105 protein-coding genes (1 of these 105 only partly in view) are annotated in these 115343 nt (G+C 50.7%); 40 read left to right on the top strand and 65 right to left on the bottom strand.

Annotated features, from left to right (window positions below):
- The 6 genes from BUB06_RS01820 to BUB06_RS01845 all read right to left on the bottom strand — a co-directional run.
- Positions 1-26 carry the beginning of a pyridoxal phosphate-dependent aminotransferase gene (locus tag BUB06_RS01820; protein WP_039473121.1) on the bottom strand. The gene continues 1159 nt to the left of window position 1, outside the view, so 26 of the gene's 1185 nt are visible here — the first part of the coding sequence; the start codon lies at positions 24-26; its stop codon lies beyond the left edge, outside the window.
- A 320-nt stretch (positions 27-346) separates the two neighbouring features.
- Entirely contained in the window at positions 347-1471 is a 1125-nt protein-coding gene (locus BUB06_RS01825; RefSeq protein ID WP_072013014.1) for a nucleotidyltransferase-like protein, read from the bottom strand.
- Positions 1471-2070, bottom strand: a complete 600-nt coding sequence (locus BUB06_RS01830) for a Cap15 family cyclic dinucleotide receptor domain-containing protein (protein ID WP_039473123.1) — start codon at positions 2068-2070, stop codon at positions 1471-1473. The genes BUB06_RS01825 and BUB06_RS01830 overlap by 1 nt, the downstream gene beginning before the upstream one ends.
- 44 nt (positions 2071-2114) lie before the next feature.
- Positions 2115-2363: a hypothetical protein gene (locus tag BUB06_RS01835; protein ID WP_039473126.1), complete on the bottom strand. Its 249-nt coding sequence runs from the start codon at positions 2361-2363 to the stop codon at positions 2115-2117.
- A 351-nt stretch (positions 2364-2714) separates the two neighbouring features.
- Complete coding sequence (locus BUB06_RS01840; protein WP_039473129.1) at positions 2715-4553, bottom strand: AAA family ATPase; 1839 nt, start codon at positions 4551-4553, stop codon at positions 2715-2717.
- A gap of 28 nt (positions 4554-4581) precedes the next feature.
- Positions 4582-5472 (bottom strand): hypothetical protein, encoded by an 891-nt coding sequence (locus BUB06_RS01845; RefSeq protein WP_039473132.1) that lies wholly within the window; start codon positions 5470-5472, stop codon positions 4582-4584.
- Between the two features lie 243 nt (positions 5473-5715).
- Between BUB06_RS01845 and pptA the strand changes: the two genes are divergently transcribed.
- Positions 5716-5946 (top strand): tautomerase PptA, encoded by a 231-nt coding sequence (gene pptA, locus BUB06_RS01850; protein ID WP_010296037.1) that lies wholly within the window; start codon positions 5716-5718, stop codon positions 5944-5946.
- 149 nt (positions 5947-6095) lie between these two features.
- Here the strand turns inward: pptA and BUB06_RS01855 are convergent, their stop codons facing one another.
- Together BUB06_RS01855 and BUB06_RS01860 are read right to left on the bottom strand one after the other, a co-directional pair.
- On the bottom strand, positions 6096-7598 hold the full coding sequence (locus BUB06_RS01855; RefSeq protein ID WP_039473362.1) for a pyridoxal phosphate-dependent decarboxylase family protein: 1503 nt from the start codon (positions 7596-7598) through the stop codon (positions 6096-6098).
- 18 nt (positions 7599-7616) lie between these two features.
- Positions 7617-9002 carry a diaminobutyrate--2-oxoglutarate transaminase gene (locus BUB06_RS01860; RefSeq protein WP_175552147.1) on the bottom strand — a complete coding sequence of 462 codons (1386 nt, stop codon included), beginning with the start codon at positions 9000-9002 and terminating at the stop codon, positions 7617-7619.
- Positions 9003-9521: 519 nt separating this feature from the next.
- On the opposite strand from BUB06_RS01860, the gene BUB06_RS01865 reads away from it, so the two are divergent.
- On the top strand, positions 9522-9749 hold the full coding sequence (locus BUB06_RS01865) for a hypothetical protein (protein WP_039473138.1): 228 nt from the start codon (positions 9522-9524) through the stop codon (positions 9747-9749).
- Between the two features lie 63 nt (positions 9750-9812).
- On the opposite strand, the gene BUB06_RS01870 is transcribed toward BUB06_RS01865, so the two are convergent.
- The 3 genes from BUB06_RS01870 to BUB06_RS01880 all read right to left on the bottom strand — a co-directional run bounded on the left by BUB06_RS01870 (position 9813) and on the right by BUB06_RS01880 (position 12097).
- Positions 9813-11105, bottom strand: coding sequence for a glycoside hydrolase family 10-like protein (locus BUB06_RS01870; protein ID WP_039473140.1), 1293 nt, complete (start codon positions 11103-11105; stop codon positions 9813-9815).
- A gap of 5 nt (positions 11106-11110) precedes the next feature.
- Positions 11111-11398, bottom strand: a complete 288-nt coding sequence (locus tag BUB06_RS01875; protein ID WP_039473143.1) for a VF530 family protein — start codon at positions 11396-11398, stop codon at positions 11111-11113.
- Positions 11399-11761: 363 nt separating this feature from the next.
- Positions 11762-12097, bottom strand: coding sequence for a nuclear transport factor 2 family protein (locus BUB06_RS01880; RefSeq protein ID WP_039473145.1), 336 nt, complete (start codon positions 12095-12097; stop codon positions 11762-11764).
- A gap of 160 nt (positions 12098-12257) precedes the next feature.
- On the opposite strand from BUB06_RS01880, the gene BUB06_RS01885 reads away from it, so the two are divergent.
- Complete coding sequence (locus tag BUB06_RS01885; protein ID WP_039473148.1) at positions 12258-12524, top strand: YjbD family protein; 267 nt, start codon at positions 12258-12260, stop codon at positions 12522-12524.
- 40 nt (positions 12525-12564) lie between these two features.
- Here BUB06_RS01885 and BUB06_RS01890 read toward each other — a convergent pair whose 3' ends face one another.
- The 7 genes from BUB06_RS01890 to BUB06_RS01920 form a co-directional block, all read right to left on the bottom strand.
- On the bottom strand, positions 12565-13446 hold the full coding sequence (locus tag BUB06_RS01890) for an HTH-type transcriptional regulator ArgP (protein WP_072013015.1): 882 nt from the start codon (positions 13444-13446) through the stop codon (positions 12565-12567).
- A 188-nt stretch (positions 13447-13634) separates the two neighbouring features.
- Positions 13635-15608, bottom strand: coding sequence for a methyl-accepting chemotaxis protein (locus BUB06_RS01895; RefSeq protein ID WP_039473151.1), 1974 nt, complete (start codon positions 15606-15608; stop codon positions 13635-13637).
- A 169-nt stretch (positions 15609-15777) separates the two neighbouring features.
- Complete coding sequence (locus tag BUB06_RS01900) at positions 15778-16266, bottom strand: GNAT family N-acetyltransferase (protein WP_039473154.1); 489 nt, start codon at positions 16264-16266, stop codon at positions 15778-15780.
- A 137-nt stretch (positions 16267-16403) separates the two neighbouring features.
- Positions 16404-17600, bottom strand: coding sequence for an MFS transporter (locus tag BUB06_RS01905; RefSeq protein WP_039473157.1), 1197 nt, complete (start codon positions 17598-17600; stop codon positions 16404-16406).
- Positions 17601-17738: 138 nt separating this feature from the next.
- Positions 17739-18293, bottom strand: a complete 555-nt coding sequence (locus BUB06_RS01910; protein WP_039473160.1) for a TetR/AcrR family transcriptional regulator — start codon at positions 18291-18293, stop codon at positions 17739-17741.
- A gap of 105 nt (positions 18294-18398) precedes the next feature.
- Positions 18399-18794, bottom strand: a complete 396-nt coding sequence (locus BUB06_RS01915; protein ID WP_010295997.1) for a cytochrome b562 — start codon at positions 18792-18794, stop codon at positions 18399-18401.
- 315 nt (positions 18795-19109) lie between these two features.
- The gene (locus tag BUB06_RS01920) at positions 19110-19538 is read right to left on the bottom strand and encodes an OsmC family protein (RefSeq protein ID WP_010295994.1); all 429 of its coding nucleotides are present in this window, start codon (positions 19536-19538) and stop codon (positions 19110-19112) included.
- 308 nt (positions 19539-19846) lie between these two features.
- Here BUB06_RS01920 and BUB06_RS01925 point away from each other — a divergent pair, with 308 nt between their 5' ends.
- The 10 genes from BUB06_RS01925 (at position 19847) to sodC (ending at position 32934) form a co-directional block, all read left to right on the top strand.
- Positions 19847-20536: an expansin EXLX1 family cellulose-binding protein gene (locus tag BUB06_RS01925; RefSeq protein WP_010295991.1), complete on the top strand. Its 690-nt coding sequence runs from the start codon at positions 19847-19849 to the stop codon at positions 20534-20536.
- Between the two features lie 288 nt (positions 20537-20824).
- Positions 20825-22240, top strand: coding sequence for an SrfA family protein (locus tag BUB06_RS01930; protein ID WP_039473163.1), 1416 nt, complete (start codon positions 20825-20827; stop codon positions 22238-22240).
- A 2-nt stretch (positions 22241-22242) separates the two neighbouring features.
- Complete coding sequence (locus BUB06_RS01935; RefSeq protein ID WP_010295986.1) at positions 22243-25230, top strand: virulence factor SrfB; 2988 nt, start codon at positions 22243-22245, stop codon at positions 25228-25230.
- Positions 25227-27689, top strand: a complete 2463-nt coding sequence (locus BUB06_RS01940; protein ID WP_039473166.1) for a putative virulence factor — start codon at positions 25227-25229, stop codon at positions 27687-27689. The genes BUB06_RS01935 and BUB06_RS01940 overlap by 4 nt, the downstream gene beginning before the upstream one ends.
- Before the next feature lie 255 nt (positions 27690-27944).
- Complete coding sequence (locus tag BUB06_RS01945; protein WP_010295980.1) at positions 27945-28424, top strand: nuclear transport factor 2 family protein; 480 nt, start codon at positions 27945-27947, stop codon at positions 28422-28424.
- Positions 28421-29137, top strand: coding sequence for an SDR family NAD(P)-dependent oxidoreductase (locus BUB06_RS01950; RefSeq protein ID WP_039473170.1), 717 nt, complete (start codon positions 28421-28423; stop codon positions 29135-29137). The genes BUB06_RS01945 and BUB06_RS01950 overlap by 4 nt, the downstream gene beginning before the upstream one ends.
- A gap of 5 nt (positions 29138-29142) precedes the next feature.
- A complete protein-coding gene (locus BUB06_RS01955; protein ID WP_039473173.1) occupies positions 29143-30411 on the top strand; it encodes an NAD(P)/FAD-dependent oxidoreductase in 1269 nt (422 codons plus the stop codon).
- Complete coding sequence (locus tag BUB06_RS01960) at positions 30404-31129, top strand: DUF1365 domain-containing protein (protein ID WP_039473176.1); 726 nt, start codon at positions 30404-30406, stop codon at positions 31127-31129. Before BUB06_RS01955 ends, BUB06_RS01960 begins: the two co-directional genes overlap by 8 nt.
- A complete protein-coding gene (locus BUB06_RS01965; RefSeq protein WP_039473179.1) occupies positions 31126-32355 on the top strand; it encodes an SAM-dependent methyltransferase in 1230 nt (409 codons plus the stop codon). The genes BUB06_RS01960 and BUB06_RS01965 overlap by 4 nt, the downstream gene beginning before the upstream one ends.
- A 54-nt stretch (positions 32356-32409) precedes the next feature.
- Positions 32410-32934: a superoxide dismutase family protein gene (sodC, locus tag BUB06_RS01970; protein ID WP_010304678.1), complete on the top strand. Its 525-nt coding sequence runs from the start codon at positions 32410-32412 to the stop codon at positions 32932-32934.
- Positions 32935-33011: 77 nt separating this feature from the next.
- Here the strand turns inward: sodC and BUB06_RS01975 are convergent, their stop codons facing one another.
- From BUB06_RS01975 to BUB06_RS01985, 3 genes are all read right to left on the bottom strand, one after another.
- Positions 33012-34331, bottom strand: coding sequence for an ABC transporter substrate-binding protein (locus BUB06_RS01975; RefSeq protein ID WP_039473183.1), 1320 nt, complete (start codon positions 34329-34331; stop codon positions 33012-33014).
- A 110-nt stretch (positions 34332-34441) separates the two neighbouring features.
- Positions 34442-35737, bottom strand: coding sequence for a Gfo/Idh/MocA family oxidoreductase (locus BUB06_RS01980; RefSeq protein WP_039473185.1), 1296 nt, complete (start codon positions 35735-35737; stop codon positions 34442-34444).
- Positions 35738-36021: 284 nt separating this feature from the next.
- Complete coding sequence (locus BUB06_RS01985) at positions 36022-36306, bottom strand: hypothetical protein (protein ID WP_039473188.1); 285 nt, start codon at positions 36304-36306, stop codon at positions 36022-36024.
- A gap of 88 nt (positions 36307-36394) precedes the next feature.
- Here BUB06_RS01985 and ogt point away from each other — a divergent pair, with 88 nt between their 5' ends.
- From ogt to uspE, 3 genes are all read left to right on the top strand, one after another.
- A complete protein-coding gene (gene ogt, locus BUB06_RS01990; protein ID WP_039473191.1) occupies positions 36395-36931 on the top strand; it encodes a methylated-DNA--[protein]-cysteine S-methyltransferase in 537 nt (178 codons plus the stop codon).
- Positions 36932-37213: 282 nt separating this feature from the next.
- Entirely contained in the window at positions 37214-37960 is a 747-nt protein-coding gene (gene fnr, locus BUB06_RS01995; RefSeq protein WP_010274971.1) for a fumarate/nitrate reduction transcriptional regulator Fnr, read from the top strand.
- 191 nt (positions 37961-38151) lie between these two features.
- The gene (uspE, locus tag BUB06_RS02000; protein WP_010304667.1) at positions 38152-39102 is read left to right on the top strand and encodes a universal stress protein UspE; all 951 of its coding nucleotides are present in this window, start codon (positions 38152-38154) and stop codon (positions 39100-39102) included.
- A 135-nt stretch (positions 39103-39237) separates the two neighbouring features.
- On the opposite strand, the gene pntB is transcribed toward uspE, so the two are convergent.
- Together pntB and pntA are read right to left on the bottom strand one after the other, a co-directional pair.
- Entirely contained in the window at positions 39238-40626 is a 1389-nt protein-coding gene (pntB, locus tag BUB06_RS02005) for a Re/Si-specific NAD(P)(+) transhydrogenase subunit beta (RefSeq protein WP_010274967.1), read from the bottom strand.
- A 10-nt stretch (positions 40627-40636) separates the two neighbouring features.
- Complete coding sequence (gene pntA / locus BUB06_RS02010; protein ID WP_010304666.1) at positions 40637-42166, bottom strand: Re/Si-specific NAD(P)(+) transhydrogenase subunit alpha; 1530 nt, start codon at positions 42164-42166, stop codon at positions 40637-40639.
- Positions 42167-42745: 579 nt separating this feature from the next.
- Between pntA and ydgH the strand changes: the two genes are divergently transcribed.
- On the top strand, positions 42746-43699 hold the full coding sequence (gene ydgH / locus BUB06_RS02015; RefSeq protein ID WP_039473194.1) for a DUF1471 family protein YdgH: 954 nt from the start codon (positions 42746-42748) through the stop codon (positions 43697-43699).
- A gap of 103 nt (positions 43700-43802) precedes the next feature.
- On the opposite strand, the gene kdsA is transcribed toward ydgH, so the two are convergent.
- The 6 genes from kdsA to hemA form a co-directional block, all read right to left on the bottom strand.
- Positions 43803-44657 (bottom strand): 3-deoxy-8-phosphooctulonate synthase, encoded by an 855-nt coding sequence (gene kdsA / locus BUB06_RS02020; protein WP_039473197.1) that lies wholly within the window; start codon positions 44655-44657, stop codon positions 43803-43805.
- Between the two features lie 75 nt (positions 44658-44732).
- On the bottom strand, positions 44733-45542 hold the full coding sequence (sirB1, locus tag BUB06_RS02025) for an invasion regulator SirB1 (protein WP_010274939.1): 810 nt from the start codon (positions 45540-45542) through the stop codon (positions 44733-44735).
- Between the two features lie 2 nt (positions 45543-45544).
- Entirely contained in the window at positions 45545-45946 is a 402-nt protein-coding gene (locus BUB06_RS02030; protein WP_010274936.1) for a SirB2 family protein, read from the bottom strand.
- A gap of 5 nt (positions 45947-45951) precedes the next feature.
- On the bottom strand, positions 45952-46797 hold the full coding sequence (gene prmC, locus BUB06_RS02035) for a peptide chain release factor N(5)-glutamine methyltransferase (protein ID WP_039473200.1): 846 nt from the start codon (positions 46795-46797) through the stop codon (positions 45952-45954).
- Positions 46797-47879, bottom strand: coding sequence for a peptide chain release factor 1 (prfA, locus tag BUB06_RS02040; RefSeq protein WP_010304656.1), 1083 nt, complete (start codon positions 47877-47879; stop codon positions 46797-46799). The genes prmC and prfA overlap by 1 nt, the downstream gene beginning before the upstream one ends.
- A gap of 33 nt (positions 47880-47912) precedes the next feature.
- On the bottom strand, positions 47913-49169 hold the full coding sequence (hemA, locus tag BUB06_RS02045; RefSeq protein ID WP_010304654.1) for a glutamyl-tRNA reductase: 1257 nt from the start codon (positions 49167-49169) through the stop codon (positions 47913-47915).
- Positions 49170-49401: 232 nt separating this feature from the next.
- Between hemA and lolB the strand changes: the two genes are divergently transcribed.
- The 3 genes from lolB to prs all read left to right on the top strand — a co-directional run bounded on the left by lolB (position 49402) and on the right by prs (position 51986).
- On the top strand, positions 49402-50025 hold the full coding sequence (gene lolB, locus BUB06_RS02050) for a lipoprotein insertase outer membrane protein LolB (protein ID WP_039473203.1): 624 nt from the start codon (positions 49402-49404) through the stop codon (positions 50023-50025).
- A gap of 3 nt (positions 50026-50028) precedes the next feature.
- Positions 50029-50901: a 4-(cytidine 5'-diphospho)-2-C-methyl-D-erythritol kinase gene (ispE, locus tag BUB06_RS02055; protein ID WP_039473208.1), complete on the top strand. Its 873-nt coding sequence runs from the start codon at positions 50029-50031 to the stop codon at positions 50899-50901.
- 137 nt (positions 50902-51038) lie between these two features.
- Positions 51039-51986, top strand: a complete 948-nt coding sequence (gene prs, locus BUB06_RS02060; RefSeq protein ID WP_010274915.1) for a ribose-phosphate diphosphokinase — start codon at positions 51039-51041, stop codon at positions 51984-51986.
- A 170-nt stretch (positions 51987-52156) separates the two neighbouring features.
- Here prs and ychH read toward each other — a convergent pair whose 3' ends face one another.
- Entirely contained in the window at positions 52157-52426 is a 270-nt protein-coding gene (gene ychH, locus BUB06_RS02065) for a stress-induced protein YchH (protein ID WP_029368994.1), read from the bottom strand.
- Between the two features lie 314 nt (positions 52427-52740).
- Here ychH and pth point away from each other — a divergent pair, with 314 nt between their 5' ends.
- The 3 genes from pth (at position 52741) to BUB06_RS02080 (ending at position 56050) form a co-directional block, all read left to right on the top strand.
- Positions 52741-53328, top strand: a complete 588-nt coding sequence (gene pth / locus BUB06_RS02070) for an aminoacyl-tRNA hydrolase (RefSeq protein ID WP_039473211.1) — start codon at positions 52741-52743, stop codon at positions 53326-53328.
- A 129-nt stretch (positions 53329-53457) separates the two neighbouring features.
- Positions 53458-54549 (top strand): redox-regulated ATPase YchF, encoded by a 1092-nt coding sequence (gene ychF / locus BUB06_RS02075; RefSeq protein WP_039275079.1) that lies wholly within the window; start codon positions 53458-53460, stop codon positions 54547-54549.
- Between the two features lie 400 nt (positions 54550-54949).
- Entirely contained in the window at positions 54950-56050 is a 1101-nt protein-coding gene (locus BUB06_RS02080) for an SLC13 family permease (RefSeq protein ID WP_039473213.1), read from the top strand.
- Positions 56051-56110: 60 nt separating this feature from the next.
- Here the strand turns inward: BUB06_RS02080 and BUB06_RS02085 are convergent, their stop codons facing one another.
- Entirely contained in the window at positions 56111-57631 is a 1521-nt protein-coding gene (locus tag BUB06_RS02085; RefSeq protein WP_039473217.1) for an MFS transporter, read from the bottom strand.
- Between the two features lie 145 nt (positions 57632-57776).
- Between BUB06_RS02085 and BUB06_RS02090 the strand changes: the two genes are divergently transcribed.
- On the top strand, positions 57777-58664 hold the full coding sequence (locus tag BUB06_RS02090; protein ID WP_080726789.1) for a LysR family transcriptional regulator: 888 nt from the start codon (positions 57777-57779) through the stop codon (positions 58662-58664).
- Between the two features lie 48 nt (positions 58665-58712).
- On the opposite strand, the gene BUB06_RS02095 is transcribed toward BUB06_RS02090, so the two are convergent.
- Together BUB06_RS02095 and BUB06_RS02100 are read right to left on the bottom strand one after the other, a co-directional pair.
- Positions 58713-59777: an MBL fold metallo-hydrolase gene (locus BUB06_RS02095; protein ID WP_039473220.1), complete on the bottom strand. Its 1065-nt coding sequence runs from the start codon at positions 59775-59777 to the stop codon at positions 58713-58715.
- A 245-nt stretch (positions 59778-60022) separates the two neighbouring features.
- Positions 60023-60616, bottom strand: a complete 594-nt coding sequence (locus tag BUB06_RS02100) for a hypothetical protein (protein ID WP_010295649.1) — start codon at positions 60614-60616, stop codon at positions 60023-60025.
- Between the two features lie 488 nt (positions 60617-61104).
- Here BUB06_RS02100 and BUB06_RS02110 point away from each other — a divergent pair, with 488 nt between their 5' ends.
- Together BUB06_RS02110 and BUB06_RS02115 are read left to right on the top strand one after the other, a co-directional pair.
- Positions 61105-61989, top strand: coding sequence for an RNA ligase family protein (locus tag BUB06_RS02110; protein ID WP_039473228.1), 885 nt, complete (start codon positions 61105-61107; stop codon positions 61987-61989).
- Positions 61990-61994: 5 nt separating this feature from the next.
- Positions 61995-63140: an AAA family ATPase gene (locus BUB06_RS02115; RefSeq protein WP_010295642.1), complete on the top strand. Its 1146-nt coding sequence runs from the start codon at positions 61995-61997 to the stop codon at positions 63138-63140.
- A gap of 181 nt (positions 63141-63321) precedes the next feature.
- On the opposite strand, the gene zigA is transcribed toward BUB06_RS02115, so the two are convergent.
- The 6 genes from zigA to ascF all read right to left on the bottom strand — a co-directional run bounded on the left by zigA (position 63322) and on the right by ascF (position 69535).
- Positions 63322-64545 carry a zinc metallochaperone GTPase ZigA gene (zigA, locus tag BUB06_RS02120; RefSeq protein ID WP_010295640.1) on the bottom strand — a complete coding sequence of 408 codons (1224 nt, stop codon included), beginning with the start codon at positions 64543-64545 and terminating at the stop codon, positions 63322-63324.
- A 168-nt stretch (positions 64546-64713) separates the two neighbouring features.
- Complete coding sequence (locus BUB06_RS02125) at positions 64714-65121, bottom strand: hypothetical protein (protein WP_039473231.1); 408 nt, start codon at positions 65119-65121, stop codon at positions 64714-64716.
- Positions 65122-65138: 17 nt separating this feature from the next.
- Positions 65139-65525 carry a VOC family protein gene (locus BUB06_RS02130; RefSeq protein WP_014915486.1) on the bottom strand — a complete coding sequence of 129 codons (387 nt, stop codon included), beginning with the start codon at positions 65523-65525 and terminating at the stop codon, positions 65139-65141.
- A gap of 49 nt (positions 65526-65574) precedes the next feature.
- The gene (hisN, locus tag BUB06_RS02135; protein ID WP_039473234.1) at positions 65575-66375 is read right to left on the bottom strand and encodes a histidinol-phosphatase; all 801 of its coding nucleotides are present in this window, start codon (positions 66373-66375) and stop codon (positions 65575-65577) included.
- A 234-nt stretch (positions 66376-66609) separates the two neighbouring features.
- On the bottom strand, positions 66610-68040 hold the full coding sequence (locus BUB06_RS02140; protein WP_039473237.1) for a 6-phospho-beta-glucosidase: 1431 nt from the start codon (positions 68038-68040) through the stop codon (positions 66610-66612).
- Positions 68041-68074: 34 nt separating this feature from the next.
- On the bottom strand, positions 68075-69535 hold the full coding sequence (gene ascF / locus BUB06_RS02145) for a PTS cellobiose/arbutin/salicin transporter subunit IIBC (protein ID WP_039473241.1): 1461 nt from the start codon (positions 69533-69535) through the stop codon (positions 68075-68077).
- Positions 69536-69925: 390 nt separating this feature from the next.
- On the opposite strand from ascF, the gene BUB06_RS02150 reads away from it, so the two are divergent.
- The 3 genes from BUB06_RS02150 (at position 69926) to BUB06_RS02160 (ending at position 73392) form a co-directional block, all read left to right on the top strand.
- Positions 69926-70951, top strand: a complete 1026-nt coding sequence (locus BUB06_RS02150; RefSeq protein ID WP_039473245.1) for a LacI family DNA-binding transcriptional regulator — start codon at positions 69926-69928, stop codon at positions 70949-70951.
- Positions 70952-71298: 347 nt separating this feature from the next.
- Positions 71299-72285 (top strand): DUF2971 domain-containing protein, encoded by a 987-nt coding sequence (locus BUB06_RS02155; RefSeq protein ID WP_051982104.1) that lies wholly within the window; start codon positions 71299-71301, stop codon positions 72283-72285.
- Between the two features lie 102 nt (positions 72286-72387).
- Positions 72388-73392 (top strand): DUF4238 domain-containing protein, encoded by a 1005-nt coding sequence (locus BUB06_RS02160; protein WP_039473248.1) that lies wholly within the window; start codon positions 72388-72390, stop codon positions 73390-73392.
- Between the two features lie 239 nt (positions 73393-73631).
- Here BUB06_RS02160 and BUB06_RS02165 read toward each other — a convergent pair whose 3' ends face one another.
- The 4 genes from BUB06_RS02165 to BUB06_RS02180 all read right to left on the bottom strand — a co-directional run bounded on the left by BUB06_RS02165 (position 73632) and on the right by BUB06_RS02180 (position 76625).
- Positions 73632-74414 carry an N-formylglutamate amidohydrolase gene (locus BUB06_RS02165; RefSeq protein WP_039473250.1) on the bottom strand — a complete coding sequence of 261 codons (783 nt, stop codon included), beginning with the start codon at positions 74412-74414 and terminating at the stop codon, positions 73632-73634.
- Between the two features lie 234 nt (positions 74415-74648).
- Entirely contained in the window at positions 74649-74834 is a 186-nt protein-coding gene (locus BUB06_RS02170; protein ID WP_236689870.1) for a hypothetical protein, read from the bottom strand.
- A gap of 224 nt (positions 74835-75058) precedes the next feature.
- Positions 75059-75565, bottom strand: coding sequence for a ClbS/DfsB family four-helix bundle protein (locus tag BUB06_RS02175; RefSeq protein WP_039473371.1), 507 nt, complete (start codon positions 75563-75565; stop codon positions 75059-75061).
- Between the two features lie 79 nt (positions 75566-75644).
- Positions 75645-76625, bottom strand: coding sequence for an LLM class flavin-dependent oxidoreductase (locus tag BUB06_RS02180; protein ID WP_039473252.1), 981 nt, complete (start codon positions 76623-76625; stop codon positions 75645-75647).
- A gap of 293 nt (positions 76626-76918) precedes the next feature.
- Here BUB06_RS02180 and BUB06_RS02185 point away from each other — a divergent pair, with 293 nt between their 5' ends.
- Positions 76919-78115 carry a M20 peptidase aminoacylase family protein gene (locus tag BUB06_RS02185; protein WP_048329286.1) on the top strand — a complete coding sequence of 399 codons (1197 nt, stop codon included), beginning with the start codon at positions 76919-76921 and terminating at the stop codon, positions 78113-78115.
- 337 nt (positions 78116-78452) lie between these two features.
- Here BUB06_RS02185 and BUB06_RS02190 read toward each other — a convergent pair whose 3' ends face one another.
- Positions 78453-78998, bottom strand: coding sequence for a flavin reductase (locus tag BUB06_RS02190; protein WP_010295620.1), 546 nt, complete (start codon positions 78996-78998; stop codon positions 78453-78455).
- Positions 78999-79318: 320 nt separating this feature from the next.
- Here BUB06_RS02190 and BUB06_RS02195 point away from each other — a divergent pair, with 320 nt between their 5' ends.
- The 6 genes from BUB06_RS02195 (at position 79319) to BUB06_RS02220 (ending at position 85161) form a co-directional block, all read left to right on the top strand.
- Complete coding sequence (locus tag BUB06_RS02195) at positions 79319-80647, top strand: LLM class flavin-dependent oxidoreductase (RefSeq protein WP_039473255.1); 1329 nt, start codon at positions 79319-79321, stop codon at positions 80645-80647.
- A 22-nt stretch (positions 80648-80669) separates the two neighbouring features.
- Positions 80670-81605 (top strand): ABC transporter substrate-binding protein, encoded by a 936-nt coding sequence (locus BUB06_RS02200; protein ID WP_039473256.1) that lies wholly within the window; start codon positions 80670-80672, stop codon positions 81603-81605.
- A 74-nt stretch (positions 81606-81679) separates the two neighbouring features.
- Positions 81680-82651, top strand: coding sequence for an ABC transporter substrate-binding protein (locus tag BUB06_RS02205; protein ID WP_039473260.1), 972 nt, complete (start codon positions 81680-81682; stop codon positions 82649-82651).
- Positions 82652-82736: 85 nt separating this feature from the next.
- Positions 82737-83291 (top strand): GNAT family N-acetyltransferase, encoded by a 555-nt coding sequence (locus tag BUB06_RS02210; protein ID WP_010295611.1) that lies wholly within the window; start codon positions 82737-82739, stop codon positions 83289-83291.
- A 77-nt stretch (positions 83292-83368) separates the two neighbouring features.
- The gene (locus BUB06_RS02215) at positions 83369-84313 is read left to right on the top strand and encodes an amino acid ABC transporter permease (RefSeq protein ID WP_039473263.1); all 945 of its coding nucleotides are present in this window, start codon (positions 83369-83371) and stop codon (positions 84311-84313) included.
- Between the two features lie 23 nt (positions 84314-84336).
- Positions 84337-85161, top strand: a complete 825-nt coding sequence (locus BUB06_RS02220; RefSeq protein ID WP_039473266.1) for an amino acid ABC transporter ATP-binding protein — start codon at positions 84337-84339, stop codon at positions 85159-85161.
- 83 nt (positions 85162-85244) lie between these two features.
- Here the strand turns inward: BUB06_RS02220 and arsC are convergent, their stop codons facing one another.
- From arsC to BUB06_RS02295, 15 genes are all read right to left on the bottom strand, one after another.
- Complete coding sequence (gene arsC / locus BUB06_RS02225; RefSeq protein WP_039473269.1) at positions 85245-85670, bottom strand: glutaredoxin-dependent arsenate reductase; 426 nt, start codon at positions 85668-85670, stop codon at positions 85245-85247.
- 9 nt (positions 85671-85679) lie between these two features.
- On the bottom strand, positions 85680-86972 hold the full coding sequence (locus BUB06_RS02230) for an arsenic transporter (protein WP_039473272.1): 1293 nt from the start codon (positions 86970-86972) through the stop codon (positions 85680-85682).
- Positions 86973-87018: 46 nt separating this feature from the next.
- Entirely contained in the window at positions 87019-87339 is a 321-nt protein-coding gene (locus BUB06_RS02235; RefSeq protein WP_072013017.1) for a metalloregulator ArsR/SmtB family transcription factor, read from the bottom strand.
- Positions 87340-87462: 123 nt separating this feature from the next.
- On the bottom strand, positions 87463-87912 hold the full coding sequence (locus BUB06_RS02240; RefSeq protein ID WP_010295600.1) for a hypothetical protein: 450 nt from the start codon (positions 87910-87912) through the stop codon (positions 87463-87465).
- Entirely contained in the window at positions 87909-88613 is a 705-nt protein-coding gene (locus BUB06_RS02245; protein ID WP_010295598.1) for a hypothetical protein, read from the bottom strand. Before BUB06_RS02245 ends, BUB06_RS02240 begins: the two co-directional genes overlap by 4 nt.
- Positions 88614-88742: 129 nt before the next feature.
- The gene (gene urtE / locus BUB06_RS02250; protein WP_010295596.1) at positions 88743-89441 is read right to left on the bottom strand and encodes an urea ABC transporter ATP-binding subunit UrtE; all 699 of its coding nucleotides are present in this window, start codon (positions 89439-89441) and stop codon (positions 88743-88745) included.
- 1 nt (position 89442) lies between these two features.
- Positions 89443-90231 (bottom strand): urea ABC transporter ATP-binding protein UrtD, encoded by a 789-nt coding sequence (gene urtD / locus BUB06_RS02255; protein WP_175552149.1) that lies wholly within the window; start codon positions 90229-90231, stop codon positions 89443-89445.
- Between the two features lie 61 nt (positions 90232-90292).
- On the bottom strand, positions 90293-91369 hold the full coding sequence (urtC, locus tag BUB06_RS02260) for an urea ABC transporter permease subunit UrtC (RefSeq protein WP_039473376.1): 1077 nt from the start codon (positions 91367-91369) through the stop codon (positions 90293-90295).
- Positions 91370-91380: 11 nt separating this feature from the next.
- Entirely contained in the window at positions 91381-92970 is a 1590-nt protein-coding gene (gene urtB / locus BUB06_RS02265; RefSeq protein ID WP_010295591.1) for an urea ABC transporter permease subunit UrtB, read from the bottom strand.
- 56 nt (positions 92971-93026) lie between these two features.
- The gene (gene urtA / locus BUB06_RS02270) at positions 93027-94295 is read right to left on the bottom strand and encodes an urea ABC transporter substrate-binding protein (RefSeq protein WP_010295587.1); all 1269 of its coding nucleotides are present in this window, start codon (positions 94293-94295) and stop codon (positions 93027-93029) included.
- Positions 94292-95080: a GntR family transcriptional regulator gene (locus BUB06_RS02275; RefSeq protein WP_010295585.1), complete on the bottom strand. Its 789-nt coding sequence runs from the start codon at positions 95078-95080 to the stop codon at positions 94292-94294. The genes urtA and BUB06_RS02275 overlap by 4 nt, the downstream gene beginning before the upstream one ends.
- Before the next feature lie 49 nt (positions 95081-95129).
- On the bottom strand, positions 95130-98744 hold the full coding sequence (uca, locus tag BUB06_RS02280) for an urea carboxylase (protein ID WP_039473275.1): 3615 nt from the start codon (positions 98742-98744) through the stop codon (positions 95130-95132).
- Positions 98737-100539, bottom strand: coding sequence for an allophanate hydrolase (gene atzF / locus BUB06_RS02285; protein ID WP_039473279.1), 1803 nt, complete (start codon positions 100537-100539; stop codon positions 98737-98739). The genes uca and atzF overlap by 8 nt, the downstream gene beginning before the upstream one ends.
- Before the next feature lie 377 nt (positions 100540-100916).
- Positions 100917-102623 (bottom strand): AIPR family protein, encoded by a 1707-nt coding sequence (locus tag BUB06_RS02290; protein ID WP_201777496.1) that lies wholly within the window; start codon positions 102621-102623, stop codon positions 100917-100919.
- A gap of 545 nt (positions 102624-103168) precedes the next feature.
- Positions 103169-104176 (bottom strand): Gfo/Idh/MocA family protein, encoded by a 1008-nt coding sequence (locus BUB06_RS02295; RefSeq protein WP_039473285.1) that lies wholly within the window; start codon positions 104174-104176, stop codon positions 103169-103171.
- A 145-nt stretch (positions 104177-104321) separates the two neighbouring features.
- Between BUB06_RS02295 and BUB06_RS22065 the strand changes: the two genes are divergently transcribed.
- Positions 104322-104498 (top strand): hypothetical protein, encoded by a 177-nt coding sequence (locus BUB06_RS22065; protein ID WP_165574540.1) that lies wholly within the window; start codon positions 104322-104324, stop codon positions 104496-104498.
- A gap of 39 nt (positions 104499-104537) precedes the next feature.
- On the opposite strand, the gene BUB06_RS02300 is transcribed toward BUB06_RS22065, so the two are convergent.
- A complete protein-coding gene (locus tag BUB06_RS02300) occupies positions 104538-106301 on the bottom strand; it encodes a type III effector HrpK domain-containing protein (RefSeq protein ID WP_039473288.1) in 1764 nt (587 codons plus the stop codon).
- A gap of 761 nt (positions 106302-107062) precedes the next feature.
- Here BUB06_RS02300 and BUB06_RS02305 point away from each other — a divergent pair.
- From BUB06_RS02305 to BUB06_RS02315, 3 genes are all read left to right on the top strand, one after another.
- Positions 107063-107881 carry an oligogalacturonate-specific porin KdgM family protein gene (locus BUB06_RS02305; RefSeq protein ID WP_010295568.1) on the top strand — a complete coding sequence of 273 codons (819 nt, stop codon included), beginning with the start codon at positions 107063-107065 and terminating at the stop codon, positions 107879-107881.
- 132 nt (positions 107882-108013) lie between these two features.
- Positions 108014-108766: an oligogalacturonate-specific porin KdgM family protein gene (locus tag BUB06_RS02310; RefSeq protein WP_010295566.1), complete on the top strand. Its 753-nt coding sequence runs from the start codon at positions 108014-108016 to the stop codon at positions 108764-108766.
- 117 nt (positions 108767-108883) lie between these two features.
- A complete protein-coding gene (locus BUB06_RS02315; protein WP_039473295.1) occupies positions 108884-110590 on the top strand; it encodes a pectate lyase in 1707 nt (568 codons plus the stop codon).
- Between the two features lie 202 nt (positions 110591-110792).
- Here BUB06_RS02315 and BUB06_RS02320 read toward each other — a convergent pair whose 3' ends face one another.
- The 5 genes from BUB06_RS02320 to BUB06_RS02340 all read right to left on the bottom strand — a co-directional run bounded on the left by BUB06_RS02320 (position 110793) and on the right by BUB06_RS02340 (position 114730).
- On the bottom strand, positions 110793-111914 hold the full coding sequence (locus BUB06_RS02320; protein WP_039473296.1) for an ABC transporter substrate-binding protein: 1122 nt from the start codon (positions 111912-111914) through the stop codon (positions 110793-110795).
- Between the two features lie 623 nt (positions 111915-112537).
- Positions 112538-112909 (bottom strand): DUF6896 domain-containing protein, encoded by a 372-nt coding sequence (locus tag BUB06_RS02325; RefSeq protein WP_207189210.1) that lies wholly within the window; start codon positions 112907-112909, stop codon positions 112538-112540.
- Positions 112910-113054: 145 nt separating this feature from the next.
- Entirely contained in the window at positions 113055-113360 is a 306-nt protein-coding gene (locus tag BUB06_RS02330) for a barstar family protein (protein ID WP_080726790.1), read from the bottom strand.
- A gap of 503 nt (positions 113361-113863) precedes the next feature.
- Entirely contained in the window at positions 113864-114121 is a 258-nt protein-coding gene (locus BUB06_RS21860; RefSeq protein WP_039473303.1) for a hypothetical protein, read from the bottom strand.
- Between the two features lie 138 nt (positions 114122-114259).
- Positions 114260-114730: a hypothetical protein gene (locus BUB06_RS02340; protein ID WP_039473308.1), complete on the bottom strand. Its 471-nt coding sequence runs from the start codon at positions 114728-114730 to the stop codon at positions 114260-114262.
- Positions 114731-115343: the final 613 nt, after the last annotated feature.

A 115343-nucleotide genomic window follows, 5' to 3' on the forward strand; every position in this document is an offset into this window, starting at 1 on the left:
TCGCTTTCATTGATTAAAAAATTCATCAAAACACTCTCCTTAGTTACATAATGACAGGAGAGCTAAAGCATAAAGCGCGCCAACTTCCTTAATTGATGGAACGCTAATGCCTTGTCAAATAGTTAAAATAACATTTTCTTACGACAAGCATGCCCGTCTGGCGGGAAATGCTGCGTTTTCTGATGCGCTGATTAAAGGTAAGAAAAACTGGTTGATTCATCGAGTGATTAAATCGAGTGATATGAATTGATTATGCAAAGGAGCGATCATGACGCATGCAATGATGCATCATGATGCGTTTGCTTTATGAAGTCGCGACGGCGGATTATCGGCTTCCCCTGAACCTTTAACTAAATCCAGTAACGATAGACTTAGTTATTAACTTACTAACATCTTTAGTAAAATCGTTGGGGTATATATCTTGATATATTGATGAAAATAAATCACTGACCTCATTACTTAGTATATCAAGTGCTTCATTTTTTTCATCATTATTAAAAACGGCCCTTGTAGCATCAGGAACTAATAATGAATCTCGTAGGTGTTTGTCATCTATTAATTTTTCAAGCCATATATGAAGTCGTTCAACAAGTAATAATGGAAGGTATTCAGAGCAATTAAGCTTTTCATCCATATGATATGCTATACTCGTTAAGTCGAAGCTAGAAAGTTTTTTAGCTTTATTTTTTTTATAGTCAGGCATATCAGCCACTATGTTTTTCATCAGCCTAACTATTTTTTTTAAATTCCCAGAATAATACTGGTCTTTATCTTCAACCTTTTTTATATGAAGGAAAGGTCTGTTCTCTATAAATTTATGCTCTGATTTGTCATATATTTTAACAATTCTATCATGTTGTTGTCTTGAGCGTTGATAGTCATGAGTATCAAACCAGCACCCTGGAACTATATCCACTTTTCTGGCAAGACTACCACCACTAATTGATATTGATTTTCTATTAGAACAATTGACGTTAGCCTGATGATATCTACTCGTAAGTTTTTCCTCTGAAACTAAGCGAATTTCCTTTACTTGAGTAATCATATCCCGCTTATCAGGAGCATCTATATAACTTGTAGATGATAAAATTGGCTGTTGGACTAAAAGAACATCCTTTTTTAATATCAGCATATCTACATCTGAATGACCTTCAATATGAATATCAAGTGCCACAGAACCTTGTAGTTTAAACTCAGTGCTTATGCCTGATGTATTAAGCATGCTAATAAGAGTATTGGCAACACGCTCCCCCTCTTGAATTGACACATTCGTCGATGTCGGATTTACAGGAGCCATAGCACCAATCACATATTTTATTGAATCACTCTCTCTCACATTTTCATAAAACTCGTTAGGCCGCGAATCATAAAAAGATGAAAAAGATTCATTACCGCTATTCAATGCAAAAAGTTGTGCAGATCCTTGACGTCTATCTTTGAGTTTTTTTAATCGGTCGCCAAAATTAATCATTATTCACCACGCGTCAAATACATTTTACCGAAAGTACGTCTGCCATTGCTGTTAAAATACGCAGCCTCACCAGATTTTAGATTCTTATCAAAAAGGACTTCACAGTAACCTCTGTGTGAGTTTAATTCATGGTACTGTGATACATCAGGAGAATTAGCATAACTATAGTGCAATATCCATCCTCCACGTGTGCCCGGTTTTTTAGCGAGAGTGGCAGTATAGCTCCCGCTGGAGCTTTGTTTTGTTTTCAGATTTATGCTAATTCCTTCCCAAGTTTGTTCTATATCGATCTCAGCATCCCAATTGTACTTAACAACACCATCTTCTTCGGACAATGTTTCCCCTTTTATTGACCAGCAGCCATTGAGATCGGGTATTTTAAAGAACGGAATTTTCCAAGCATAATGATTAAAAAGCCAATGTAATAGAAAGTAAACAAGTGCTGTTGAAATAGTGGCGCTGGCCATAAAGCTAAAACCATCGACCTGTCTAATCCATAGAATAATACTTGAGATGAAACCAGTAATGACAACAGAAGCGGTACCAAGATAGCGGCCGATCGTTGTTCGACTATGACCAAAAATTGCGTAATCGTGCATCTACCTAATCCTATCAACCAAGAGGAATCTAAGCTCCTCTGAACTTATCTTTCTTTATTAGCTTGAGCTAAGATACTCGCGGCCAATGCTTTGGTATTTTGGCTGTACTTGCTGCGTTGCAACACCATAGAGGCAAAGGATTCCATCTCTGCACCTGTTTGCTTACCAGATGTAACTTGTGACAATGCAGAAGCAGCAAGAGAACGAGCTGTCGCGGATGAGTTTGGATTATTAAGCAATTGGCCTGCAAGTGTTGCAATCTTACCAGAGGTGATTTTTTTATTGGTACTCATGACTATATCCTGTGTATTTTGTTTTTATAAATACCACATGTAGTGCTTTCATGATAAAAAGAACGATACCTGATCTGATCAAGACGATCAAGTAAATGATGGATATATCCTGTTGATTATTTTCACGCTAAAAAAGTATGCCAGAGACTGGTTTTTCCGGTTGAGTGGTCCCCGAAAGTAGCTACGGATTATTTCAAATTCATGCGCATCAGATAAAAACTAGCGAGTGCTGCTTTTATCCTGAAACGTTTTACGCCAGTCGGTCGGACTCACGCTAAAACGCGGTTTGAACTGCTGACTGAAATTCCTGCCTCAGGATGAGGCAGGAATAAGAGTAACCACCCGATTGATTTACGCTTTCGACTGTATGCGATCGCGGTACCGATTGAGTTCTTCCAGCTTGGCCGATGCGGCCTGCTTACGTTTGAAGGCAATGTCCTCGATCTGGCTTGCCGAGGTAGTGAGGTAGGATTTAAGCTCATCTCCGGTCAGGTACGTGCCGCTCAATTTATTCAGCTTGCTCCAACCGTCTTTGAAGTTATCCACAAACTTGGCTGACACGATGCCAACGGCCTGCCATTCAGCCGTTTGAGTGATGAAGAAATCATTCGTGTTCCGTTTGATGCGTTTCGTGAAACTTTTCGTCGGCTGATTCCGATCGAGCGCTTTCTGGAGTAGCTCTGACTGCTCGGTCGAACTTTCTACGACGCTCTGCATGAAATTCGCAAACGTTTTGAAGAAAAAAGAGATTTCGACAATAATTTCACGCATCCGCTTCAGCGCTTTGAGGCTCAGCCCCAGAGACTGGATCGCCAGTTGGATGGTTTCTTCTTCAGTCCGCTGTCCCTTCAGTAACGCATTGATCTTTACCAATTCCGCCGCTTGTGTACGTTTCTCTTTTTCATAAGCCTCGACCTTTTCCAGCATTTTCATCTGCATGTCGCGGAGACCCGTCGCCTGTTTTTCTTGTTTCTCTGCCATTTTTCCCATGTTATCGCCAAGGGAATCCAGCGCGGCATTTAAGGCTTTCAGCGCGGTTTCTGCCGCCGAAATCTTGCTGACCTTTTCTTTGATTTCTGCACTGTTGTCTTTGATTCTATTATCGAGAGATTCCAGCTGCACCGCTTTCGTGTCTGCATCGATCTGTGCGTCTTCTTCAATTTTTTCCTTTTCGGCCGTCAGCTCCTGATTCTTCTTCTCCAGCTCAGCTTTTTCGCGCTCAGCGGTCGTTTTTTCGGTACGTTTGTCAGCAATTTTTCCCTTAGTTTCTATTGCCTTCGCGGTTGTGTCGTTCTCTTCTGTCGCAGTTTCCGCATTGATCAACTGTCGTGCCGTAGAGTTGACTGAGGCGGCAACCAGCGATGTGCCTCCCGTGGCGACCCCTGTGATGCCAGCGGTAATTGCCGGAACCATGGATGAAATCATCTGTGCGCCGACGCTCACGATAGACATAATAAAAGCGCGGTCCTCGGCCGTTTCTGCTTGCGATTTATATTCGTTCGCCATTTTTTCATACTTGGCGATATCGTTTTGCAGGTCTTGTACCAGGCTGTCCAGTTTTTCGCGTTGTGCGTTGTTCTCGGCAATTTCTTTTTCTATTTTTTCCTTATTTTTCAAACGTGAAGATAGCGCCAGTTCTCCCTGCTGTGTCGTCTTGGTGGTATCGTCAATAATGCTATCGTAGGTATTTGCGATCTTTGTCAAATCGGCACTGACCCGCTCAGCCCGTTTCTTGATTTCTTTAGCCAGATCCACTAAATCCTCGCCAATAAAATCTTGCAGATCCTGAGGATTATTGCTGTCACGGGCCTCCGCCCAATCACCGAACAGGGTGCGTAATAATTTGATAATCCGTTCAGCATCCGTCGACGCGCCGCGCATTTTCTGTTCGCTTTCCTGCTGAGCCGCAATCAGGCGACTCATCAACTTATCAATCTCAACCCTGATCTTTCCTTCTTCCTGGGGCGTTGTGTTGTAGGCGATATAAAGCAAATCGATAGCGTTATCGGTGTCTTCCTTGGATCGGGAAACGTCATAGGTGCCCTCAATCCTCCTGATGTAATCCTCAACCAGGGGGTGGTTGACATCAGGCAACGCCACGTTATTACTGTCCAGAATTTCCTCGACTTGGGCGTCAATACGTTTATTGACATCGAATTCGATACTGACAATTTGATTTTCAGCAGCCATGTGTATCTCCTCAGATTCAGCAAAAAAGTTAGTTTGTGCAGATACGCTCGCCACCCGGAAGTTGCAGGCCGTTTATGTCGAGCAATTCTTGAGACTTAAGCAGTAAAATATTCAACGATTCAGACTCCTGGCGCAGGCGAGTCACAATTAACCGGCGGTCTGAAGTCGGATCGAGACCGTTAAGCTCCGTAATAGAGTCGGTAAATCTAACGAGTAGGGTGGCGTTATCCTGTTTGAGCTTTCTGATCTCGGTCAGTGATGCTTTGATCACGCCGATCTTGTTTTCGACTGCTGCAATATCAGCCCTGTTTTGCTCAGACTTCGCCAGGTTTTCCTTTAACTGCGCTTCAGCCTGATTATTTTCACTGCGCGCGGCCTCGTATCGTTCTTTAGAGCCAGCGGCCCGCATGTCGATTTCCTGCCTTGCGTTATCCAGCCTGCGCAAATCCCCGTTCAGGCCAGTAATTTCTCCGGCAAAGTCACACATGAAACCCAAAAAGCCAAACTGACGTTTGCAATCGTCAAGTGCAGCCTCTCTTGCACGAATATGATGCCTGATTTCCTGCATCTGGTTTTCCAGATCACCTCGTTCCATCAATGCCATCTCGAGGCGGTTGGAAAACTCCTTAGCGGCATAGGTTGCACGCTCCAGTTCGGTAGCCAATTTCTGTTTCTGGCTGTGCAGTTCACCCGCCGTTTCCTGTAACCGATGACTATTCGCCTCAAGCTCAGCATCTTTATCGGCGTAGCACTGTCCTTTAGCGACCAGCGCTGTATCAATACGCTGCGCGTTGGCGACCTGCGCATTGAATGCTTCAATTTCGGATGGCGTCAGCGTTTGAGTTGCCGCTGACAGAGAAAGAGATGTAGTAAAAAATATGGCGAGAAAAGCAACCCAGAGGTAGTTCAAGCGCAGCATGTTGGATTCTCCCTATTGTGTATTCGTCGAGACTGAAACGTCATGGACTACGGTAGCAATAGGGAGATCTGTCGTGATATACGCCATCTAACTGACAGTATGGCGGGTGTAATACATAGGCTGACAGAATATCTAACAACATGATGTTATTTGTGCGACATACTGTCTTCATGCACACTAGCTATCTTAACTAACTGGCTATATTAACCAACGTGCTGTTTCATCACTGAAAAGGACAATTTCATGCCCCATATTGATGTCAAACACTTCCCAAGAAACCTGTCTGAAGAAGAGAAGAAAGTTGTCGCGGAAGATCTTGCTGCGGTTCTGAAGAAGCACTTCGGTTCTTCCGATGACTCGCTTTCTGTGGCGTTTAACGAAATTCAGCCGGAGCGCTGGAAGGATGACGTTTACGATCCATTCATCAAACCGCAATTGGATACGTTGGCAAAAAAACCGGGATATTCGTATTAATTAGCCCGCATCCTGACGGATTAATTTGCCTGCTCTGAGACATTTTCCACTGTAGCAGCACGGGTTGACCACCACGGGTTATAAGCAATAAAAAAGCCGATAACCTGTTAAGAGTTATCGGCTTTTTACCATGCGGTAAAGCAGGGGGATTACGCGGTCAGCAGAGGCTGTGCCGTGCTTTCAACCAGATCCAGCAGGACTTTGACATCGTCCAGGTTAACCGTTGGGTTCAGCAACGTCAGTTTCAGGCAGGTCACACCGTTAAACTCGGTGACGCCTACGTTGGCACGACCTGATTCCAGCAGTGCATCACCAATGCGTTGGTTCAGCAAAGCGATAGTCGCGTCATCCGCTGTTGCCAGCTGTTGCGGGCGGAAACGGAACAGTACGCTTGCCAGCTGTGGCTGCATCACCAATTCCAGTGAGGCATGTTCATCCACATACTGTGCAACCTGCTGTGCCAGCGTGACGCCGTGATCGATGATTGCGGCGTACTGCTGTTGGCCTAATGCTTCCAGACCCATCCACAGTTTCAGCGCATCAAAACGACGCGTCGTCTGCAATGATTTCGACACCAGATTAGGAACGCCCTGTGCTTCATCGAACTCAGAGTTCAGGTAAGCCGCTTGATAGCGCATCAGCTCATAGTGGCGAGCTTCTTTCAACAAGAAAGCGCCGCAGCTGATGGTCTGGAAGAATTGTTTGTGGAAATCCAACGTGATGGAATCCACCAACTCAATGCCGTCCAGATAATCGCGATACTTCTCGGACAGCAGCAGTGCGCCGCCCCAGGCTGCATCAACGTGTACCCAAATCTGGTGTTCTGCCGCCAGTGTTGCAATCGCCCGTAAAGGATCAATCGCACCGGCATCAGTGGTCCCTGCCGTCGCCACAATCGCCAGAATCTGCTCGCCGTTAGCCTTGGCCAGCGCCACTTTCTCTGCTAAATCGTTCAGATCCATCCGCGCGAAGCGATCGGTTTTCACCAGCGTCACGCATTGATAACCCAGACCCAGTAAAGCCATGTTCTTTTGCACCGAGAAATGGGCATTTTCAGAACAGAACACTTTAATTTTCTTCAGATTACCAACCAATCCATCTTGCTGGATCGAATGTCCCTGACGAGCAAAGAAGGCATCACGCGCCAGCATCAACCCCATCAGGTTACTCTGGGTGCCACCACTGGTGAACACGCCAGCGTCACCAGACTGGTAGCCTACCTGAGTACGCAGCCACTCAATCAGCTTCATCTCGATGATGGTCGCAGACGGGCTTTGATCCCAGGAGTCCATGCTCTGGTTCGTGGCGTTAATCAAGACTTCCGCTGCCTGACTGACCACCAAACTCGGGCAGTGCAGGTGAGCGACGCACTGTGGGTGATGCACCGACAGGCTGTCTTTCAAAAAGTACTCAATCGCACGCTCGATAGCGGCCTGGTTACCCAGGCCCTGAGGATTAAAATCCAGCGTGATGCGCTCACGCAGTTCAGCAACGGTTTTCCCCTGATACATCTCAGGCTGTTGCAGCCACTGCATGACGGCTTGACTACTTTGCGTAATCGCGTCCTGATATGCCTCGATGCTTTGTGCCGAGGAGGCCAAAATCGGGTTGATTTTTGTTTCCACTGCTTCTGTTTCCACTAATTGAGACATCGTGGTCATTCGCTCCACTCAGACTGGCTTCACGCCAGCAGACAGCAGGGCGCTTTCAAATTTATCCAGGAAGATTTCCAATTCAGCATTGCTGATCAGCAGGGAAGGCAGCAGACGCAGAACACAACCATGACGGCCACCGCGCTCCAGAATCAGGCCCGTTTCAAAGCATTTCTTCTGCAGCAGAGCAGACAGCTCGCCGTCAGCCGGGTAGCAACCCATGTGATCCTGCGCTTCGCCAGGCTTAACAATCTCAATCCCGATCATTAATCCCAGACCACGAATGTGACCGATCACCGGATAGCGTTTTTGCAGCTCGGCCAGTTTGGCTTTCAGCCATTCACCTTGCTCAGCGACTTTGTTTGCTACCTGGTTGTCTTTGAGGTGCTTCAGCGTCGTCAGGCCGGTTGCCATCGCCAGTTGGTTACCACGGAAAGTACCGGTATGGTGGCCCGGAGCCCAAGCATCGAACTGCTTCTTGATACCCAGTACGGCTAATGGCAAGCCGCCACCGACTGCTTTGGACATCACGATGATATCTGGCTCAATGCCAGCGTGTTCAAAGGCAAAGAATTTACCGGTACGAGCAAAGCCCGCTTGAACTTCGTCGATGATCAGCAGGATGCCGTGTTCCTGAGTCACTTTACGGATGCGTTGCAACCACTCGACAGGAGCCGGGTTAACGCCGCCTTCGCCCTGAACGGCTTCCAGAATGACCGCCGCAGGTTTGCGTACGCCACTCTCAACGTCGTTGATCAGGTTTTCAAAGTAGTAGGTTAATGCTTTCACACCAGCGTCACCGCCAATGCCCAGCGGGCAGCGGTACTGATGTGGATAAGGCATAAACTGGACTTCAGGCATCATACCGTCGACCGCTTCTTTCGGTGACAGGTTACCCGTTACCGACAGCGCGCCATGCGTCATGCCGTGGTAACCACCAGAGAAGCTGATCACACCAGCACGACCTGTGTATTTTTTTGCCAGTTTCAGCGCGGCTTCGACCGCATCGGCGCCAGAAGGGCCCGTAAACTGGAGGCAGTACTCTTTGCCCTGGCCAGGCAATAAGGAAAGCAGATATTCGGAGAACTGATCTTTCAACGGCGTTGTCAGATCAAGTGTATGTAACGGCAAGCCGCTAGTAATGACACGTTGGATGCTTTGCAGCACGTCAGGATGATTATGTCCAAGCGCCAGCGTTCCCGCCCCGGCCAGACAATCAAGATATTGATTATTCTCAACATCGGTGATCCACACGCCTTCGGCTTTCGCAATTGCCAGAGGCAATTTGCGTGGATAACTCCTCACGTTCGATTCAAATTCAGCTTGTCTTGCCAAATAGGTTTCATTGTTTCCGTTTAATGAATTCGCACCTAAACTGTCAATACGGACTTTATCCGTCATCATATCTCTCCTACAACCGTGTGCTCGCAGGCAACCACAGTTGAATAAATGAATTAAACATGTAACTGCTATAAGAAAAACGCGGCCAATATAGGGTTTTTCAGTCACCGACTCAATGATTTATTTCGTTTCGAAACTTTTATTTTTTCACATAAAAATCAAACGGTTGATTGGTTTTTTACGAATCATGATGTCATAGCTACTTTACATGCTTATTAAATAAGCAAAAAAATCTTTCCTGACATTGGGGGGAATATTGAACAAAAAGACGGATGACTACATGAAAAACGCCTGTTAAATACCCTATGCCAAGCTCAATTTTATTCATAGAAATAAAATAAATCATTTATTTATCAATGTATTGATCGGTTTTTTATGGCGTAGATAAAAAGCCATATGCCGTTCCATCGCTGGTGACTGCCGATATCGCATTTTATTATCGAGCATGCCACCGCAGACCGAGTTGTTCCTGCGTATGGCGTTTATCGACATTCACAATCAGAGACGGATGACGGAGGAAAAATGGCTACTTATATGACTCAACAGATGAGTAATCCCAAAACCATTACTATCACGTACTACCGTAAGCAGAGCAGCGCGCATGTCAGCCACGACGAATCTGGGCGTTTTACGCAGGATGCCGTAGCGAACTATGCACAATTTAATAATCTTCGCCCCGAAGACGTTGTTCGTGGAAATTATAAGAGTGGGCAAGGCGTGCCAGTAGGCGGTAAGGTTTTTGAAATTTAAGTGTAAAAAGAAAGCCCGCTAAGTCTGTTACCAGGATTTACGCGGGCTTATTTTCGTATCGCGCTAACTGCCCCAGCGGTTTCTGAGGTAATTAACCGCTTCCTGGGTCTGTGGTTGATTGAGATAATTCTCTCTGAACAGAATCGTCCCGTTAATTTGCGGCATAGACTCGTTCAAATCGAGCTGCTTTTTCAGCTCCGGCACACCGCCATTTATCGTCCAGTCAGGTTCATTCTTTGAAGGTTCACCCACTTTATACAGCGCAACACCAATATAGAGGCGCGTGTTCGTCGGCTTCACTACATCCGCCCACCATTTTGCCAAGACATCATAACGGGCTGCATCACGTGCGAAAGGCCAGTATATCTGCGGGGCAATGTAATCCAGCAACCCTTGTTGCACCCACAGGCGAGTATCGGCATAAGCTTCATCGTAAGCCGCCGCGCCTCGCGTGTCGGAGCCTGCCGCATCGTGTGACCGGTTGCGCCACACGCCTGCGGGGCTTACACCGAATTCAACCTCAGGTTTCAACTGCTTAATAGTGCGCGACACCTGCTCAATCAATAGCTGTGTATTGTGCCGCCGCCAGTCTGCTTTTGAGCCAAATCCCTGACCATATTTCTTAAAAGTCTCACCATCGTTAAGCATCGAGCCGGATGATTCGGCATAGAAGTAATCATCGAACTGCACACCATCAATAGGGTAATGCGCCACGACTTCGGCCACGATACTGGTGATCCAGCTTCGCGCCTCCGGGATACCTGGGTCGAGCACAAAGCGATCGCCTGCCGTGCGGATCCAGTCACGATGCAACACAAATACGCTGGCAGGATTTTGCGACAAGGTACTATTTAGCTCCGTCACGGTTGACGGCTTCGTGTTAACGGAGACGCGATAGGGATTAAACCAGGCATGGACTTTCATACCGCGTTTGTGCGCTTCATCCAACATGAACTGTAGCGGATCGTAGCCCGGCTCCTCACCAATATTGCCCGTTAACATATCTGACCAGGGCAATATTTTAGAGGGCCAGAGCGCGGTACCATCAGGCTTAACCTGGAAAAATACGGTATTGATACCAAGATTTTTCAATTTATCCAGCTTGCCTTTCAGCGCGTCTTGCTGCTGAGTTATGCGGCTAGCAGGGCTGCTGACATTGACGGATGCCACCGGCGGCCAATCCAGACGGGAGACGGTCGCCAGCCAGACACCGCGCATGGGATCCTTATTCTGCTGAGATTTCGCCGGAAGCGGCTGTTTAGCAGGAGGAAGCGGGGTGACAAGCGAGCTTGGTGGTTTAGATGCGCAACCGACAAGTAGAAGCGCAGCAGCAATAAGTACGACCGGCTTTTTCACGTTGGTTAGCTCTTATTTCTGCGGCTATTAGCCCAGGGATCAACGGCGCTATCATCTGGTTTTACGGGAGCGGAATCACCCATAGAATCAAGGTACAGTGCTTCAACTTCGGCACGCGCCCAAGGCGTCCGACGCAGAAACTTTAAACTGGATTTGACGCTTGGATCGCTTTTAAAGCAATTGATGTTGATCCGTTTACCCAACTCAACCCAGCCAAAACGGGCAACCAGCGCATTGACTTGCATTTCAAGCGTGACGCCACGCAAAGGATCTTTAGAAGTGTGAGCTGTCATGTAACGTCCAGTAGTTTCAGGTTTTTGTGTTCAGGATTCGGCGTGTAGCAAGGAAGGTTACAAGAAAGCGGGGCGAGCGGCAATGATTCAAGCCGCGACATCATCGCAATGGGTATGAACCAGCGTACTGTTTTAATTGCAAATCATTATCGATATGAAGTAAGTGTACTTATACCTAACGTGAGAAACGAGAGGGAAGTCAGAGATTACTAACGTATTGATTTATCGCAACGTGGATGTGGCTTATGAACTTATTTATCATTACAGTTGATTTAACATAATATACATTATGCGAACCAATGAAGACACAGGCAGGAACTGGCCGTTCCGTTGAACAAATCCCCACATCCACAAAACACCTAACTAACAAAAGAAAAACCAAGCTGTATTAATAAGACCGTTATCTACCTCAAAGACGGCAATACTCTCTATAGGCTCAGCTGAAAGCCCATGGATTAACTCATGGTCAAATACCTTATTGCCTAGCACGGTACGAGATACCAATTCCGCTCTCAGTTCTGGGTTGTTGAATCGGTTATTCACGTAAAACTCTCTCAACGCCTCTTTTCCTACCATCGATGGCGTTTCTGCCGGCATGCGGTATGCTTTGAAATCTGGTGCAAAGCATGACACGAATGCATCGATGTCATGTTCGTTATAGGCCTTAAACTGTGCCGCTACGGCCGATTCTGGTGACATGGTTTCTCCCCACTATGTATTTTTCTATTGTTTGTGCTTGAATAAGTAAATTGTGTGCTAATTATCAAGAAATCAGGAAGGCTCGCGGTACGATTTATCTGGGCCTCAGAGCGTTTTCCTCTACAATGTATTTTCCAGCCCGCTTATCAGGTCCATTCCCATGCCAAGACTGACTCAGAAAGACATGACAGAAAGTGAACAACGTCAGCTTAAGACGTTACTCGATCAGGCGAGAAAAAAACAGGACCGCCCGCTGACCAACTCTGAGAGTAATCATATTAAAGACGATTACATCGATAAGCTTATGAAGGAACGCGAAGTCGTAGCAAAACAGGCCAAGGCCGAGAAGAAGAAAAATAAGTTTAAGCCTGATTCCTCAGCGACTTATGAATGGTCAGCCAGTACAAATCTACGGGGCCGCCGCTAGCGTTTACGTCGCGGTCGCTCGTGTCCTTAGCTTGACACCATTACCGAAAAAGATGCCGAGCGGCCGCCGTTCGCACGCTCTGGCTTAACGCTTCCAGCGATGCAGAGCGGATATTCCAACGGTGCCAGTACAGTCGAATATCGATAGGATTTCCGGCTTGAAATGGTACTAATTCGCCTTTTTCCGTATGCGATGATGCCATATGTTCTGGGATCATCCCCCACCCTAGCCCTCTGAAAATGGCACCGACAAAAGCCGCCGTTGAAGGAACGAATTGCTGTGGTGGTTCGATCACGGTTGGAACCAGTGATTCTATAAATAAGGATTGTAATCTGTCCTTATTGTTAAATATCAGGAGCGGCGCTTTTTGCAAACTGTCCACATTGATTCCTTCAGCAAAGTACGTCTCGTGAAAAATCGGTGAGCAATAGGCGCGATAACGCATTGTTCCTAAATATTCCACGCTGCAACCTTGAATGGATTCTGGGCTGGCGCTGACGGCCGCCATGACCCGACCTTCGCGCAGCAAGCTTGCCGAATGTTCCTGATCCTCAACGAGAATGTCGAGCAAAATACTGGATTGGTGACAGGCATCTTCCATCGCATCCAGAAACCATCCGTCTATTGAATCCGCATTCACAGCTACTGAAATACTCGGTCTGACTGGCATTTCAAGCGTGCTGAAAAGCTCGCTCTCCAACATATCTATCTGTTCTGCGTGCCGAAGTAACGCTTGTCCCGTCGGTGTTGCTCGACAGGGATTACCCCTTACGATCAGTACCTGACCAAGCTGATCTTCTAACTGCTTGATACGCTGGCTGATGGCAGACGGCGTGACGTGGAGTTTACGAGCCGCAATTTCAAAGCTGCCGCTACGGACAATCTCCATGAACGCTCTCAGACAGGGGTAATTCAGGTGCATGGTTATTTTTTCTTAACAATATCAGGATGATTCAATTTGCCTTAATTAAAGGCTCGATACAACTTTCGCGAAGTGGTGAATGCCATATACGGTATTGAAGAAAATTCAGGGGGGGATGTGAGAAGAATCGCAGAAGGAGTAAATATATACCCGGCAACCTTTCGGTTGCCGGGTGACGACGTCACTTTTTACTTTAACAGCGCACGAGGTGACACGTGATGCTGTTCCAAACGAAAATGCTCTATCGCCTGCGCTAACGACATAGACTGATCTTCCAGCGAACTGGCTGCAGCTGACATCTGCTGTACCAACGCGGAGTTTTGCTGCGTCACACCATCCATTTCATTAACGGCAATCGTGACCTGACTAATGCCCTTCGCCTGCTCATCCGATGCCGTGACAATCTCACCGATAATGCTTTGTACCGAGCTGACAGCGTGTGTCATGTCCTGCATGGTCTTACCGGCATCGTTCACCAGTTTAACGCCGCTTTCAACGCGCTGGCTGGATTCCTCAATCAGTGCGGCAATCTCTTTCACCGCACTGGCGCTGCGCTGGGCCAGACTGCGAACTTCCGATGCCACAACGGCGAATCCTCTGCCCTGTTCGCCCGCTCGTGCCGCTTCTACCGCGGCGTTAAGCGCCAGAATATTGGTCTGGAAAGCGATGCTGTTAATCATGGTGGTGATATCGCCAATCTTCTTCGCACTCTCATCAATCTGCGCCATCGTCTGAACCACCTGACCGACCAGCGATTCACCACGCTGAGCAATCTTCGTGGCATTCTCTGTCAACGTCGTAGCCTGATGAGCATTGTTGGCATTGTGTTTCACCGTTGCGGTGATCTCTTCCATACTCGCTGCGGTTTGCTCCAGCGCGGCAGCCTGCTGCTCCGTACGCGATGCAAGGTTGAGGTTACCGCTGGCAATTTCCGCAGCGCCTTGTCGCACGGAATCACTGGCGTCTTTGATCTGCCCGACGACCTGACGCAGCTGTGACTGCATCGTATGCAGCGCGAAGAACAGACTGCTGCGATCGTTGGGCTTCACATCAATCACATTACTCAGCCGACCTTCCGCAACGGCCAGCGCGATAGTAGCTGCTTCGCGTGGTTCGCCACCCAATGGTTTAAGCACTTTACGGCTGAATACCCAGCCCAACAACGCGCTCACCAACAGGATACTGATCACCATCATGATGACGGCATTCATTAACTGGCGTTCAGAAGCGGCCATTACCTGACTCACAGGAGCAACAATAGCCAGATGCCATTTATCTGTGCTGTTGCCGATAGTAACGGGCTGCCAGGTGATCAGCGCTTCTTCGCCCAGAATGGCATCGTCGTGTTGTACCACTGCGGACGTGAAATTGTCAGTCGGCCCTTGCCAAGCTTTGCTTGTCTGGGATTTATCAGGATAAGAGATGACTTTACTCGCACTGGATAGCAGCATCGCGTAACCGCCGCCTTCCCAAGGCTTAATCCGGTTAATTTTTTCCTGTAATGACGCAAGAGAAATGTCTGACGTAACGACACCCCACAGTTTTCCCTGACTGACGATCGGTGCGGCGACTGACGTCAGCAGCGTTGGAACGCCGTTATAAGCGTAGGAGTAAGGTTCGATGAGCGTATCTTTCTGGCTTTTTTGCGGCAACAAGTAGTAATCGCCCTGGCCGGGAGTCAGGAAGGACTGCAGAGGGTGCATCTTGTAATTACCAGCCTGATCGCGATCGACAAACCAGGCGTAGCGGCCTTTAGGAGCCTGGCCTGGCTGATCGGCAAACTCGGCATCACGGCCGTCAAACACATTCTCTTCAAAAATGACTGAAATCGAGAGATATTCTGGGTTATCCCGCAGGGCATATTCCGTCATTTTATCGACCACTGCGCGGTCTTTAATGCCTGCGGCGGGCAACGCAACCAGCCCTTGCCCGAGGTTATGTGCCACATCCCGGGCGTAGTTGAGTTCCTGTTGAATTCTTAATGCTTCACTTTGGGCTATCTGCTGTAAATAGCGTTCGGCCAGAGACTTTTGTTCCTTACTGGACTGCCAACTGAGCACCCCAATGGTGACAGCGAAACCGAGTGCGATGGTTAATGCGCCAGTTAGCAGGACTTGAGCGCGGGTACTCATTGATTTTTTTTGTATTAATTGTGTGGCCATTATGGCTCCCCTAGAGTTGATACTTATCGTAATCAACATTCCGTTGCAATGAGCTCCTACTATTTGTTTATCGGCGTCTTTTTTTTGAACTTTAGTTACACAGATGTGAACAAAAGAGTGGCATTGGGGGTCTATGGTCGTTGAGGTGTACTTGCCCTATTTCGCTAGGTTAACGGCAGTTTGATGGAGGGTTCGGCTCCAGGTTTTTGTGCATGTTAAAACCGCTAATCTGGAAGCCATTCTTTTCATATAACGCCTTGGCAACCGGATTATGCGTAGCCACTCTCAGCCCGATTTCGCCAATACCTAACGCTGTGAGCGCTACGTCCAGCGCAGCAAGCGAGGCCTTACCGAAACCACGGCCCCGCCATACGGGTAGAAGGCAAAAATCAGATACCCAGGCGGCATTTTCTTTCAGAACGACCCACAAGTAGCCGATGATGCCGTCTGCGTTATCTGCGGAATGAATGCACCATAATTTATTAGCTGCGGTGTGAACACCCTGCGGTAACGCAATATCGATCGATTGCGTGGCGATCGCCCTCGCCTTTTCTGCGTCATATCCCCGGGATTCTTGTAGATCCTGCGCATATTCAAGAATAAAAAACTGGCGATATTCGGGGTAATCCCCCTCAGCCATATCCGTTAAATTTACCATTGTGTTTATTTTTCCAAATCCGAGTGATGGTCAGCTTCGCTGACCATGATGCATAACACCATTTATTATCAATGTAATCAATAGCGTGGAAGACACTACGCGGTTCCGATAAGACGAAACGGAACCGCGCAGAAACGTCAAGATGAGGTTTCTGATGCCGTTCTGGTCCCACGTTCACGGGCGGAAGACGAACAGATAAAGGCCAGAATCACCATGACAAGCACCGGCAGCATGGCGATGCGTAACCCTGCAACCTCGCCAAGGAAGCCCAGTGCAGGCGGACCGACGAGAAAAGCAAAGTAGCCCAACGTTGCGGCGATCGTGACGCGAACGGCACTGTTTTCTCCGCTTCCTGCGGCGGAAATGGTGAGCGGGAAGCCCAGCGAAGCGCCGATACCCCAGAAGATAACCGCAGCGGCGGCCAGCAGTGGATCATTAGAGAAAATGACCAGCGCCAGCCCAAGCGCAGCGGAAGCGGCGCTGAAACGGAGCACATTGACCTTGCCAAAGCGATCGACAAAATATCCTCCGGCAAAACGCCCCAGCGTCATACCAGCAGTGAATCCGACATAAACCAGCGTCCCCGACGTGTGACCAAAGTTGTGACCATCGATCATCAATAACGGTAGCCAATCGTTGGCAGAACCTTCTGCAAGCGCCATCGCAAGAATAACCACGCCGAGAATCAACAGGCGGCTGTCTTTAAGTTCGTTGAAGACCTGCGTCTTGTAGTCGCCCTTTTCTTCTTGCTCAGAACGGGCCAGATCGCTCAACCACGGCATTTGGCGCATCAGCGCCATCGCGGTGAGTATCGACAGTGCTACGGCCACCACAAAGTGCAGCGTAGTATTGATACCAAACGCCGTCATCGCCATCCCTGTCAGCGCGCCGACTAGCGTTCCCAGGCTAAAAAAACCGTGCAGCGTAGTCATCAGGCTTTTATTCAGGTGCTGTTCAAACGCCGCCCCTTCAATGTTGATGGCGATATCAACCAGGCCGACTCCTGCGCCGAAAATCAACAATCCCATAAAGGCGCTGGGCGTGCTTTGAATCGAAAGCGACGCGGCAAGCATAAGTAGCCCAAGCAAAAGCAGCAGGAATCCACCGGCCATGGTTTTACGAATGCCGAGAACGTTAATGACTTTTCCTGCACCCAATACGCCGAGCATGGAACCACATGAAAAACCAAACAGAATCATGCCCATCGTTTCCGTTGAGGCATTCAGAACATCACGCATAACGGGGGTTCGGGTCACCCAGGTTGCCCACGTAAAACCGGGAATGAACATCAGCCCGAACAGGGCAAATTTATTGATAGCGGGTTTTGTGGTCATAGCTCTCGTCGTCTTTATTTGAATCAATTCGTACATACGTACGAATAACTATCGCACGAATATGCACCACTTTGCACCTGTTTCACGATGTTCTTTTTTTAATGGGAAGGTGCCTGACACGAACGCGCCAGGCAGGAATTAAGAGGTCAGTTTGATTACCGTATTGAGAATATCTTCACGGCTGACGGCTTCACTATTGAGATAGTTATGGATCGTATATCCTTCAATCATTGCATCCAGCGAACATGCGGTTGCGATACTGAAATGCAGGTGAAGCGATGTTCTGCTGCGCGTCATCCATTCTTGCAATATCAGCCGATACTCTTCTTTCCGCGATGCCAGCGCGTACAGTTCAAAACTTAATGTCAGGTGACGCGGTGTCGCCCAGATGTCTCCACAGATCAGGTCAACCACCGCTTCGCGCGCGCTGTCGATGTCCTTTGCCTGCTTGAGGCGGACACGGAATGCATGTGAGATACCATCGACCATATAAACGAACGCGCTGCTCAACAGCAATTCAATACTGCTGTAGCGGTAGGTTAGCGTCCCCGGTGACAATCCGGCCTGCTGCGCTATTTTTCGGTAGGTTGCCCCCCTCACGCCGTGATCCAGTATGACTTCCAACGCGGCTTCAAGAATTCTGCTTTGTGTATCTTTGCCATCATGCGTTGCATCGTGTGATGGTGACGTCATTCTGTTTCCCCTCAGCTGGCAATCCTGACTGTCGTAACATTTATAACAAAAAAAGCCGCCAGTGAGTGCGATCCCACTGGCGGCTTATGGTAAACGAAAAGCGGCTTAGCCTCTCAATTTACTGTGATATTCGCCTTTCAAGGTATTGATTTCAGCTAACACCGCTTTGGCTTCGCTCAGTTTACCGGCATCCGCCAGAGCCTGTGCGCTGTCCACTTTTTGCAAAATCTTATCCAAACCTTCCACATAGGCTTTTCTGTCTGGACCATCGGCAGGCTGTTTGGCGAAATCAGGCGGCACCTGCGTTTTAGCGTGCTCAACGTGCTCACGGAATGTGCTCAGCGCAGTTTTCAGCGCGGCGGCATCGTCCGCTTTAGTGGCGGCGGTATAACTTTTCTGCATACCGCGCATGTCTTCCGACGTAGTGGCATTTGCCAAAACAGGGGTCAGCAAACTACCAGCCAACAGCACAGAAAAACAGATTTTGGTCACTTTATTCATCTTGAACTCTCGCTTGTGTTCCACAGCACGACATACTCAGAGAATCTGACCACCACAAACCGGCCAGCCCAATATTGCTCTTGTTATATTGCGTCCTACGCCATAGCCCGCATCATGCAGCAATGACTATGCTAATTTTATGGTTATTATCGTAAAGATGTTAAATTATTTTTAATCGTTTCGTTGCTTTTAATTGTATAAATGTAAAAAAAGCTTACCGAGCGACGCCGGTAAGCCTTTCTATCAACATCAGTTTTATCGGTAAAGCATGAACAGCCTTAGTTCAGCGGCTTTTTCTTAGTTCAACTGCTGTCCTTAATTCAACTGATACGCCAACGTAATCTCGGCTTTGAGCACTTTTGATACCGGGCAGCCCGCTTTCGCTTTTTGGATGATGCTATCGAACGTGGCTTCATCAATACCCGGCAGTTTCACCGTGCTGTGCAGCGCAATTTTGGTGATGGCGAACCCACCATCGACTTTATCCAGCGCCACATCCGCCGTGGTATCGATCGATTCAGGTTTATGCCCTTCTTCGCCTAACATCAGCGAGAGCGCCATAGAGAAACAGGCCGCATGCGCTGCGCCAATCAGTTCTTCCGGGTTCGTGCCGGGCTTACCCTCAAAACGGGTATTGAAGCCGTAAGGCTGCTGTTGCAGTGCACCGCTTTCCGTTGAGACGGTGCCTTTTCCCTGCTTGATATCACCTTCCCAATGCGCTTGCCCTTTCTTATGAATGGTCATGCTGTCTCCTCTTCATCGTTATATACCCGTCATGCTGCAAGTTGCATGCGCGAAATAATGTTGTCACCCTTTAAACCGTAGAACACATTCTGAATAAATCCAAATCGATTATTCACGCATATAATTATTTCACTCTATAGAAATAAACTCAGTGATATATTCACTGCTTTACTCTTTTAAGATAAAACCGATTTACCTATTTATACAAAACTCCTATTATCAATAGGCCAAAAAATGGATTTCCGTTTTGGTTTTTTATTTTACCACTCACCTATGTTATTAATCTTGAATCATATTGGATGTGAAACATGAATAAAATAACCTCATTAGCCTTGTCTGCACTATGCGTTATTCCCCTGATTAATACCGCCCACGCCCAGTGGGAACTGGACGACATCTGTTACGGCTACGCCACCGCAACGGGCTCTGGCTATCAGGGCGGTGCACTTTTACTGGACCCAATCCCGAAGAACATGGAGATCACGGCGTTAAACCGAAACCAGCTGGATTATCGTGGCGTGAAGGCGTCACTGGCTGGGGCCTATCTGAAAGTGAATGGGCCAAAAGGCAGTACGGTGGTTTATGTCACCGATCTCTATCCTGAAGGTGGCGATTGTGCCTTGGATTTATCGTTTAACGCCTTTGAGAAAATAGGCGATCTGCGGGATGGAAAAATTAATATCGACTGGACTCTGATCGAAGCGCCGGTAAATGGCAACGTTATTTATCGAATAAAGGAAGGTTCAAACCCTTATTGGGCTGCGGTGCAATTCAGGAACGTAAAATATCCCGTTATTGAGATGAAATATATGCGCAATAACCAATGGATTGCTGCACAGAAAACCGATTATAACCACTTTATTGTTGAGCACGTTGGAATGAACGATATTCCGATTGAATTTACCGACGTAAAAGGCAACGTCCTCAGTGATACACTGCCGCCGATGTCACAAAGCACCTCATCTGCTTACCTGATCACGGGTAACGTCCAGCTTTAATTCTCACTGCCTTGAGGGAGGCTGGCGTCGCGCAGCATCCCTCATTTCTGCAAATCATAGCTGAAAGAGAATGCCTCATTTTTGTCAGTGTTTTCATCATATTATCTGGACGTCATCTGCTGCACGTGAGTACACTTCTCGTTTCCCACTTTTTCTATTGCCCAAATATTTGTTAGTTTTATCACTTCTTTAAGCGTTTGATTCGCCATCATTCGCACTACAGTATACCCTGTCGCAGATTACACTCTATTTTCTGCTTTAGGCATCATTACAAAAGGTCTCTTTTGCGTGGCAAAATTATTTTTACGTAGTGGAAGTTTGGATGATTTTCTGGCGCTGGGTGAGAACGGCCAGCCAGTTTACGCATCAGCACTTCAATTGCGGGAAACGTTACGTCTCAGAAAACAGCAGCAGATTGCCGATTGTCTGGCGATTCCCCAACCCAACGAGCATGGCGACCGCATTGACTGGTATTCGCCAGTTGACGGTAAAGTCACCTCCTGGATTGCCGCGAGCGAAGAAGAACGAGAAAAGGCGCTGGCGTTACTGGAAACTTATCAAGCTGCGGTTGCCGACATCAGCCAGCGTGCGCAAAATGCAGAAAAAGCGGGGCAGAAACTCTTCGGTGTCCTGCTGGCAAAAGCGATACAGTTCCCTGGAGCGAACCACGTTTATCTGGTTGATGGCAAACCCGTCTTAACGTTCTGGGGCTTCGTCAATCTCGATAAGAAATCTCGGCTTGATGCATTGGACTGCCTGCGACCTGTCATCAAGGAAGCGGAACCGCTTTTTGTTGCACCCGCCCCCGTTGCAAGCGCACCCACACTGCCGTTGGTCGATCCCGTTCCCGAGCCGGAACCACAGCCTATCGTTCAGCCCGAACCTGTCGATTCAACACCTGCACCTGTTGCCGCTGCGGCAGCCGTGCCTGTTCGCCCACCGTTCTTCCGCCTGTGGTGGCTGCTACCTGCTGCCGCACTGTTAGCGATTTTGTCATTGCAAATACGTGGCTGCGTGTCAGGACAAGACGACAAGCCGACCTCCGATGTAGCCGCGACGGTCAAACCAGAAAAACGCGCCCTGCCTTCTTCTACGCCGGCTGAACCAGTGCCACAGCAAGAAAGCACGCCTGTTCCACCTGTCGCAGAAAAAGAGGTTGTGAAAACCGCTGAGCCATCAGTCGCTACGGCACCGGTTGCTGCTGCGCCTGTAGTAGACGCGGTAAAACCGGAAGCACCTGCGGTCACGGAACCAAAAGAGCCTGTTGCGCCGCCGGCTGAACCCGTTGCCGAGCCAGTGCCAGCGATTCCTGCGGGCAAAGATGATCTCGTCATGCCAGCCGACGCGGTGAAAATCGGTTCCATCAAATTCCTGAACGGCAACTGGCGCGTCATTGTTGATAGCAAAGCGCCGATTACCGGCAGGCCACCTAGCCTGCGCTACCAGATTCAAAATGGAAAAGGCACGGCACGCATAACTCATGGTGACGATGTCACGTGTCGCGCTAACGTTGAGGCAGGATTAATGAGCTCTGGCAATCTGATCATCAACAGTCGTTCCGGCGCCCGCTGCTCTGATAATTCTCGTTTCCAAATGCCGGAATTGGTCTGTAAACAAGGTGCCTCCGGCGCTGCGGCAGAGTGTATTGGTCGCTATGACGAAAACACCGTTTTCCCGATGACGATAAAGCGCGAGAGTAAATAATCATGCTGGCGACGATTACCGATTATAAACAACGCATTACGTTGATTCAGGACAGCGGAATTCAGTTTTTGGATTTTGCCTTAAAGCCGCAGTTTTCGGCTGAGCAGCCTAACCGCTATGTGCGTAAAAGTGCCAACGGCCCTCTGCTGCACCTGCTGTATGATGAACAGTCGGATAAATTCCTGCTGCCTTCTGCCACCGGGATGCCGCCGGAAGTAGTGAAGCCTGAGCTGAGCATTTCGCTTGAGCAATCGCTGAAGCTGCTGGAGAACATTTGGCTGCCGCTGCCCTTCTTCCGCTTTAATCCGCCGCGCACCTTCATGGGCGGGCCGGATAACTGGGCGCGGATGCAAATTCTTGCGTTGGATACACCCGATCAGGACGGCAATACGCACCGTATTTGTCTGGCGTTCGATACCAAAACCTACCCGGAAGGCCACGAGTACGAGTCGCTGGCACCTAATGCCAATGACATCAAAACCGGCGGGAGTTTCGCGCTGGCTTATCACAGCGACGAACTAGGTGAATTCCTTGATGAAACCTGGGTCGACGGATGGCTGCGCGAAGTCTTTGCTCAGCGGGTTAAAGCGCTGGAAAGCCGTGACAGCCACGATATAAAAGTGGCACTCAGAGGGTTTGAATATCAGGCACATTACCTGAATGTGTTGGATATGCTGGGCAACCAGCTCGAAATACCGGAAATTCGGATCAATACCAGCACGCTGCAGGAACCCGCTGTCAACGTTGACCTGATTTTAGACGTCGGTAACTCGCACACCTGCGGCATTTTAGTTGAGGACCATGCTGACGAAAGCAACGGCCTGAAACAGACCTATGAACTGCAGTTGCGCGATCTGAGTGAGCCACATTATCTGTATAACGAACTTTTCGAGAGCCGCGTTGAGTTTTCACAGGCGAAGTTCGGTAAAGACAATTTCTCCGTAGAAAGCGGTCGTGATGACGCGTTCATCTGGCCGTCAATCACCCGCGTCGGGCGCGAAGCCAGCCACATGGCGCTGCTGCGTCAGGGAACGGAAGGATCGAGCGGTATTTCCAGCCCGCGCCGCTACCTGTGGGATGAAGAAAGCTATGCGCCAGGCTGGCGTTTCAGCCAGACGGATGCCCATTCGCAAACCGAACCGCTAGCGACAGCCATGCCGTTGACCATCATGCTGAATGATGAAGGTCAGCCGCTCTACAACCAGCCGCTGGAAGAGCGTTTACCGGTGTTTTCACCGCACTACAGCCGCAGTTCGATCATGACCTTCATGCTCTCTGAGCTGCTGGCCCAGGCGCTCATGCAAATGAACAGCGCCGCTCAGCGCTTGAAGATGATCCACAGCAGCGCGCCACGCCAGTTGCGAAATATCATTCTGACCCTGCCTTCCGCAATGCCGAAACCCGAGCGTGAAATTTTCCGCCGCCGGATGCATGAAGCGATCGCGCTGGTCTGGAAAGCGATGGACTGGCACCCGATGGATGAGGATTTCACCACGCCAGCCGACAAGCAACTGAGTCGGGTTCCGGTGCCTGACGTGCAAATCGAATGGGATGAAGCCACATGCGGGCAGATGGTTTACCTGTATAACGAAGCGCAGGTGAACTTTGGCGGTCGTGCGGAAGATTTTTTCGCCAGCATGGCACGCCCCGATAAAGAGCTCGATGAAGGCGAACCGGCGGGTAAAACGCTGCGCATTGCCTCAATCGACATCGGTGGCGGCACCACCGACCTCGCCATTACTCAATATCTGCTTGATGACGGCGTCGGCAACAACGTTAAAATCATTCCCCGCCTGCTGTTCCGTGAAGGCTTTAAGGTCGCGGGCGACGATATCTTGCTGGATGTGATTCAGCTTTACATCCTCCCCGCGCTACAGGCCGCGCTGAAAACCGCCGGAATGGCCAGCCCGGATGCGCTGATGGCGAAGCTGTTCGGCAATGAAGGCCGTATGGACGCACAGCTCACGCTGCGTCAGCAGGTCACGCTACAGGTCTTCATCCCAATTGGTCGCGCGATTCTGGAAGCCTATGAGCGCTTTGATCCGCTGGACACCAGCGCCGAGATCGAATCGACCTTCGGCGAATTGCTGGAACAGGCACCAACGGAAAAAGTGCTGGAATACATCAATACGGAAGTGCAGCGCGAGCTACCGGTCAGCGACAAGGTCTTCGATATTTTGCAAGTGCCGCTGATTCTCAAACTGAGCAAGCTGCACGGCGAATTCCTGTCTAACAAGATGAACATCACGCAGAATCTGCGCCTGATGTCTGAGGTGGTGTCGCTGTATTCGTGCGATGTGCTGCTGCTGACCGGTCGCCCTTCGCGCTTCCCAGGAATTCAGGCGCTGTTCCGCCACCTGCAGCCGCTGCCGATTAACCGCATGCTGTCGCTCGATGGCTATCACACCAACGACTGGTATCCGTTTAACAAACGCGGACGCATCGATAACCCGAAATCCACCGCCGCCGTCGGCGCGATGCTGTGCCTGCTGGCGCTCGATCTGCGCCTGCCGGGCTTTTACTTTAAGGTTGGTGATTTCCAGCCTTATTCTACGGTGCGCTACCTCGGCATGATGGACAGTAGCAACGCGCTGACGCTGGATAACGTTTACTACAGCGATATCGATCTGGATGCGCCGGATTTCGAGCTTGATCCGAAACTCAGTTTCCAGGTGCGTGGCTCACTCTGCCTTGGCTTCCGCCAGTTGGACAACGAGCGCTGGCCTGCGTCCTCACTCTATATGCTCTCAATCGTCGATCAGGATTTGGCGCGTAAGGTCGTCGGCGACAGTAAGCTGCGTGTCCGACTGGCCGTAACGAAAAGTGACGATCAAGACAGCCCCGAACGCTTTGAGATTGCCGATGCGGTGCTGGAAGACGGCACCCGCGTTCCACCACAGCATTTACGACTCAAATTGAACACATTATCCGCTAACGGCTCAGGTGCGACCCATTATTGGATCGATAGTGGGAGTGTATTTAAAAAATGAAACGATTAACGTCCAAACAGCTCTCTACCCGACTTCACGGCCAGCTACAGGCCGTCGCGCAAGGTGTTGAACAGGCCATCGACTGGGTTGAAAGTACCCGCCAGAACGCCCCGCGTCTGGATATCGAAGCCGACCGTCTGATCGTCAAACTGCGCCGTAATCACAATAAAGCGCAGCACCTGTCCGACGTGGCGCAGAAAGAGATCGCCATCGGCTTTTTTGGCCTGTCTCAGGCGGGGAAATCCTATCTGATCGCATCGCTGGCCGGGGGCGAAAACGGCAAGCTGGAAACCGCTTTTGAAGGGCAACAGCTGGATTTTATCGATCACATTAATCCGTCCGATCGCGCAACCGCGCTCGTCACGCGCTTTAGCCGGCAGTCGGGCGTGAAGAACAAATCGTTCCCCGTTCAGCTGCAACTGCTCAGCGAACTGGATATCGGCAAGATCATGGCCAACGCGTTTTTAAACGATCTCAATCAAGAGACCACGTTTGAAGAGTTGGACGAGCGCCATATTGCTGAACACATTAAAACGCTGTTGATGCACCGTCAGCCAGAACCCGTTGAAGGGATGAGCCGCGATGAAGTCGTCGAACTCTGGGACTATCTCGCGCGTCACGATGTTAAACGGCAAAAACAGCTGGAAGCCCATTTCTGGCCGGTGGCGATTGAATTAGCGCCTTACCTCACGGTTGACGATCGCGCCCAGCTCTTCTCTGTACTGTGGGGCGAGTTGAATTCGCTGACCACCGCCTATCGCCATTTCAGCCACACGCTGCAACACCTGTCCGGTACACGCAAGCTGTTAGCACCGCTGCGGATTCTGGTGGATGATGAGTTAAATCCGGCAGACGGTCTGATCGACGGTTCTGCGCTGGAACACTTGCACAGTGCCGACGATCCCGGCGTGCTGGTGCGACCGGTTCAGAATGGCCGCGCGGGGAAAACGACGGAGCTTTCGCTGGCTGAGTTAACGATGCTGACGGCGGAGTTGCTTATCCCGCTGCATTTGCCGCCTAAAGAAGCGCTGTTCGAGCAGGTTGATGTGCTGGATTTCCCCGGTTTTGGTGAGATCCGCGAGACGCGGGACGAGCCACCAGCAAGACAGCAAAGCACGCAGCATCCACTGGCGCACACGCTATTGCGGGCGAAACGCGCCTATCTGCTGGAGCGCTATACCGATAATCAGGAAATGAACGTACTGATGGTATGCAGCGCAGCAGGCAACCGCGCCGACGTTAAAGTGGTCGGCAAGGCGCTGGATCATTGGGTTAAACAGACGCAAGGCGAAAACGCACAGGTTCGTAGTCACCGTAAACCGGGGCTGATTTGGGCGGTCACTCGCCACGATCGCCGTATTACGCACGGGCAAAACTATGATGCCGCGGTACAGCGCTATGTCGGTAATCCGGGCGACGCCTGGGGAACGATGCTGGCGATGGATAAACGTGGCGTAGCGCGAATGGCAACGTGGCTGGGCGCGGAAGTCCACCGGGATGTCAAGCTGGGGCGCATCAGCGAACAGCTTAGCGAACTCCAACGTGAACTCAGCGATAACCTGCTGGGTAACTGGTATCTGCCCGTTGATGTTGACGATCCGGCAGAAAAACAGCGTATCGCAGAGACCTTGCTCAAATCGCTCCAGACCCGCACCGGCGTGCACGGTGAACTGCTGGAACGGCTGCTGCCTTCGCGTGATGAGCTGCGCCGTTTATATCTGCAACAGAAAGGGGCAAGCTATGGCGGTTTCCACGCCGATGCCGAAGACCTTTCTGCCCCGTCGGTCAATAGCGATCCGTTTGGCGTCGGGATCGAAATCGATCTGTTTGCCGATGAACCGATCGCGCTCGATCAGCCTGCGCCGCCGATTTTGACCATCGACCACGGCTATGAGGCTGATTACGCGCATGGCGTTTATCGTTACTGGATTAACTATCTACGTGGCCTGCCGGAAAATGCCCCGCTTCTCGATTTGCTGAATGTGCCTAAATCGACGATCGAAATGCTGGTCGAAGAATTGATTACCGGCAGCATCCGTTTGCGGATCGAAGAGGCGCTGGTCGATATGTTGGTCGACGGTGAGCAGTTGGGGATCAACCGTGAGAATAAAGCCGACCGTCAGGTTTCACGCGTGCTGACTATTCTCGGTGACTTCGTTGCCTGGCTCGGTTTCCAGCAGCTTGATGAATCCCTGCGCCCTGCAAGCCGTATTAATCGCGGTCATAAGATTTTCGCCAAGCCGGAAAAACAGGCGGTCAGCTTTGGGGCTTCACAGCGCTTAACCAAGCTATCGCTGACGCCGACCAATAATACGGCATTTTATATCTATGACTGGCTGGTTGGTCTAAATGAGATGATTATTCAGAATGCGGGCTATTCCGCTGCACGCGAAGTCAGTGATGAGCAGCGTGAACAGCTGGGCACGATTCTGACGTTGATTAAACCGGCTGAGAAATAACATTCAGTCTACCGCTGTCGATCCAGGAAACATGGCGTGACGTTGTCACTAAATTTTGCGCCATGTTTTCTTTTTTCTGTCATATCTTCCCTCCATATGTGTTTATCACCTCTTATCGTTCTGAAAAATCTTATTGACGAACGGTGGATTCAATCTATACCTAAGTTGATATCTTTCAATTAATAAGCGTTGACGTTCCTCTATCTGTTAGCCATTTCCACCGCGTGGACGTGGGTGACCTTAACAGGAGTGGTTATGACGATAGAAAAAGCGCGCGAGGAAGACGGCATCTCGGTAGAAAATGGTGAGCATGAACCTATTCTGCTGAAAATAAGGGCATTTTATCGAGAACTGACAGCCGAAAGATTAACGGAGCTGGGTGATATCTATCATCAGGATATTCACTTTATCGACCCCGTTTCCAGCCATCATGGGTTGAATGCTTTGCATCGCTACTTTTCTCATTCACTCGACAACCTGAGCTATTGTCAGTTCGAGATCGCCGATATCCATACCTTCCGCGGCGGTGCGACAATGTTCTGGACGATGCACTACGCGCATCCGTCGTTAAAGCGCAACGCGCCGCTGACATTAGCGGGCTGTAGCCACCTGCTCTTCGCCGACAACAAAGTGATCTACCACCGTGACTATTACGATATGGGCGAAATGCTTTATCAGCATATTCCCCTGCTGGGTTCGTTCATCAGCCACCTGAAGTCGAGACTTAAGACATGAAACGCGTGTTGATTACCGGGGCGAGTTCTGGAATCGGCCAGCAATTGGCGCTGGATTATGCCAAAGGCGGCTGGGACGTCCTCGCCTGCGGGCGCGATGAACAACGACTTAACGCATTAACTGCCACCTTCCCAACCATTCGCACGATAGCATTTGATATGACGAATCTGGCGGATACGCAGCAGGTACTGGACGGCGTCACGGTCGATCTGGTGATTCTCAGTGCGGGAACCTGTGAGTATCTGGATAACGGCGTCGTTGAAGCGGAAAAAGTCAGTCGGGTGCTGACAACCAACGTGCTAGGCCCGGTGAATTGCCTGTCGGTGCTATTGCCACAGCTTGCCAACGGTAGCCATCTGGCGCTGGTTGGCTCGACCGCCAGCCTCGTTGCGCTGCCAAGAGCAGAGGCCTATGGCGCGTCAAAGGCAGCGCTGGCCTACTTCGCCCGCAGCCTGTCGCTGGATTTGCAGGCTCGCAATATCACCGTGTCGCTGATCTTGCCAGGTTTTGTCGATACCCCGTTGACCGCACGTAATGACTTCCCAATGCCGATGCTGATTTCCGTGTCCCACGCCTCGGAAGCTATTCGACGTGGTCTGGCAAAGAAAAAACGTGAGATCGCTTTTCCTCTGCGCTTTGCGTTGTTGCTCAACGCGATTTCAGTGCTCCCACAGTCATGGCAACGTCTGCTCGCCAGCCGGTTAGTAAGGTAAACAGTATGAAGATTGCCATTATTGGTAGCGGTATTTCCGGCTTAACCTGCGCACTCAGATTATCCGATCGCTTTCAGGTGACGGTATTTGAAGCGAACGATTATCTGGGTGGTCACACCGCAACGGTTGATGTCGTTCAGGATGGCGTCCCCTACGCCATCGATACGGGATTTATTGTCTACAACGAGCGGACCTATCCCCATTTTATTGCGCTGCTGGATGAGCTGGGGTTAACCGGTCAGCCGACAGAAATGAGCTTTTCGGTCAGTAATCCGGTTTCCGGTCTGGAATATAACGGCCATACGTTAAACACACTATTCGCCCAGCGCGGCAACCTGATCCGCCCCAGTTTCTATCGTTTCGTTGCGGAGATTGTGCGCTTTAACCGCGTCTGCAAGCGGTATCTTGCCAACGGCGATTATCAGGGGCTGACGCTAAGTCATTTGTTGCAGCAGGAAAAATTCTCGCCGTTCTTTGCCCAGCACTATCTTTTGCCTATGGGGGCGGCGATCTGGTCGTCGTCGCTTGAGGATATGCGGCACTTTCCGCTGTCGCTTTTCCTGACCTTCTTCAACCACCACGGGTTACTGGATTTGGTCAATCGCCCACAGTGGATGGTGGTTCCCGGTGGTTCACGGGAGTATGTACGGCGACTCTCAGAGCGTATCCGCGATCGGGCGACGATCCACGTCCAGACGCCCGTCAGTCAGGTCACGCGTGATGATGCAGGTGTTAGGGTGCATACCGCTGGGCAGGCGTACCGGTTCGATCAGGTGATTTTCGCCTGCCATTCAGATCAGGCGCTGGCGCTGCTGGCAACGAGTACGCCCGATGAGCAGCGAATCCTCGGCGGCATGCACTATCAGCCGAACCACGTGATTTTACATACCGATACCCGGCTTCTGCCTCATAACCCGCGAGCATGGGCAAGTTGGAATTACCGTCTGCCGGTCGATCAGGCGTTTAGCCGCGCACGGGCCTCTGTGACCTATAACATGAACATTCTGCAAGGTATTCGCTCATCCACCACTTTCTGTGTCTCGCTGAACCCTCAGCAGGATATCGATCCGAATAAAATACTGCACCACGCGATTTATCATCACCCAGTGTTTACTCAACAGACAACAGAGTACCAACAGCAGCGCGACCGGATTAATGGGCACAACCGCAGCTGGTTTTGTGGTGCCTATTGGTACAACGGTTTTCATGAAGACGGCGTCAGAAGCGCGCTGGATGTCGTCAACCTCCTCCATCAGAGTGTGCAAGATGAATAGCGCCTTGTATGTTGGCAAGGTTCGCCATCGACGCTTCACGCCCGTTACACATCGTTTCGACTATGCGTTATTCATGACGTTAATCGATTTAGATGAGATCCCCGCCTTGCCGCATGCGGGGATTGCGCTAGAGCGCTTTTCCCCTGCGTCATTTTGTCGCGGTGATTACCTCGGTGGCGGCGATATCAAAACCAAAGCGCAGGATCGGATTGCAGAACTGACTGGGGAACGCCTCACGGGGAAAGTACTACTGCTGTGCCAGCTACGCTATCTCGGCTGCTATTTCAACCCGGTCAATTTCTATTATTTGTACGATGAGCATAACGAACTACGCTGGTTATTGGCAGAAGTGCGTAATACGCCTTGGAACGAACGTCATACCTATGCCGTCGTCCCCGATGGTTCTACGCCTGTTTCCAAAGCGTTTCATGTGTCGCCTTTTAACCCGATGGACATGGTGTATCACTGGCGACTCACGCCGCCCGATGCGCGTCTGCGGATTCACATCGAGAATCACAGACAAGGGCGCGAGTTTGACGCGACGCTGGTGCTGCATCGTCAGCCGCTCACTCGTGCCGCCCTGCGCGCCCAGCTTTGGTCTCTGCCGTTAATGACGATGAAAACCGCCTGCACCATATATTGGCAGGCTTTGAAACTGTGGATTAAACGCTCACCCGTTTATCCTCATCCGCAGTCTGAAAAGAAGGACAACCCATGAGTTCAACGGAAACACAGCTGGTGCGTCACCCGAGCAATACCGCTCGCTATACTCGAGCCAGAAAAGTGGTCTTTCTTCTGCTTAGTCGAATAGATGGCGGAGGGTTGCGCCTTCGCGAACCAGAAGGCAATGAAATGTTATTCGGGGATCGGCACGCGACGCTGCAAGGTGAAATCACGATACATAACCACCGTGTTTACCGCCGTGTACTGCTCGGTGGAAGTATCGCTGCCGGCGAAAGCTATATCGATGGTGATTGGAGCTCAACCAACCTCACGCTCGTTCTCCAACTTTTGGCGCAAAATCAGGCGCTAATCGATACGCTTGAAACGCGCTTTGGCTGGCTGACGGGGCCATTTCATCGTTTCATCCACTGGTGCCGTCGTAATCGCCCGCAGCAGGCACAGAAAAATATCGCCGCCCATTACGATCTGGGCAACCATTTTTACCGCAGCTTTCTCGATAGCGAAATGCTCTACTCCAGCGCCTGGTATCAGCAACCCGAAATGACGCTGGAAGACGCTCAGCGCGCCAAGCTGCGTCGCCTCTGCGAACAGTTGGCACTCTGTGAAACGGATCATTTACTGGAAATTGGCACCGGCTGGGGAGGATTAGCCGAACTGGCCGCACGTGAATATGGCTGTCACGTCACCACAACCACGTTGTCACAACAGCAGTATGACTATGCGGTTGAGCGCATTCAGCAAGCAGGCCTTAGCCATAAAGTGACAGTGCTGTTACAGGATTACCGCGCGTTGACCGGCCAGTATGACAAGCTGGTGTCGGTCGAAATGATCGAAGCGGTCGGAAAAGCCTATTTACCCACCTTCTTCAAACGCTGCCAGCAATTGCTGCGTCCACAAGGCCGTATGGTGCTTCAGGCGATCACAATTGCCGACCAGCGCTACAGCCATTACAGTCGTAATGTCGATTTTATCCAACGCTACATTTTTCCCGGCGGTTTTCTGCCCTCAATTACCGCGATGACGACCACCATGACGCGGCATACCGATTTTATCACCCGCGATCTGTTTGATATCGGTCAGGACTATGCCCGCACCCTCAGCGAATGGCGGCAGCGCTTTTATCAGCAGTGGCATATGCTGAATGCTCAGGGCTTTGATGAACCTTTCCAGCGCCTGTGGGTGTTTTACCTTTGCTATTGTGAAGCGGGCTTTCGCGCACGCACCATCAGCACGGTACAGCTCACCGCAGAAAGGCCATGAGCAAAAAGCATCGCGACTGAACCTTTACACTCAACCCCTAAGAGGCAAAAGACAATGAAACTGAAGGCACTTATCCTGACAGGCGTGTTCTTTTCCTGTTCCACCTTCGCGGCAAGCACCACGGTGACGCTGAATGAAGCGCTGCCAACGGGCACGGGTGGAAGTATCGGTGAGGTATCCATTACGGAAACGCCGTACGGCCTGCTTTTCACGCCGAGCCTGAAAGGACTGAAAGCGGGTATTCACGGGTTCCACGTGCATGAAAATGCCAGCTGTGAACCTGCCGAACAAGACGGCAAACCGGTTCCCGCCCTGGCGGCAGGCGGCCACCTCGATCCGAAAAAAACCGGTAAACACCTTGGCCCTTATAACGATCAGGGGCATTTGGGCGACCTGCCCGGTCTGGTCGTGAATGCGGACGGCACGTCCACTTATCCACTGTTGGCTCCACGGATAAAATCGCTGTCAGAAGTGAAAAATCATGCGTTGATGGTTCACGTCGACGGGGATAACTATGCTGACACACCCGCAAAACTGGGCGGTGGCGGAGCAAGGATGGCGTGCGGAGTGATTGATTAAGTAGGCGTAACGTTCGAGACGTGTGATGCCATATCGTTTGCGACATGGCATCACACATTAACAATTAACAACAGTGGTTAGCGGATAGCACGTTTTAATATACGGTTAGCGCTGTTCAGGAAATCATCGGCAACCTTATTCACCTCTCCATTACCGTAATCCAGTTTTTGCAGACTGCTTGTCCACAGCTGAACCAACTCCTGATTTTCCATAAACGGTGAAACAGGCACCTTAGACGCAGGTTGCTCCGCGGCCGCCCGATAGGCATTCGCTAACAGATTACCGGGGTTAATCACGCCGATCTCTTCCAGCAATTTTTGCGCTTTCGGGTTAGCAGGCATCCCGTTTTGCAATCCTAATGCCTTCACGCCCTCCGGGTTACTCAGCATGAAACTCATCAACATCGCCGCTTCCTTAGGATGCTTGCTGTTCTTGCTGATGGCGAACAGCGAAGACGGCTTGGTGGTCAGCCCAGAATCTTTAGCATTGGGCATGGTGAGGAACGGCCCCGTTTCCAACACGGCATCCTTTGGCATATTGCTAGAGTAGGTATAGATGGCCGAATCCCATAAATACATCCCGGCTAATTCACCGTTAATCCAGGGGCGAATCTCATAGACGTTGGTCCGGCCGAATGAGGAGAAATAGCGCTGATCGGGTATCACATGGGAATCAACCAGTTTTTTATAAAAGCCGAAGAGTTCCCGTACCTGATCGCGGCTATAGGCAATGCTCTGCTTCTTCTCATCGATCATATCAATGCCGTACTTCTGTGCCATGTAGCTACGGCCGAGCGTCAGAATATCCAGCACATCGCTTGAACCTTGAGCAACGCCAAGCGGGTAATAATTGTCGCCCAGTTTTTGTTTAAACACCGGACCGGCGGCAAACAGCTCATCCCAGGTTTGCGGATAGGCGACGCCTGCTTTATCCCAGGTCGTTTTGTTGTAAATCATGCTACGGGACGTCATCGAAATCGGGAGACCTTGCAGCTTCCCTTTTACGTCCGCCGTTTTCAGGGCATTAGGCGGAAAATCGCCCAGCCCCAGAATGTCTTTTTGCTTGTTCAAATCATAGAAGCCGTCGCCGTTGCGGGAAAACTGCGGCAGCCAGTTCCAGTCGATACGAATGACATCAGGCTCTTGTCCCCCGGCCATCTGGGTTGACAAGCGGGAAAGGTAGCCATCCCAGCCAGCATATTCGGCTTTGACGGTAATCGTCGGATTCGCTTTTTGGAACGCGTTAATAGCAGCGAGTGTCGCCTCATGCCGCTGATTGCCACCCCACCAGGAGATACGGATCTCGGCGGCATCAGCAGAGTGAGAGAATGCCGCGCCCACGGGAAGCGCAGCACAGAGCAGGAGTAGGTGAGATAATTTGTTCCGTGTTTTCGCCATAATAGAACCCTTATAATAGTATTCGGAGGTTTCCACCTGCTGCCCTTTTAGGGGCAAACAGGTACTACGGATGCGGAAGCATTTACTGCCTGAAATGGCAGGTACTCTGATTAATTCCCTCTTTTCAGGTTAACGGCCAGTTCGCTTATTTTCACTGGCAGTTCGGTGCGTAATGATCGATTGGCAGCGATGCCAGTTAAAATAGACATTGCCCCATCACGATAATCTGCTGCGCGATGTAATGGATCGGGTTCCGGTGTACCAAACAGATCGTTTAACATGACCTGATCGCCGCCGCCGTGTCCGCCCGCTTTAAATTCAACCGGTACGACATAAGGCTCGTCGAACATCGGATAGATCTTTATTTCACATTCATTCAGCGCACCTTCATCCTCTTTTTGTCCGCCTCCGTTTACATAAGATTTCTCTACCAGTTTCATTTCCAACCGGCCCTTACTGCCATTAAACACCACGTTCAGCCCTTCCCAGGGTAAATAGGCGTTTAATGAGTATGTCATGATGGCTTTACTCTTATAGCGCACCATCACACCCAGTACATCTTCAATATTAATACCGTCATCGAACACGCTTTTATCGCGGTAATAGCCGTCTTCATGTTCGGCGTCTAAATATAAGGCGGTGAGCTGTTCGCTTTGATTCATATGCAACGCAAACGGATCGTTTTCTGCCGCCGCGCTATTATGTGACCGGGAATAAAATTCTGTGACACCCCGTGCTTCGGCATTCGCTTTACCGTAAAAACGTAAATCGCCCTGCGCATAGACCGTTTCCGGTTCGCTATTCAGCCAGAAATTCACCAGATCAAAATGGTGCGTGGATTTGTGTACCAACAGCCCGCCGCTATTACGTTTATCACGGTGCCAGCGACGGAAATAATCCGCCCCGTGCTCAGTATTCAACAGCCACTCAAAATGAACGGAATAAACTTCACCAATCAGCCCAGCGGCAATTAATTCGCGGATTTTGCTGTGATGCGGCGCGTAGCGGTAATTAAAGGTCACGCGTAATTTACGCCCGGTACGATTAATCGCATCAATAATCGCCTGACATTTTTCTTCATCAATCGTCATCGGTTTTTCACTGATGGCATCACAGCCTAATTCCATTGCCCGAATAATATAGTGATGATGCGTCCGATCCAGAGACGTCACAATAACCACATCCGGCTTGGTTTCCGCGATCATCTTCTCGAACTGTTCGGCACGATACGTCGGCACATTATCGTGTCCATATTTATGGACAATCTGGTTGGCATAATTCATTCGCGTCTGGTTTGTATCGCAAAAAGCCACAAACTGCCCCTGATCCTGATAATCCCTGGCGATCGATTCCAGATAAAGGCCCGCGCGGCCTCCCGTTCCCACTACGGCATATTTTTTTTTCATTCTGCGCATTTCCTCCAAATAACGTAGGACACATAGCTATTCGTACATAAAAACAGGACGCTAAAACGTTCACCGGATTAGCTGGCACATATCGATTAAGGGGCGGGTAGAGTGATTTTCATTATGACAAGCCATACCCACACGCTTATGCCTTTGCCATAAAAAAATAGAGCATCCCAACATCGTTCACCTTCATATTATTGCCATGTGATGGTGTTATCTGGCAGTAGGATGAAGATTGGCATGCTCCAGTTCTCATAAATACAAATTGAGCATTTATCATATTAATTATTGATTTTATTGGTAATGTTAGATGAGTCAAATCCCCATGCCTCACGTTGGATGTGCATTGCCTCTCTTAAGTGTTCGTACGTCAACGGGATTCGTTCTAACGCGGTGCCAATCGCCGCATTCAAATCCATCGATGGTGAAGAACGGATGAAGAACGATAGCTTCCCACTCAAATCTCCCCTTCTATCTTGGCAGGCTAAGAATATGTCGGGGCTACGCCGGGTGACGATCGTGATGGTTTTCTCTTTTTTCACCTCACCGCGTGACATATCTCGCATTTTATTTTCAATCCGTCTGAGGATGCCGGATAATCGGCACGTCACTCACGAGAGAAGCAAGAAAGCGATAAGCGCGTAAGGAATCACTATGCAGACTTTTTTTCAGGACACCATGGCAACTCCGCTCGGGGAGTTATTGATTATTGCGGATGAAAATAATCATTTGCGTGCCGTCGAGTGGCGCGAGTATGAAGACGATTTATTTCGCTCACTCAATCGCAGTTATCGAAATGATCCCTTTTCGTTACAATCGCGTCATAATCCCGGTGGTCTGACAGACAGCCTGCAACGCTATTTTGATGGTGAATTAGCGATTATTGATACGCTGCCCGTTGCTTCCGTAGGGACCGAATTTCAACAGCAGGTTTGGCGGGAATTACGTCGAATCCCCTGTGGAGAAATTACCACATACGGCGAACTTGCAACACTACTGGGACGCCCTGGCGCAGCGCGTGCGGTCGGCATGGCAAACGGCTCCAACCCTGTCAGCATCGTGGTTCCCTGCCATCGCGTCATCGGTACTGGCGGTGCGCTGACGGGCTATGCGGGTGGCATTCACCGTAAGCAGTGGCTGCTCGCTCACGAAGGTTATTTACCTAAACAGCTCTTTACTTCAACAGAATAGTTTACCGTTATAATTTTTACGCTTCGCGGCACACGAAATTTCCCTCCGAATTGCTTATCATCGTAAGCGATTCGGATTAATCAACGTGTTAACCGTTCAGTAACGTAATGGACGAAAATATTATCTCCGCACAGGTCTTATATATCGAAATATTTCCCAGAAAAATCGAAAAATTATAGTTAGTTCACTATTTATTGGTCTATTCCGGTGATTACCGGTCTTATCAGAGCCGATAAAAGCTGTTAAAATTGACCAATATCAATTATTGCCTGAGCAAAGCCTATGATCCCGGAAAAGCGAATTATCCGACGCATCCAGTCTGGCGGTTGTGCAATCCACTGTCAGGATTGCAGTATCAGTCAGCTATGCATCCCTTTCACCCTGAATGAACACGAGCTCGATCAGCTCGACAACATCATTGAAAGGAAGAAGCCTATCCAGAAGGGGCAGGCGCTGTTTAAGGCTGGCGATGAACTGAGATCGTTGTACGCCATCCGCTCCGGTACGATAAAAAGCTATACCATCACGGAGCAAGGCGACGAGCAGATCACCGGTTTTCATCTGGCGGGTGACTTGGTGGGCTTTGATGCTATCGGTACGGCCCAACATCCGAGCTTCGCGCAGGCGCTGGAAACGTCAATGGTCTGCGAAATTCCTTTCGAGACGCTGGACGACCTCTCAGGGAAAATGCCTAACCTGCGTCAGCAGATGATGCGCCTGATGAGCGGTGAAATCCGTGGCGATCAGGACATGATTCTGCTGCTGTCGAAAAAGAACGCTGAGGAGCGTCTGGCGGCGTTTGTCTACAACCTCTCCCGCCGTTTCGCTCAGCGTGGTTTCTCACCGCGTGAGTTCCGTTTGACCATGACGCGTGGTGATATCGGCAACTATCTGGGGCTGACCGTTGAAACCATCAGCCGTCTGCTGGGGCGTTTCCAGAAAAGCGGTACGCTGGCGGTAAAAGGAAAATACATCACGATCGAGAATCTTGATGCGCTTTCCGAATTAGCAGGTTCTTCACGCAAATAATATTTCCAGCCTAACTATTTGACGTTGCCACTTTTTTTACTGTGGCAGCGTCAACGCTCTTCCCCGCTTTTCAGCACCTTCCGTGATATTTCCTATTTTGTTATTCTGCGGCTTATCTCTGTTGTCCAAAACGATCCCATTGCGGTACTCTTGAAAGACAGGCTGTGGAGTAACAGCTGTTTGGAGGAGCTATGGCAAAGTATCAGAACTTACTGGTAGCTATTGACCCAAATCAGGATGACCAACCAGCGCTGCGTCGGGCGGTTTACCTGGTTCAGCGACTTGGCGGCCGTATCAAGGCATTTCTGCCGATTTATGATTTCTCTTATGAAATGACCACCCTGCTTTCTCCCGATGAACGGGTGGAAATGCGTCAGGGCGTTATTCAGCAACGGACTGAGTGGATTGCGGAACAGTGCAAATACTACCTTGAAGCGGGCATTTCGATAGAAATCAAAGTGGTGTGGCACAATAAACCCTTTGAGGCCATCATTCGGGAAGTGATTTCCGGGCAACACGACCTGTTGTTGAAAATGGCGCACCAACACGATCGGCTGGAAGCCGTTATCTTTACGCCAACCGACTGGCAACTCCTGCGCAAGTGCCCTTGCCCCGTGTGGATGGTAAAAGATCAGCCTTGGCCAGTCGAAGGCCGTGCGCTAGTTGCCGTCAATTTGGCCAGCGAAGACCCGTATCACGATCCGCTCAATATCAAACTGGTATCGGAAACGATAGAACTGGCGCAGCATGTTGACCAAACCGAAGTCCATCTGGTCGGTGCTTACCCGGTTACCCCCATCAATATCGCCATTGAACTGCCTGATTTCGATCCCAGCGTCTACAACGATGCGATTCGAGGCCAGCACCTTATCGCCATGAAATCCTTACGGCAGAAGTTCAGTCTGGATGAACGCGTGACGCACGTAGAAAAAGGGCTGCCAGAGGAAGTCATTCCCGATCTGGCGGAACATTTGCAGGCGGGCGTAGTGGTGTTAGGGTCGCTGGGTAGAACCGGCCTTTCCGCTGCTTTTATTGGCAACACCGTCGAGCATGTTATCGATCACTTGAAGTGCGATTTACTTGCGATCAAACCCGATGATTTCGTGTCACCGATTACGTTAGAAGACGGTGATAACAGCTAATTGCTCGTTTCATCTCGCTCAACATCAAATAATGCCAGCCTCCGTGCTGGCATTATTTTTGGCGATGTCATGATAGCTATTGAGATGTAAAAAAGGGGCGACATCGCCCCTTTCGTTTTCTACTTCCCGTCACGCTTACAGCGCTTTCAGAATTGCCTCAACGCTGTCTTTGGCATCGCCAAACAGCATCTGCGTGTTCTCTTTAAAGAACAGCGGGTTCTGTACGCCAGCATAACCGGTATTCATAGAACGCTTGAACACGATAACATTCTGCGCTTTCCACACTTCCAGCACTGGCATGCCAGCAATTGGGCTGTGTGGATCTTCTTGCGCTGCCGGGTTAACGGTGTCATTCGCACCAATGACCAGCACAGTGTCGGTATCGGTGAAATCATCATTAATTTCATCCATTTCCAACACAATGTCGTAAGGGACTTTTGCTTCAGCCAACAGCACGTTCATATGACCAGGCAGACGCCCTGCAACCGGGTGAATACCAAAGCGAACGTTGATGCCACGCGCACGCAGTTTTGCGGTGATGTCATGCACGGGGTACTGCGCCTGCGCGACGGCCATACCGTATCCCGGTGTGATGATGACGGAAGTTGAGTTCTTGAGTAAATCAGCCACGTCTTCCGCCGAAGCCTCACGGTATTCACCGACTTCTTCACTCTCACCAGAGGACACGCCATCCGTACCAAAACCACCGGCAATCACGCTGATAAAGGAACGGTTCATCGCTTTACACATGATGTAAGACAGAATCGCACCAGAAGAACCTACCAGAGCGCCGGTCACGATCAGCAGGTCATTGCTCAGCATGAAGCCCGCTGCCGCTGCCGCCCAACCGGAGTAGGAGTTCAGCATAGAAACGACGACTGGCATGTCCGCCCCGCCAATCGATGCAACCAGATGCCAGCCAAATACTAGTGCAATCGCCGTCATCAGAATCAGCGCCAGTACCTGCAACGCTACGCTGCCCGTATTGACGAAAACCAGCAACAGCAGGAAAGACACAACCAGCGCCGCCAGATTCATTTTATGGCGATGAGGCAGCATCAATGGCTTGGAGGAGATATTGCCACGCAGTTTACCGAACGCGATCACCGAGCCCGTGAAAGTCACGGCACCGATGAAGATACCCAGGAAGACTTCCGTCAAATGGATATTGACCATCACCGGGTCGGTAATTTCACCGTGATCGAGGAAACTGTTAAAGCCAACCAGCACCGCAGCCAAGCCCACAAAGCTGTGAAGAATCGCAACCAGTTCCGGCATTTCGGTCATTTCAACCTTACGCGCCAGATAAATACCGATTGATCCACCGATCGCCATCGCGACGATGATCCAACCCACGTTGCCAGAATCAGGCCCCAGTATCGTCGCGATCAGCGCAAGCGCCATACCGCTGATACCAAAGATGTTCCCTTGTTGCGACGTTTCGTGCTTGGACAATCCAGCCAAACTGAAAATAAAGAGAATTGCGGCAACAATGTATGCAGCAGTTACTAATCCACCAGACATGTGTTACCCCTTAGTTTTTACGGAACATTTTCAGCATGCGCTGAGTCACGGTGAAACCACCGAAAATATTGATGCTGGCGATCAATACGGCAATGAATGAGAAGAATGACACCCATCCGCCGTGGCCGATCTGCAACAATGCTCCGACAACGATAATGCCTGATATTGCGTTAGTGACTGACATCAATGGCGTGTGCAATGCGTGGCTGACATTCCAGACAACGTAATAACCCACCACGCAGGACAGCGCAAAAACGGTAAAGTGAGACAAGAACTCTTTAGGTGCGACGTCAGCAAGCCAGCCAAACAGCAGGATGGCGATCACGAGGAACGCATATTTCTTCCACGGCGACGTCGGCTTGGCTTCTTCCTTCACTACCGCAGCGGCAGGTTTTGCCTGCTGTGGCTGTGCTGAAACCTGAATCGGCGGTGCTGGCCAGGTGATTTCACCTTCTTTAATGACGGTCACGCCGCGAATCACGGTATCGTCAAAATCGACGTTGATCTCGCCATCTTTCTCTTTGCAGAGTAATTTCAGCAGGTTAACCAGGTTCGTGCCGTAAAGCTGTGAGGATTGCGTCGGCAGACGGCTAGGTAAATCGGTGTAACCGATAATTTTGACTCCGTTCTCCGTCACGGTAACGCGATCGGCTACGGTCAATTCGCAGTTCCCGCCCGTTTGTGCCGCTAAATCGACAATCACGCTACCGGGCTTCATGCTCAGCACCATTTCTTTGGTGATCAGGCGAGGTGCCGGTTTTCCAGGGATCAGTGCGGTAGTGACGATAATGTCGACTTCTTTTGCCTGAGCGGCAAACAGTTCCATTTCGGCTTTGATAAAGGCTTCAGACATGACTTTGGCATAGCCATCGCCGCTGCCCGCTTCTTCTTCAAAGTCGAGTTCGAGGAACTCAGCCCCCATGCTCTTAACCTGCTCTTTTACTTCAGGGCGGGTATCAAAAGCACGAACGATAGCCCCTAAGCTACCTGCGGCACCGATCGCGGCCAAACCGGCCACGCCTGCACCGATAATCATAACCTTGGCAGGCGGAACCTTACCTGCAGCGGTAATTTGTCCGGTAAAGAAGCGGCCAAACTCGTGGGCGGCTTCAACGATGGCACGATAGCCCGCGATGTTAGCCATCGAGCTGAGCGCATCCAGTGACTGCGCGCGAGAAATACGCGGCACAGAATCCATCGCCATCACCGTCACCTGACGGGCAGCCAGCTTCGCCAGCAGTTCTGGGTTCTGCGCTGGCCAGATAAAGCTGACAACCGTACTGCCCGCTCGGGTCAGTTCGATTTCATCATCCTGCGGCGCATTCACCTTCAGGACGATATCGGCTTGCCAGACTTCCGAACTGTCAACAATCGACGCACCGGCTTCTTCGTATGCCGCATCGTCAAAACTTGCCAGTTTTCCCGCTTCACGTTCTATCGAGACCGTAAAGCCCAGTTTCAGCAGCTGTTCAACCGTTTTCGGCGTCGCTGCTACACGGGCTTCATTGGCCAACCGCTCTCTTGGTACACCAATACGCATGCTGATACCCTTTTCGCTTATTTTAACGAAGGTTATTATTCTCACCCTATTCTGTTATACGAATTCGCCGAGACCTACTGCACCCTGTATCCCCGCATTCACGCGGTAGGAAGAGGGGCTTATCATCTTCTTACCACACGTTTTTTGAGGCGTCTCACTGTAGGCGAACTCATTTATAACGTACTGAAAATGTGATCGATGATCCATAAATAAAATGAATTTCACAGAAAAGCCGAGTTATCACAGGTTCTGTCAGCCTTTCTTGGTCGAAAATCATGCTCTTCTCTGCCTTTTGTAGCATTATTACAGAAGTATTTTTCTGGGCTGTTTCACAAAAACGATGTGTTACAAGGTTGTTAATGCGATAAATTGTATAAATATCCCTTATGATGTCAAAACAATCATTAACCGTTATTATTAGCACTTTTCTTGTTGCGAGCCGAAGTGTCATGGCTTTTCAGCCCGCTGAAAATGCTAAAGCACAAGAATTTATTCCGTGCGATAATCAGCCCTATTCCGTTACAGGTTGATTGCTATACCTTAAATAATTCGAGTGGCAGGAAGGCGAAAGGATTTTTTATGAAGCTGAAGACTACTGTTATTGCATCCACACTGTTGTTATCACTCTCGGCATTTTCAGCGCAGGCTGCGCAGGAACTTACGCCTGAGCAGGCAAAATCCCTGCAACCTTTTGAACGAATTACGTTTAAGGGGCGTTTTAACGCGATCAATGAAGCGGTCGCGGCAGCCTCAACACGCGCTGACAAGTTGGGTGCAGAGTCGTTTTATGTTCAGTCTATGACAGATACTAATTCAGGCGATTCCTGGAATGTGACTGTCGATCTGTATCGTAAAGATGCCCCTAAAGCGAAACAAAACGTGCAATATCGCACTGTTTACGGCGTGAAAGAACTGCCGAAAGATGCTGCCTATTTGCTAGAGCCTTATGACACCGTCACAGTGAGTGGTTTATTCAGCACTCAGCCTGATCTGATCGATGCGATTGCGAAAGCAGCAAAAGAGAAAAATGCCGATTCGTTCTACATCGTTCGTCAGGTTGATGTGAACTCGAATAGTGCTAATCAAAGGGCTACTGCATTTATCTATAAAGCCGATGCGCCAAAACGTCAGCTCCAGCGCCCTGATGCGATCCCTGCCGATTCTGACGCGGGCCGCGCTGCACTGGCTGCCGGTGGAGCAGAAGCCGCCAAGGTGGAAATCCCAGGGGTTGCTTACTCCGATAGCCCCAGCCGCAGCGTTGGCAACTTCTTTGAAACGCAGTCATCAAAAGGCGGACGTTACACGGTAACGTTACCAGATGGCACACAAATCCAGGAACTGAACAATGCCACAGCGGCACAGATGGTGCCTTTCGACTCCATTCAGTTCCGCGGTAACTACACCAATATTACACAAATATCCGAAGCCGTTGCTAAACGTGCGGGCGAGAAAGGTGCTAAGTACTACCACATCACTAGACAGTGGGAAGGTAAAGGCAACAACATGACCATCAGCGCAGATCTCTATAAATAACAGCCATCGCGCTGTGTCGTAGAAAACGACGAACGTTATAAACACAAAAACCCGCAATATCGCGGGTTTTTTTATACCAGTAATCAATCTACCGTGAGTAAGATTACTTGCTGGTGTCCAGTTCAGGGAAGCTTTTCACCAGATCGTCGATCGCTTTGATCTGTTGCAGGAACGGCTCCAGTTTATCCAGAGGCAGCGCAGACGGACCATCACACTTCGCATTCGCAGGATCCGGGTGAGCTTCAATAAATAGCCCTGCCAGACCGACGGCCATACCGGCACGCGCCAGTTCAGTCACCTGTCCACGACGGCCACCGGACGCCGCACCAAACGGGTCGCGGCACTGTAGCGCATGCGTAACGTCAAAAATCACCGGCGCACCGTTGGAAGCATGCTTCATGACATTGAAGCCCAGCATATCGACAACCAGATTGTCGTAACCGAAGTTGCTGCCGCGATCGCACAAAATCACCTGATCGTTGCCACCTTCGATGAATTTATCGACGATGTTCCCCATTTGACCCGGGCTGACGAACTGCGGTTTTTTCACGTTGATTACCGCACCGGTTTTCGCCATCGCTTCCACCAGATCGGTTTGGCGAGCCAAAAATGCAGGGAGCTGGATCACGTCAACCACATCGGCAACGGGCTGAGCCTGATGCGATTCATGCACATCGGTGATGATTTTTACGCCAAAGGTCTGTTTCAGATCCTGGAAGATTTTCATCCCTTCTTCCAGACCGGGACCACGGTAAGAGTGAATCGAGGAGCGGTTAGCCTTATCGAATGACGCCTTGAACACGTAAGGAATGCCCAACTTCTGCGTGACCGTGACGTAATGCTCACAAATGCGCATCGCCAGATCGCGTGATTCAAGAACATTCATGCCGCCAAACAGCACAAAAGGCAGATCGTTGGCGACGGGGATATCCCCTATCTTGACCACTTTATTCGTCATACTTTTACCTTCATGTCGGGAAATAAATTAACGTAGCATTACTGCAAAACGGTTTCTTAATGTAAGACTGTTTTTTTAATGCAAGACAATCTGTTTCTGCTCTATCGAGTGAATCTGCACTTTTATCATTTCACTCACCGGATCTTCCGGGCACTGTTCAACGAAATAGTTGAGATCGGACAGCGCAATATGGTCGCAATCCAGTTGAGCATAAATCAGGCCGCGGTCGCGGATTTCATAGGGGTCATCTGGGTCAAACTGCAGCACCGCTTCGCTGGCTCTCAACGCCAGTTCCATCTGTTTTTCTTCCATCAGGGCGACTTTCAGCGTGTCGAGCATTTTACGCACGATGAGGACATTCTCAGCTTCATCCAGATCTTCATCCAGCAGACGGGTTGACGGGCCGATATTACCTTTCAGCCAGACTTCCAGCACGTGCTCGCTCAACGTATCGCCATTTAGCGGATTGATCAGCCACATCTCTTCGTCGAGCCAGTCGGCGCGCAGAATCAGCTGCGTCGGGAAAATCACCGGCATCAGCGGCAGGCCAAGCTCATTGGCGATATGCAGAAAGATGACGCCAAGCGATACGGGCATGCCCTGACGAGATTCAAGCACCTGATCCAGCCACAGGGCATCAGACAGACGATAAACGCCGCCCGCACCGCCGAACCCCCAGGTGTGATAAAACAGCTCAATCAGCTTTTCAAGCTGAAGATCTTGCTCAAGGTCGTCAGGAATAGCGGCTCGAGCGTTCTCAACCAGCTGTTGCAGATTTTGCCGCACATCCTGAGCGGGAAAGTCGCGGCGAATCGCCTGTGAAACCAACACGACACCATCACTTAGCAGTGACTGGTTGAATTCAAAATCAGCAATAGCACTCATAATTATTCCATCAGCAACGGTGACTGCGTCAGTGCCAGCAGCACGACCACACCAAAGCATATTAAAGCAGATACAAACGCCAGCCAGCGAACATTCTGGCTACGGGGGCGTTTCCCCAAGGCGATAGCGCCAAGAAGGATATAAATGATAACGCCAAACAGTTTTTCCGTCAGCCAGCTTTGCTCGGGAGTAAACGGATACGTATGGCTAAGCGTGATTAAACCAATACCGCTGATTAATAACAAGGTGTCGTTAATATGCGGCAGGATTTTCACCCAGCGCTGTTGCAGCATAGCGGATTGTCGGCACAGCCAAAAAAAACGAATCACAAACAGGGAAATACTGATGCCAACTGTTGCCAGATGCAGGTATATCGTGGCGGGGTAAAGAGTTATCACGTCCATTGCTCCTAATAAATTGGGGCATCCGACCAGCGTCCTAACGACACGCGATCATTGCCACCATAGTCCTGACAGGTTTCTATTTGTGTAAATCCTCGGGTCTGCAATAGCTGACGCACCGCGTCAGCCTGCTGCCAGCCATGTTCCAGCAGCAGCCAGCCATCGGCGTCCAAATAATGCGGAGCGGATTCAATAATGGTGCGTAAATCGGCCAGTCCGTTGTCGGCGGCAATCAGCGCGCTGGCAGGTTCAAAACGAACATCGCCCTGCGACAGATGCACATCATCGGCATCGATATACGGTGGGTTACTGGCGATAAGCGCAAAGCGCGCGTGATCAAGCGGTGAATACCAGCTTCCTGACAAGAAACGGGCGTTGTCGAGCCTCAATTGCTGCGCATTTTTTGTCGCTAACGCAACGGCATCGGGCTGAACATCGACGCCAGTCACCCGGCAATCACGCCGTTCACTCGCCAGCGCCAGCGCAATCGCTCCGGTTCCAGTGCCCAAGTCCAGCACGGCACACGACGTTTGAGGCAGGCGTAACAAGGCTTGTTCGACCAGACACTCGGTATCAGGTCGAGGAATCAGCGTGGCAGGTGAAACGGCCAGCGGCAGTGACCAGAACTCGCGCACGCCGATCAAATAGGCGATGGGTTCACCCTGTTCACGTCGCGCCAGCAATTCAGTTAACTGCTGCTGCTCAGCCACGTTCAGCTCAGTTTCACCAAACGCCAGCAGGAACGTGCGGGCTTTTCCGGTCACAAAGCCCAGCAAAATCTCCGCATCTCGCTTCGGGCTTTCTCCCGCCGCGAGCTGCGCCGCGGCAGAGATTAACCAATCCTGATATGTCATTATTCCTGCTCGGACAACGCAGCAAGCTGATCGGCCTGGTATTCCTGCACGACCGGTTGAATCAGCGTGTCCAGCTTCCCTTCCATGACTTCATCCAGCCGGTAAAGCGTCAGGTTAATGCGGTGATCGGTCACCCTTCCCTGTGGGAAGTTATAGGTACGGATACGGTCAGAACGATCGCCACTGCCGAGCAGGTTACGACGGGTTGACGCTTCTTCCTGCTGACGTTTCTGCACTTCTGCGGCACGAATACGCGCCCCCAACACCGACAGCGCTTTGGCTTTGTTTTTGTGCTGTGAACGTTCGTCCTGACACTCCACGACAATACCGGTTGGCAAGTGGGTAATACGGATAGCGGAATCGGTGGTGTTAACGTGCTGACCGCCCGCGCCAGAAGAGCGGAAGGTATCGATGCGTAAATCCGCCGGGTTGATATCCGGCATCTCCGCTTCCGGCACTTCCGCCATCACGGCGACCGTACAGGCCGAGGTATGAATGCGCCCTTGAGATTCAGTCGCAGGAACGCGCTGAACGCGATGACCACCGGATTCAAACTTGAGCTGGCCGTACACGCCGTCACCAGAGATTTTGGCGATAACTTCTTTATAGCCGCCATGCTCACCATCACTGGCGCTCACCACCTCAACACGCCAGCGGCGTGCTTCGGCATAACGGCTATACATACGGAACAGATCACCGGCAAAGATTGCCGCTTCGTCACCGCCGGTTCCGGCGCGCACTTCCAGAAAACAGCCGCGCTCATCGTCGGGATCTTTCGGCAACAACAGCACCTGAAGCTGCTGCTCCAGTGCTTCAATCGTCGCTTTGCTTTCCTTCAGCTCTTCCTGTGCCATATCGCGCATTTCAGGATCGTCCAGCATCATTTCTGCGGTCTGCTGATCCTCTTGTGCCTGCTGCCATTGTTGGAAACAGCGGGTAATATCAGTGAGCTGCGCATATTCTCGCGACAGCGCGCGAAAGCGATCCATATCAGCGATGACGCTGGGCTCACCGAGTAACGCCTGGACTTCTTCATGGCGTTCTTGTAACGCTTCCAGTTTAGCAACAATAGAAGGCTTCATGCGGGCGGTTAAATCCTGTAATAGAGATGAATGCTAGTCCAGCCCAAGGCTGTCACGTAAAATTTGTAACCGGTGTTGGTCGCCGTCACGAGCGGCTTGCTGAAGGGATTTGGTCGGCGCGTGAATCAGACGGTTGGTTAAACGGTGTGTCAGTTCCTGAATCACCGCTTCAACGTCATTGCCTTGTTGGATGGCAGCCAGCGCCTTAGCTGTCATTTCCGCACGCAATTCATCGGCCTGAGCGCGATAATCACGAATGGTCTCCACCGCGGACTGCGCACGCAGCCACGCCATGAAGTCGGAGCTTTCCTGCTGCACGATAGATTCAGCCTGTACCGCCGCCGCTTTGCGCTGCGCGAGATTATGCTGAATGATCGCATGCAGATCGTCCACGCTGTAGAGATAAACGTTAGGCAATTTGCCAACTTCCGGCTCAATATCACGCGGTACCGCAATATCTACCATCAGCATTGGCTGATTCCGTCTCGCTTTCAGCGTCCGTTCCATCATCCCTTTTCCGATAATCGGCAGTGTACTTGCCGTTGAACTGATCACGATATCGGCATGGACGAGCTGTTCGTCCAGCTCTGCCAGCGTGATGACTTCTGCACCGACTTCCGTTGCCAGCGCCTGCGCGCGTTCACGGGTGCGGTTCGCGATCACCATTTTCTGTACCTTGTGCTCGCGAAGATAGCGAGCGACCAGTTCAATGGTCTCTCCGGCACCGACCAGCAGCACCGTGACATCCGCTAGTGATTCAAAGATCTGCCGCGCCAGCGTACAAGCAGCAAATGCCACCGACACCGCGCTGGCACCGATATCTGTTTCCGTACGAACCCGCTTGGCCACGGTAAAGGATTTCTGGAACAGCCGCTCCAGTTCGCTGGACAGGGAATGACCACGCTGTGATTCGGCAAACGCCTTCTTCACCTGCCCCAAAATCTGCGGTTCGCCTAACACGAGGGAATCCAGACCGCTGGCAACGCGCATCAGATGGCTAACGGCGGCGTTATCCTGATGCCAGTACAGGCTGCCGTTGACGTCTTCCGGGCGCAATTGATGATATTCACACAGCCAGCGAATCAGTTGCTCTCGCTGGTTTTCCTGTTCGTCAACGCTAAGATAGAGTTCCGTACGATTGCAGGTAGACAGCACAACGCCGCCCTGCACCAGCGGTTGCTGTAGCAGACTGTCGAGGGCCACGCCAAGTTTATCTGGTGAGAACACAACACGTTCACGCAGAGAAACCGGTGCGGTTTTGTGATTAATACCAAGCGCAAGCAGGGTCATTAGGCTGTTTCTGAGTAATACCGGTCTTAGTATGGATTTCGTTTGAATCGCATTCTACTTGATGCAGGAGAGCAAGAAAAGCGACAGCACGCGATACACCTCGTCTGAGGTATGCACTTTTTGACAAAAAACAATAAACGCCATTAACGAATAACAATCATTGACGCTGAGCAGTAAGCCCGTTAGCGTGACGTATTTCACGGACTTCGTTCATTTACAGGATACGACCGACATGCCAACCAAAACCGTCCGATGCCTGCGTTTACTGCCTTTAGCCAGCATATTGCTCGCTGCCTGTAGCGTTAATCAACCGACCCAAACGGGTAAAAGCGCCACCTCGCCAGAGTGGCAACAGCACCAGCAAAAGGTCCAGCAGCTCAGCCAATATCAGACGCGCGGCGCTTTTGCCTATATCTCCGATAGTAAAAGAGTATCAGCCAATTTCTTCTGGCAGGACACACCGCCGCAGCGTTATCGGCTGCTGTTGACCAACCCGCTCGGCAGCACCGAATTAGAACTGCGAGCCCAACCTGACGGCGTGCAAATCACCGACAATCAGGGCAAGCGTTACGTGGGTAAGGATGCCGAATACATGATTCAGCAACTGACCGGCATGGCGATCCCTCTGAACAATCTGCGCCAGTGGATTCTCGGCATCCCAGGTGACGCCACCGAATTCACGCTGGATGAACGCTATCTGCTGAAAACCATCACCTATCGCCAAGGCAATCAAAACTGGAATGTCAGCTATCAGAGCTACAACACCGAGTTAACGCCTCCGCTGCCAACCAGTCTGGAACTGGTTCAAGGTGAACAGCGTATTAAACTGAAGATGAATAACTGGATGGTTAAATAAGCGATGCAACCGACGGTTATCGAGACATGGCCTGCCCCCGCCAAACTGAACCTGTTTCTTTACATTACCGGTCAGAGAGAGGACGGGTATCACCTGCTGCAAACGCTATTCCAGTTTCTGGATTACGGCGATACCCTGACAATTCGGCTGCGTGATGACGACCAGATTAACCTGCTTACCCCTGTCGACGGGGTAGAAAACGAGCAAAACCTGATCGTCCGCGCTGCACGTTTATTACAGCAGCACTGCGAACGCTACAATATTCGCCCTGCCCGGTTCGGCGCAGACATCAGTATCGAGAAATGCCTGCCGATGGGCGGCGGGCTGGGCGGCGGCTCATCCAATGCGGCTACCGTTTTGGTTGCTCTCAACCATTTGTGGCAAAGCGGGCTGAGCGTGGATACGTTGGCCGAACTGGGGCTGCAATTGGGTGCAGATGTTCCCGTCTTTGTTCGTGGGCACTCTGCCTTTGCCGAAGGTGTTGGTGAACAGTTAACACCCGCGAGTCCACCAGAGAAATGGTATCTGGTCGCCCACCCTGGTGTAAGTATCGCCACACCGTTGATTTTCGGCGATCCTGAGTTGACGCGGAATTCGCCAATTCGTGATTTAGAAACTTTATTAAACCAGACCTTCGTCAATGATTGTGAAGCTATCGCAAGAAAACGTTTTCGTGAGGTTGAACAGCTACTTTCATGGCTGCTAGAATATGCCCCGGCGCGCCTGACTGGAACGGGGGCTTGTGTGTTTGCAGAGTTTGACACCGAGTTCGCAGCCCGTCAGGTGCTTGACCAGGCCCCGGAATGGTTAAACGGTTTCGTCGCGAGAGGTGTTAATATCTCTCCGCTACACCGTACGCTTTCTGGGCAACGTTAGGTTTTGCCACACACCGGCTGCCACGCGGCCAGTCTGTAGCAAACTTAATTCATACACCCGTATGCATGTTGTACCTGTTGTTTTTCCTTGCTTGGCAGGTGCAATATTTCTCTGGACGCAAGCCTGAGGTTCTTCTCGTGCCTGATATGAAGCTTTTTGCTGGTAACGCCATCCCGGAACTAGCACAACGTATTGCCAACCGTTTGTACACTAGCCTTGGCGACGCCGCTGTCGGTCGTTTTAGCGATGGCGAAGTCAGCGTGCAAATCAATGAAAATGTACGCGGTGGTGATATTTTCATCATCCAGTCCACCTGTGCACCCACCAATGACAACCTGATGGAACTGGTTGTGATGGTTGATGCTCTGCGTCGCGCTTCCGCGGGACGTATTACCGCTGTTATCCCCTACTTCGGCTATGCCCGTCAGGATCGTCGCGTGCGTTCCGCACGTGTGCCAATCACCGCGAAAGTCGTTGCTGACTTCCTGTCCAGCGTGGGTGTTGACCGTGTTCTGACTGTGGATCTGCACGCTGAGCAGATTCAGGGTTTCTTCGATGTGCCGGTAGATAACGTATTCGGTAGCCCGATCCTGCTGGAAGACATGTTGCAACAGAATCTGGAAAACCCGATCGTGGTTTCTCCTGATATCGGTGGCGTTGTGCGTGCTCGCGCAATCGCTAAACTGCTGAACGATACCGACATGGCGATCATCGACAAGCGCCGTCCGCGTGCCAACGTTTCTCAGGTGATGCACATCATCGGTGACGTCGCTGGCCGTGACTGTGTGCTGGTTGACGATATGATCGACACCGGTGGCACGCTGTGCAAAGCGGCGGAAGCGCTGAAGGAGCGTGGGGCTAAACGTGTATTCGCGTATGCCACACACCCGATCTTCTCAGGCAATGCTTACGAGAACATCAAGAACTCTGTAATTGATGAAGTGATTGTCTGCGATACCATTCCGCTGGCGGAAAACATTCGTTCACTGCCGAATGTTCGTACGCTGACGCTGTCCGGTATGTTGGCCGAAGCGATTCGTCGTATCAGCAACGAAGAATCCATTTCTGCAATGTTTGAACATTAATCGTCGCTGATCGGATAACCGATCACAAACGATAATGATGAAGCCACCTGTAACAAGGTGGCTTTCTTATTCCTACCATTTTTGCCACCTATAAAAAACAAAAAACCGCCATAGCGAGGCTACAGCGGCTCTATTGTTCAATGTGCAAACGCCTATGACTTCATTAACGGTTATGGATGACGCTGGCGGCGGCAACGCTTATCAAAGTGCTTGACCCACCAATAACGATCCGCGACTTCTTCACGCCCGCTAATACGCGCCCCCGCCAACCAAAATATTGCGCCAGAAAAAATACTGACCAGATCAATATAAGTCATATATTCAGGAACATTTAGTTTCGGGAACTGGCTGGCGATAGAAAAACCGATGCCGCCAATCATCATGATCATCCCGATACCCATCAATACATTACCTAGTACTGTCACGTTCTTGCGTTTCATCTGCCACCTCCAGATTAATTCTGTGGATGAATCGGAGTGCCATTACTGTTTACTGTCTTATTATTGATGTAATTATAGACAATAATGTACTGAGATGATTGCGGGAGGGATCACAGATAAGGGGAATGATTAATATTTTTTTACGTTTAAACAAATAAATAGACAAAAATCTGAATAATCACACCACTAAACAAATAACAATATTTTCACATTCCAACACCGATATTTGGCTATACCTCATGCGGTGTGTAAACTAGCGCTTTCGTTTATCATGCTACCCTGCGTCAGTTTAAGCACGTAATCTGGAATATACCGTGAGCAGCATTAAATTAATTGTCGGCCTGGCGAATCCCGGCGCTGAATACGCCGCTACCCGCCATAATGCGGGTGCCTGGTTTGTCGATCGTCTGGCGGACGCTTACCGTCAGCCGCTGAAAGAAGAAAGCAAATTTTTTGGTTACACCTCCCGCCTGAATCTGGCTGGGCAAGATGTACGTCTGCTGGTTCCCACCACGTTCATGAATCTGAGCGGCAAAGCCGTCGCGGCAATGGCCACTTTCTACCGTATCCAACCTGATGAAATTCTGGTTGCCCACGATGAGCTGGATTTATTACCGGGAATTGCCAAACTTAAGTTAGGCGGCGGACACGGCGGCCACAACGGTCTTAAAGACATCATCAGTAAATTGGGTAACAACCCTAACTTCCATCGTTTACGCATCGGTATCGGCCATCCGGGCGACAAAAGCAAAGTGACCGGTTTTGTGCTGGGCAAACCGCCAACGAGCGAGCAGACGCTGATCGACGGTGCCATTGACGAAGCCGTACGCTGCACAGAAATCCTGATGAAAGAAGACATGATCAAAGCGATGAACCGCTTGCATGCCTTCAAAGCGGCATAATCTGGTCAGAATGCGGATGGCAGATCGAGATAAATCGCCATTCCGTGTATAATCGGCCGAAATATTTCCATTCTGACAGGCAAGAGATAGTAATTGCCTGATTAATAAGTTATTTAAGGTGATATAAACATGGGATTCAAATGCGGTATCGTTGGGCTGCCTAACGTCGGTAAATCCACTCTGTTCAATGCGTTGACCAAAGCCGGCATCGAAGCGGCCAACTTCCCGTTTTGTACCATCGAGCCGAACACTGGCGTCGTGCCAATGCCCGATCCACGTCTGGACAAGCTGGCTGAGATCGTTAAGCCGCAGCGTATCCTTCCTACCACCATGGAATTTGTTGATATCGCCGGTCTGGTAAAAGGCGCGTCCAAAGGTGAAGGTTTGGGTAACCAGTTCCTGACCAACATTCGTGAAACGGAAGCCATCGGCCACGTTGTACGCTGCTTCGAAAACGACAACATCATTCACGTAAACAACAAAGTTGATCCGGCTGATGACATCGAAGTCATCAACACTGAATTAGCACTGTCTGACCTCGACACCTGTGAACGCGCCATTCATCGCGTGCAGAAGAGAGCCAAAGGCGGCGATAAAGACGCTAAAGCTGAGCTGGCCGCACTGGAGAAATGTTTACCGCAGTTGGAAAACGCGGGCATGCTGCGCTCGCTGGATTTAAGCGATGAAGATAAGGCAGCCATTCGCTACCTGAGCTTCCTGACGCTGAAACCAACGATGTACATCGCCAACGTTAACGAAGACGGTTTCGAAAATAACCCGTACCTCGATAAAGTGCGTGAAATCGCCGCCGCTGAAGGTTCTGTCGTTGTGGCCGTTTGCGCCGCCGTTGAATCAGATATTGCCGAATTGGACGATGCTGACCGTGAAGAATTCATGGCTGAGTTAGGGTTAGAAGAGCCGGGCCTGAACCGCGTGATCCGCGCGGGCTATGAACTGCTGAATCTGCAAACTTACTTCACCGCTGGCGTGAAAGAAGTTCGTGCATGGACCATCCCTGTCGGCGCCACCGCCCCGCAGGCCGCCGGTAAGATTCACACCGATTTCGAAAAAGGCTTCATCCGCGCCCAGACTATCGCTTATGAAGACTTCATCACCTACAAAGGTGAACAAGGCGCGAAAGAAGCCGGAAAAATGCGTTCAGAAGGCAAGGAATACATCGTTAAAGATGGCGATGTGATGAACTTCCTGTTCAACGTCTAATTGATTTTTGTTGTCTCACGAGATCTCGCAGTATCTCTTGAAGACTGACAAACCCTATAAAATCCACGCAATCGCGTGGATTTTTCTTTTCATAACGTCTCGTCCCCTCTCGAACGCTCATCTGTATCACAAACGACCTGAACGTAGATCAGATGATTTCCGTTGGTTAAGAATCATTACAATCAGATTGTTGACCCGATTGTTAAAGATCATATCGTTGAGAGCATTAAATCATTCGATCCTCTGGGCGTGAATTTGTCTTAGCCACGACATAAAATCTCCAGAGCAGATGGGGAAAAATGAAGCCTTTAATCAGATAGATTCATCAGTGACCAACTGATTATAAAATTAAAAACAGCCACATCGGCTTCCATCCTTCGATTCACTCTTGAGAGATATAATGCGCGAATTGCTGACTCCATTTATGCGTGACAAATTTCTTCACGCTCTCGTTGTGCTAGGGATCGTACTCAGTTTCTTTGCTGTATTTAAAACAGATGAACTTACCGCTTCCGTTGACTGGAAAACTATTCTGACGTTGACAACATTACTGATGCTCACCAAAGGGATTGAGCTCAGTGGGTATTTTGACAAGATGGGTTTGAAACTGGTGAATAAGTTCAGGAAACAGAAAACGCTGGCATTATTTATCGTGACGTTAGCAGCGTTATTATCAACGTTCCTCACGAATGATGTTGCGCTGTTCATTACGGTGCCACTCACGCTGTCGTTGTCTAAAGCATCTGATTTTCCCGTTGGGCGATTAATTATTTTTGAAGCCCTCGCCGTTAATGCCGGGTCTTTACTCACCCCCATTGGAAATCCACAAAACATTCTTCTCTGGAGTAAGAGCGGATTAAGTTTTATGGAGTTTGTGATGGGAATGCTCCCCCTGAGTGCCTTGCTGTTTATAGCACTGCTGATTTTGACCGCATGCAGCTTCAGTAACAACGAAGTCGCGACACCGGATAAATCTCTCAAGGGAGATTATCGTCATGGCCTGCTTTTATGCACGCTGGTGTTGTACGTGCTGTTTATCGTGGCACTTGAATTGGACAGAACCCTACCGATACTGATTCTGGTTCCCCTATTTTATCTGCTATTTGCACGACGTGTATTGCTACAGCTTGACTGGGGATTACTGGCCGTGTTTGTTTTGATGTTTATTGATGTATTCCTTCTGACGAAATTACCGGCTCTTAGCAACCTTATTGCATTAATACCGCATTGGAGTGATGGTGCGCATTTTCTGCTGGCGATAGGCCTTTCACAAGTCATCAGTAACGTACCTGCGACCATCTTTCTTCTTCATGCCGTCCCTTCATCGGTTCTACTGACATGGGCTGTGAATATCGGTGGTTTTGGATTACTTCAAGGTTCAATGGCTAACATTATTGCGTTGCGTATGGCAAACGATCGCCGCATTTGGTGGCAATTTCATCTATTTTCGATACCAGCACTTTTTTTCGCGATGATTGCTGGCTGGCTAATGCTTTATTGATGGTTTACCAAACGCAGCACGGACTATGTCATTAATACAACCGAATGGTGAAACCCCACACTATGTCTGCTGTTCGGTACTCGCACCTGCTGGCTGCTCACGCAGCAAGACGAATACTGCACAGGCCGTCAGTGCAGCGATCCCCGCTAATACGTACATGACGGTGATGAACGACTCCGCATAGCGTTGTGATAACAGAGCCTCATAACCGGGCAGGATCGACACAGCGGTATGCAGTTCCCCCAATGCGGTGCGGCTGGCCGCTTCCAGAAGTGCAGCCTGTGAGACCGATTCCCCCATCTCCAGTGCCATACCATTTTGGATCAACGTGGCGAGCAAGGCGCTCATCATAGCGATAGCGACACCATCTGCGGATACCCGCACAGTATTGAAAATCCCTGTCGCCATGCCGACCCGTTCCAGCGTCACCACGCTGACGGCCAGCGCGTCCATGAGCCCCCACGGCAGGCCGATACCGATGCCAATCAGCAATAGCGGCAAGGGTAACGCCACACAGCCCTGAGCAAAGTCATGCGCTAACCCGAGCAGTCCGCCCGCCACAAGGAACAGTCCGACGCTGCATAGCAAGCTGGGAGTGAACCAGCGTGTCAGCAACGCCGCCAGGAACGGCACAACCAGCAACGGAGCTGCCAGCCACACCATCATCTGCCCTGCCTGCAATGCACTGTAGCCGTCAATGCCGATGAAGCGCCCCGGCAGCATCACAATCAGCACGATGAAGAGGAAGGCTGGCGATGCGGCCAGCACCTGTACGCCAATAAATCCGGGAGAGCGAAAGAAACTCAAATCCAGCATAGGTTGTACTGCTCGCCGTTCGATAACCACAAAACCGGCAAACACAGCAACCGACGCGAGCAACATGGCGATAACCGTCTCATTGCGCCATCCCAGTTCCGGTACCAGCAGCATGCCGTAGGTGAAGAGCCCCAAAGCCAGCGTAAAGCTGATCATGCCCGGCCAGTCCATCGCGCCAGCGTTCGTCTCGCGCACCTGTCGAGTGCTTATCGCGACCAGTCCCCATCCAAGCAGACCCACGATGCCCGTAGCGTAGAAGATACCCTGCCAGCTGCTGGCCTCAACCATCCATCCTGATACCAACGGGCCGAAAGCCAGCCCAAGGCCAAAGGTCGTGCCTAGTAAACTGAAAGCACGCGCGCGGGCTCGGCCAGCAAAAAGCGGTGCCAGCGATGACATCGCCGCGGCGAAAGCCGCCGCGCCGCCTAGCCCCTGTAGTAATCGCAGCAGATCGATCCATAGTACGCTGGGGGAAAACGGAATCGCAAAGGTAAAAACACAGAACCACGCCAGCCCGATCAACCAAATGCGTCTGCGCCCGTAGATGTCGGTCAGGCTGCCCGACACCATCATCGCGCCGCCATAGCTGAGGATGTAAGCGTTCATAATCCAGCTAAGCTGCGCTGGACTGCCGCCCAACTCCTGACTGATCGCGGGTAGCACGACCGCCGGGCCAGTGAAGCACAGCGGAATCAATAAGCCAGTGAGGCAAGCGGCCAGCAGTTGAAGCCAGCTTCTGGCGGAGGGAAAAGAAAGTGAAGTCATCGTTCTCGTCTGCAATAACGTGATGCCCAGAGGCACCAACAAGGATAGTCGGGCGTTTCCGGCAGCTTAAGTCAAAGCCATAACGAGAAAAATAGGATAAGGTTATCAACACTTCGGACAAAAATGTCTTAAATGGATCAGCGTGATGATGGACAAACTGGGTAGCATTGGCATTTTTGTGCGCGTGGCGGAACGGCTTGGGTTCTCCGCCGTATCGCGCGAATTGGGGGTTTCGCCCTCCTCTGTCGGCAAAGCGGTTGCGCGGCTAGAAACACGTTTGGGTGTGCGACTCTTTCACCGCAGTACGCGAACGCTGGCATTGACCGCCGAAGGTGAAAAATTCCTTGAACGCTGCCGCCGTATTCTGAGCGAGGTCGAAGCCGCTGAACTGGAAATGACGCAGGCCAGCGAGATGCCACACGGTAAACTGCGTGTCAGCCTGCCCAGACACAGCAGCCTGTTCGAGCCTGTCATCGCAGATTTTATGCGGCGCTATCCGGCGGTAGAACTGGATCTGGATTTCTCCGACCGTTTAGTGGATGTCATTGGTGAGGGCTTTGATGCCGCCATACGCACCGGAACGCTGGCAGATTCAGGACTCAAGCGCCGTCAGTTGGGCACATTCCGCCGCGTGCTGGTCGGGGCACCAGAATATTTTAAGGAACACGGGCAGCCGCAGCATCCGATGGATCTTCAGGCGCATATCTGCCTGCATTACCGCTTTCCCAGCTCCGGCCGTCTCGAGCAATGGCCGCTCCCGCTAGCAGCAGAGGAAAATACCTACGACCTTCCACTCTCGCTAGTCTGCAACAGCATAGAAATGCGCATCCATCTGGCCCGACAGGCCCAAGGCATTGCCTGCCTGCCAGATTTCAGCGTGGCGAAATACCTGCGCGATGGTCGATTGCAGACCATCCTTGATGACTTCACCCACAATAGCAGCCCAATGTGGATTCTCTGGCCCGCCAGTCGCGACCTGTCTCCCAAACTCCGGGCATTCATTGACTGCCTGAGTGAGAAAACGTTTGGTTAATAGCGCTCTGTGGCGGAAGAATGTGAGTTTTACTCTCGTTTCGCCCCGCTACCACCACTGACTAAACGTCTGCTGCGGATTATCAACCTGAACGCGTTCACCAATGCGGGGCGTCATCAGTCGCCAGTCTTGGTTTTCACTCGCCTGAGAGATCCGATCCAGCGGATCGTTCCAGCGGTGATGAGCCAGCTTAAATTTGCTGTTATGGCTCGGTAGTACCGCTTTAGCCTGCAAATCACTGGCCGCCTGCGCGCTCTCTTCCGGCGTCATATGCACGTGTGGCCAGTCCCGATCGTATTGCCCGCATTCCAGTATCGCGATATCGAACCCGCCCAGACGCTCAGCGATCTCCTTGTAATGCGCGCCATAGCCGCTATCCCCGCCGAGATACAGACGATACTGTGGCGTAATCAGCGCAAATGAGCCCCACAGCGTTTGGTTATGTTTGAGGAGCCGGCCAGAAAAATGCTGTGTAGGAAGCACATGGATGTCGACCCCGTTCTCCTTCAGGCAACTGAACCAGCCGCCTTCCGTAATATCTTTCTGCGGGAAGCCCCATTTTACAAAATAGGAACCCACGCCCGTTGGCGTGACGATGCGGCGGATTTTCCCGCGTAGCGCGTTCAGCGTGGGGTAATCCAGATGATCCCAGTGATCGTGGGTGATCAGCAGATAGTCGATTTCGGGAACATCGTCCGGTGAATACACATTGCTACCCTTGAAAGCGACATTGGTGCGCGGCACTGGCGAAGCGTTGTCGCTAAATACCGGATCCAGCAGGAACGTTTTCCCTTCCAACTGAATAAAATAGCTGGAGTGTCCCATCCAGATGATGACGTTATCCGTTTTACTCAACTGATGCAGATTGGTTTTTTCCGACGGCAGGCGGGTATCTGGTAACGCGCCAGCGTCTTTCTCGAAAAGAAAGCGGTACAGCAGCGCGAATCGGTTCTGGCTATCAACCGTCGGGCGAGCCACTGGGTTATGAAACGCGCCATCGCGAAAGAGTGGGTTTTCCGGCTGGGGCTTGACCTCTGGTGATACATACTGCGGCTGTTTTAACCAGCCGTAAACGGCGACTACAATCACAGCTAAAACGAGTAACAAAAGCATAGCGTTTATCCGGTGTCGTTTCGTGATGAATATATTTCGTAATGAATGTCGTTTCGCCATGCCCGATTTCAGGCATCGGCCCTTTGGCACCGGCAGTTATGCACGAACGCTGAGAATCTGGCAAGGGAGAACCGGGGGATTTTTGGTGCAAAAAAAGCGAAGGTGTTCGCCTTCGCTCAGAAATGTTGATGAGAAACCGTGGTGGTCTGTCGCCGCTGACGCCTGTCCTACTGTGTCAGCGCAGATTACTTTTTAAGCGCCAGCATCGTTTTTCCCATCCCAACAACAAACTCATTTTGTTGCCCGATGACCTTATTCAGCGCGGCTTCATCCTGAATATTTTCGACCGTGTTGATCGCCTGCACTTCCAGCACGCGCCCTTTAATCAGCGTCGAGCACAGCGAATGCAGAACCTTGTTATTCAGAATCGTTTGTAAGCAGCGAAAAGGCGTCGCATCATCAATGTTTCCCGCACGCTGGTCAGGTTTGATACGCTGGCGCAGCATCTCTTTTTCGGTACTGGCGATCACCGCATCCAGATCGCTGGGCTTGGAGGCAATCGGGACATTGCCATCTCTATCTGGCGGCAGCATGAACAGTGAAACCAGCGCCTTATTGCCTGTCGTAGGGTCAACATACTCGGTCTGCACCATGTGGTTTACCGCATCGACCACTTTTTCTCGCTGAATCATGTTCAACAGCTGCGCAGGTAATGCATCGGTAAGATCCTGCGTGGTATAGCCGACGAACAAGTCTGGATCTTTTGTTTCGGCAAATCCGTGCAACGGCAGCACCAGTAACAGACCCGCAATCCCTTTCTTTATCACACTGATTTTCATTATATTCCTCGACTCTTCATTGTGTGCATTCCCCTATCTCACCACTCGCTATTCTTATCACGCTGACGTCGATAGCCTCAGGCCTTTTTACGCGACAGTGCATTCTACAACGACAGGAAAGAATAGCATTTTTTATACAAAAACTTGTTGTCGGAGAATTCCTTCGCTAGAATCACGCCGTTTACTCACCCCCAATGTGTCATGTGGAGCCCTAAAGTGCCCTTTACGTCAGCCCCCCTCTAACCGCCGACGACTGCATTAAGCAGCCTCGATTCGGCGCAGTCTGCGCCAGCGTTGGCTGCGGTACGAGTTCCCTGTTTTCCCCGCTATTGTGCGGAGCAGAAAACGAACCTCCCGCTTCCTCCCCCGCGACTCTGACCTCTGGAATGCCAGTGGACAGTCTATTGACTCGCGCCAGAACACGTTCGTCGGCCCTCTTTTTTTCATAGATGGGCCTGGCTGCGCCAATAACGCAGCAGGCGAAAAACATGTATTTACATTCAATACCGTTATTAAAATATCCGCGTACCCCTCATCTGGAAGGTTCGCGTTTACAGCCCGGCGATGATGCGTCGGATCAAATTGCACTAAAAGCACTGGCAGGCCGTTACGTCGTGATCGAAGAAAAGATCGACGGCGCAAACAGCGGCGTGTCCTTCAATGAAACGGCGGAACTCCTGCTCCAGTCGCGCGGCCACTATCTGGCTGGCGGCTCACGGGAACGGCAGTTCAACCAGTTCAAGCTCTGGGCCACCGCGCACGAAATGCGTTTTCTTGAGCTGCTGGAAGACCGCTTCGTGATGTACGGCGAATGGGCGTACAGCAAGCATTCCGTGTTTTATGACCGGTTGCCGCACTACTTTCACGAATTTGATCTTTACGATCGTCGTGACGGCATTTTTTTATCAACGGCGCGCCGACACGCGATGCTGGCCGGTTCACCCGTGCTGTCCGTTCCGGTGCTCTATGCCGGGGAAATGCCAACGAATCCGGCATTACTGTGGAAGCTGGTGTTTCGTTCGCTGGCAAAAAGCCAGAACTGGAAGACGGCGTTTGAATCCATCGTGCAGCGTGAAGGTTTACCGCTCGCGTTGTGCTGGCAACAAACCGATAAATCGGATCGTTCGGAAGGCCTGTATCTGAAGGTTGAAGATGATGAACAGGTACTGGCACGTTACAAGCTGGTGCGCCATGACTTTATCCAGACCATTTTGGACAGCGGCTCGCATCATTCCCGACGCCCAATTTTGCCGAACCAACTGGCTGAAGGCGTTGATTTGTACGCGCCTTGTCCACAAGTATCCTGGGAAATGCTGGGGCTGAATACGCTGCGTTCTTTGGACGCGCTCGCCGCCGCCATGTCCGATAAGTAAGGAGTATGATTATCATGGAGTGGAATACCATCAGGGGATTGGTCCCTGCCTCTGGCATACAGCCAGATTTTGCTGATTGTCTGGATGCGTTCCCGGTGCTTCAACGCGCCAAAGAGACGCCGCAGGAGCCGCGCTACCACGGCGAAGGCGATGTCTGGACACACACCATCATGGTTGTCGAGTCGCTATTGCAGCTTCCCGATTACCAGAACGCTACGCGTGAGCAACAGGAAATCTTGTTTTTTGCTGCGTTGCTGCATGACGTTGCAAAGTACCGCACGACGGTAATTGACCCGGTAACGGGTCAGATTGGTCAACCGGGACATTCGCGCAAAGGTGCTATCGACGCCCGCGTGCTGCTATGGGATGCCGGCGTTCCGTTTGCGATTCGGGAAGCGATTTGCCGATTAATTTCGGTGCATCAGGTGCCGTTTTACTGCCTTGAGGATGAACGTCGTCGGGTGTCGCCGATCTTTACGATTCGCGAACTGTCATGGCAGTTGAGCATTCCGCTGCTGGCAACGCTGGCGGAAGCCGATATGCGCGGACGCATCTGTCAGGATCAAGCGCGCGTGCTCGACAGTATCGAGCTGTTTCGCGAGCTGGCGCGGGAGGAAGGCTGTTACAGCCAACCGAGATCGTTTGTCGATGCTCATACGCGCCTAAGTTATTTTCGCGGAGCCGATGTTCATCCAGACTACCCACTTTTTCAGGAACCGGGTTCAAAGGTCACCGTGATGTGCGGTTTGCCAGCTTCGGGAAAAGATACCTGGGTGCGAACACATCGGCCCCATTTACCCGTGGTTTCTTTCGACGATGCGCGAACAGAGTTGGGGCTGAAACACGGTGAAAATGAAGGGAAAGCGGTGCACTGGGCGACCGATAAAGCGCGTTCACTGCTGCGAACGCACGAACCGTTCGTGTGGAATGCCACGCATCTCAGCCAGCAAATGCGCACCCGCACGTTGGATCTGTGCTACGCCTACGGCGCAGAAGTGGAGATCGTTTATCTGGAGCGTCCGCGTCAGGAATTGCTGCACCGCAACGGGAAACGGGACACCACATTGAGCAATAAAACGCTGCAAGGCATGCTGACGAAATGGGAACTTCCTTCGCCAACAGAAGCGCATAATGTTCGCTATGAAAGCTAACGTCGCCGTAACGCACTTCAACGTGGAAGCGCGGTGAACGGGATCTCGTACTCTGTGATACCGTTTCTTCCTGCATCAACATACGGTTTTTCATAGAGCGGTTTATCGTCCTCGAAACGTTCGGGGACGATAAATCCCCTCATCGCCTGAGCAATCAGGCCTTTTCTAGATTCCCCACACGTTATGACGCAAACCAAGGCTCTATCGGGTCCGGATAATTTAGCCACATCGCCAGACCTTCTGTCATTTCTTTGTCCGTCAGTAGTGCGGCCTCCAGACGGGTTCGCAGCGCGTATTCATCCATATCGATACCGATAAACACCAGTTCCTGCCGCGCATCACCCACGCCATCCACCCATATGGAACGAATGTAATCTAGCGATTCACTATCTGTCGGCCACCTTTCTTTTGGTGCGCTGACCCACCATGAACCAGCCAACCCCTGACGCGCCACGCCGCCTGCCTGAGACCACGATCCGGCATATTCCGGGCGGCTTGCCAACCAAAAATAGCCTTTGGATCTGACAACCCCAGCGAGCGAATTTTCCATGACCTGCGCGAAGCGGGCAGGATGAAACGGCCGACGCGCGCGGAAAACAAAACTGGCGATGCCATATTCCTCAGTTTCAGGCGTATGCTCGCCGCGTAGCTCTTTCAACCATCCGGGGGACTGCGCCGCTTTGTCGAAATCAAACAATCCCGTGTCGAGCACTTCGTTCAACGGCACAGCACCAAATTGTGCATGAAGTATTTTGGCACCCGGATTCAGTGAACGAATAATCGCAACCAGTTTCTGCTGTTGCGCAGCATCAATAAGGTCGGTTTTGTTGAGGATAATGACATCGCAGAATTCGATCTGGTCGATCAGCAAATCCACCACGCTGCGCTCGTCACCCTCTCCTAACGATTCTCCGCGTGAATGGATACTGTCCACCGACGTGTAATCTTTTAAGAAATTGTAGCCGTCGACAACGGTCACCATCGTATCCAGCCGAGCCACTTCAGAAAGGCTTTCTCCATCGTCACCCGCAAACGTGAATGTCTCCGCGACCGGAAGCGGTTCCGCGATACCGGTTGATTCAATGACCAACTGATCAAAACGCCCTTCTTTTGCCAGCCGATTAACCTCGATCAGGAGATCTTCACGCAGCGTGCAACAGATACAACCGTTACTCATCTCCACCAACTTTTCATCCGTCCGTGAAAGCTCAGCGCCGCCCTCCCTCACCAGTGCAGCATCAATATTCACTTCTGACATATCGTTGACGATCACCGCGACGCGTCGGCCAGCGCGATTATTCAGAATATGGTTAAGTAACGTGGTCTTTCCCGCACCGAGAAAGCCGGATAGTACGGTCACAGGTAATCTTGCATCTGCTTTCTGTCGAGCTACAACGTCAGCCATATTTCACACTCTCTAATGATTTGCATTTTTACTTTTCTGCTTTGGAATGATTCATCACCACGAATGTTTAGCTTTTAAACACGCACCGCGATAAGCTCCCCACGCACCAAATGATATGTTATAACATAACAATTCATGCATGAAAAATCATTGAGAGTTTGGTTTGGTCTAATACAGCGCGCCCCAGCGCGGAAGTGTGGTAAACGGGATCTCGTATTCTGTGATACCGTTTTTTTCTGCACCAAAATACTGTTTCTCATAGACCAATTTATCGTCCTCGAAACGTACGGGGACGATAAATCCCCCCGCGGCCTGAGAAACCTGACACTGCCGTTCTTCGAGCACATCAATACAGAGTAAAGCCGTTTGTGGGCCGTCGCGTTCCGCCGTGGAGAGCCACTCTTGCACTGCCAGATAACGCGAATCCGGCGACCACAGCATGTCCTTGCCGAAAACGCGATCGTCCAGTGCTTTGCCGTCGATCAAGAGCGAAAAATAAGGCGGACCGAACCGAATTTCACCAGCGTAAATCAGCATCGCGGTATGTTGCCGATCGAATGAAGACAGTTTATGCATACGAAAGGGATTCCGAATCAGTCTGACGTTATCTCAATCAGATTACCATCAGGGTCGCTGACAATCGCTTCATAAAATCCGTCCCCCGTCATTCGAGGCTGGGCAACCAGAATGCCGCGTTCTGCCGCTTTGCTGGCTAACGCTTCCACATCCGCTTTGCTCCCGACCGAAATCGCGACGTGCGCCCAGCCGCAGCCTTCTTTATTAGTTAAGGCTTCCGCCAACACTGGCAACGTCATCAGCTCAATGGAAGCCCCCTCGCTAAGTTGAACGAAATGCGATTCAAAACCGGGGCGATTCCGGCTCACATACTTTTCCCCCACTTGAGCGGAGAAGAATTCCTGCCAAAATGCTGCCTGCGCGGCCAGATCGGCCGTCCATAACGCCACGTGTGCCACTTTCATCATGATTCCTTATTAGCCGTTGTCTTTTGCTGGTGATATAAACCAGCAGCTATGATCGTGTTCCGTTCAGAATGGCTAGCACCTGTTGGTGTAGCGTGGGGTTACCAGTCGCGACTACCGTGCCGCCCGATTCCGCTCGTTGTCCTTTGAGATCAGTAATGATGCCGCCCGCCTGCTCAATAATCGGAATCAGCGCGACAATGTCGTAAGGCTGCAATGAAAATTCCACGCAGATATCAATCTGGCCTGCTGCCAGCATCGCCATCGCGTAACATTCGCCGCCATAGCGCGTCATGAGCGTGCTTTCTGCTAGATCTGCGAAGCGAACCGCGGGATGCATAGCCAGCGGTTCCGGGGCAGTGGTGTGAAGAATCGCCTGTTCGAGCGATACGCCTTTGCGTGTACTTAAGCGCTTTTCTCCCTGCCGATCGCTACGCCAGGCCTGTGAACCATCGGCCCAGAAACGCTCTCCGGTGAACGGCTGGCTCATCATCCCCATCACGGCACGTTCATGGTGCAGCAGGCCGATGAGCGTTCCCCACACGGGTAAACCACATAAGAAAGGCCGGGTTCCATCAACCGGATCCAAGACCCAACGCACCGGACCTTCCCCGCTCAGGCCAAATTCTTCGCCCATAATCGCGTGTTCGGGGTAATAGCGCGTGATGTGCTCACGGATGACCCGCTCAGCCTCTCGGTCAGCTTCCGTGACCGGATCAAAGCGAAAGCCCTCTTTTGGCTTCGTCTCAATTTGGTTTGCGGTAAGGGCACGAAAACGCGGTAACGTTTCCTGACTGGCCAGCGTGGCGAGTTCATGAAAAAAGGCAATATCGGGAAGCGACTGACTCATGGTGTTTTACCTTCCTATCGCGTTGGCATGATGACATCGTTGGGCATTGACTATGATAAGCTGCGATGCTCACCATCGCTCGATTGTGCATTATTATGCGTGATTTACTCGCTCGATTATGCATGAAGCAGTAAGCAACCACAATTCACGTGCTTCGCATTTTTGGAAAAAAATAGCCCCCAAACGTTTCCGTCAGGGGGCTATCGCAGGAATCGCTAAGCAACCTTATTGCTTTTAGCTCAGGTCAGATCCGTTGCTGGCGATGACCTTCTTATACCAGTAGAACGATTTCTTTTTCTTTCTGGCTAACGTCCCTTCGCCCCGGTCGTCGCGATCGACGTAAATGAAACCATAGCGTTTGCTCATTTCACCGGTAGAAGCAGCGACCAGATCGATGCAGCCCCATGAGGTATAGCCAATGACGGGAATACCGTCACCAATCGCATCCGCCATCGCGCTGATGTGTTCGCGCAGGTAGCTGATGCGATAGTCATCATCAATCTCGCCCTGTGCGTTAATCTCATCCTTCGCACCCAGCCCGTTTTCTACCAAAAACAGCGGCTTCTGGTAGCGGTCATACATCATGTTCATGGTGATACGCAGACCCAGCGGATCGATTCCCCAGCCCCATTCACTTGCCTTGATATGCGGGTTCTTTAACGATTTAACGATATTCGCCGCGCTGCTATTCTGCTCGTTCATATCCGCCGAGGCGCAGCGGGAGGCGTAATAGCTGAAGGACACAAAATCCACCGTGTTCTTGAGAATCTCATCATCGCCCGGCTCTGATGCAATCGTGATGCCCTTCTCTTTAAACAAACGCCCGGTATACGCCGGATAGGTGCCGCGTGCCTGCACATCAATAAAGAACAGATTCTCTCGATCTTTATTTAGCGCCGCCCAGACATCTTCCGGTTTGCACGACCACGGATAGAAATTACCGCCAGCCAGCATGCAGCCGACCTGATTTTCCGGGTTAACCTCATGCGCAATTTTCGTCGCCAGCGCGCTCGCCACCAGTTCATGGTGCGCAGCCTGGTATTTCACCTGCTCCTGATTTTCCCCGTCGGCAAACACCAGTCCCGCACCGGAAAACGGACTATGCAGCAAGATATTGATTTCATTGAACGTCAGCCAGTATTTCACCAGCCCATCAAAGGCTTCAAAACAGGTTCGGGCATAGCGAGCGAAGAACTCCACCATTTTCCGGTTACGCCATGAGCCGTACTCGGTGACCAAATGCATCGGCACATCGAAATGGCACAGCGTCACCAGCGGCTCAATGTTGTACTTCTTGCACTCGGCAAACATATCGCGATAAAAGGCGATGCCGTCCGCGTTGGGCGTCAGCTCATCCCCGTTTGGGTAAAGTCGGCTCCAGGCGATAGAGGTACGGAACACCGTGAACCCCATTTCCGCCATCAGCGCGATATCTTCCTTATAGCGATGGTAGAAATCGATCGCCTGATGGCTGGGATAAAACTCATCCTCACGCAACGCAAAGCGCGGTTCTTGCCCCAGTTTCACCGGCAGACGATTCACGCCGTGGGGAATCATATCCACCGTCGTCAGCCCTTTACCGCCTTCGAGGTACGCACCTTCTGCCTGATTGGCCGCAATCGCGCCCCCCCATAAGAACCCATTGGGAAATGTTGATGCAGACATACGCTATTCTCCTTCGTACTCATTAGTGCTTAATTTAATTCGTGTTCGCTGCGTGCTGCGGCGCGGAAACCTTGTCGCCCTGTACGCGTTTCTCTTCCGGTTGTTCTTCTACTGGGATGTCTTCAAAGCCCAGCAGCAAGGTGACGAAGAAGGAAATCACGACGGACAGAATCATGACGCCGAATACCCAGGCAATGCTCATCGGATTGGTCGGATCGAAGAACTGCACGCTGGTAAACAGCCCCGGCGAGGCCATTGAATGGCTTGCCAGACCGCCGATACCGGCAACGGCACCACAGATAAAACCGGTGATTAAACAGGCGATCAGCGGACGCTTCAAACGTAAAGCCACACCGTACAGCGCAGGTTCAGAAATCCCAGCAACAATGGCCGATGCCGCCGCAGCCAGCGCCGTCTGGCGCAGTTCCGGGTTTTTGGTGCGCCAGGCGACCGCCAGTGAAGAGCCACCCAGCGACAGGTTTGCACCGATTTCAGACGGCATCACCATGCCTTCTTTGCCCGTCTCGGCGATGGTTTGAATGATAGTCGGAGTAAACACACGGTGCATACCGGTCATCACCAGCAGCGGCCAGATAGCGCCCATGATGGCAACGGACAACCAGCCCAGATAATCATGCACGGTGTACACCACCGCAGAAATGCCGCTACCAATCCAGATCCCAATCGGGCCGATCAGCATGATGGCAATCGGGGAAGCAATCAGCACGATTAACATCGGCTTCAGGAAGTTTTTGGTCACCGCTGGCGTAATGCGGTCTACCCATTTTTCAATGTAAGACAGAATCCAGGTCATACACAGCGCCGGAATCACGGTGTAGGTATACTTCACCGCCGTGACGGTCAGCCCCATAAACACCACCTGCTGACCCTGCGCCGCTTTTGCCATCAGATCGATAAACGTCGGATGCACCAGCACCCCAGCGATAGCAATCGCCAGCGACATGTTGGTTTTGAATTTTACCGCAGCAGACGCCGCCACCATGATCGGCAGGAAGAAGAACGCGCCGTCGCCAATCACGTTCAGAATCGTTATCGTCGATGCGCCCTTCTCAAACAGCCCTGTCATATCGAGGATCATGGCGAGCAGTTTCACCATCGAGCCGCCGATAATTGCCGGAATGAGCGGTGACATCGTGCCAATCAGCGCATCCAGAATCCCCGCGCCGATGCGTCGCAGCGTAATTTTATTGTTCACTGGTACGGCTTTTTCAGCCTCCGCGCCTTCCGGCAGCAGTTTCACCACTTCGGCGTAGGCCTGAGAAACGGTGTTGCCGATGATGACCTGACACTGGTTATCATTTTTCACGACACCCAACACGCCGCTTATGGCCTTCAATTCGGCCACATTCGCGGCATCATTATCTTTCAGCACAAAGCGCAGACGGGTCATACAGTGCGTCACGGCAGCGATGTTATCAGCACCACCGATGGCATCGACGATCGAACGGGATACAGCCGCATAATTCTTTGACATGGATAAACAATCTCTCGTAATCGCGCACGCTACACCAGATTCAACACACCGCTCAACGCGTCCAAAACGGGAATGTCACTTGATGCGCACACATTTATTATTCAATTTCATACAGTTATGAAAGTATTCATGCCGGTATCCCTGCTCCATGCAACGTGATGAAACGTCGATGGGTAACCGGTTCCACATGATAGTGTTTATATGTTAATGTAATTTCAATAGATGAATTGTTAATATTTTACTTATGTGACCACGATCGCCATAGAAATGTGATCTTTCTCTCGATCGCACCCGCCCTCATCCCCTTGCGGCCGACACACATGCAACTTGACGTATGACGGATATAAAGTGTGTAAAATGATGGAAGTATTCAACGTCTCAGGATGTCTCATGTCGACAATGCAGGAAGTGGCGAAGAAAGCAGGCGTATCAAAAGCGACGGTGTCGCGCGTGCTATCGGGCAAAGGCTATACCAGTGAAGAAACCAAAACGCTGGTCTATCAGGCCATTGAGGAGACGGGATATCGGCCCAATTTACTGGCACGGAATCTGGCGACCAGCAAATCAGCCTGTATTGGTTTGGTAGTGACCAACACGCTCTATAACGGCAGCTATTTTAACGAACTGCTGTCACAGGCCGCCAAGAAACTGGAAGACAACGGGCGTCAGTTGATTCTGGTCGATGGCAAACACAGCGCCGATGAAGAAAGAGCCGCGATTCAATTCCTGCTGGGATTGCGCTGTGATGCAATCATCATCTATCCCCGTTTTCTCAACGTGGATGAAATGGACGACATCATCGAGAAACACAAGCAGCCGATCATGGTGGTTAACCGTAAACTGCGTAAACACCAGAGCCACTGCATCTGCTGCGATCACAAAGGTTCCAGCTATAACGCCACGCAGCATCTGATCGCACGCGGCCATAGAGATATCGCTTTTATCACCGGTTCGCTGGATTCGCCGACGGCTATCGAACGCCTTTCCGGCTATAAAGATGCTCTGACGGCGGCCAATATTGCGGTACGGGACGAGTTAATTGTGAGAGGAAAATGGACACCGCGCAGCGGTTCGCTCGCCATTAACGCCCTGCGCGATAACCGGGTATCGTTCAGCGCCGTTGTCGCCAGCAATGACGATATGGCGATTGGCGCGATAAAAGCGCTGGATGAGGCTGGCGTTGCCGTCCCGCACGACGTTTCTGTCGTCGGGTTCGACGATATTCCCACTGCCCCGTTTTTGAAGCCGTCGCTCTCCAGCGTCAAAGATCCTGTGAGCGATATGATCAACGAAGTGATTAACCGCCTGATCGCGATGCTGGACGGCGGCTATCTCTCGAAAGAAAATCTGTTCTTGTCGGAGTTGCAGGTCAGAGATTCCATTCAGAACGGGCCGTACGGTAACCCGCCCGTTTGATCGTCATCCCGATAACAGAAACGGATCACACGCAGACTGCAGATAAACTGCATTCGCTTAGACGTGAACTGACAGTTTTTGCGGGCAGAACACCATCAAATCTGACAGGCTGCATTGAGCGAGGGGCGGAAGTTAGCGTCTGTCTCACCACTTTGAGGGCTTAATGAACACCGAGGTGTATCGTCAACTAGGAACAGGTCAATATGACCTAAGTTTCCCCGCTCAAGTTGATGAATATCCATGGGGAAAAGGCTTTCCCTTACGTAGAGAGTATTTCTCGATTTTACTATTGTCCATGAGCATGAAAAATGTAGATAATATCCAAAAAAAATTATGAGATAAAAGTGATGATAAAGAACATTCCTTCTCGTTTATATAAATATAAAAGTTTTAGTGTTGATAGTCTTGACTTGCTTGTAAGTGATAGACTGTATTTTGCCGACCCAACAACATTCAATGATCCTTTGGATTGTAATCCTTCCGTGTTAAACGACATCGATAATTTCGATGAATTGAACGCTATTCTTCATAAATTAGTAAAAGAAAATCATCAAAAGGAACTAGAGAAAGCAGCAAAAAAAATTAAATATAGAGGTCCAAGAACATTAGAGAAAATTGAAATGTTAGGTGAAAGTGAAGCTCAAAGATTAATCAATAATATTGCAGAAAATGTTGATTTTTTTGGCGACGATTTTGGTGATAGTGCCAGTTATCATATTAAAAGATATTTACTAAAAAATTATGAGATTGGTGTCCTTTCATTAGCAAAAAAGTTTAATTGTCCCTTAATGTGGTCGCACTACGCTGATCAACATAAGGGTTTTTGTATTGGATATGACGTTTCTGAAAATGACTCTGCAGATATCTACCCTGTTGATTACAAAGGTAAGCGATTTATTAGAACTCAACAAGTTCATGATATGTTATTTGGTAGTAGTGATAATTTAAGGAATGCTGCTAAAAAAGAGATTGATAGGGTCATTCTTCTCAGCAAAGCTCCTTCTTGGAAGTATGAGAATGAATACCGAGTTATTAATAATCAAGGTTTACAGGATTCACAATTTCGATTAAGCGATGTTACATTCGGTTTGAGGTTTAAAGAATCTGCTAAGTTTTCCGTCATGAGAGCATTACAATCAAGGTTGGGCGGCATTGACTTCTACGAAATGTCACTTTCTAATAACTCCTTCAAGTTAAAAAGAACATTAATTGATTTGGAAAATATTGAATTTAAATCATACCCTGAAAGTAATTATGAGCGTACTCGCGATGCGCTTCAAATGATTAATGACTCAAATGACGATGAAGATAGTCTTAATTATGAAAGTTTGTGATTATGATGTGACATGTAGGATATCTGGTCGTCAAAATTTCCTTACAAAAGGTTTTCAAATTGCTTTTCTTCTTTTGACAATGGCTTTGAAGGAGTACTTTTTATGGCCGACTCACTAGGTCTGCAGACTGACGTTGTAAGGCAGCATACAGTGCCACGTTTTTTGCTGGAGGGCTTTGCCACTTTAGGTAGAGGCAAGTATCCTCAGCTTTATACCTTTGATAAGCATAACGAACGTAGTTTTGTTACTAACATCATGAATGCGACCGTCCGGAACACCTTCTATAACCTCGACGATCATCCTGAAAGACTTAGCTTAGAGCCGCTAATGGGTATATACGAAAGCGAAGCGGCACCCGTGATCCATCAACTGCTAGAATGCCGAGATATCCGCAATCTCTCAGGTGAAGAACGCTATAAGCTTGCCGTGTTCGTTGCTATTCAGCGTGCACGAACCTTTAGCGAGCAGCAACGCATTACTGGGATGATATCTGCTATTGCTGACAAGGTTACCGCCATGGGAGCTACTCCGGAGCAGGTTACCAAAGCACTAGGATTCTCGCCCGAACGGGACTCACGGAATATTTTCCTGCAGCAACTAGTGCAGCAGGCCTCACACATCGACCACCTTCTGGCCAAGGACTGGTACCTCTTTGAGACAACCTCTGATCATCCGTTCTACGTGTCTGACAGTCCTGTTGTGATGCATAACAATAATGATTTCGGCCCGTACGGTAACCTCGGGCTGGCTCTGCCGGGCATTCAGATTTACCTGCCGCTCTCCTCTACACTGACGCTCGGTATGTACTGCCCCTCTATCCGAGATTTACAAATCAGCCGCAAAAGAGATTTACAGCGCCGCATGGCGCTTGCCCCGTTGACCCTCCCTCCCGGTTTAAATCCTGCAAGTCGGATTGCGAAGGCCAACGCCTTAATTAATTTCCATACAATGAAGTCTGCGCCGGACCAGGTAATGTGGCTGAACAGCCAGCAAGTCCGGTTTTCCGAGCAATACGTATTCTGTGAAAAAGACGATTTCGCGCTCGTCCGGAAAATGATTTCTGACAGTCAGAGCTTTAAAACCGGCTTGCGGTTCACAATCGGATAAAATGGTCCAAAATGATACATAATTGATGAAGATTATTAAATCGCTATGACATCGTTACCCTGAGATCAGGCAGAATACATGTGCTGATCCGTCCCCAATAACAGAGTTTATCAACTTCCGCTTCTGGCACAGAGCCGCCCGCCAAATTACGTTTAGCTCTGCGCAGCAACATTGCCAGATCAGGTCTGAGCTAATACAGATAACCCGACCGACGTGATTCAGTCGGGCGTGCTCGACTGTCATTTTACGCTATTGACGTAACGAACCATGCCCTGGAGCAATTGCGCAAACCGATGTGATTCATAATTACCCTCACTTGGCACCATCCAAACGCTGTTGACCTCAAGTTGGATCGTTGGTACGCCATGTGCTGCGCCGAACTTTGTGACGGTTTCATTCTTGGAGGCGGCAAAATAGTTGTTTGAGTAATTGGAAATCCCTTCATTTCGCAATGAGGCGATGAGTTTGGTCACCAGTTCGTCTTTACCCAGCAGAGATTTTCCCTTCATGGTTCCGATATCAACATCATAGGGTCGGTAAGGGTGGCTGCCGTGGATATCAATAATGAGTTTCGGCTTTTGTGATTTTATTAATTCGGCTAGCCTCGCTTTATAATCATTACTATCGTAGTAGTTGGGGTCTGAAGGAGAGGCTTTTGTTGTATAGATGACCGTCGAACCCGTCAGTTTTCCCAACATGATTGCCAACGCTGCCGTCCCTCCTCCATCAGAGAAACGATATTTTCCATCCCGAAACGGTTCGGTAGCATGAGGGGCGCTAATGATAATGGGCTCCTGTCCTAAGATGACGTTAAACCATTTTTCCCCCTCTTTCGGTTTAACATCGCTATTTTTATCTGCATCCTTTTGATAGACGATTGCTTCGTTGATCTGTTCAGGCGTGAGCAATGCTTTTTCGAAATGGCTATTACCCTGATTCAATGAGCATGCCGATGCTGAAAAAACAAATAGTGCAATAACAGTAAATCTTCTTATTAATGCAATATTAAGTAATTTCTTCATCGATTATCTCTCATAGAAATATTTGCCATTCCAATCCTCATGGAAGCACAAAAGCAACGAAGTTCAGGAAGACTAACTGTAAAAATACGCGATTAAATCTGCCATCCCGAGCACAACGACTATTATAGAAGATGATTTTAGAAGAGGCTTTAATGAAAATAAAAAGGCAACACACGCACCGAAAACGATCGTTTACAGTACGTGATTGCCCATTTTTATCCGCTTGATATCGTCTTAAACGTAGACGTTAAGCTGGTTATTTTCCGTTGGGCGATTAACCCCATCGGCTATGGGTGTCTTAAAGACCGACGCGCTATTGTCGTACGTCGTCCGGGTTCGAGTAGACGCGTCCTGATTAGGGTAACCAGACAGCTGAGACGAGCGGGAAATGCCCTGAACGTGATCAGGTTTGTCAGGCATGGAGCTATATGACACTGGATAAACTAGGTTGAGACCAATCATTTTTCTTCCCCCTATTCATCTTCTCTGTCAGTAAAACTTATCTTGCTTATTACTGAGTATAGAACAATCAAGCAGAGGGAATATGTAAGGTTTTGTCTGAAAAAACACCGCTGGTGCGCCACTGACAATGGGAAAAAGAAGACAAACCATCAGCACTATCTTTTTTATTTTCTATCAGTGGGTTACTTGTTTTTCTCCCACGCGCGCAGCCGTCCAGCCGCATTTTTATAAGGCGAGGCAGTGTTAAACTGAATCATCCGACCACGCGTCCACTTGCCGTACCAACATTCACCATAGAGTTGCGCATCGGTATAGCGCTCCACCAGCGCGATAAGCGCCCGTTTATTCGCGACAAGCCGTGCGACCAGTTCAGACCAATCGGTAATATGAGCGAAGTCCTGATAGAATTTTTGCGCGAGTAAACCAAGCTGATTCCACTGGTAACCCGTCTCGGGGAAATCGATGGGGTTACCCTGATCTTCCTGCTGATGCCATTTCAGCACCAGATTGCCCCAGCCCAGCAAATACGCCACCAGATTGGCCGCGCTCATCTGCGTTCCCTGCGCATGTCCTGCCATTTCTGGCAAAAATGCGCGTTCAGCAGGAACGGCCTCGATTCGCTTCATTAACAGCGCAAACTGACTGTTGATTGCTTTGATCAAGGCTTCCTTGCTTTCTGGCACCGCCATCATCTCACCCCGACTATTCTGCTATACAGAATCAGGTTACCGATCAAACGGCGGCACCGCCTTGTCATCGCTCACGTTTTCAGCGCTGTGCCAGCAGCCGAATCGACGCCTCACGCTCGCGGGGTGATGTTACAGGCGTATGGATAATGAACTCATCCACGCCAAAGCGCTGATGGTAGCTATCCAAACGCTGATGAATATGTTCCGGCGTGCCGTAAAGCACATGACGCGGCTCCTGTACGATACGGAAATCCGTTGCGCCCGCCTGCCGAACGAAATTGTCGGCCTGCTCCTGACTGCCTACCGTCAGCGGCGGCTTGTTCTCAATATAAACTTTATAGTTATGCTGCGTGCTGGCCAGTGCCTCCGCATCCTCATGACGTTCGGCGGCAATCACCGACAGTGACAGCAGCGTCTGGGCGCTGGCGGGCTTCAACTCCCGATAGCTCAGGAGAGACTCCGTCAGCAGCGTTTCACTAGCGTTAATGAACCCGGCGAACACAAAATTCCAGCCCAGCGAGGCAGCTAACCGCGCACTCTCCTGACTGGCACCCAGCAGAAAGCGCTGTGGCGTCTGTTCAGGTAATGGCGTCGCGTTCAGGCGTTCGGCCGTCTCGTCATGACTATCGAGAAAGCGGTTTAGCTGGTGTAGCTTCTCCGTAAAGGCAACCCGCTGCGTCTCACCGATTTCCTGCTGTAGCGCCCGCGTCGCCAGCGGCAGCCCACCCGGTGCTTTGCCGATCCCCAAATCCACACGCCCGCCCGCCAGTGCGCTGATCACATGGAAGTTCTCCGCAACTTTATACGGGCTGTAATGCTGCAACATCACGCCGCCGGAACCAATACGCAGCGTTGTGGTGTGCGCCAATAGCCAGGTGATCAAGACCTCGGGAGACGATCCCGCCAATTCATCGGAATTATGATGTTCGGAAACCCAAAAGCGATGATAGCCAAGCGCTTCCGCCACTTTCGCCAGCGACACGGTTTGCGCCAACGCCTGCGCCGCACTCATTCCTTCGGCGATGGGGCTTTGATCTAATAAACTGAGTTTATATCCCACGATGTTTCCTTATTTTCAGCGACTATTCGTTAGCGTGCTAGCGCTATTCACAGCAATAAATAGTCATAACAAAAACAACAGTCATAGCGAAAAACAGAATAAGAAGAATGTTGCATAAAGGTGTAAAAAATAAATATTAATAACAGAATTTGTTAGCAGAAATATTCATAATAAATGAATACAAAAAATCGCCATCATAAAAAGACATGAAATATAACCAGATGGTATTTATCCATTGCGTTGCTATCGGCTACCTTTAGCATGTTTAAGTTTTGTTAAGGAGGTGTATTGATATGGCTGAATCTATCCCCTGTTGTGATACGTCATTTGAGCAACAGTTAATTAACTGGCGACGGCACTTGCATCAGTACCCGGAATTGTCCAATCAGGAACACCAAACCACCGCGCACATTACCCGCTGGCTACAAGAGAAAGACATCCGCCTGTTGCCCCTTGCGTTAACCACAGGCGTCGTTGCCGAAATCGGTCACGGTAGCGGCCCGACGATTGCGCTGCGGGCAGATATTGATGCACTGCCGATTGAAGAGTTAGTTGATGTGCCGTTTCGCTCTCAGCACGCGGGCGTCATGCATGCTTGTGGCCACGATTTCCACACCGCCGTGATGCTGGGTGCTGCCTGTTTGTTGAAAAAACGTGAATCTGTCTTACCGGGTAAAGTCAGGCTGTTTTTCCAACCCGCAGAAGAGGTCTCGACTGGCGCCAAACAGTTCATCCGTGCCGGCGCGATCGCCGATGTCGCGGCCGTTTTCGGTCTGCACAACGCGCCTGAACTTCCTGCTGGCACCTTCGCTACACGCAGCGGCCCGTTTTATGCCAACGTGGATCGCTTTGCCATTCACATTACCGGCAAAGGCGCACACGCGGCCAAACCCGAACAGGGCATCGACAGCATCGTCACCGCCTGCAATATCGTCAATGCGCTGCAAACGCTGCCCAGTCGTAGCTTCAGCTCGCTGGAGTCGCTGGTCATCAGCGTCACGCGCATTCAGGGCGGCAACACCTGGAACGTTCTGCCGCAAACGGTGGAGTTGGAAGGGACGGTTCGTACCTACAATGCCGCGATTCGCGCGGAGATACCGGAACGAATAGAGCAATTGATTGGCGGCATCGCCCTTGCACTGGGTGCAAAAGCGGAACTGAAATGGTATCCCGGCCCGCCTGCGGTCGTGAACACCAGTGAATGGGCCGATTTCAGCAAGCAAATTGCTAGAGACGCAGGCTATCAGGTAGAAAACGCCGAACTGCAAATGAGCGGTGAGGACTTTGCGCTGTATCTTCAGGACGTGCCGGGCACGTTCGTCAGCATTGGTTCAAACAGCGAATTTGGTTTACACCATCCTCAGTTCAACCCGGATGAAAGCGCGATTGCGCCCGCTTCTCGCTATTTCGCACAGTTAGCGGAAGCGGCACTGCATCGCCTGAGCACCACGAAAGCCGCCTCACCACAGGCCGTCCTGTCTTCATCGTAATACGCTAATTTATAAAACTAGCCACCTTCGTCTGGTTAATCTGGCGGAGGTGTCTATTTCCTGAATAATTCTCGTTGGCAGACTGATGACAAGTTTACAGGATTAAAACGGGGGTAATGGAATAGAAGAGTAAAGCGTCCGCGCCAAGGACAAAGGCGTTAGGAACGCCTTTGAACGTCGCTTGCGACGGCCCTGAAAGGGTGAATCTCAGGGATGAGATTCATATCCGCGCGGCTCGAGCTTACAGGGAGGTACTTGCAGCGTCTTTACGATCTATCCATTGCCCCCGCTCGACGCACTTTATCTGCAAGGCTTGGCGTCTGGTTAGTGTATTTCATTAACCCCGAACAGCATGATAACGACGGGAAAAATACACCAGACCATCAGTGCCTTCGCCCTGCTTAATCGCTAATACCCGGCAAATAAAGATATCGTGCGTCGCCGCGCTCACCACCTCTTCAACCTGACAGTCAAACGCTACCAGCGCGTCCCGCAACACCGGTGAACCCGTGTGTAACACGTCCCACTCCGCCGCTGCAAACCGTTCTTCGGTAGACGACGGGCTCCCAAACAACGACGACAGCGCTTCATGATGGGCCGCCAGCGTATTGATGCACAAATGCGTATTCGCCTGAAACGTGGGATACACCGACGAACCGCGATTTAGACACACCAGCAGCGTGCCCGGCGAATCACTGACGCTGGACACGGCGGACGCCGTAAAACCGGCCTTACCTGCCGGGCCATCCGTCGTAACGACATTGACCGCCGCGCTCAGCCTTGCCATCGCATCACGAAACGCCTGCCGGTCAACCGTGGCAACCGCCGCAGAGAGAATCGCGTCATTCGCGGTGACGTGTCGTTCAGCTATCAAATCAGACATTAAATACTTCCTTTAGATACGGCGAGAAACATGATTATTAACATCATAATAACAAAACAAGTCATATCATAATCTGAAATTTTTGAATTTCATTATCCATTTTTGTTGTTTTACATCACGCCTCGCCTCATCAATAGTGAAAACACACTATTAACGTCTTATTAACCTTTCATTGAATACGTGAATGCCTATTGATGGCTTGTTTATTGGCTGACGGTTTATTGATGGACTGTTTTCACTTTCATGGAAGTTCGTTTAATTAACAATAAGTACGCTCAATTAATAATAAGCACATTCAATTAATAAAAAGGTTTCTGACAATGAGTAAAAAACAAACATCTGCAAATCGACAATTAAGACTGGGTTTAATATTACAGGGCGCAGCGGGAAATATGTCCGCGTGGCGGCATAAAAACGTCGTACCCGACGCCAGCATTAATTTTGGCTTTGTTCTGGATGCGGTAAAAAAAGCCGAACAAGGGAAATTTGATTTTGTCTTCGTGGCAGACGGCCTGTATATCAATGAAAAATCTATCCCCCACTTTCTCAATCGCTTTGAACCGCTGACACTGCTGTCCGCGCTGGCTACCGTCACCACACATATTGGCCTGGTTGGCACACTCTCGACGTCGTATTCCGAACCGTTTACCACCGCCCGGCAGTTCGCCAGCCTCGACCATCTCAGCAACGGCCGCGCAGGCTGGAACGTGGTGACATCGCCGCTGGAAGGATCGGCGAAAAACTTTTCCCGTGAACAGCACCCGGAACACGCACTGCGCTACCGTATTGCCGATGAGTTCCTTCAGGTGGCAAAAGGCCTGTGGGATTCCTGGGAGGACGATGCCTTTATTCGTGACAAAGCCAGCGGACAGTTTTTCGATCCTGATAAGCTGCACACGCTGAATCATCAGGGAGAATTCTTCTCGGTACAGGGGCCGCTGAATATTGGCCGATCCGCGCAAGGCCGCCCGATTGTGTTTCAGGCTGGTGCGTCTGAAGACGGGCAAAAATTGGCCGCTAAACACGCCGATGCCATCTTCACCCATCAACACACGCTGGAAGACTCACAGCGCTATTACCGCGAAGTGAAACAGAAGCTGGAAGAAAACGGTCGCCGGGCCGATCAGTTGCACGTCTTCCAGGGCGTCAGCGTGATTGTCGGTAATGATGCTGAAGACGTAGAGCGCCAGTATCAGGAAACCGCACAGTTGGTGACGATTGAGGACGCTCTCAATTATCTGGGACGCTATTTTGAGCACTATGACTTCTCACAGCACCCGCTGGATGAGCCCTTCCCCGATATCGGCGATCTGGGGAAAAACAGTTTCCGCAGCACCACCGATGAAATCAAACGCAACGCGCAGGAAAAAGGCTTAACGCTACGGCAGGTCGCGCTGGAGGCGGCATCACCGCGTCCTGTATTCAGCGGCACGCCTGAGCAGGTGGCGGATGGTTTACAGCTCTGGTTTGAAAACGGTGCGGCCGACGGTTTCATCATTCAGGGCGGCACGCCGGATACGCTCAACCACTTTGTCGATCGCGTCGTTCCTCTGCTACAACAGCGCGGCCTGTTCCGTCAGGAATACCCCGGCTACACGCTGCGGGAAAATCTGGCGCTGGATTATCCGGTGAATCAATTTACGCGCTAGTTCGCGCAACAGGAGATTCACTGTGAAGCGTTCCCCTTTTATCACGGTAACCCGCGTGGCGGCACTATTGAGTGCCACGCTGGTGGCAAACGTGCAGGCGCAAGACACGGGATTCGTTAGCCGTATCGATCTGAAGGCCAACCAAACACCTATTCATACTGATAAAAATGCTGAGGCCATCGCGCAGATTCCGGCTCATTTCAAATTCGTCACGCCGGGTAAGCTGACGATTGCCGTGTCAGCACTCAGCTCACCGCCGCTGTCGCTGCTGGCTGACGATAACAAAACGCTTATCGGCAGCGATGCCGATATTGCGCGACTGGTGGCCGACGGCCTCGGGCTGGAGCTAAAGCTGGTGCCCGCCTCTTGGGAAGACTGGCCGCTGGGCATCACGGCGGGGAAATACGACGCCGCCATTTTTAATATCGCGGTGACGAAACTGCGCAAAGAAAAGTTCGACTTCGCCACGTATCGCATTGATACGCTGGGTTTCTACGTGAAATCGACCAGCAAGATTACGTCAATTAACAAACCAGAAGACGTCGCGGGTCTGAAAGTGATTGTCGGCTCCGGCACCAATCAGGAAAACATTCTGCTGGGCTGGGATCGGCAAAACCGCGCCAGTGGCCTGCCTCCCGTACAGCCTGTTTACGTCACTGATGATGCCGCCGCCAACCTGAGCATACAGTCCGGGCGCGTCGATGCGTTTTTCGGCCCCCATTCTATCGGGGCTTATAAAGCGGCGCTGACGGGCAAGACACGCATGGTAGGTAAAGGCCCGACGGTCGCTTACGTCGCAGTCACCACGCAGAAAGGCAACGGTTTGGCACAGCCAATCAGCACCGCCATCAATGGCGCGATCCACAACGGCAGTTACGCACAGGTTCTGGATCGCTGGGGTGAAGACGATGAAAAAATCACGCAATCCGTGGTGAACCCGCCGGGTATCGGCGATTAAGTAAACGCGACACATTCACAAAAGTGACGGCGTCACGAAAACCATTATAAATAGTCACCTGCAAGGGAAAAAAAATGCAAAAAGAGATCGCATATTCATCCAACTCACATCGCATGCGTCCATCGCGTTTGACAAGGCTACTGACGGGATCGCTGCTGCTCGGGACGCTGTCTGTCACGACCGGCGCACAGGCAGCCATCGACCTGAAAGCCAACCAACAGCCGATCCATGCACCGAAAAATGCGGAGGCGATTGCGCAGATTCCGGCCGATTTTACATTCGTCACGCCGGGTAAATTCACCGTGGCGATTGCCGCGCTGGGGTCGTCACCGCCGCTGGCGTTTCTGGCCGACGACAACAAAACCGTGGTGGGCAGCGAGCCGGATATCGCCCGACTGGTAGCAGACAGTCTCGGGCTGGAACTGAATATCGTTCCAACCTCGTGGGAAGACTGGCCGCTCGGCGTGGCCTCCGGTAAGTATGATGCCGCCATCATCAACATTACCGTCACCAAAGCGCGCAAGGAAAAGTTTGATTTCGCCACCTACCGCATCGACTCGCTCGGCTTCTATGTGAAATCCACCAGTAAGATTCAGTCCATCAAGGAAGCGAAGGACATCGCCGGGCTGAAGATTATTGTTGGTTCCGGCACCAATCAGGAAGCGGTGCTGCTGGCGTGGGATAAACAGAATCGCGCTAACGGCCTGCCCGCCTTTCAGCCGGTTTATGTCACGGACGATGCGGCTGCCAATCTGAGTCTGCAATCCGGCCGTTCCGATGCCTATTTCGGCCCCAACGTGATCGGTGCCTACAAAGCAGAGCTGACGGGCAAAGTTAAGCATGTCGGTACAGTCAACGGTGGTTACCCCAACATCGCCCATATCGCGGTCACCACACGCAAAGGCAGCGGGCTGGTACAGCCGATTAATACCGCGCTGAACGGCGTAATTAAAAGCGGTGAATACGACAAGGTACTGAACCGCTGGGGCGAAAGTATCGAACGTATTGACCGTTCAGAAATCAATCCGCCAGGACTGGGCGATTAATACCGCTCAATGGCTATCGGGACGCCATGATCGACACGCCATGGTTGCCGATAGCCCCTATACGCTAATGAATCAGGAGTACCCCATGTCCGACGACATTTTCATTGTTACCCAGCCCGAGGATCCTATCGTGGCCCCGATTATCGACGGCCTGTTCGCGGAATATGAACAGCGCTATGGCGATTTTTTTGGTGAGCGGGAAAGCGATCCGCCGGGCATCTACCAACAGCCGCACGGCATTTTTATTGCGCTGCTGCGTCAGGGCGTACCGATTGCCACCGGTGCGTTTAAACGCTACGACAGCACCACTGCCGAAATTAAGCGGGTATGGACGGATAACTCGCTGCGCCGTCAGGGGCTCGCGGGGAAAGTGATGCAAGAACTGGAACAACACGCCCGGCGATTAGGCTACCAGCATTTTTTCCTGACGACCGGTTTCCGCCAGCCTGAAGCGGTGAGTTTATATCTGAGCCACGGGTATACCCCTCAGTTCGATATCACCGTCGATCCAGTGACCTACAGCATTCCACCTTACGACGGGCGTTTACCGTTTAAGAAAGCCCTGTTCGCCACGGCGACGCCACAGGTTGCACGGCAAACGGAAGTCGAGCTTATCACCCGCCATTTGAAAGTGTGTTGACCCTTGCGCACGGTAATAGCCCTATGCACTAACAACAAAACGCTATTTTTCAGCATCACATTCAACGGGTATCGATCATGACGCAATCTCTACACACGTCTTCTCAACAACCACCGCTGAGCCAGACACAGGAACCGCCGTTGAACATTGTTCCCGCGCGTTACCCTTTTCGCTTTGCCGGCGCGCTGTTTTCGCTATTTATTTTTGCCGGAATTATTCAGTCAATCGCGCTGAACCCGCGCTGGGAGTGGTCGGTCTTTGCCGAGTGGTTTTTTAATCCGGTGATCCTTGCCGGACTGGGGCAAACGCTGCTGTTGACCGCGCTGGGTACGTTGTTCAGTATTTTTTTCGGCACCGCGCTAGCGCTGGCCCGGCTTTCGCCGTCTTATTTGCTCTCCACCCTGTCGTGGCTGTATATCTGGCTGTTCCGATCGCTGCCGCTGATTCTGGTGCTGATCATTCTGTACAATTTTTCGTATCTCTATGACGAGCTGGCGCTGGGGATTCCCTTCACCTCCATCGTCTTCCTGAACTACCCGACGATCGATCTCCTGGATCAATTTTCCGTTGCCGTACTTGGCCTGACACTGGTGCAATCCGCGTATACGGCGGAGATTATTCGCGGCGGTATTCTTGGCGTAGATGCGGGTCAGTTTGAAGCCTCCGCGGCACTCGGCCTGCCCAGCGGTCGCCGCACCGTGCGCATCATTCTGCCGCAGGCGCTGCGTTCGATTCTGCCCACCGGTTTTAACGAGATCATCAGCCTCGCTAAAGGTACCTCAATTGTCTATGTGCTGGCGCTGCCGGAGCTGTTTTACACCGTTCAGGTCATCTACAACCGTACGCAGCAGGTTATTCCGCTGCTGATGGTCGCCACCATCTGGTATCTGCTGATCACCACGGTGCTATCCGTCGTCCAATACTACGTGGAACGCTATGTGTCCCGCGGTGCGGTGCGTGAAATGCCGCTAACACCGCGCCAGAGACTCGTCCGTTTCCTGACGCGCAAGCGCGCACGTTAACCCCCAGATTCTGGAGATTCACCATGTCTGAAGCTATCGATTATTTTGCTCATGCCCGCACCACCGCCCAGCCACAGGCAGAAAGCGCTCGTGGGCTGATCGAAATCCGCAATGTAGCGAAACATTTTGGTCAGCATAAAGCGCTGGAGGATATCAATCTGACGCTGGCACCCGGCTCCGTCACCGTGATCCTTGGCCCATCCGGATCAGGGAAATCCACGCTGCTGCGCACCATTAATCACCTTGAACGCGTAGACGAAGGGTTTATCCGCATCGACGGCGATTACATCGGCTATCGGCGCAAAGGGAATACGCTCTATGAGTTGAAAGAAAAGGACGTGTTACGCCAGCGCATCAACGTCGGTTATGTATTCCAGAATTTCAATCTGTTTCCCCACCTTTCCGTGTTGGAAAACATCATTGAAGCCCCGCTGGCGCATAAGCTGTATTCACGTCAAGAAGCGGAAGATGTCGCCTTTACCCTGCTGGAAAGCGTCGGGCTACGCCATAAAGCGCAGTCTTACCCACGCCACCTTTCCGGCGGACAGCAACAGCGCGTCGCGATTGCCCGCGCGCTAGCACTCAAGCCGAAAGTGATGCTGTTTGATGAACCAACGTCCGCGCTCGATCCCGAGCTGGTCGGCGAGGTGCTGGATGTGATCAAATCGCTCGCCCGCTCCGGCGTGACGCTGGTCGTCGTCACGCATGAAATCGGCTTTGCCCGCGAAGTGGCAGACCGCGTGGTGTTCATGGTGGACGGGAAAATCGTCGAAAGCGGGGATTCCTGGCAAGTGCTGAACCATCCCCGTCACCCACGGACGATCAATTTTTTGAATAAGGTGCTGTGAGACACAGCTCAGGATCTCAACACGACAAACCATTCTCAATGGTAAAGGCTGAAACACATCGAGTCAGAGTGCACCTTCTGACTCTATTTCACACGTTTACCCGATTCATCAGTGACTCTTTCTCCGTCTTCTTTTGTAAATGCGCCTTGTTGCGGATCGGGGAGAATATCCAGCACCCGTTCTGATGGACGACACAGTCGGGTTCCCAGCGGGGTAACAACAATCGGACGATTTATCAGGATAGGATGTTGCAACATGAAATCGATGAGCTGCTCGTCAGTAAAGCGTTCTTCCGCAAGCCCCAATAGCGTATAAGGCTCCACATTCATACGCAGCAAGGCACGAACCGTTATTCCCATGTCGCCAATAAGCGTAACCAGTTCATCACGAGAAGGCGGTGTATCGAGATAGTAAACAACCGTGGGTTCTGTGCCGCTGTTACGAATCATCTCCAGCGTATTACGAGAAGTGCCACAGTCTGGGTTGTGGTAGATGGTAATATTGTTCATATCAGTATCTCATGACAAAGTGACAGAAAGACGTAACGCCAGCGCGACCAGCGTGACGAGTAGCACAGGCAAGGTCATGACAATTCCGGTACGGAAATAATATCCCCAGCTAATCGTCATATTCTTTTGTGACAGCACATGCAGCCAAAGCAGCGTCGCCAGACTGCCAATTGGCGTGATTTTTGGCCCCAAGTCGCAACCAATCACGTTGGCATAAATCATCGCGTCTTTGACAACGCCTGACGCAGTACTGCCGTCAATGGATAAGGCACCAATCAGCACGGTGGGCATATTGTTCATGACAGAGGAAAGAAGCGCGGCCAGAAAGCCAGTGCCGAGTGTGGCAGTCCACAATCCCTCCTCCGCAAACTGGTTCAGAATAGTGGAGACATATTCCGTTAACCCCGCGTTGCGCAGGCCGTAGACCACCAAATACATACCCAGTGAGAAAATCACGATCTGCCACGGCGCCCCGCGCAACACTTTACTCGTGTTTATGGCATGGCCTTTTTTTGCCACAGCAAACAGAATAAGTGCCCCCGCCGCCGCAATGGCACTGACGGGAATACCCAAAGGTTCAAGGACAAAGAACCCGGTAAGCAGAAGAATCAGAACCACCCAACCAGCGCTGAACGTTGCCTGATCTTTAATAGCGCTTGCCGGTGCTTTCAGCCGGGATACGTCATAGGTAGCGGGGATATCCTTCCGAAAGAACAAATGCAGCATAACCAGCGTCGCGAGAATCGCTGCGATATCGACAGGAACCATGACCGAAGCATATTCAGTAAAACCGAGGCTGAAAAAATCGGCAGACACAATGTTGACCAAATTAGAAACGATGAGTGGCAGGCTAGCCGTGTCGGCAATAAATCCGGCAGCCATAACAAACGCCAACGTCGTACCTTTACTGAACCCCAGAGCCAGCAGCATAGCAATCACAATCGGCGTGAGGATTAGCGCAGCGCCATCGTTGGCAAACAATGCGGAAACAGCAGCCCCCAACAAGACAATCCAGGTAAACAGCAGACGCCCGCGCCCGTTTCCCCACCGGGATACGTGCAGTGCCGCCCATTCAAAAAAACCCGATTCATCAAGCAACAGGCTGATGATAATCACCGCAATAAACGTCGCCGTTGCGTTCCAGACAATATTCCAGACAACCGGAATATCACTGAGATGAATAACCCCGCTGAGCAGCGCGAATACGGCACCGATGCTGGCACTCCATCCGATACTGAGACCTCTGGGTTGCCAAATCACCAGGATCAAGGTCAGTAAAAATATGATTCCTGCCAATAACATTTCAAACCTCATCATATATGGAAAAAAGAATATACCCCTTCCTATTTCAGCATGAAGAAGAAGCAGATTTAGCCAGACACCGACGCACGTCATCACGCAGGCATTGCCATGCGGTATGAATCGTTTCTGCAGCCCAGGCAGGCATGTGTGGAGACAATCTATAATGAATCCATTTTCCTTCACGGCGATCTAGAACCAAACCTGACGCACGTAATATCGCCATATGTCTGGAAATTTTAGGCTGAGATTCCATGGTAGCAGTACAGATATCACAGACACACAATTCACCTGCCTCTCTAAGCAGCAGAATGATGGATAGTCGAGTCTCATCGGAAAGAATTTTGAAAAGCTGAACAGGCTGTAACATTTTGGGTCCCAACGCACTCAAGATACACATATGATAATTCATATGTGTTAGCTTTGAAATCACCCAATGAAAAATACAGTAAGGCAAAGCAGAAATGACACTGTGATTTACGTCGTTACACGGTTATTCCGGCGGTAGTGGCGCAGTATACGGACTGCTGTAAACCTGAACCATCACGCTTTTATCGGTATCAAACGTCGCAACCGTCACGATGTCCTTAGTGCCCGCCGCTCGCCAGCACTCCGCCTCAACATCGCAACGAGCCTGTTTCTCATAACCCATCGATGTCAGATAAGTATGAACCTTGCTGGTATCGTCAGTGCCATAAAAATTTACCGTCCATACTTTAGCTTCCGGGCCCGTTACGTTTGAAAAATTGAAGTCATAGCGATCGGTAATACGCGGCATTGCTTTTAGAATATCGGGGGTATAGAACGCATATTCCCTTTTATCCTGCTCGGTATAATGTGCACTTCCAGCAAAATTCATTTTGATGTAGGGCCATAGAAAACCGACCACAGCAGCAATAACAGTGATGCCAAGCACAGCAAAAATTTTCAGCGATCTACTCATAGCCCTAATGTCCTGTTTTTCGCTGAGTCGATAAAAGATCCATCCCGACTGGCGACACCTACATTTCCAGATTCGAAGTCATTGTAGGGCGAGACCACCTGCATAAATGGTGGTAAAACACCCCTGTGGGGTCTGGCATTGTTGGGAAATCGTTCAGGATCGGGAAAAAGGAGTGGCGTGAATCTATCATTTTTGAAAGAACCGATCTTGCCGTAATAATCCCATCGTTTAAGTGCTTCTTCCCTGCTAACAGGGCGAAGCATGGGGAAAGGATTTTGGATAGACACTACACGGTAAAAACCCAACAAATCGGAAACCAAGTCCTCACCGCTGAATCCACTGTCTGTCACAAGGTTATTGGGAAATGAGTCTTGGAAAGCTTCAAATTTCTGGGCTACCGCCATCATCATTGCCAGCGCAATGCTGAGTCTCTCATGTTGCGGCCGCCCTTTTTTGATTCGCCAGGTAATAAATTTCCCAGAGCGAATGATGCGGTAAGGGTCCGACATACCCTGTGAATAGGTAACATTGTAGCGCTCTTGTCCTGATTCCTCACCCTGATTAATTTTGCTGAGAAGGTTTCTAATGTCCGTACCTTGCGCATGGCCGAGGTCGATCCATCCCAAGACTTCGGTATATACCAAGCCGCCCTTTGAAGCGGCGGCTTTACTGCCATCCAGTATTTCGTAGCGTTTACTCATCCTTAAGTTCCCTTTCCTTTTTAGCTGAAGATACACAAAGAAATTATCCTCTTAAGGCTGTATTTTACACAACTTCTTCGTTCGGCCCGAAACTTTTGTCCTGGCGGCGTAGGGTTAAAGTAATCACATTCAAATCGCCACCAGCCCTCGCACACCGTCCTGTTCCATCGTTTCTCCTCGCCCGCGCTGTATGATTTCCCCGCGGGACATCACCAGATAGCTGTCAGCCAGCTCGGCGGCGAAGTCGTAAAATTGTTCGACCAGCAGAATCGCCATATCGCCACGCTGTGCCAGTTGGCGAATCACCGCGCCGATCTCTTTAATCACCGACGGCTGTATGCCTTCGGTTGGCTCATCCAAAATCAGCAGCTGTGGTTTGCAGGCCAGCGCACGACCAATCGCCAATTGCTGCTGTTGCCCACCGGACAAATCGCCGCCGCGCCGCTGTTTCATCTCATCCAGCACGGGGAAAAGTTGGTAGATCTCATCTGGCACCTGCCGCGCCTGTTTGCCCGGAAAGCGCGATAGTCCCATCAACAGGTTTTCTTCCACCGTCAACCGAGGAAATATTTCCCGCCCCTGTGGCACGTAGGCAATGCCAGACTGCACGCGCTGATAGGGTTTACGCGAGTTAATCGCTTCACCCTGCCAGCGAATCGTGCCGGACTTCGCGGGAATCAACCCCATCAGGCATTTCAGCAACGTAGTTTTCCCCACGCCGTTGCGCCCTAGCAGACAGGTAATCTCGCCGGGTTTGACCTCAAACGACAGGCCGCGCAAGATGTGGCTGCCGCCATAATATTGATTCAGTTCTGCAATCTCTAACATGTTAGCGCCCCAGATAAACGTCAATCACCTGTTCATTCGCCTGTACTTCGCGCAGCGATCCTTCCGCCAGCACCTGCCCCTGATGCAGCACGGTGACGCGATCGGCGATGCTCTCGACGAAGCCCATATCGTGCTCCACCACCATCAGCGAGTGTTTGCCAGCCAGACTGCGGAACAGCTCGGCGGTATAGGCCGTTTCGGCGTCCGTCATCCCGGCGGCGGGTTCATCGAGCAGCAGCAGATGCGGCTCCTGTACCAGTAACATGCCGATTTCCAGAAACTGCTTTTGCCCGTGTGACAAGAGTCCTGCGGGCCGTTGTCGTTCGTGGCCGAGCCGCAGCAGCGCTAGCGTGTCGTCAATCCGGTCACGCTGCTCGCTGCTCAGCCTGGCACGCAGGCTTGCCCACACTGATTTGTCAGTTTTCAGTGCGATTTCGAGATTTTCAAACACCGTCAGCGCTTCAAACACCGTCGGCTTCTGGAATTTCCGGCCGATTCCCGCACGGGCGATATCTACCGGTGATAGCGTCGTCAGGTCGGTATACTGATCGTAAAATGCTTTGCCGTTATCCGGTCGCGTTTTACCGGTGATGACATCCATCAGCGTGGTTTTTCCCGCGCCGTTTGGGCCGATGATGCAACGCAGTTCCCCGACGCCAATCTGCAACGAGAGATCGGTGAGCGCTCGGAAACCATCAAAGCTCACGTTAATCTTGTCGAGTTGCAGCACCGGATCGGTCTGATGCCGATGGCGATCCGACGGATGCGGCTGCGCGAACTTTGGCTCCATCAATACGGGCTGAGTCGCGACGGTTTGTGCAGGCGCGGGAACCGATGGCACAGATAGAGACTCAGTCATGTTTCTTCCTCGTCAGTAAGCCAATTACGCCACGCGGCAAAAACAGCGTGACGAGAATAAACATCAGCCCCAAAAAGAACAGCCAGTATTCGGGAAAGGCCACGGTAAACCAGCTTTTCGCCCCGTTGACGATCCCCGCACCGAGCAGCGGCCCGACCAGCGTCCCACGCCCACCCAGCGCCACCCAAATGGCGGCTTCGATGGAGTTGGTCGGCGACATTTCGCCCGGATTGATGATGCCGACCTGCGGTACATACAACGCCCCCGCCAGCCCGCACAGCACGGCGGAAAGTGTCCACACAAACAGCTTGAAGCCTTTCGGGTCGTAGCCGCAGAACATCAGACGGTTTTCCGCATCGCGTACCGCCGTCAGCACGCGACCAAATTTACTGCGCGCTAGCGCAAATCCCACTAGCAGGCTGGCGATCAACAGCAGCACGGTGGCGACAAATAGCCCAATACGCGTACCGGTGGCCGTAATAGGGAAACCCAGCAGCGTCGTAAAACCGGTAAATCCGTTATTGCCGCCAAAGCCGGTTTCGTTACGGAAGAACAACAGCATCCCAGCGTAGGTCAGTGCCTGCGTCATGATCGAGAAATACACGCCTTTGATTTTGGAGCGGAACGCAAACCAGCCGAACACAAACGCCAGCACGCCCGGCACCAGCACAATCAGGCACAGCGCCCAGGCGAAATACTGGGTTCCCGCCCAGAACCACGGCAGCTCCGTCCACGACAGAAATGACATAAACGCGGGCATTCCCTCGCCAGCGGCCTGCCGCATCAGGTACATGCCCATCGCGTAACCGCCCAGTGCGAAGAACAGGCCGTGACCGAGCGACAGCAGCCCGGCATAGCCCCACACCAGATCCAACGCAACGGCGACAATCGCATAGCACAGGATTTTGCCGATCAGCGTCAGCGTATAAGTGGAGATCGCCAGCGGATGCTCTGCGGGCAACAGCGCGAGAAATGGCAGGATCAGCAAGGCCAGAAAAGCGATCGAACCCAGGACAAGCATGAGTCGCGGTGCGCGCTGCGTCAGGGTTATCGTCATAGGTTGCGTAATAGATTGCGTCATCAGTCAATCACCCGTCCTTTGAATGCAAACAGCCCCTGTGGCCGTTTCTGAATAAACAGCACGATCAGTACCAGAATGACGATTTTGCCCAGCACCGCGCCAATCTGCGGTTCGAGCACTTTGTTGAGAATGCCAAGGCTGAAGGCAGCGACCACCGTCCCCGCCAGTTGCCCGACGCCGCCCAGTACGACGACAAGGAATGAATCGATAATGTAGCCCTGTCCCAGCTCCGGCCCGACATTGCCCAGTTGCGACAGCGCTACGCCGCCCAAACCAGCGATACCGGAGCCCAGTCCAAAGGCCAGCATATCAACGCGACCGGTCGGCACGCCGCAGCAGTCCGCCATTGCCCGGTTTTGTGTCACCGCCCTTACGTTCATGCCGAGTCGGGTTTTATTGAGCAATAACCAGGTGAGCAGCAGCACGCCGAGGACGAACACAATCACCGCGATGCGGTTATACGGCAGCACCAGATTTGGCAGCAGGCGCAGCCCGCCGGACAGCCATGCGGGATTGGCGACTTCCAGATTCTGGGTACCGAACAGCATACGCACCAGTTGGATCAGCATCAGGCTGATACCCCAGGTCGCCAGCAGCGTTTCCAGCGGTCGGCCGTAAAGATGACGAATCACCGTGCGTTCCAGCACCATACCGACGCCAGCGGTGATAAAGAAGGCTACAGGCAACGCCAGCAGCGGATAATACGCCAGCCAGCTCGGTGCAAACTGCTGACACAGTGACTGTACCAGCCAGGTTGCGTACGCGCCCAGCATCAGCATTTCGCCGTGCGCCATGTTGATAACGCCCAATAATCCGTACGTGATCGCCAGCCCCAGCGCCGCCAGCAGCAGGATTGACCCGAGCGACAGCCCGGTAAACGCCTGCCCCAGCAGATCGCCGACGATCAAACTTTGCTTAATCTGATCCAAACTTTCCTTCGCCGCCGCCCGCACGCCGGTATCCGGCTCGTTTTGCGCCTGTGTCAACGGCTGTAAGCGCGCCTGCATCTGTGGATCGCCGGTCTGCCCTAAGCGTTTGACCGCTTCAAGGCGCACCAGCGGATTGGGATCGCTTAATTGCCGGGTCGCAATAGCGGTATTCAGCGCCTCATGTACCTGCGCATCTTTCTCTACGTTGAGGCGTTGTACCAACAACGGCAGCTGTTCCGTACTGCTGTCGCTCTGTAGCTGCCGTACCGCATTCAGGCGCGTTGCGGCATCATCGCTGACGAGCTGATGCGCGGCCAACGCGGTGGCAACCAGACCGCGCAGGCGGTTATTCATAAACAGTTTTTTGGTCGCACCAACCAGTTCCGCGTTCCCGTCCAGCGACGTTAATGTGCCCTGCACATCCCTAAACGGCTGCTGGTTCCTATCGAGCACCACCGATTCATCGCGCAATGCCTGTAACAGCGGCAAGCGTGCGGGTTCTGGCGCAGCGGCCCATTGTTGCAGCAGTTCAGCCTGCTGCGTGCGGCTCGCGGCGGCGAAATCGGCCGCAGGCCCGGCCTGTGCCAGCAGCGGAAACATCAGACACAGCGACAGCACAAACGTAGATAATCGATGACTCATCATCGCAATGTCCGCCATATAAGAGAGGGAGTATCCCCGTCCGATATGCTGGACGGGGCGTGTAGAGACGACGTTTACTGCGCTGCTTTTATTGGATGATCGGGCTTCTTATCATTGCCGGCGATGTACGGGCTCCACGGCTGGGCGCGAACTGGCTTATCGGTTTGCCAGACCACGTTGAACTGACCGTTTTCCTCAATTTCGCCAATCATCACCGGCTTGTGCAGGTGGTGGTTGGTCTTGTCCATCGTCAGCGTAAAGCCATCCGGTGCGGCAAAGGTCTGCCCAGCCATCGCGGCGCGCACTTTATCCACGTCTGTAGTGCCCGCTTTCTCTACTGCCTGCGCCCACATATGAATGCCGACATAGGTCGCTTCCATCGGATCGTTAGTCACCACCGTGCCCGCGTTCGGCAGGTTTTTCGCTTTGGCATAGGCTTTGTAGGCTTCCACGAAGTCGGCATTGGTGGGGTTATCGACCGACTCAAAGTAGTTCCACGCGGCTAAATGGCCGACCAGCGGTTTGGTGTCGATCCCGCGCAGTTCCTCTTCACCGACCGAGAACGCGACAACCGGCACGTCGGTCGCTTTGATTCCCTGATTCGCCAGCTCTTTATAGAACGGTACGTTGGAATCGCCGTTGATGGTGGAAACCACCGCCGTCTTACCGCCCGTCGAGAATTTCTTGATGTTGGAAACGATGGTCTGATAATCGCTGTGGCCAAACGGCGTATAGACTTCCTCGATATCTTTGTCCTGCACGCCTTTCGAATGCAGGAACGCGCGCAGGATCTTGTTGGTGGTACGCGGATACACATAGTCAGTACCCAGCAGGAAGAAACGCTTCGCCGCCCCACCGTCTTCGCTTATCAGGTATTCCACGGCCGGGATCGCCTGCTGATTCGGTGCCGCGCCAGTGTAGAACACGTTCGGCGACATCTCTTCACCTTCATACTGAACCGGATAGAACAGCAGCCCGTTTAACTCTTCAAACACTGGCAGAACCGATTTACGCGATACCGATGTCCAGCACCCGAACACCACTGCCGCTTTGTCCTGCGTCAGCAGTTGACGCGCCTTTTCAGCAAACAGCGGCCAGTTCGAGGCCGGGTCGACCACCACCGGCTCCAGTTTTTTACCCAACACGCCGCCTTTGGCGTTGATTTCATCAATCGTCATCAGCGCCACATCCTTCAGCGGCGTTTCCGAAATCGCCATCGTACCGGACAGCGAATGCATAATGCCGACTTTGATGGTTTCTGCTGCCTGCACGCTCCAGGACAACCCCATACCAACCACTGTCGCAGAAAGCGCAAAAACTTTTAGCAATGAACGTCTTTTCATTTATTAGCCCTTAAGTCGTGTTGAGTGAGAATGGAATCGTGTGATGCATCAGGTGAAACACGTTCAGTAGAAACAGATGTCGTTGAAACAGATTGAGGCCGCGCCTGCTGTAGCATGTGTAAGGTGATCTTCCTGACTTCGGCCTTACTGACGGCAATGTGGTCGGTCAGAATGCGCTGCGCCTCCTCGGTGTGCTGTTGCAATATCGCCAGCAAAATGCGGGCATGTTCTTTATAGGTCGCGTCGATGCGATCTTCGCGGGTGAAATCGAGACGGCGAATAATGCGGATTTTCTCCGTCAGTTCGCCGTGAACCCGCGCCATTTCGCTGTTGCCCGCCGCCATCACCAGCCCACGGTGAAACCCTTCGTCGTAGCGGGAGACGATTTTGCCGTCGTCCAGACGCGGTTCCTCAATCCAGAAGCGTTTTAGATCCGCCAATAGCTCGGCGCAGCGCCCCGGCGGCATCCCGCACAACCGCCGAATAGCTTCGCGTTCCAGCACGATGCGAAAGTCATACAGTTCTTCGAAATATTCGAAATCAAACGGACGAACCTGCCAGCCGCTGCGGAAATAGACTTCGACATAGCCTTCTCGCTCCAGCCAGAACAGTGCCTGACGCACTGGCGTACGGCTGACCGACATCCGTTCGGCAATTTCATTTTCACTAAAGCGGTCACCCGGCATCAGGCGAAAGTCGAAAATGTCGTTTTTCAGCGTTTGATACACCCGCTCCGCCAGCGCTTCCGGGCGATCTTTGCTGCTCTTTTGTGTGCCTGCTCGCATCGTTTTCTCCGCCTCGCCGTTTATTCTGCTTGTCCTTTTATTCCGGTCTCTATTCCAACCACAGCAAGGCATCACCGGGGCTGACCGGTCGCCCCGGCTGGCAGCCGATGCGTTTCACCCGACCAGACTGCGGCGCGCTAATCGTCAGCTCCATCTTCATGGCTTCGACGATAATCAGCGGCTGTCCGGTTTCGATGACATCCCCCACGTTCACCAGCACTTTCCAGATGTTGCCGTTCATATCCGCACTGACCTGAAACGCGTCTTCGTCGTTCTCTACAGGAGCGGCAGAAACCACTTCCTGCGGCGTGCTGTCATCTTCCTGCTGCCACAGCGCCACTTCCGTTTCAAACGCCGTGGCCTGACGCTGGCGGAACGCGGTAATATCGTCGTCCTGCTCCGTCAGAAAACGCGAGTGTTCAGCAAAATCAAACTCGGTTTCTTCGATGCTGATCGCCGCGCGTCCTTCGCGGAAGTCATCGCGCAGCGCCGTGAGTTCGGCTTCGCTGACCGGATAAAACCGCACCTGATCGAAGAAGCGCAGCAGCCACGGTTCACCCGCAATGAATTGATCGTTTTTGAGGAATTTGTTCCAGATAGGCAGTGTGCGCCCCACCAGTTGATAGCCGCCCGGCGAATCCATGCCATAGATGCACATGTACATCCCGCCAATACCCACAGTGCCTTCGGCGGTGAAGGTGCGCGCTGGGTTGTATTTGGAACTCAGCAGACGGTGGCGCGGATCGATCGGCACCGCACAGGGCGCGCCAAGATAAACGTCACCTAATCCCAGAATCAGATAGCTGGCATCGAAAATGATGTCGCGCACGTCATCACGGTGTGGTAACCCGTTAATGCGCTGAATGAAATCGACGTTATTCGGCAGCCAGGGCGCGCTGGCACGTACGGTCTCGCGGTAGCGTTCCACCGCGCCGAGCGTGGCGCTGTCTTCAAACGCCATCGGTAAATAGACGATGCGCGACGGCACTTTCATTTGGCTCACATCGCCAAGCTGACGTTCCAGATGAAGCAGCACGTCCAACAGCGACCGCTGGCGGATAATCCGGCTGTCGTAGCGCACTTGTAGCGAACGCACGCCGGGCGACAGTTCTTCTATTCCCGCCGTTTCTGAGGCGCGGATCGCCACCATCAGCAGATGAATACGCAGCCGCAACGCCAGATCCAGCACGTTATCGCCGTATTCGATCAGAACGTAGTTATCTCCCGCCTGACGATACACGGCGGCTGGCGTGGTCGCCGTAGCAGGTACCGTAGCCAGCACCGTGGCGGAGCCGAATGCCGTTGTCGCCAGCGAGGGAACGTCAAACGCAGGGGCATGAGCTGTACCCAGCGTAGAAACGCAGTCAGACTGCGCCTTTTCCAGCGCCAGCGCTTCATCCGCGCCGATCGGGTGGAAACGAATACGATCGCCCGGCTTAACCTGACCAACTTTCCACAGCTCCGCTTTGGCAATGGTGACCGGACAAACAAACCCGCCCAGACTCGGCCCGTCCCGCGTGAGGATCACCGGAAAGTCACCGGTAAAATTCACTGCGCCGATGGCGTATTCACAGTCGTGAACGTTGGAAGGATGGAGACCCGCCTCGCCGCCGTTCGCCCGCGTCCAGCTTGGCTTTGGCCCCACCAGACGCACGCCGAGTCGGTTCGAGTTGTAATGCACCTGCCATTCCGCCGCGAAAAATTCATCAATCGCCGCGTGGGTAAAGAAATCCGGCGCGCCGTGCGGGCCGTAGAGCACACCAATGCGCCATTCGTTGCCATACTGCGGAATCAGCGCGGCGTCCACGGCCTGCGGTGCGCTCACGGGCGCGGGTGTGGTGCAGGCGGGCAAGTTGGGTTGAGAAATCGCCAGCATATCTGCCACGCGCAGCGTTCGTCCGGCGTGGCCGCCAAATTCCCCAAGCGCGAAGGTCGAACGACTGCCAAGATACTGCGGCACATCGATACCGTTACGCACCGCCAGATAGGTACGACAGCCGGACTGCGCGCGCCCCAGCGTCAGCGTTTGTCCGGCCTTTACCGCCAGCGGCTGCCAGTATGGCACCGTCTCGCCATCCAGCGTCGCCGGACAATCTGCTCCCGTCAGCGCAATCACCGCTTCATGATGGAAACGCAACGTCGGGCCTTGCAGCGTAAACTCCAACCCTGCCGCGGCTTCATCGTTGCCGACGATACGGTTTGCCAGACGGAACGCGAAATCGTCCATCGGGCCAGACGGCGGCACGCCGATATCCCAATAGCCGAGGCGTCCGGGATAGTCCTGCACGCTGCTCCAGGTACCGGGTTGAATCACCTCAATCACCGACGCGGACGGCGTAAAGCTGTCGAGCATCCGCGTCCAGACCGTCCCGTTGCGGAATGCATCGGTAGCGATAATCTGACGCAGGTAATCCAGATTGGTGGCAATACCGTGCAAACGCGTGGCATTCAGCGCCTGCTGCATCTTCTCCAGCGCCAGGTCACGGGTTTCTGCATGGACAATCAGTTTGGCGATCATTGGGTCGTAATACGCCGACACCTCGGTGCCGGTGCTCACCCAACCATCAACCCGCACGCCATCGGGAAACGCGACTTCGGTCAGCACGCCGGGGCTAGGCTGGAAGTTTTTCAGCGGATCTTCCGCATAAATACGCACCTCAATCGCGGCTCCACGCGGTGCCTGCGTCAACAGTGCCCAGTCCAGCGGTTCATTTGCCGCGACACGCAGCATACATTCGACCAAATCCAGTCCGGTGACACACTCCGTCACCGGGTGTTCAACCTGCAAACGGGTATTCACTTCGAGGAAAAAGAACGCATCGCGCTCGGCATCGTAGATATACTCCACCGTTCCCGCGCTGCGGTAGCTGACCAGTTCGCCCAGCTTCACCGCGGAGGCCAGCAGCGCCGCGCGCGTGGCGTCTGGCAAATGCGGCGCGGGTGTTTCTTCCACGACCTTCTGGTTGCGCCGCTGCAATGAGCAGTCGCGTTCGCCCAGCGCGACCACGCGACCTTTACCATCGCCAAAAATCTGTACTTCGACGTGACGCGCCCGATCGATACAGCGTTCGATGAAAACACCTGCATCGCTGAAGAACTGTTCGCCCAAACGACGTACGCTCTCCCACGCCGCGCGTAACGCCACCGCATCCGCGCAGCGCGTCAGGCCAATGCCGCCACCTCCGGCAGTGCTTTTGAGCATTATCGGATAGCCGATGTCTTCGGCGGCGGCAAGCGCGTCCTCCAACGAGGCCAGCAGCGGCGTTCCCGGCGTCATCGGCACACTGGCGGCAGCGGCTAATTCACGGGCGCGGTGCTTCAAGCCAAATTCACCAATTTGCTGCGCGGTTGGCCCGACAAACGCAATGCCGGCCTTTTCACAGGCGGCGGCAAACGGCAGGCTCTCTGACAGAAAACCGTAGCCCGGCCAGATCGCCTCAGCTCCCGTTTGCTGTGCGGCGGTAAGCACTTTATCGATACACAGATAGCTGTCGCTGGCCTTCTCGCCGCCAATCGGTACGGCGATGTCTGCATCCTTCACATGCTGCGCATTTTTATCCGCATCGGAATAAATCGCCACGCTGGTTATTCCCAACCGCTTCAGCGTGCGTACGGCGCGACAGGCAATTTCGCCGCGGTTAGCGATCAGCACGGTCTTAAACATGGGATGCCTCCTGACGGGCAAGCCAGTGACGCCAGCCGCCAAATTCGGTGATATCCACGGCGTCGCTCAGCGCAGCCGGTTCGCAAATAAAGCCTTTCACCTGCCGTCCGTCGATTAACGTCAGCGTGCCGATGCCCAACGGCGCAGGAATTTCTGCGACAAACTCACCAAAGCGCGCCAGCGGGATGTCCCACAGTTCGACGATAATCGCTGCGCCGTCGGTGCTTTTCGCTAAACCGGGCTTGGCCGGTTGCGTATTCGCCAACGCATAAAGTCGATAGTTTTCCGCCGTGCGCGTCTCTTCCACTCGCACCGCATCGCGGCGGGTCAGTTGGTGATTGAGCGGCATGCCCGTCAGATGCGCGCCGACAACGGCAAGGCGGACGTGTAGTGCAGAAGGCGGCAAGGTGACCTGTCCCGTAGGCAGCGTTTTTCCCGTTGCGCCCAACGTGAGTGCCAGTTGAGCCTGCCAGCGCAGACCAAAACTCGCTAATGCACGGTCATGCCAGGCAGGCGCAATCAGCGTGATACCCGCTGGCAAGCCATCGGTACGGAAAGGTGCTGGCAGCGCCAGCGCCGAAAGATCGGCCAGATTGGTAAAGTTGGTGTAGGTGCCTAACTGGGAGTTGTAGCGTACCGGTTCCTGCTTCATCGCCTCACGCGTGTGGATCGTCGGCGAGGTCGGCACGACTAACGCATCGAACGACGCCAGCGTCTGCTGAATCTGTCGCGCCAGTTCAGCGCGCAGGTACTCCGCTTTAAAGGCCTCTACCGCGCTGAAACGTTCGCCGCTCGCCACAATACCGTGCACTACCGGATCCATGTTTTCTGGCTGCTGTAGCATGTCGCCCACCGCAACCGTGCGTTCCGCCACCCAGGGGCCTTGATAAAGCTGATCGGCTAACTGCGTGAAAATGCTGAAATCGATAGGATGCAGCGTCGCGCCCGTCGCTTCTAATTCGACCAGCGCCTGCTGCCATGCCGCCTGTGCGACAGCGTCAGAAAAAAAGGTCGGATCGCTGGGGATAGCAAAGCGCGGCTTCGCTGGCAGCGCAGCCGGTGATCGCCCCGGATGACAGCGCGAGTAGGCATCCGCCTCATCGTACCCGCCAGCCAGTTCGGCGACGGTAAACGCATCCTCGACGGTCAGCGCAAACACGGAAATCGTGTCATTCAGGCGACAGGCCGGTACGACACCGCTTGCTGATAGCCACCCTTTCGTCGGCTTCAGGCCGACAATATTGTTAAACCCAGCGGGAACGCGCCCCGACCCGGCAGTATCCGTTCCCAGCGCAAAAGCAACCAGCCCGCGCGCCAGCACCGAAGCCGATCCCGAACTGGACCCACCGCTGATGTATTCGCCATTAAAGGTATTCGGCACCGCACCAAACGGCGAGCGCGTGCCGACCAGACCAGTCGCAAACTGATCGAGGTTGGTTTTGCCCATGACAATCGCCCCTGCCGCTTTCAGTTTGGCAACGGCAGTCGCATCCTTATCAGCCAGATAGGTAAAGGCCGGACACGCCGCGCTCGTCGGTAAGCCCGCGACATCAATATTGTCTTTGACGGCAAAGGGAACGCCGAACAGCGGTAGTGCGTCTGGGTTTTCACGATACTGAGGCAATAGCGCCGCAATCTGCGCCTGAAGGTGCTCAGGTGTCGCCAGCGCGATCCAGGCCGGATCGTCCGGCGACAAACTGGCGAGCAGCACGCCTAGTGTCTCGCCCACACGATCGGCCTGCTGTTGGTAATGCTGTTTCCATTCCTGAAGCGTGAGTCCTGTCATTCTTGGCATGATGTGAATCCCATCTGGTATACAAGATTGAATTCACTAAAGCGAAAACCATGCCAGCTTTTATTTTGTTGATTTTTATGAAATTAGATTGAAGCGCTCAATTTTCATGCACAAAAAAGGAACAACCGTGCGCCATCGCGGAGCACGGTTGCAAAAATATGATATGAATTAGAGTCGTTACATTTAATATTGGTGTAGAATTAAACACCAAAAAACTCCTATTTTGCTAATCAAAGCACCTTAATTTATTGCTTATAATAGGATATCCATGTCACTAACAGCAATGACAATAAACAGTTCAAGCTAGCTAAGCACGAGTTAACCATTAAGACTATTTGTGCATAAGGTGACCGCAGGAACAGTCACCTCTAGTAACTCTACATAATAGATAGTTTTGTATTCAAGAAATCTTTAAAACCTACTTGTATCATTTTTCTTGCATCGGTCAAACTTGATGAATCAGTTTTGAACTCAACTAACGCGTCTTCAAGAGAGGAGATACACTCATTATATGACAACTCTGGAAGTTTATTTTTCACATACAGAATATAAAATATTTTTTGCTCTATTTTTTGAATGCTTTCAGATGTAGAGTCATAAGCTTTTTTAACTTCAAAATAATTTTCAATAATATTTGGCGCATCAAGAAGATTGAAATTATCCTCAGAAAAAATCTCATCATAATACTTCCCAAAGATATGTTGTTTCTGATTAGATGATTTATCTGGATTTCCTTGTATAGCAAATAATATTTGCCCAAACTGCTCCATACTGACTTTATATCTGTAATCCTTACTGTCATTCATCCCTGTGTCACCATTTTTTCTAGAGTAAATTATATTATGATCATCAAGGAGTTGCTCAATTTGTATTTGCAGTGTACTCAAAGATTTTAAATCAACATTTGATATTGAATTTTGACTATTAGTAAATTCCGCTATTTTATTAACAGCTTCATTGTCAGTTGTATTAAATATACGAACCAATATTTCACTCTTAGCTAGATATTCTGTAATGTGAGTTTCATTTTGCGCATTAAAATTATGAAGAGTTCTAAGTGTCTGCCCACCATTTAAGACCTGAAAGTCATCAATAGTAATTCTAACCTTTTTATTGGCATTGACTTGCTCTGCTTTAATATTCTTGGTAACAATAGTCATTCCATTATTATACATAAAGAACATTGTTGGCTCATCTTTTAAGGACTTCCCGATTGCATGATTATACTTTGACTTTCTGACGAACCCTCGAACATTGTCGAAAAGCACCCCATAATCAAGTGTTTCATTTGTTAATACCTCCATTCTCTCGCAGTTATAATCATTTCTAAGTTCAGGGTTTTTACATGTAATTCGTATAATATCAGCAGCATTGAGTCTGACTATATAAGATTTTGATGTTGATATTGTACTTTCTGAATAAGACATAAGAGCCTCATTATCAACAATTAGTTCAGCTTTGATAGGAGCGGGCCTAATCGACATCATACGTTTAATATCAGGAAGACAAACAGAGATAACTTCCATATCATAAAATACTTTCAATTGCTGAATGGATGTTTCATCGTTATCGATAGGTACTGGTTCATTACTTACCATGTAAAGAGTCATTTTCCAAACTTCATTGCTATTAAGATTTGCAATCGAATTGCTGACTAACTCCTTTAACTTCCCTTGAAGACCTTGTGTATTCTCATTTAAAATACAATTAACTAACTTTGTAGAAACAAAAGCTTCATTAGAACTTTGTATTTGTCCAGGTTTATATGTCTCTCGAAATTTGAAGTTAAATAACTTTATTTCCTTGATATCTTCATCAATATAAATCGCATCAATTCCATGATCTGCAGTCCTTTGATTTGTAAGATATGTATTATATTCAGTATCTGTTATGAAATCACTAAGTTTATCGATATCCTTTTCATTACATAGAGCTTCAAGCATGAAAAAATAAAACCCAAAGCGTTCTTTAAGTTTATCATCTTTTGGTAAGATGGCGAAATTATTCGACTTTTTGAAAAGCTCGAAATATTTCATGCATTTTGTATTTAACAGTTTAAAATCATTAATACTTGCGATTGTCATTTTCATTCTCGAATTTATAGAATAATTGTTGTATAAAATACTGTGTCCATATAATATAGTTCATCTCAATGCGATCCTGATAGTTACAGGCCTATACTACTGTACATATTTGCCTTCAACAAAAAGAGCATTCACTTTATTTTATGGGAGTTATAATACTGTGGACTAAAAACTCTTGGGTTGTTGTATACCCCTCCTTTCAAAAACTATTTAGGGATAAGAATTGATTGATTCTATAATTTTTTTGACTTACCACATTCATAAAATGAGTCTGGTAACGATTTATAGTAATTCAGCATAATATCCACTATCCTTACTAACATCATAATAACATTCTTTATCCATTAAGTACGTTTTTCGATACTACCCAGTGGATTCTAGCAGATTACGACTATCAAATCGTCTTTACGTAGAATATCCAAATTTCGTTCTTTCCACCACAACTCATAACAAAAACAGCAAGAAAAGAATAACAGTCTAGATAAAAATAAATTAAATCATAAGCCTACTACCCCCTTCTGTTGGCTTATCCTGTTCTACTTGCTTCAGGTAATTTTCTTCGCGGCCTGCTGCGCCAAAATTGACAGTTCTGTCGCCTTGAAGATATGCGTTTGCGACATCGCGGTTTCGGTGCGCTCACGGCAGTCACGAAGAAAATCTGGGAAAAAGGGGCGTTCGACGCTGCCTGCGGGGGTGAAGCGCTGTTCGCCCTTGCCATTCACCAGATAAACGACGTTGCTTTCTCCGCGCGTTAGATCGACATATTTCCTGATTTCGATATAGCCTTCCGTACCCAGTATCGTCAGACGACCGTCGCCCCAGACGCTCAAGCCATCCGGCGTAAACCAGTCACAGCGGAAATAGCCGGTTGCCCCATTGTCGCCCAGCAGCATAGCGTCGCCAAAATCCTCAAACTCTGGTTGGTGCGGATGGTGATAATTCGCCGTTTGGCTGGTCACCACTCGCGCGTTGGTATTGCCAGTAAAATAGAGAAACTGTTCAATCTGGTGGATACCGATATCGCAGAGGATCCCACCGTACTGACGCTTCTGATAAAACCAGTCAGGCCGCGCGCCGCGTTCACGGTGTGGGCCAACGCCGATTGTCTGAATCACTCGCCCGATTTCGCCCCGTTGCACTAGTTCACCGGCAAACAGCGCGCTATCCACATTGATTCGTTCATTAAAGTACACGGCAAACTTGCGGCCGGTTTCCGCTACCCGACGTTGGACGGCATCCAACTGATCCAACGTGGTCAGCGGCGGTTTGGCGGTGAAGAAATCTTTGCCAGCATCCAACGTGCGCAGCGCCAGTTCAGCTCGGTCGCTGGGAATGACCGCACAGGCAATAAGATCGATAGACGCGTCGGCAATCAATTGTTCCGCAGAGTCAGCAAAAGGAACGGAGGGGAAAAGCGAGATGAATTTTTCCCGATGATTAAGATCGGACTCGAACACGCCGACCAGTTCCGCGCCCGCATCAACCAGCTGCTGACACATGTCATAAATGTGGTTGTGCGCTAACCCAATCGCTGCAAATCGCATCTTTTTCATCTTCACTTCCGCCGATACCGTCATGCCGAACGATTACAATAAGGCGGAAACCGAGCGGACTAAAGACAAAAGCCGCGTAACGCGTTAGAATTTTTCCTGTTTTTTTAACATATCCACATTTTCCGCAACGCAACTAAAGATAACCATGAAAAGAAAACGTATCCTGATCCCCCTTATCATTCTGATCCTGTTTGTGCTCTATCTGAATCGCGATGCGTTGAATCCGTTTGCGCCGGACTGTAAAAATCTCCTGGCAAATCAACCCAAACCGGAAGAGTGTAAAAAGCCAGTGAAAGAAGTCGCACCCGGTTTTGAAATTTAATGTTTTGAAATTTAAGGCTTTGAAATTTAAGCTGGCGCATTAGCGCGGTTTGGGAATATTGAACTGTTCCAGCGCGGGATTAACCGTTTTGGCAAAATCTTCCCGCCGGTGTTTGAGTTTGCTTTTGGCGTTGAAGAAATTCACCAGCTCAGCAATTCCCATACCAATGCTTAGCGCCCCGCTCACCGCCCAACCCACTGGCCCTGCGGCCGCGCCAACGGCAGAGGCGGCAGCCGCCCCGGCGGCCTCACCCGCGATGGCACCGACCACCTTCCCGGCAATCGCTGCGCCAGCTTTGCCAGCCAGACCAATCGCCGTTTTGCTCCCTGCTGCTTTGGTTAAATCCTCTGCGTGCAGCGACGATTTGGCAAAACTCATCACGCTGCGTCCGGCCTCTTTCACCGCCTGCGCATCGCTTTTTGCTCCGGCCCCCGCGTGTGTTACAGCCGAAGGCGAGGCATCCAGCCCAACAGATCGTAGGGCGGTCGGTGACGCTGCGGAGAAACGTTGGCTCATCGCCGCCTGCGCCAGCAGCGGATCTGAGCGTAAAATGGTGTTTATCTCGCGCGGTACTGCCTGCTCAAAATACTGAATCACATCCCCGTCTTGCTGTAACGTTTCAATACGTTGATTCAGCACCTTTTCGGTTTCTTCGGTATTGCGGTATTCGCGCCCCGCCATCACCTGTTCCAGTGTCTGTTGCAGCTTGACCAACGTCGCTGACTTTTGCGCCCCGCTGTACTGCTGCGGTTGGGTAAAAACTGCTTCATCCAGCTTGCTGATATCCGTTTTCGTCGCCAGCCCCAGTGCCGCGGCGTTGTGCAGCGTATCCGCCGCTTCCTGACTGTCCGCTGGTGCCTGTTCACGAATCCAACTTTTCATGTCCTTCATCATCAGTTTTCCATCATGTGGGACTCGCGCCAGTTTCTCTCCTTTGACGTCCGCATGTTCCAGAATCCCGAATAGCCCAGGATGCGACCACAGTTGAACTGCCGCTTTTAGCTGAGGCGACAGCGTCGGGTTATCGTTCATGATCGCGTGCAGATCGGTCAACGTGCTGGTGCGATCATTCTTCTGCGGCGGGGAATGCGTATAGGATTTTTGAGGATCGGCGGCATTAAGCAGCGGCTCGTTAGCCAGCAACAGCGCGGAAGATTGTACTAACCGCAGCGATTGCGCATCGGCTGCCGGATTTTTCTCCCGATATTCCTTCACGGCGTGGCTGGCATCGCTGGCGCGTCGCTCCATATTTTTAATAAAGGATTTGGTATCCCGATTAGAGATATGTCCGTCGGCTCTGCCACCGTCTTTTGCGGTATCCATCGCCGTGTAGATCGCGGGATTGTCACGCAGATAGACGAGCGCTTTTTCCGCGTTCTCCCCGCCATCCTGTAGCATTTTCGCCGCCGCCAGCGGCCGGTTCAGTTCCTTTGCCGCCTTCTCGCGTTCATTTTCTGGTAGATCGCTTAATAGCGGCGACCACTTTTCCAATGCTCCGGCATTACTGTGCGCCGAGCTATCGATCGCCTGAAGATCGACGGGCGGTTTGGGTTCCGCAATGAGTGAACGGTCTGCAACGTTCGGCACCGCGGGCAAAACACGAGTGGGTGCCGTCGTAGTGCGCTCAGTGGAAACCGGCGGCACGTTCGGCGACGCCTCGCCAAAATCGATTGAACGCGAGCCTGACCGCATCGCTGGCGATACGCCCTGCTGTCCACCCGGCCGACTCGCCTCGGTATTATGCTGTGCAGCCGAAGACGCGGCACTTCCCCAACGGCTTCCGCCCTCAATACGATTGATCATTCACGTCCCCATTCTGCTGTTGTCAGGCTTAACAAACGGATCTCCCGCATCATCCGAACACAGAAAGGCCTGCAAATTTGCCGATCGCGGTATGGCGGGTATGGAGATGAGTGGCGTAAAAATACGATAAGTTCCTGACAATATTCAGGGGCGTTTGATGGCTATTGGCGGCTTATTCATTTTTATGGAAATCGCTTTCCACAGAATATTCTCGGCATGATGGCGGGAATAAGTCAGATAACAGGTTAACGGTTGTTCAATTACATATCATTATCATCACTAACGTTCAAGAGATATCTCCTACGGCCTGACAACCCTGAGCTCCGCCACACCTATTCCTGACTCTTACAATAATCAAACGAAATTATTACAAAAAATTTCAAAGAGTAACCAAATGTGTGATCAACATAAATGAAACAGTGTTTTCTTTTCACCATAATGCCACTCACCCTAATTATCAAGTCTACTGATAATTAGATTAACCAGTAAACGGTGGGAATTATCAACATTCACTCATCAGCATAAGCCATTTCGCTGATTGAAATATTCATCAGCCACGTCGTATATAAGGAGTCATCAATGCATTGATAGCAAGCTGATTTACCAGGGAGAAAGCCCTGCCTGACATTATAAATGGCGTCATCATCATTCCTGGTGATTCTATTTTTACGCCCAAAAAATGACATCCACTGTCTGGTTTTAAAGATAGAGACTGCGCTCGTCAATAATATTATTTATTCATCAAAAAAGAGAAAGATAGAATGAAAGTATACACACGTAACCTACTCATCGTTTGTGCCGGATTCACGCCTTTCCTCACCCAGGCAGAAACCGACGGCAAAACCACTTTCCAATATGAACATAATTGGAAGACAGAAGACCGCCGCCACTCAGACTCCATTAAGCTCATTCATAAGAAAACCAACGGCTGGTCGTACGAAGTCAAATTCAGTACGTCAGCAGGCGGGAACAGCAACTACGACGTTGCCTATGATGACATGCAGGGCGGCTCTGGCGGCATGGTGATCGGGAAGGACTTCAAGCTAAGCAAGGCCGCAACCTTAACGCCTAGCTTTGAATTCTCCATCGGCAATGCCACCATGATGTATCAACCAGGGCTGAAATATAACTACCGCATTAACAGCGACTGGTCCACTTATGGCCGCTACCGCTATGAATATAAAAAGCCCTCTCGCAGCTCACGTTATTCGACCATTTCCACATCTGACAAATATGGTTACGCAGGGGAATCTTATTTATCAAAATCCGACACCGGTCGTCATCGTCTGGATGCAGGGGTAACGTATTCTGGCTTGGATAATATTAACCTGACTTACGTCTTTAACTACTACATCGGTGATAACACCACAAAATCGTATAAATATAGCAAGGGTGAATTCACGGAAAGAGAATACGCGGTTTACGATAATGGGAAAACGGATTATGAACATCAGTTCAAAGTTCAATATAAGTTAAACAAACAGCTAACTCCTTACATTGAGTATGATGATATTAGCCAATCCAGCACATCATCAAGCCGTCAGGGGAAAATCAAAGTTGGTTTCAACTACGTTTTCTAAAAAATACAGAATTTTATAAAGGAAATACGCCGTATTTCGTGCCGTGTTGATGAAGAAAATGAATTCATGAATGAATTTTGTCTATCAGCGCACAGTTTTCATAATTAACGATCAATATTAATGGTGCCCATAATGAAAAAACGCTACCTTGTGGCCGGTATTCTCTTTGCCCAAATTTATGCTATTTCCGCGTCAGCCTCTGATACCAAACTCAGCTATGAACATAGCTGGGGAACCATGAATCGCTATCACGGTGATGAAATTGGTATGCGGCATTTTATGGATAATGGCCTGTACGTTGGCGTTGAGTTGAATTTTTATAATAAGAATAAAGATCTGACCATCGATGATGTCGTCTCGAATTCTTATGCTTTTTATACCGGCTATGCCTACAGCTTAACGCCTGAATTAACCCTGACGCCTAATCTGGAAGCGCGCTTCTATTCCGGCGGCACCAGCGGTGAAGGCACGGTAGGCGACATCGGCGCTAGCCAGAGTTCCGGCGCCCGCTATACGCCAGGTTTGAAACTGACCTGGGCGGTTACTGATAAGACGGATCTTCATGCGCAATATCGCTACGACCTCAGAAAAATCACCCGCAGCAAACGTACCAGCACGGATGATGACACTCACCGTCACCGCTATGAAGCGGGCGTTGCCTACAAAGGTTTCGACAATTTCACGCTGGCGTACACCGCTTACTACTATCACGCGGATTACGTGCTGCAAAACAACAAAAAGCATGACTACCAACAGGATTTCGACGTGGCTTACACCATCAACGACAACTGGACAGCCCACGTTGGCGTTGAAGATGTCGCCAGCGGGCGCGATGTGAAATCGCGTGAAGGGAAAGGAAAGGTCGGCTTCACCTATACGTTCTAACAACGACTTACCTTTCTAAAACAGCTTACTGCTGCACCATATTTCTCGGGGATCCTGTTCATCAAGCGGGATCCTTTTATTACAGCTCTGGATTATTCATCGTTACAGGTAGATAAAATGAAAAGATTTGCGCTGTCGCTCCTTGCGGGTTTGGTCGCTTTACAGGCCAGCGCCGCTACGCCTGACCGCCTCACCATCGTCAATCAGTATGTGGATAACGTGCTGACCAAAGCCGGTGACCACTATCACGGTCAGTCGCCTACGCCATTACTTGCTGATGGTGTCGATCCTCGCACGGGCAAACAGATGGAGTGGATCTTCCCCGATGGTCGCCACGCCGTGTTATCCAACTTTTCCGCACAGCAGAACCTGATGCGCGTGCTGGTCGGGCTCAGCAACCTGAGCGGGAACCCCAGCTATAAGCAACGTGCCGAAGCGATTGTGAAATACCATTTTCAACATTATCAGGATGAGAGCGGCCTGCTGATTTGGGGCGGCCACCGTTTTGTGGATCTAAAAACGCTGCAACCGGAAGGCCCCAGCGAAAAAGAGATGGTGCATGAGCTGAAAAATGCCTATCCCTACTACGATTTGATGTTCAGCGTCGATAAAGACGCAACCGCACGCTTTATTCGCGGTTTCTGGAATGCGCACGTTTATGACTGGAAGATTATGGAAACCAGTCGCCACGGTAAATACGGGCAAAAAATAGGTGCGCTCTGGCAAAGTCCGTTTGAGCAACAGCCGCCCTTCTTCGCCACCAAAGGCCTCAGCTTCCTGAATGCAGGGAACGATCTGATCTATTCCGCATCACTGCTGTACAAATACAATAAAGAAGACGGCGCGCTGGTCTGGGCAAAACGTCTGGCACAGCAGTATGTGCTGCCACGGGATAAAGCGACTGGGCTCGGCGTGTATCAGTTTACGCAGGCGCTGAAGCGCGATGAAACTACCGACGATGCCGATACGCATTCCAAATACGGCGATCGCGCCCAGCGTCAATTTGGCCCAGAGTTCGGCCCCACTGCGCTGGAAGGCAATATGATGCTGAAAGGACGCACCAGTACGATCTATTCCGAAAATGCGCTCATGCAGCTCCAGTTGGGTAAAGATTTAGGTGCGGAAGGCAAAGAACTTCTGACGTGGACAACCGATGGCCTGAAAGCCTTTGCCAAATATGCCTATAACGAGTCGGATAACACGTTCCGCCCGATGTTGGCTAACGGCAAAGATCTCTCCAACTACGTTCTGCCGCGTGACGGTTACTACGGCAAAAAAGGCACCGTGATCAAGCCTTATCCTGCGGATAATTCATTCCTGCTTTCCTATGCTCGCGCCTATACCGTGTTACCGGACGCCGAGCTGTGGCGTGTCGCACGCGGCATCGCTCGCGCACAGGGGTTGGGTGAGTTAGGTTCAGCACCGGGTAAAGACGTTAAAGTGGATCTCGCCACCAAGAACAACGATCCTTACGCCCTGTTCGCGCTGCTGGATCTGTATCAGGCTAGCAAAGTGAAAGACTATCTGTCGCTGGCGGAAAAAGTGGGCGATAACATTATCAGCACGCGTTATCAAAACGGCTTCTTTATGGCCGAGCCCAACAGACAATATGCCGATGTCGATACCATCGAGCCTTATGCCCTGTTAGCGCTGGAAGCTGCGGTGCGCAATCAGCCACAGTCCGTTGCACCGTTCCTGAATGGTGCGGGCTTCACTGAAGGCGGCTACCGTATGGAAGATGGTTCAACTCGCGTGTCCACTCGCGATAACGAGATCTTCCTGTTGAACGTTGGCGAAACGTTGAAACCCAACAACAAGAAATAAGCGTTAATCCTCAACACGCCAATGGTGGTTCGCTGCCATTGGCAATCCCCTCTTGCTTACTCTGCTCAACCCTGAACCGAACAAGACCGACATTATCGGGTGTGATACTTCATCGCGTGGTGCTTAATCATGTGGTTTTACAGGATGCAATGCCGGCCACGATTAACGTGACCAGCATGAAGTAACGCAATAATTTTAAGCGTTAGTTAACCAGAGGCACATCTGGGTTCACACCAAGCCAGCCCGGCGTGGGTTCGCCTTTCGCTTCACCGACATACAGGCTCATCTGTGCGCGGAAGCGCTCGACCGCACCGCGATCGTACATGAAATCAGCAAATGCCTGCGGACGAGTGTTACGGTATTCCCAGATATGTTTGTAACCTACTGGCGGCTCAACGTCGGTACGCACCGACCACATACGTGAAACCTGAGTTTGCGTTTGCGGATCCAGCACCCAGCTCAGGTACAGCTTGGCACTTTCCGGGTGTTTCGCCTGTTTGAAGATGGCGGCACGTTGCGCCCAGGAGACAAAAGGATCGGACTTCGGCAGCACAAAGCGGGTCACCGCATCTGCTGCTGGCACAAGCGCACCGGAACTGGTAAAGGTCGCGCTGTATTTTCCTGTCGCGATTTCAGCGCCGGGCACGTTGGTGCCGCGCACATAGACGGGATCCTGCTCCTGCAATTTTTTCACAAAATCCCAGCCGTATTTATCCACGGCCAGTTTGTACCAGAACAGTACCGCATCGTCGTCGTTCGGATAAGCCAGAATCAAATTGCCTCTCAGGTTGGGACGAAGGTAGTCATTAACTTCACGCGGCCAGGATTTTTCATCCAGAAGCTGGGTATTGACCAAATTACTGAATGCGATGACATAGGCACCGGTCCAGGCACCATCTGCATCACGAAATTCCGGATAAATTTTGTCCCAGCCACGCGCTTTGTAATTCAGCAGCACGCCTTCTTTTTTCCAGCGTGGGAAATTCTGCACCGTTTGCAGTTGCACCACATCAGGAATCAGGGTGCCGGTCGCCAGTTGGTTATCAATACGGGCGTCATGGTATTTGCTGTAATCGACAATCACATTCAGTTTCATGCCAGGAAAACGTGTCTCAAACGCTCGCTTGAAACCAGCCTGCTGTGACTGCACATCGCCACCGGCATAAACGGTAACCGTACCGCCTTCTCTCAACGCACTCTGATAGATTTGATCCAGCGAGCGCGTCTCAATTTCGACGCCCGCCTGACTTTGCCCGACGCTGAGCCCGGCCATCATGGCCAGCATCAGCACTGTTTTCTTCAGGTACTTCCCAGTGTATTGCATTGTGATTTCCTTCACTTAATGAATAAAACCCGTACCGACAAACGACAACGATCAGCCGTTAAAACGGCAACGGTCTAACCAGCGGATCGCAAGCCAGCGACGCGCAGGATCGGATCGACGAGGTGGAATCGTCAAAAATAAATCAGAATAGAACGCGCATAGTCCTTCATTAATATATCTCCCGCCCGAGGATAATCTCCCCGATTCCATTAGGACATTTAGCCTTGAGTTTACAGGATTAAATAAAAACACATACGAAGAAAAAGCGAACAATATAGTTAAAAATATTGAATAGCTAAAATGAGATTACGCTTTCATGCGGGACAGATGCAATATCATAAAAAGATAGGATGGGATTATTTATCTTATGAAATGATTTAAATTTTAATGATATTACTTAATACCATACCAAAATGGAAATATTAGGATTGTGATTTATTTCTCATTTAATCCCTAAAAATAAAAGCATGAAAATTATTACTACCCGATTAAAATTGAGCATTTATCAGTCATCGTGGCACAGGCATCACCGTTGAACACGGCCAACTGCTGATACGCATTGTGGCTGAATGACAGACAAAAAATCCAGGCCTTTTAGGGGCCGAGATCCTCTGACTACTTCATCACATTAGTTCATATTTATTTTCTGATATTTTTTGTAAAATCCCAGACTCCACCATTCCATCTAACGCCCACTTTATTTCATGATCATTACATGATGAAAAGTATTGAGATAAGCGCCATATATCTATCAACTTGGGATTTTTGATATTGTTAATATCTATCACCATCTCTTTTTTATCGTTGCTTATTAAAAATTTAATACCTATACCATGTTTAATAAAAACCCATTCATCATCATTAACAAAAACAGTCCCTTTCTTAGGGAAGTCCAGTAAGAAGTCGAAATCCTTTAAACTTGGATACGCGATAAAGAAAGCCTTCATTAACATCTCTTGAAGATTGATAAAATTGACAATTTCTCTTTCGTTCATTATATCAATACCTTACCATTACCCCATCGGATTCACGCAAAAGTTGATCGCCTTGTTCTTTCGTAACCTCATGTATGCTAATCGGACAGGTTAATTGACATGAAACCATATTTAATCCCTCATAAGAATATTATAAATTCGCATTCTATTTTTTTTCATAAAATACAACTTCCAGTTGATGGGATTCATCCTTTTCCCAATCAATAACAGCATCCCTAAGTATTTCAAGATAAATTTTCAATTCAAAATCAGGAATGTTAGGCAATGAGTCATGTTCGATAACTATCTTAGTGTAACTAATCCATTCAAAATCACGAAGGCAATCATATAATGAATTCCAATTGAAACCGAAATATCCAGGAAACCATAACAAGTAATACATTGATTTTAAAAATTCATCTGCACTTGAAATCAATGGATCAAGCCTTACAAAAAAACTCTTCATTGTCATATGACACTGAAGGGGATTTGAATTTAAAAAAAGAGTCTAAATCATTATCAGTCATAATTATCGCATCTTATTTTATGCTACCTAGTGATATCAACGTAGGCGACACTATCATCGTCTACGTCAAGAACCGGTGACCATCAATGGACCGACACTTATTGCATCGAGACAACTGAAGAACACTTTTCTGCCAATTTTATTCTCCGGTTTTAGTCGGGAATTTTTTCATCGCATCCTAAATCGAAGCATCAACCAAATTCCTAATGCAGCAATAGGTCCAGTTATGGCCCCCAATGTAAAACAATCTATTGCTGTCTCCCATGTGAAATTAAATAATCCATTCTTCAAAAATAAAACGATACTAAACATTAAATTTAACAAAAGAAATAATAAAAACATTGCCATAATACAAGAAAACATCAGATAGGAAAAAACATTCAACTTTATCTTCTCATTTTTCATTTCTTATATCCTTTACCTTATTTTCTGTATATTTCCCACCGACTTCAGCACCAATCGCCCCCACCACCGTGTACGCCATCGCGTTTGCTGCGATATCCGATGTCGTGATTTTGCTTTCGTCCTTCGGTATCGTGACGTCTTTCACCAATTGTGCCAGATACGGCGATGCACCGCAGGCAATCGCTGCCCGCTAGTGCCTGGATCGGGCTGAGCGCGTTGTTAGCTTGCTCAACGTCACGGCTCATCGTGGCGATATCCTGCACCTGCTTCGCCGTATCCCGCAACAACAGGCTGCAAGTCATCTAGAAGCTTGCTGGAAACAGCGGGATTTGGGACAGATATCCCAGTAGCAATAACCATTGAGCACAGCCATCTGCTGATACGCACTGTAACTGAGTGACAGATGCAAAAATCCCAGCTCTTTTAGAGGCTGGAATTAGTCATTTATAATAATTGATACCTTCATCGTATTCATATGATAAAGGTAAAGAATTAAAAATATTTATTTCATCTCCAATATTTACAATAATCAAATTTAAATCACCTTCAAAAACCAACTTTATTCCTACATAAGAATTTTCTATCGAAGAAAATATCGAATAAATCTCTAATACTTCCTTCCCAGCATAGTCAATGAATAATGCAAATTTCGACATATCCATAATTACTTCCTTACCGTATTCGCCAAGATCACTTTCATGAATAGGCGAGTCCGTAAGTTCAAGTGTTGACCCATCTTTACCGCAGACGAAATTGACTAATCCTTCTGGGTTAGAAAAAATAAACTGCAATTTTTGAGGATGATAAAAATCAGGTGTATCAAGTTCATATACAAGCCCTCTCACACCTAAAAGCCGTTCATTAATAACACTACTTGCCCATTTTCTATATTTCCCTAAAAATTTAATCATTTAGGATCTCCCTTTAATGCATGCTAGTAATTCCGTCTTTTAGAATCGTGACAATATCACAGCATCCCACAAAGCAGACTGTCGCCTCTCACCGCCGCATAAGAGTGGCTTAAAACTCGGTGTTAATACTGGACAATCCGTTATCGTCACCGTTGAACGCGGTAAACTGGTGCTTAAACCAAAACTGAAGCGCTGGCCGATAAAGAGAAAATCCCGGATTAAGGTCGGGATCTTTGAACATATTTTATTTACCTCTATTCACCTTGAGCCGGGACATAAGCCAGATTCCTATCCCTAAGGGGACTCCCCCAGATAGGCCTTTTCTAGCAGAGTCAATAACTACGTTCTGCCACGAAAAGTAAAAAAAGCCATCCTTAAGAAAGAATACAGATGCGATACCTAATCTAATAAGAAGCATAGTTAAAGCAATGAGTACAGTGAATGACGTGATTAGAACCAAAAGAGTTTTAATCCCTACTTTATTTGCCATTTTGATTATTCCTGATTGCCTTTACTTGGTTCTCCGCCTCAGAAGTCGCTGCTTCTGAACTCAAAGCACCGACTACCGCCCCTACAGATTCCGCAGCTCTATCTGAAACAATATCGCCATCGT

This window comes from Pectobacterium carotovorum (assembly GCF_900129615.1).
Taxonomy (GTDB): domain Bacteria; phylum Pseudomonadota; class Gammaproteobacteria; order Enterobacterales; family Enterobacteriaceae; genus Pectobacterium; species Pectobacterium carotovorum.

Coding starts and splice junctions, on each gene's coding strand:
- BUB06_RS01825 (WP_072013014.1), bottom strand. CDS start 1,471: ATGATTAATTTTGGCGACCGATTAAAAAAACTCAAAGATAGACGTCAA.
- BUB06_RS01830 (WP_039473123.1), bottom strand. CDS start 2,070: ATGCACGATTACGCAATTTTTGGTCATAGTCGAACAACGATCGGCCGC.
- BUB06_RS01835 (WP_039473126.1), bottom strand. CDS start 2,363: ATGAGTACCAATAAAAAAATCACCTCTGGTAAGATTGCAACACTTGCA.
- BUB06_RS01840 (WP_039473129.1), bottom strand. CDS start 4,553: ATGGCTGCTGAAAATCAAATTGTCAGTATCGAATTCGATGTCAATAAA.
- BUB06_RS01845 (WP_039473132.1), bottom strand. CDS start 5,472: ATGCTGCGCTTGAACTACCTCTGGGTTGCTTTTCTCGCCATATTTTTT.
- pptA (WP_010296037.1), top strand. CDS start 5,716: ATGCCCCATATTGATGTCAAACACTTCCCAAGAAACCTGTCTGAAGAA.
- BUB06_RS01855 (WP_039473362.1), bottom strand. CDS start 7,598: ATGTCTCAATTAGTGGAAACAGAAGCAGTGGAAACAAAAATCAACCCG.
- BUB06_RS01860 (WP_175552147.1), bottom strand. CDS start 9,002: ATGATGACGGATAAAGTCCGTATTGACAGTTTAGGTGCGAATTCATTA.
- BUB06_RS01865 (WP_039473138.1), top strand. CDS start 9,522: ATGGCTACTTATATGACTCAACAGATGAGTAATCCCAAAACCATTACT.
- BUB06_RS01875 (WP_039473143.1), bottom strand. CDS start 11,398: ATGACAGCTCACACTTCTAAAGATCCTTTGCGTGGCGTCACGCTTGAA.
- BUB06_RS01880 (WP_039473145.1), bottom strand. CDS start 12,097: ATGTCACCAGAATCGGCCGTAGCGGCACAGTTTAAGGCCTATAACGAA.
- BUB06_RS01885 (WP_039473148.1), top strand. CDS start 12,258: ATGCCAAGACTGACTCAGAAAGACATGACAGAAAGTGAACAACGTCAG.
- BUB06_RS01890 (WP_072013015.1), bottom strand. CDS start 13,446: ATGCACCTGAATTACCCCTGTCTGAGAGCGTTCATGGAGATTGTCCGT.
- BUB06_RS01895 (WP_039473151.1), bottom strand. CDS start 15,608: ATGGCCACACAATTAATACAAAAAAAATCAATGAGTACCCGCGCTCAA.
- BUB06_RS01900 (WP_039473154.1), bottom strand. CDS start 16,266: ATGGTAAATTTAACGGATATGGCTGAGGGGGATTACCCCGAATATCGC.
- BUB06_RS01905 (WP_039473157.1), bottom strand. CDS start 17,600: ATGACCACAAAACCCGCTATCAATAAATTTGCCCTGTTCGGGCTGATG.
- BUB06_RS01910 (WP_039473160.1), bottom strand. CDS start 18,293: ATGACGTCACCATCACACGATGCAACGCATGATGGCAAAGATACACAA.
- BUB06_RS01915 (WP_010295997.1), bottom strand. CDS start 18,794: ATGAATAAAGTGACCAAAATCTGTTTTTCTGTGCTGTTGGCTGGTAGT.
- BUB06_RS01920 (WP_010295994.1), bottom strand. CDS start 19,538: ATGACCATTCATAAGAAAGGGCAAGCGCATTGGGAAGGTGATATCAAG.
- BUB06_RS01925 (WP_010295991.1), top strand. CDS start 19,847: ATGAATAAAATAACCTCATTAGCCTTGTCTGCACTATGCGTTATTCCC.
- BUB06_RS01935 (WP_010295986.1), top strand. CDS start 22,243: ATGCTGGCGACGATTACCGATTATAAACAACGCATTACGTTGATTCAG.
- BUB06_RS01940 (WP_039473166.1), top strand. CDS start 25,227: ATGAAACGATTAACGTCCAAACAGCTCTCTACCCGACTTCACGGCCAG.
- BUB06_RS01945 (WP_010295980.1), top strand. CDS start 27,945: ATGACGATAGAAAAAGCGCGCGAGGAAGACGGCATCTCGGTAGAAAAT.
- BUB06_RS01950 (WP_039473170.1), top strand. CDS start 28,421: ATGAAACGCGTGTTGATTACCGGGGCGAGTTCTGGAATCGGCCAGCAA.
- BUB06_RS01955 (WP_039473173.1), top strand. CDS start 29,143: ATGAAGATTGCCATTATTGGTAGCGGTATTTCCGGCTTAACCTGCGCA.
- BUB06_RS01960 (WP_039473176.1), top strand. CDS start 30,404: ATGAATAGCGCCTTGTATGTTGGCAAGGTTCGCCATCGACGCTTCACG.
- BUB06_RS01965 (WP_039473179.1), top strand. CDS start 31,126: ATGAGTTCAACGGAAACACAGCTGGTGCGTCACCCGAGCAATACCGCT.
- sodC (WP_010304678.1), top strand. CDS start 32,410: ATGAAACTGAAGGCACTTATCCTGACAGGCGTGTTCTTTTCCTGTTCC.
- BUB06_RS01975 (WP_039473183.1), bottom strand. CDS start 34,331: ATGGCGAAAACACGGAACAAATTATCTCACCTACTCCTGCTCTGTGCT.
- BUB06_RS01980 (WP_039473185.1), bottom strand. CDS start 35,737: ATGAAAAAAAAATATGCCGTAGTGGGAACGGGAGGCCGCGCGGGCCTT.
- BUB06_RS01985 (WP_039473188.1), bottom strand. CDS start 36,306: ATGCGAGATATGTCACGCGGTGAGGTGAAAAAAGAGAAAACCATCACG.
- ogt (WP_039473191.1), top strand. CDS start 36,395: ATGCAGACTTTTTTTCAGGACACCATGGCAACTCCGCTCGGGGAGTTA.
- fnr (WP_010274971.1), top strand. CDS start 37,214: ATGATCCCGGAAAAGCGAATTATCCGACGCATCCAGTCTGGCGGTTGT.
- uspE (WP_010304667.1), top strand. CDS start 38,152: ATGGCAAAGTATCAGAACTTACTGGTAGCTATTGACCCAAATCAGGAT.
- pntB (WP_010274967.1), bottom strand. CDS start 40,626: ATGTCTGGTGGATTAGTAACTGCTGCATACATTGTTGCCGCAATTCTC.
- pntA (WP_010304666.1), bottom strand. CDS start 42,166: ATGCGTATTGGTGTACCAAGAGAGCGGTTGGCCAATGAAGCCCGTGTA.
- ydgH (WP_039473194.1), top strand. CDS start 42,746: ATGAAGCTGAAGACTACTGTTATTGCATCCACACTGTTGTTATCACTC.
- kdsA (WP_039473197.1), bottom strand. CDS start 44,657: ATGACGAATAAAGTGGTCAAGATAGGGGATATCCCCGTCGCCAACGAT.
- sirB1 (WP_010274939.1), bottom strand. CDS start 45,542: ATGAGTGCTATTGCTGATTTTGAATTCAACCAGTCACTGCTAAGTGAT.
- BUB06_RS02030 (WP_010274936.1), bottom strand. CDS start 45,946: ATGGACGTGATAACTCTTTACCCCGCCACGATATACCTGCATCTGGCA.
- prmC (WP_039473200.1), bottom strand. CDS start 46,797: ATGACATATCAGGATTGGTTAATCTCTGCCGCGGCGCAGCTCGCGGCG.
- prfA (WP_010304656.1), bottom strand. CDS start 47,879: ATGAAGCCTTCTATTGTTGCTAAACTGGAAGCGTTACAAGAACGCCAT.
- hemA (WP_010304654.1), bottom strand. CDS start 49,169: ATGACCCTGCTTGCGCTTGGTATTAATCACAAAACCGCACCGGTTTCT.
- lolB (WP_039473203.1), top strand. CDS start 49,402: ATGCCAACCAAAACCGTCCGATGCCTGCGTTTACTGCCTTTAGCCAGC.
- ispE (WP_039473208.1), top strand. CDS start 50,029: ATGCAACCGACGGTTATCGAGACATGGCCTGCCCCCGCCAAACTGAAC.
- ychH (WP_029368994.1), bottom strand. CDS start 52,426: ATGAAACGCAAGAACGTGACAGTACTAGGTAATGTATTGATGGGTATC.
- ychF (WP_039275079.1), top strand. CDS start 53,458: ATGGGATTCAAATGCGGTATCGTTGGGCTGCCTAACGTCGGTAAATCC.
- BUB06_RS02080 (WP_039473213.1), top strand. CDS start 54,950: ATGCGCGAATTGCTGACTCCATTTATGCGTGACAAATTTCTTCACGCT.
- BUB06_RS02085 (WP_039473217.1), bottom strand. CDS start 57,631: ATGACTTCACTTTCTTTTCCCTCCGCCAGAAGCTGGCTTCAACTGCTG.
- BUB06_RS02090 (WP_080726789.1), top strand. CDS start 57,777: ATGATGGACAAACTGGGTAGCATTGGCATTTTTGTGCGCGTGGCGGAA.
- BUB06_RS02095 (WP_039473220.1), bottom strand. CDS start 59,777: ATGCTTTTGTTACTCGTTTTAGCTGTGATTGTAGTCGCCGTTTACGGC.
- BUB06_RS02100 (WP_010295649.1), bottom strand. CDS start 60,616: ATGAAAATCAGTGTGATAAAGAAAGGGATTGCGGGTCTGTTACTGGTG.
- BUB06_RS02110 (WP_039473228.1), top strand. CDS start 61,105: ATGTATTTACATTCAATACCGTTATTAAAATATCCGCGTACCCCTCAT.
- BUB06_RS02115 (WP_010295642.1), top strand. CDS start 61,995: ATGATTATCATGGAGTGGAATACCATCAGGGGATTGGTCCCTGCCTCT.
- zigA (WP_010295640.1), bottom strand. CDS start 64,545: ATGGCTGACGTTGTAGCTCGACAGAAAGCAGATGCAAGATTACCTGTG.
- BUB06_RS02125 (WP_039473231.1), bottom strand. CDS start 65,121: ATGCATAAACTGTCTTCATTCGATCGGCAACATACCGCGATGCTGATT.
- BUB06_RS02130 (WP_014915486.1), bottom strand. CDS start 65,525: ATGAAAGTGGCACACGTGGCGTTATGGACGGCCGATCTGGCCGCGCAG.
- hisN (WP_039473234.1), bottom strand. CDS start 66,375: ATGAGTCAGTCGCTTCCCGATATTGCCTTTTTTCATGAACTCGCCACG.
- BUB06_RS02140 (WP_039473237.1), bottom strand. CDS start 68,040: ATGTCTGCATCAACATTTCCCAATGGGTTCTTATGGGGGGGCGCGATT.
- ascF (WP_039473241.1), bottom strand. CDS start 69,535: ATGTCAAAGAATTATGCGGCTGTATCCCGTTCGATCGTCGATGCCATC.
- BUB06_RS02150 (WP_039473245.1), top strand. CDS start 69,926: ATGTCGACAATGCAGGAAGTGGCGAAGAAAGCAGGCGTATCAAAAGCG.
- BUB06_RS02155 (WP_051982104.1), top strand. CDS start 71,299: ATGATAAAGAACATTCCTTCTCGTTTATATAAATATAAAAGTTTTAGT.
- BUB06_RS02160 (WP_039473248.1), top strand. CDS start 72,388: ATGGCCGACTCACTAGGTCTGCAGACTGACGTTGTAAGGCAGCATACA.
- BUB06_RS02165 (WP_039473250.1), bottom strand. CDS start 74,414: ATGAAGAAATTACTTAATATTGCATTAATAAGAAGATTTACTGTTATT.
- BUB06_RS02170 (WP_236689870.1), bottom strand. CDS start 74,834: ATGCCTGACAAACCTGATCACGTTCAGGGCATTTCCCGCTCGTCTCAG.
- BUB06_RS02175 (WP_039473371.1), bottom strand. CDS start 75,565: ATGGCGGTGCCAGAAAGCAAGGAAGCCTTGATCAAAGCAATCAACAGT.
- BUB06_RS02185 (WP_048329286.1), top strand. CDS start 76,919: ATGGCTGAATCTATCCCCTGTTGTGATACGTCATTTGAGCAACAGTTA.
- BUB06_RS02190 (WP_010295620.1), bottom strand. CDS start 78,998: ATGTCTGATTTGATAGCTGAACGACACGTCACCGCGAATGACGCGATT.
- BUB06_RS02195 (WP_039473255.1), top strand. CDS start 79,319: ATGAGTAAAAAACAAACATCTGCAAATCGACAATTAAGACTGGGTTTA.
- BUB06_RS02205 (WP_039473260.1), top strand. CDS start 81,680: ATGCAAAAAGAGATCGCATATTCATCCAACTCACATCGCATGCGTCCA.
- BUB06_RS02210 (WP_010295611.1), top strand. CDS start 82,737: ATGTCCGACGACATTTTCATTGTTACCCAGCCCGAGGATCCTATCGTG.
- BUB06_RS02215 (WP_039473263.1), top strand. CDS start 83,369: ATGACGCAATCTCTACACACGTCTTCTCAACAACCACCGCTGAGCCAG.
- BUB06_RS02220 (WP_039473266.1), top strand. CDS start 84,337: ATGTCTGAAGCTATCGATTATTTTGCTCATGCCCGCACCACCGCCCAG.
- arsC (WP_039473269.1), bottom strand. CDS start 85,670: ATGAACAATATTACCATCTACCACAACCCAGACTGTGGCACTTCTCGT.
- BUB06_RS02230 (WP_039473272.1), bottom strand. CDS start 86,972: ATGTTATTGGCAGGAATCATATTTTTACTGACCTTGATCCTGGTGATT.
- BUB06_RS02235 (WP_072013017.1), bottom strand. CDS start 87,339: ATGTTACAGCCTGTTCAGCTTTTCAAAATTCTTTCCGATGAGACTCGA.
- BUB06_RS02240 (WP_010295600.1), bottom strand. CDS start 87,912: ATGAGTAGATCGCTGAAAATTTTTGCTGTGCTTGGCATCACTGTTATT.
- BUB06_RS02245 (WP_010295598.1), bottom strand. CDS start 88,613: ATGAGTAAACGCTACGAAATACTGGATGGCAGTAAAGCCGCCGCTTCA.
- urtE (WP_010295596.1), bottom strand. CDS start 89,441: ATGTTAGAGATTGCAGAACTGAATCAATATTATGGCGGCAGCCACATC.
- urtD (WP_175552149.1), bottom strand. CDS start 90,231: ATGGAGCCAAAGTTCGCGCAGCCGCATCCGTCGGATCGCCATCGGCAT.
- urtB (WP_010295591.1), bottom strand. CDS start 92,970: ATGGCGGACATTGCGATGATGAGTCATCGATTATCTACGTTTGTGCTG.
- urtA (WP_010295587.1), bottom strand. CDS start 94,295: ATGAAAAGACGTTCATTGCTAAAAGTTTTTGCGCTTTCTGCGACAGTG.
- BUB06_RS02275 (WP_010295585.1), bottom strand. CDS start 95,080: ATGCGAGCAGGCACACAAAAGAGCAGCAAAGATCGCCCGGAAGCGCTG.
- uca (WP_039473275.1), bottom strand. CDS start 98,744: ATGTTTAAGACCGTGCTGATCGCTAACCGCGGCGAAATTGCCTGTCGC.
- atzF (WP_039473279.1), bottom strand. CDS start 100,539: ATGCCAAGAATGACAGGACTCACGCTTCAGGAATGGAAACAGCATTAC.
- BUB06_RS02290 (WP_201777496.1), bottom strand. CDS start 102,623: ATGACAATCGCAAGTATTAATGATTTTAAACTGTTAAATACAAAATGC.
- BUB06_RS02295 (WP_039473285.1), bottom strand. CDS start 104,176: ATGAAAAAGATGCGATTTGCAGCGATTGGGTTAGCGCACAACCACATT.
- BUB06_RS22065 (WP_165574540.1), top strand. CDS start 104,322: ATGAAAAGAAAACGTATCCTGATCCCCCTTATCATTCTGATCCTGTTT.
- BUB06_RS02300 (WP_039473288.1), bottom strand. CDS start 106,301: ATGATCAATCGTATTGAGGGCGGAAGCCGTTGGGGAAGTGCCGCGTCT.
- BUB06_RS02305 (WP_010295568.1), top strand. CDS start 107,063: ATGAAAGTATACACACGTAACCTACTCATCGTTTGTGCCGGATTCACG.
- BUB06_RS02310 (WP_010295566.1), top strand. CDS start 108,014: ATGAAAAAACGCTACCTTGTGGCCGGTATTCTCTTTGCCCAAATTTAT.
- BUB06_RS02315 (WP_039473295.1), top strand. CDS start 108,884: ATGAAAAGATTTGCGCTGTCGCTCCTTGCGGGTTTGGTCGCTTTACAG.
- BUB06_RS02320 (WP_039473296.1), bottom strand. CDS start 111,914: ATGCAATACACTGGGAAGTACCTGAAGAAAACAGTGCTGATGCTGGCC.
- BUB06_RS02325 (WP_207189210.1), bottom strand. CDS start 112,909: ATGAACGAAAGAGAAATTGTCAATTTTATCAATCTTCAAGAGATGTTA.
- BUB06_RS02330 (WP_080726790.1), bottom strand. CDS start 113,360: ATGACAATGAAGAGTTTTTTTGTAAGGCTTGATCCATTGATTTCAAGT.
- BUB06_RS21860 (WP_039473303.1), bottom strand. CDS start 114,121: ATGACTTGCAGCCTGTTGTTGCGGGATACGGCGAAGCAGGTGCAGGAT.
- BUB06_RS02340 (WP_039473308.1), bottom strand. CDS start 114,730: ATGATTAAATTTTTAGGGAAATATAGAAAATGGGCAAGTAGTGTTATT.